The organism is Pantoea rodasii (assembly GCF_002095465.1).
Lineage (GTDB): Bacteria > Pseudomonadota > Gammaproteobacteria > Enterobacterales > Enterobacteriaceae > Pantoea > Pantoea rodasii.
The window spans coordinates 1-115,343 of the sequence record NZ_MLFP01000010.1; the positions used below are offsets into that span (position 1 = coordinate 1).

Annotated in this window: 98 protein-coding genes, 2 tRNA genes, 11 pseudogenes and 1 riboswitch (1 of these 112 running past the window's edge); of the genes and pseudogenes, 62 read left to right on the plus strand and 49 right to left on the minus strand. The window is 56.0% G+C overall.

Features of this window, described 5'->3' with window-relative positions; all coding sequences use genetic code 11:
- Nucleotides 1–118: 118 nt before the first annotated feature.
- From HA45_RS13900 to HA45_RS13915, 4 genes are all read right to left on the minus strand, one after another.
- Nucleotides 119–195: transfer RNA gene (locus HA45_RS13900), tRNA-Pro, on the minus strand.
- Nucleotides 196–320: 125 nt separating this feature from the next.
- Nucleotides 321–2,012, minus strand: a complete 1,692-nt coding sequence (eptB, locus tag HA45_RS13905; RefSeq protein ID WP_100701512.1) for a kdo(2)-lipid A phosphoethanolamine 7''-transferase — start codon at nucleotides 2,010–2,012, stop codon at nucleotides 321–323.
- 259 nt (nucleotides 2,013–2,271) lie between these two features.
- Nucleotides 2,272–2,700 carry an organic hydroperoxide resistance protein gene (locus HA45_RS13910; protein ID WP_100701513.1) on the minus strand — a complete coding sequence of 143 codons (429 nt, stop codon included), beginning with the start codon at nucleotides 2,698–2,700 and terminating at the stop codon, nucleotides 2,272–2,274.
- A 98-nt stretch (nucleotides 2,701–2,798) separates the two neighbouring features.
- Entirely contained in the window at nucleotides 2,799–3,263 is a 465-nt protein-coding gene (locus tag HA45_RS13915) for a MarR family winged helix-turn-helix transcriptional regulator (protein ID WP_100701514.1), read from the minus strand.
- Between the two features lie 61 nt (nucleotides 3,264–3,324).
- Here HA45_RS13915 and HA45_RS13920 point away from each other — a divergent pair, with 61 nt between their 5' ends.
- Entirely contained in the window at nucleotides 3,325–3,918 is a 594-nt protein-coding gene (locus HA45_RS13920) for an HD domain-containing protein (RefSeq protein WP_100701515.1), read from the plus strand.
- A gap of 45 nt (nucleotides 3,919–3,963) precedes the next feature.
- On the opposite strand, the gene HA45_RS13925 is transcribed toward HA45_RS13920, so the two are convergent.
- The 7 genes from HA45_RS13925 to HA45_RS13955 all read right to left on the minus strand — a co-directional run bounded on the left by HA45_RS13925 (nucleotide 3,964) and on the right by HA45_RS13955 (nucleotide 12,198).
- Nucleotides 3,964–4,260, minus strand: a complete 297-nt coding sequence (locus HA45_RS13925) for an HTH-type transcriptional regulator (protein ID WP_100701516.1) — start codon at nucleotides 4,258–4,260, stop codon at nucleotides 3,964–3,966.
- A gap of 242 nt (nucleotides 4,261–4,502) precedes the next feature.
- Nucleotides 4,503–8,102 carry an urea carboxylase gene (gene uca, locus HA45_RS13930; RefSeq protein WP_100701517.1) on the minus strand — a complete coding sequence of 1,200 codons (3,600 nt, stop codon included), beginning with the start codon at nucleotides 8,100–8,102 and terminating at the stop codon, nucleotides 4,503–4,505.
- Between the two features lie 80 nt (nucleotides 8,103–8,182).
- Nucleotides 8,183–8,818 carry an urea amidolyase associated protein UAAP2 gene (locus tag HA45_RS13935; RefSeq protein WP_038643857.1) on the minus strand — a complete coding sequence of 212 codons (636 nt, stop codon included), beginning with the start codon at nucleotides 8,816–8,818 and terminating at the stop codon, nucleotides 8,183–8,185.
- A complete protein-coding gene (locus HA45_RS13940) occupies nucleotides 8,818–9,525 on the minus strand; it encodes an urea amidolyase associated protein UAAP1 (RefSeq protein WP_100701518.1) in 708 nt (235 codons plus the stop codon). Before HA45_RS13940 ends, HA45_RS13935 begins: the two co-directional genes overlap by 1 nt.
- 11 nt (nucleotides 9,526–9,536) lie before the next feature.
- Complete coding sequence (locus HA45_RS13945; protein ID WP_100701519.1) at nucleotides 9,537–10,298, minus strand: ABC transporter ATP-binding protein; 762 nt, start codon at nucleotides 10,296–10,298, stop codon at nucleotides 9,537–9,539.
- Between the two features lie 14 nt (nucleotides 10,299–10,312).
- Nucleotides 10,313–11,125 carry an ABC transporter permease gene (locus HA45_RS13950; protein WP_058961099.1) on the minus strand — a complete coding sequence of 271 codons (813 nt, stop codon included), beginning with the start codon at nucleotides 11,123–11,125 and terminating at the stop codon, nucleotides 10,313–10,315.
- Between the two features lie 14 nt (nucleotides 11,126–11,139).
- Nucleotides 11,140–12,198, minus strand: a complete 1,059-nt coding sequence (locus tag HA45_RS13955) for a putative urea ABC transporter substrate-binding protein (protein ID WP_100701520.1) — start codon at nucleotides 12,196–12,198, stop codon at nucleotides 11,140–11,142.
- 62 nt (nucleotides 12,199–12,260) lie between these two features.
- A riboswitch (guanidine-I (ykkC/yxkD leader) is annotated at nucleotides 12,261–12,355 on the minus strand.
- Between the two features lie 408 nt (nucleotides 12,356–12,763).
- On the opposite strand from HA45_RS13955, the gene HA45_RS13960 reads away from it, so the two are divergent.
- From HA45_RS13960 to HA45_RS14015, 12 genes and pseudogenes are all read left to right on the plus strand, one after another.
- A complete protein-coding gene (locus tag HA45_RS13960; protein WP_100701521.1) occupies nucleotides 12,764–13,486 on the plus strand; it encodes a FadR/GntR family transcriptional regulator in 723 nt (240 codons plus the stop codon).
- Entirely contained in the window at nucleotides 13,483–14,478 is a 996-nt protein-coding gene (locus tag HA45_RS13965) for an ABC transporter ATP-binding protein (RefSeq protein WP_100701522.1), read from the plus strand. The genes HA45_RS13960 and HA45_RS13965 overlap by 4 nt, the downstream gene beginning before the upstream one ends.
- Nucleotides 14,475–15,535 (plus strand): annotated as a pseudogene (locus HA45_RS13970) (ABC transporter ATP-binding protein). Before HA45_RS13965 ends, HA45_RS13970 begins: the two are co-directional and overlap by 4 nt.
- Before the next feature lie 18 nt (nucleotides 15,536–15,553).
- Nucleotides 15,554–17,071 (plus strand): ABC transporter substrate-binding protein, encoded by a 1,518-nt coding sequence (locus tag HA45_RS13975; protein ID WP_100701524.1) that lies wholly within the window; start codon nucleotides 15,554–15,556, stop codon nucleotides 17,069–17,071.
- 17 nt (nucleotides 17,072–17,088) lie between these two features.
- On the plus strand, nucleotides 17,089–18,030 hold the full coding sequence (locus HA45_RS13980) for an ABC transporter permease (RefSeq protein WP_100701525.1): 942 nt from the start codon (nucleotides 17,089–17,091) through the stop codon (nucleotides 18,028–18,030).
- A 2-nt stretch (nucleotides 18,031–18,032) separates the two neighbouring features.
- Nucleotides 18,033–18,914, plus strand: coding sequence for an ABC transporter permease (locus HA45_RS13985; RefSeq protein ID WP_034827744.1), 882 nt, complete (start codon nucleotides 18,033–18,035; stop codon nucleotides 18,912–18,914).
- Nucleotides 18,915–18,923: 9 nt separating this feature from the next.
- Entirely contained in the window at nucleotides 18,924–20,522 is a 1,599-nt protein-coding gene (locus HA45_RS13990) for a gamma-glutamyltransferase family protein (RefSeq protein WP_100701526.1), read from the plus strand.
- Nucleotides 20,523–20,662: 140 nt separating this feature from the next.
- Nucleotides 20,663–21,376, plus strand: coding sequence for a DUF3053 domain-containing protein (locus HA45_RS13995; RefSeq protein ID WP_100701527.1), 714 nt, complete (start codon nucleotides 20,663–20,665; stop codon nucleotides 21,374–21,376).
- A 481-nt stretch (nucleotides 21,377–21,857) separates the two neighbouring features.
- A complete protein-coding gene (locus tag HA45_RS14000; protein WP_100701528.1) occupies nucleotides 21,858–23,783 on the plus strand; it encodes a PTS mannitol transporter subunit IICBA in 1,926 nt (641 codons plus the stop codon).
- 94 nt (nucleotides 23,784–23,877) lie between these two features.
- Nucleotides 23,878–25,026 (plus strand): mannitol-1-phosphate 5-dehydrogenase, encoded by a 1,149-nt coding sequence (gene mtlD, locus HA45_RS14005; protein WP_100701529.1) that lies wholly within the window; start codon nucleotides 23,878–23,880, stop codon nucleotides 25,024–25,026.
- 76 nt (nucleotides 25,027–25,102) lie between these two features.
- A complete protein-coding gene (locus HA45_RS14010; RefSeq protein WP_100701530.1) occupies nucleotides 25,103–25,636 on the plus strand; it encodes an MltR family transcriptional regulator in 534 nt (177 codons plus the stop codon).
- A gap of 91 nt (nucleotides 25,637–25,727) precedes the next feature.
- On the plus strand, nucleotides 25,728–26,090 hold the full coding sequence (locus HA45_RS14015) for a YibL family ribosome-associated protein (RefSeq protein ID WP_100701531.1): 363 nt from the start codon (nucleotides 25,728–25,730) through the stop codon (nucleotides 26,088–26,090).
- Between the two features lie 7 nt (nucleotides 26,091–26,097).
- On the opposite strand, the gene HA45_RS14020 is transcribed toward HA45_RS14015, so the two are convergent.
- From HA45_RS14020 to HA45_RS14030, 3 genes and pseudogenes are all read right to left on the minus strand, one after another.
- The gene (locus HA45_RS14020; protein ID WP_100701532.1) at nucleotides 26,098–27,084 is read right to left on the minus strand and encodes a VirK/YbjX family protein; all 987 of its coding nucleotides are present in this window, start codon (nucleotides 27,082–27,084) and stop codon (nucleotides 26,098–26,100) included.
- A gap of 191 nt (nucleotides 27,085–27,275) precedes the next feature.
- Nucleotides 27,276–27,892, minus strand: a pseudogene (gene sodA / locus HA45_RS14025) (superoxide dismutase [Mn]).
- Between the two features lie 187 nt (nucleotides 27,893–28,079).
- Nucleotides 28,080–29,104 (minus strand): annotated as a pseudogene (locus tag HA45_RS14030) (LacI family DNA-binding transcriptional regulator).
- Between the two features lie 294 nt (nucleotides 29,105–29,398).
- On the opposite strand from HA45_RS14030, the gene HA45_RS14035 reads away from it, so the two are divergent.
- From HA45_RS14035 to alsE, 4 genes are all read left to right on the plus strand, one after another.
- Nucleotides 29,399–29,839 carry a PTS sugar transporter subunit IIA gene (locus HA45_RS14035; protein WP_100701534.1) on the plus strand — a complete coding sequence of 147 codons (441 nt, stop codon included), beginning with the start codon at nucleotides 29,399–29,401 and terminating at the stop codon, nucleotides 29,837–29,839.
- An 18-nt stretch (nucleotides 29,840–29,857) separates the two neighbouring features.
- The gene (locus HA45_RS14040) at nucleotides 29,858–30,124 is read left to right on the plus strand and encodes a PTS sugar transporter subunit IIB (protein WP_034827725.1); all 267 of its coding nucleotides are present in this window, start codon (nucleotides 29,858–29,860) and stop codon (nucleotides 30,122–30,124) included.
- A gap of 29 nt (nucleotides 30,125–30,153) precedes the next feature.
- The gene (gene ulaA / locus HA45_RS14045) at nucleotides 30,154–31,416 is read left to right on the plus strand and encodes a PTS ascorbate transporter subunit IIC (RefSeq protein WP_100701535.1); all 1,263 of its coding nucleotides are present in this window, start codon (nucleotides 30,154–30,156) and stop codon (nucleotides 31,414–31,416) included.
- 176 nt (nucleotides 31,417–31,592) lie between these two features.
- Nucleotides 31,593–32,273, plus strand: coding sequence for a D-allulose 6-phosphate 3-epimerase (gene alsE, locus HA45_RS14050; protein WP_100701536.1), 681 nt, complete (start codon nucleotides 31,593–31,595; stop codon nucleotides 32,271–32,273).
- A gap of 76 nt (nucleotides 32,274–32,349) precedes the next feature.
- On the opposite strand, the gene HA45_RS14055 is transcribed toward alsE, so the two are convergent.
- Nucleotides 32,350–33,690, minus strand: a complete 1,341-nt coding sequence (locus HA45_RS14055; protein ID WP_128598961.1) for an aspartate aminotransferase family protein — start codon at nucleotides 33,688–33,690, stop codon at nucleotides 32,350–32,352.
- Nucleotides 33,691–33,862: 172 nt separating this feature from the next.
- Here HA45_RS14055 and HA45_RS14060 point away from each other — a divergent pair, with 172 nt between their 5' ends.
- On the plus strand, nucleotides 33,863–34,639 hold the full coding sequence (locus tag HA45_RS14060) for a DeoR/GlpR family DNA-binding transcription regulator (RefSeq protein ID WP_100701538.1): 777 nt from the start codon (nucleotides 33,863–33,865) through the stop codon (nucleotides 34,637–34,639).
- Here HA45_RS14060 and HA45_RS14065 read toward each other — a convergent pair.
- The 4 genes from HA45_RS14065 to fdhD are packed head-to-tail and all read right to left on the minus strand — an operon-like array spanning nucleotide 34,636 to nucleotide 37,460.
- Nucleotides 34,636–35,220, minus strand: a complete 585-nt coding sequence (locus tag HA45_RS14065; RefSeq protein ID WP_100701539.1) for an HNH endonuclease family protein — start codon at nucleotides 35,218–35,220, stop codon at nucleotides 34,636–34,638. The two genes, HA45_RS14060 and HA45_RS14065, sit on opposite strands and share 4 nt — an antisense overlap.
- A 59-nt stretch (nucleotides 35,221–35,279) precedes the next feature.
- The gene (locus tag HA45_RS14070) at nucleotides 35,280–36,332 is read right to left on the minus strand and encodes an AAA family ATPase (protein ID WP_158087320.1); all 1,053 of its coding nucleotides are present in this window, start codon (nucleotides 36,330–36,332) and stop codon (nucleotides 35,280–35,282) included.
- Between the two features lie 55 nt (nucleotides 36,333–36,387).
- On the minus strand, nucleotides 36,388–36,576 hold the full coding sequence (locus HA45_RS14075; protein WP_128598963.1) for an AAA family ATPase: 189 nt from the start codon (nucleotides 36,574–36,576) through the stop codon (nucleotides 36,388–36,390).
- Between the two features lie 32 nt (nucleotides 36,577–36,608).
- On the minus strand, nucleotides 36,609–37,460 hold the full coding sequence (gene fdhD, locus HA45_RS14080) for a formate dehydrogenase accessory sulfurtransferase FdhD (protein ID WP_100701541.1): 852 nt from the start codon (nucleotides 37,458–37,460) through the stop codon (nucleotides 36,609–36,611).
- 118 nt (nucleotides 37,461–37,578) lie between these two features.
- Here fdhD and fdnG point away from each other — a divergent pair, with 118 nt between their 5' ends.
- The 9 genes and pseudogenes from fdnG to HA45_RS14130 all read left to right on the plus strand — a co-directional run bounded on the left by fdnG (nucleotide 37,579) and on the right by HA45_RS14130 (nucleotide 47,679).
- Nucleotides 37,579–40,626 (plus strand): formate dehydrogenase-N subunit alpha, encoded by a 3,048-nt coding sequence (fdnG, locus tag HA45_RS14090; RefSeq protein WP_143808505.1) that lies wholly within the window; start codon nucleotides 37,579–37,581, stop codon nucleotides 40,624–40,626.
- A gap of 10 nt (nucleotides 40,627–40,636) precedes the next feature.
- Complete coding sequence (gene fdxH / locus HA45_RS14095) at nucleotides 40,637–41,533, plus strand: formate dehydrogenase subunit beta (RefSeq protein ID WP_100701544.1); 897 nt, start codon at nucleotides 40,637–40,639, stop codon at nucleotides 41,531–41,533.
- Nucleotides 41,533–42,174 carry a formate dehydrogenase cytochrome b556 subunit gene (gene fdoI / locus HA45_RS14100; protein WP_034827952.1) on the plus strand — a complete coding sequence of 214 codons (642 nt, stop codon included), beginning with the start codon at nucleotides 41,533–41,535 and terminating at the stop codon, nucleotides 42,172–42,174. The genes fdxH and fdoI overlap by 1 nt, the downstream gene beginning before the upstream one ends.
- Nucleotides 42,174–43,099, plus strand: a pseudogene (fdhE, locus tag HA45_RS14105) (formate dehydrogenase accessory protein FdhE). Before fdoI ends, fdhE begins: the two are co-directional and overlap by 1 nt.
- A gap of 130 nt (nucleotides 43,100–43,229) precedes the next feature.
- Nucleotides 43,230–43,841 carry a glutathione S-transferase gene (locus tag HA45_RS14110; protein ID WP_100701546.1) on the plus strand — a complete coding sequence of 204 codons (612 nt, stop codon included), beginning with the start codon at nucleotides 43,230–43,232 and terminating at the stop codon, nucleotides 43,839–43,841.
- A gap of 8 nt (nucleotides 43,842–43,849) precedes the next feature.
- Complete coding sequence (selA, locus tag HA45_RS14115) at nucleotides 43,850–45,229, plus strand: L-seryl-tRNA(Sec) selenium transferase (RefSeq protein ID WP_100701547.1); 1,380 nt, start codon at nucleotides 43,850–43,852, stop codon at nucleotides 45,227–45,229.
- A complete protein-coding gene (gene selB, locus HA45_RS14120) occupies nucleotides 45,226–47,076 on the plus strand; it encodes a selenocysteine-specific translation elongation factor (RefSeq protein WP_100701548.1) in 1,851 nt (616 codons plus the stop codon). Before selA ends, selB begins: the two co-directional genes overlap by 4 nt.
- A 62-nt stretch (nucleotides 47,077–47,138) precedes the next feature.
- Nucleotides 47,139–47,423, plus strand: coding sequence for a type II toxin-antitoxin system ParD family antitoxin (locus HA45_RS14125; RefSeq protein ID WP_100701653.1), 285 nt, complete (start codon nucleotides 47,139–47,141; stop codon nucleotides 47,421–47,423).
- The gene (locus HA45_RS14130) at nucleotides 47,389–47,679 is read left to right on the plus strand and encodes a type II toxin-antitoxin system RelE/ParE family toxin (RefSeq protein ID WP_100701549.1); all 291 of its coding nucleotides are present in this window, start codon (nucleotides 47,389–47,391) and stop codon (nucleotides 47,677–47,679) included. Before HA45_RS14125 ends, HA45_RS14130 begins: the two co-directional genes overlap by 35 nt.
- A 51-nt stretch (nucleotides 47,680–47,730) precedes the next feature.
- Here the strand turns inward: HA45_RS14130 and glyS are convergent.
- A pseudogene (glyS, locus tag HA45_RS14135) lies at nucleotides 47,731–49,798 on the minus strand (glycine--tRNA ligase subunit beta).
- Nucleotides 49,795–50,718 carry a glycine--tRNA ligase subunit alpha gene (glyQ, locus tag HA45_RS14140; RefSeq protein WP_128598964.1) on the minus strand — a complete coding sequence of 308 codons (924 nt, stop codon included), beginning with the start codon at nucleotides 50,716–50,718 and terminating at the stop codon, nucleotides 49,795–49,797. The pseudogene glyS and the gene glyQ overlap by 4 nt, the downstream one beginning before the upstream one ends.
- Nucleotides 50,719–51,108: 390 nt before the next feature.
- Between glyQ and HA45_RS14145 the strand changes: the two are divergent.
- From HA45_RS14145 to HA45_RS14190, 10 genes and pseudogenes are all read left to right on the plus strand, one after another.
- A pseudogene (locus tag HA45_RS14145) lies at nucleotides 51,109–51,453 on the plus strand (RidA family protein).
- The gene (locus HA45_RS14150) at nucleotides 51,453–52,424 is read left to right on the plus strand and encodes a D-2-hydroxyacid dehydrogenase (protein WP_100701552.1); all 972 of its coding nucleotides are present in this window, start codon (nucleotides 51,453–51,455) and stop codon (nucleotides 52,422–52,424) included. The pseudogene HA45_RS14145 and the gene HA45_RS14150 overlap by 1 nt, the downstream one beginning before the upstream one ends.
- A 78-nt stretch (nucleotides 52,425–52,502) precedes the next feature.
- Nucleotides 52,503–53,399, plus strand: coding sequence for a transporter substrate-binding domain-containing protein (locus HA45_RS14155; protein ID WP_100701553.1), 897 nt, complete (start codon nucleotides 52,503–52,505; stop codon nucleotides 53,397–53,399).
- Nucleotides 53,400–53,475: 76 nt separating this feature from the next.
- Complete coding sequence (locus tag HA45_RS14160; RefSeq protein ID WP_100701554.1) at nucleotides 53,476–55,002, plus strand: amino acid ABC transporter permease/ATP-binding protein; 1,527 nt, start codon at nucleotides 53,476–53,478, stop codon at nucleotides 55,000–55,002.
- Nucleotides 54,989–56,029, plus strand: a complete 1,041-nt coding sequence (locus HA45_RS14165; RefSeq protein WP_100701555.1) for an alpha-hydroxy acid oxidase — start codon at nucleotides 54,989–54,991, stop codon at nucleotides 56,027–56,029. The genes HA45_RS14160 and HA45_RS14165 overlap by 14 nt, the downstream gene beginning before the upstream one ends.
- Nucleotides 56,029–56,952, plus strand: coding sequence for an ABC transporter substrate-binding protein (locus HA45_RS14170; protein WP_100701556.1), 924 nt, complete (start codon nucleotides 56,029–56,031; stop codon nucleotides 56,950–56,952). Before HA45_RS14165 ends, HA45_RS14170 begins: the two co-directional genes overlap by 1 nt.
- The gene (locus HA45_RS14175) at nucleotides 56,952–58,328 is read left to right on the plus strand and encodes a dihydroorotase (RefSeq protein ID WP_100701557.1); all 1,377 of its coding nucleotides are present in this window, start codon (nucleotides 56,952–56,954) and stop codon (nucleotides 58,326–58,328) included. Before HA45_RS14170 ends, HA45_RS14175 begins: the two co-directional genes overlap by 1 nt.
- Nucleotides 58,329–58,342: 14 nt before the next feature.
- Nucleotides 58,343–59,104, plus strand: a complete 762-nt coding sequence (locus tag HA45_RS14180; protein ID WP_100701558.1) for a GntR family transcriptional regulator — start codon at nucleotides 58,343–58,345, stop codon at nucleotides 59,102–59,104.
- A gap of 36 nt (nucleotides 59,105–59,140) precedes the next feature.
- A complete protein-coding gene (locus tag HA45_RS14185; RefSeq protein WP_058961141.1) occupies nucleotides 59,141–60,256 on the plus strand; it encodes a mandelate racemase/muconate lactonizing enzyme family protein in 1,116 nt (371 codons plus the stop codon).
- A gap of 240 nt (nucleotides 60,257–60,496) precedes the next feature.
- Nucleotides 60,497–61,440, plus strand: a pseudogene (locus HA45_RS14190) (acyltransferase).
- Here HA45_RS14190 and HA45_RS14195 read toward each other — a convergent pair.
- The 3 genes and pseudogenes from HA45_RS14195 to xylA form a co-directional block, all read right to left on the minus strand.
- Nucleotides 61,425–62,356, minus strand: a pseudogene (locus HA45_RS14195) (GlxA family transcriptional regulator). The pseudogenes HA45_RS14190 and HA45_RS14195 overlap by 16 nt on opposite strands.
- 227 nt (nucleotides 62,357–62,583) lie before the next feature.
- Nucleotides 62,584–64,026, minus strand: a complete 1,443-nt coding sequence (gene xylB, locus HA45_RS14200; RefSeq protein ID WP_100701561.1) for a xylulokinase — start codon at nucleotides 64,024–64,026, stop codon at nucleotides 62,584–62,586.
- 18 nt (nucleotides 64,027–64,044) lie between these two features.
- The gene (xylA, locus tag HA45_RS14205; protein ID WP_100701562.1) at nucleotides 64,045–65,367 is read right to left on the minus strand and encodes a xylose isomerase; all 1,323 of its coding nucleotides are present in this window, start codon (nucleotides 65,365–65,367) and stop codon (nucleotides 64,045–64,047) included.
- Between the two features lie 295 nt (nucleotides 65,368–65,662).
- Here xylA and xylF point away from each other — a divergent pair, with 295 nt between their 5' ends.
- The 6 genes from xylF to HA45_RS14235 all read left to right on the plus strand — a co-directional run bounded on the left by xylF (nucleotide 65,663) and on the right by HA45_RS14235 (nucleotide 71,910).
- The gene (gene xylF / locus HA45_RS14210) at nucleotides 65,663–66,655 is read left to right on the plus strand and encodes a D-xylose ABC transporter substrate-binding protein (protein WP_100701563.1); all 993 of its coding nucleotides are present in this window, start codon (nucleotides 65,663–65,665) and stop codon (nucleotides 66,653–66,655) included.
- A 26-nt stretch (nucleotides 66,656–66,681) separates the two neighbouring features.
- On the plus strand, nucleotides 66,682–68,202 hold the full coding sequence (locus tag HA45_RS14215) for a xylose ABC transporter ATP-binding protein (RefSeq protein ID WP_100701564.1): 1,521 nt from the start codon (nucleotides 66,682–66,684) through the stop codon (nucleotides 68,200–68,202).
- Nucleotides 68,195–69,367, plus strand: coding sequence for a xylose ABC transporter permease XylH (gene xylH, locus HA45_RS14220; protein WP_100701565.1), 1,173 nt, complete (start codon nucleotides 68,195–68,197; stop codon nucleotides 69,365–69,367). Before HA45_RS14215 ends, xylH begins: the two co-directional genes overlap by 8 nt.
- A 93-nt stretch (nucleotides 69,368–69,460) precedes the next feature.
- Nucleotides 69,461–70,639: a D-xylose utilization transcriptional activator XylR gene (gene xylR, locus HA45_RS14225; RefSeq protein ID WP_100701566.1), complete on the plus strand. Its 1,179-nt coding sequence runs from the start codon at nucleotides 69,461–69,463 to the stop codon at nucleotides 70,637–70,639.
- 61 nt (nucleotides 70,640–70,700) lie between these two features.
- Nucleotides 70,701–70,795 (plus strand) — tRNA-Sec (locus tag HA45_RS14230).
- Nucleotides 70,796–71,058: 263 nt separating this feature from the next.
- A complete protein-coding gene (locus HA45_RS14235) occupies nucleotides 71,059–71,910 on the plus strand; it encodes an AraC family transcriptional regulator (protein WP_100701567.1) in 852 nt (283 codons plus the stop codon).
- Here the strand turns inward: HA45_RS14235 and HA45_RS14240 are convergent.
- Complete coding sequence (locus HA45_RS14240) at nucleotides 71,864–72,262, minus strand: helix-turn-helix domain-containing protein (RefSeq protein WP_100701568.1); 399 nt, start codon at nucleotides 72,260–72,262, stop codon at nucleotides 71,864–71,866. The genes HA45_RS14235 and HA45_RS14240 overlap by 47 nt on opposite strands.
- A 194-nt stretch (nucleotides 72,263–72,456) precedes the next feature.
- Between HA45_RS14240 and HA45_RS14245 the strand changes: the two genes are divergently transcribed.
- Nucleotides 72,457–72,834, plus strand: coding sequence for a DUF1360 domain-containing protein (locus HA45_RS14245; protein ID WP_205960942.1), 378 nt, complete (start codon nucleotides 72,457–72,459; stop codon nucleotides 72,832–72,834).
- Here HA45_RS14245 and HA45_RS14250 read toward each other — a convergent pair.
- Together HA45_RS14250 and HA45_RS14255 are read right to left on the minus strand one after the other, a co-directional pair.
- On the minus strand, nucleotides 72,831–73,301 hold the full coding sequence (locus tag HA45_RS14250) for an Rrf2 family transcriptional regulator (protein WP_100701569.1): 471 nt from the start codon (nucleotides 73,299–73,301) through the stop codon (nucleotides 72,831–72,833). The two genes, HA45_RS14245 and HA45_RS14250, sit on opposite strands and share 4 nt — an antisense overlap.
- A gap of 77 nt (nucleotides 73,302–73,378) precedes the next feature.
- On the minus strand, nucleotides 73,379–74,371 hold the full coding sequence (locus HA45_RS14255; protein WP_100701570.1) for a LacI family DNA-binding transcriptional regulator: 993 nt from the start codon (nucleotides 74,369–74,371) through the stop codon (nucleotides 73,379–73,381).
- 102 nt (nucleotides 74,372–74,473) lie between these two features.
- Here HA45_RS14255 and HA45_RS27320 point away from each other — a divergent pair, with 102 nt between their 5' ends.
- Nucleotides 74,474–74,650: a hypothetical protein gene (locus tag HA45_RS27320; protein ID WP_157811629.1), complete on the plus strand. Its 177-nt coding sequence runs from the start codon at nucleotides 74,474–74,476 to the stop codon at nucleotides 74,648–74,650.
- Nucleotides 74,651–74,783: 133 nt separating this feature from the next.
- Nucleotides 74,784–76,247 (plus strand): sugar porter family MFS transporter, encoded by a 1,464-nt coding sequence (locus HA45_RS14260; RefSeq protein WP_100701571.1) that lies wholly within the window; start codon nucleotides 74,784–74,786, stop codon nucleotides 76,245–76,247.
- 16 nt (nucleotides 76,248–76,263) lie between these two features.
- On the opposite strand, the pseudogene HA45_RS14265 reads toward HA45_RS14260, so the two are convergent.
- The 4 genes and pseudogenes from HA45_RS14265 to HA45_RS14280 form a co-directional block, all read right to left on the minus strand.
- Nucleotides 76,264–77,396, minus strand: a pseudogene (locus tag HA45_RS14265) (ROK family protein).
- A gap of 16 nt (nucleotides 77,397–77,412) precedes the next feature.
- The gene (dnaC, locus tag HA45_RS14270) at nucleotides 77,413–78,153 is read right to left on the minus strand and encodes a replicative helicase loader DnaC (RefSeq protein WP_100701573.1); all 741 of its coding nucleotides are present in this window, start codon (nucleotides 78,151–78,153) and stop codon (nucleotides 77,413–77,415) included.
- Nucleotides 78,153–78,689, minus strand: coding sequence for a primosomal protein DnaT (gene dnaT, locus HA45_RS14275; RefSeq protein ID WP_100701574.1), 537 nt, complete (start codon nucleotides 78,687–78,689; stop codon nucleotides 78,153–78,155). Before dnaT ends, dnaC begins: the two co-directional genes overlap by 1 nt.
- Before the next feature lie 92 nt (nucleotides 78,690–78,781).
- Nucleotides 78,782–79,474, minus strand: a complete 693-nt coding sequence (locus HA45_RS14280) for an autotransporter domain-containing protein (RefSeq protein ID WP_100701575.1) — start codon at nucleotides 79,472–79,474, stop codon at nucleotides 78,782–78,784.
- A gap of 142 nt (nucleotides 79,475–79,616) precedes the next feature.
- Between HA45_RS14280 and HA45_RS14285 the strand changes: the two genes are divergently transcribed.
- The 9 genes from HA45_RS14285 to HA45_RS14325 all read left to right on the plus strand — a co-directional run bounded on the left by HA45_RS14285 (nucleotide 79,617) and on the right by HA45_RS14325 (nucleotide 88,795).
- Nucleotides 79,617–80,177 carry a DNA-3-methyladenine glycosylase I gene (locus HA45_RS14285; protein WP_100701576.1) on the plus strand — a complete coding sequence of 187 codons (561 nt, stop codon included), beginning with the start codon at nucleotides 79,617–79,619 and terminating at the stop codon, nucleotides 80,175–80,177.
- A 111-nt stretch (nucleotides 80,178–80,288) separates the two neighbouring features.
- On the plus strand, nucleotides 80,289–80,951 hold the full coding sequence (locus HA45_RS14290) for an OmpA family lipoprotein (RefSeq protein WP_100701577.1): 663 nt from the start codon (nucleotides 80,289–80,291) through the stop codon (nucleotides 80,949–80,951).
- Between the two features lie 160 nt (nucleotides 80,952–81,111).
- On the plus strand, nucleotides 81,112–82,116 hold the full coding sequence (locus tag HA45_RS14295; protein WP_100701578.1) for a LacI family DNA-binding transcriptional regulator: 1,005 nt from the start codon (nucleotides 81,112–81,114) through the stop codon (nucleotides 82,114–82,116).
- A 58-nt stretch (nucleotides 82,117–82,174) separates the two neighbouring features.
- The gene (locus tag HA45_RS14300) at nucleotides 82,175–83,200 is read left to right on the plus strand and encodes a LacI family DNA-binding transcriptional regulator (protein ID WP_100701579.1); all 1,026 of its coding nucleotides are present in this window, start codon (nucleotides 82,175–82,177) and stop codon (nucleotides 83,198–83,200) included.
- A 111-nt stretch (nucleotides 83,201–83,311) separates the two neighbouring features.
- The gene (locus tag HA45_RS14305; protein ID WP_100701580.1) at nucleotides 83,312–84,061 is read left to right on the plus strand and encodes a sugar phosphate isomerase/epimerase family protein; all 750 of its coding nucleotides are present in this window, start codon (nucleotides 83,312–83,314) and stop codon (nucleotides 84,059–84,061) included.
- Nucleotides 84,062–84,065: 4 nt separating this feature from the next.
- Nucleotides 84,066–85,010 carry a sugar kinase gene (locus tag HA45_RS14310; RefSeq protein ID WP_100701581.1) on the plus strand — a complete coding sequence of 315 codons (945 nt, stop codon included), beginning with the start codon at nucleotides 84,066–84,068 and terminating at the stop codon, nucleotides 85,008–85,010.
- A gap of 139 nt (nucleotides 85,011–85,149) precedes the next feature.
- The gene (locus HA45_RS14315) at nucleotides 85,150–86,430 is read left to right on the plus strand and encodes an MFS transporter (RefSeq protein ID WP_100701582.1); all 1,281 of its coding nucleotides are present in this window, start codon (nucleotides 85,150–85,152) and stop codon (nucleotides 86,428–86,430) included.
- 66 nt (nucleotides 86,431–86,496) lie between these two features.
- On the plus strand, nucleotides 86,497–87,471 hold the full coding sequence (gene ghrB / locus HA45_RS14320; protein ID WP_100701583.1) for a glyoxylate/hydroxypyruvate reductase GhrB: 975 nt from the start codon (nucleotides 86,497–86,499) through the stop codon (nucleotides 87,469–87,471).
- 82 nt (nucleotides 87,472–87,553) lie between these two features.
- Nucleotides 87,554–88,795 (plus strand): valine--pyruvate transaminase, encoded by a 1,242-nt coding sequence (locus tag HA45_RS14325; protein ID WP_100701584.1) that lies wholly within the window; start codon nucleotides 87,554–87,556, stop codon nucleotides 88,793–88,795.
- A gap of 408 nt (nucleotides 88,796–89,203) precedes the next feature.
- On the opposite strand, the gene HA45_RS14335 is transcribed toward HA45_RS14325, so the two are convergent.
- Nucleotides 89,204–90,655, minus strand: coding sequence for an aminotransferase-like domain-containing protein (locus HA45_RS14335; RefSeq protein WP_100701586.1), 1,452 nt, complete (start codon nucleotides 90,653–90,655; stop codon nucleotides 89,204–89,206).
- Between the two features lie 182 nt (nucleotides 90,656–90,837).
- On the opposite strand from HA45_RS14335, the gene HA45_RS14340 reads away from it, so the two are divergent.
- The 6 genes and pseudogenes from HA45_RS14340 to HA45_RS14365 all read left to right on the plus strand — a co-directional run bounded on the left by HA45_RS14340 (nucleotide 90,838) and on the right by HA45_RS14365 (nucleotide 96,558).
- A complete protein-coding gene (locus HA45_RS14340; protein ID WP_100701587.1) occupies nucleotides 90,838–92,304 on the plus strand; it encodes a hypothetical protein in 1,467 nt (488 codons plus the stop codon).
- A gap of 17 nt (nucleotides 92,305–92,321) precedes the next feature.
- Nucleotides 92,322–93,599, plus strand: coding sequence for an ATP-grasp domain-containing protein (locus HA45_RS14345; RefSeq protein WP_100701588.1), 1,278 nt, complete (start codon nucleotides 92,322–92,324; stop codon nucleotides 93,597–93,599).
- On the plus strand, nucleotides 93,587–94,297 hold the full coding sequence (locus tag HA45_RS14350; RefSeq protein WP_100701589.1) for a class II glutamine amidotransferase: 711 nt from the start codon (nucleotides 93,587–93,589) through the stop codon (nucleotides 94,295–94,297). Before HA45_RS14345 ends, HA45_RS14350 begins: the two co-directional genes overlap by 13 nt.
- A 5-nt stretch (nucleotides 94,298–94,302) precedes the next feature.
- On the plus strand, nucleotides 94,303–95,103 hold the full coding sequence (locus tag HA45_RS14355; protein ID WP_100701590.1) for a 2OG-Fe(II)-dependent halogenase WelO5 family protein: 801 nt from the start codon (nucleotides 94,303–94,305) through the stop codon (nucleotides 95,101–95,103).
- 26 nt (nucleotides 95,104–95,129) lie between these two features.
- Nucleotides 95,130–95,630 carry a YbaK/EbsC family protein gene (locus HA45_RS14360; protein ID WP_100701591.1) on the plus strand — a complete coding sequence of 167 codons (501 nt, stop codon included), beginning with the start codon at nucleotides 95,130–95,132 and terminating at the stop codon, nucleotides 95,628–95,630.
- Between the two features lie 23 nt (nucleotides 95,631–95,653).
- A pseudogene (locus HA45_RS14365) lies at nucleotides 95,654–96,558 on the plus strand (EamA family transporter).
- Nucleotides 96,559–96,615: 57 nt separating this feature from the next.
- Here HA45_RS14365 and ibpA read toward each other — a convergent pair.
- Together ibpA and HA45_RS27440 are read right to left on the minus strand one after the other, a co-directional pair.
- On the minus strand, nucleotides 96,616–97,032 hold the full coding sequence (ibpA, locus tag HA45_RS14370) for a small heat shock chaperone IbpA (protein WP_100701655.1): 417 nt from the start codon (nucleotides 97,030–97,032) through the stop codon (nucleotides 96,616–96,618).
- A 128-nt stretch (nucleotides 97,033–97,160) separates the two neighbouring features.
- Nucleotides 97,161–97,388: a hypothetical protein gene (locus tag HA45_RS27440; protein ID WP_162288450.1), complete on the minus strand. Its 228-nt coding sequence runs from the start codon at nucleotides 97,386–97,388 to the stop codon at nucleotides 97,161–97,163.
- Here HA45_RS27440 and HA45_RS14375 point away from each other — a divergent pair.
- Nucleotides 97,309–97,656, plus strand: a complete 348-nt coding sequence (locus HA45_RS14375) for a YceK/YidQ family lipoprotein (RefSeq protein ID WP_100701593.1) — start codon at nucleotides 97,309–97,311, stop codon at nucleotides 97,654–97,656. The two genes, HA45_RS27440 and HA45_RS14375, sit on opposite strands and share 80 nt — an antisense overlap.
- On the opposite strand, the gene HA45_RS14380 is transcribed toward HA45_RS14375, so the two are convergent.
- The 15 genes and pseudogenes from HA45_RS14380 to dnaA all read right to left on the minus strand — a co-directional run.
- Nucleotides 97,634–98,896, minus strand: coding sequence for a YidR family protein (locus HA45_RS14380; protein ID WP_100701594.1), 1,263 nt, complete (start codon nucleotides 98,894–98,896; stop codon nucleotides 97,634–97,636). The genes HA45_RS14375 and HA45_RS14380 overlap by 23 nt on opposite strands.
- Nucleotides 98,897–99,054: 158 nt before the next feature.
- Nucleotides 99,055–100,347 carry an MFS transporter gene (locus HA45_RS14385; RefSeq protein ID WP_100701595.1) on the minus strand — a complete coding sequence of 431 codons (1,293 nt, stop codon included), beginning with the start codon at nucleotides 100,345–100,347 and terminating at the stop codon, nucleotides 99,055–99,057.
- 275 nt (nucleotides 100,348–100,622) lie between these two features.
- Nucleotides 100,623–101,771 (minus strand): galactonate dehydratase, encoded by a 1,149-nt coding sequence (gene dgoD / locus HA45_RS14390; RefSeq protein WP_084932873.1) that lies wholly within the window; start codon nucleotides 101,769–101,771, stop codon nucleotides 100,623–100,625.
- Nucleotides 101,768–102,385 (minus strand): 2-dehydro-3-deoxy-6-phosphogalactonate aldolase, encoded by a 618-nt coding sequence (locus tag HA45_RS14395; protein WP_100701596.1) that lies wholly within the window; start codon nucleotides 102,383–102,385, stop codon nucleotides 101,768–101,770. Before HA45_RS14395 ends, dgoD begins: the two co-directional genes overlap by 4 nt.
- A complete protein-coding gene (locus HA45_RS14400) occupies nucleotides 102,369–103,244 on the minus strand; it encodes a 2-dehydro-3-deoxygalactonokinase (protein WP_100701597.1) in 876 nt (291 codons plus the stop codon). The genes HA45_RS14395 and HA45_RS14400 overlap by 17 nt, the downstream gene beginning before the upstream one ends.
- Entirely contained in the window at nucleotides 103,241–103,939 is a 699-nt protein-coding gene (locus HA45_RS14405) for a FadR/GntR family transcriptional regulator (RefSeq protein WP_100701598.1), read from the minus strand. Before HA45_RS14405 ends, HA45_RS14400 begins: the two co-directional genes overlap by 4 nt.
- Nucleotides 103,940–104,216: 277 nt before the next feature.
- Nucleotides 104,217–105,026, minus strand: coding sequence for a sugar-phosphatase (yidA, locus tag HA45_RS14410; RefSeq protein WP_100701599.1), 810 nt, complete (start codon nucleotides 105,024–105,026; stop codon nucleotides 104,217–104,219).
- Nucleotides 105,027–105,114: 88 nt separating this feature from the next.
- Nucleotides 105,115–106,404 (minus strand): MFS transporter, encoded by a 1,290-nt coding sequence (locus HA45_RS14415; RefSeq protein WP_100701600.1) that lies wholly within the window; start codon nucleotides 106,402–106,404, stop codon nucleotides 105,115–105,117.
- A complete protein-coding gene (locus tag HA45_RS14420) occupies nucleotides 106,401–106,895 on the minus strand; it encodes a NanQ anomerase/TabA/YiaL family protein (protein ID WP_100701601.1) in 495 nt (164 codons plus the stop codon). Before HA45_RS14420 ends, HA45_RS14415 begins: the two co-directional genes overlap by 4 nt.
- A 72-nt stretch (nucleotides 106,896–106,967) precedes the next feature.
- A pseudogene (locus HA45_RS14425) lies at nucleotides 106,968–107,890 on the minus strand (dihydrodipicolinate synthase family protein).
- A 44-nt stretch (nucleotides 107,891–107,934) separates the two neighbouring features.
- Nucleotides 107,935–109,131 (minus strand): PfkB family carbohydrate kinase, encoded by a 1,197-nt coding sequence (locus tag HA45_RS14430; protein ID WP_100701603.1) that lies wholly within the window; start codon nucleotides 109,129–109,131, stop codon nucleotides 107,935–107,937.
- A gap of 200 nt (nucleotides 109,132–109,331) precedes the next feature.
- Nucleotides 109,332–111,740 (minus strand): DNA topoisomerase (ATP-hydrolyzing) subunit B, encoded by a 2,409-nt coding sequence (gyrB, locus tag HA45_RS14435; protein WP_100701604.1) that lies wholly within the window; start codon nucleotides 111,738–111,740, stop codon nucleotides 109,332–109,334.
- Nucleotides 111,741–111,757: 17 nt separating this feature from the next.
- Complete coding sequence (gene recF / locus HA45_RS14440; RefSeq protein WP_100701605.1) at nucleotides 111,758–112,843, minus strand: DNA replication/repair protein RecF; 1,086 nt, start codon at nucleotides 112,841–112,843, stop codon at nucleotides 111,758–111,760.
- Between the two features lie 179 nt (nucleotides 112,844–113,022).
- A complete protein-coding gene (gene dnaN / locus HA45_RS14445) occupies nucleotides 113,023–114,123 on the minus strand; it encodes a DNA polymerase III subunit beta (RefSeq protein ID WP_100701606.1) in 1,101 nt (366 codons plus the stop codon).
- A 5-nt stretch (nucleotides 114,124–114,128) separates the two neighbouring features.
- A protein-coding gene (gene dnaA / locus HA45_RS14450; RefSeq protein WP_100701607.1) for a chromosomal replication initiator protein DnaA crosses the window boundary here: on the minus strand, nucleotides 114,129–115,343 show its 3' portion. It continues 189 nt past the right edge of the window; only the last 1,215 of its 1,404 coding nucleotides appear in the window; the start codon falls outside the window, past its right edge; it ends in the stop codon at nucleotides 114,129–114,131.

Consider the following 115,343-nt stretch of genomic DNA (forward strand, 5'->3'; position numbering starts at 1 on the left):
CAGAAGCAACAGACTCGCCTCTGGAAACAAGCACAGAACCGTCTTCATCCTGACAGCACCGACCTCACGATCGACAGACGAAAAAAAACCTGCTTTTTCAAGCAGGTTTCTTCAAATATGGTCGGCGAGAGAGGATTCGAACCTCCGACCCACTGGTCCCAAACCAGTTGCGCTACCAAGCTGCGCTACTCGCCGATGGGGGCGAATATTACTGCTCCCCCATGGGAGCGTCAATCCCTTTTCCGTAAAATCCGCCCGATCGCCTGGAAAGCAAGCAGCGTCGCAAAAAGCCCTGCTGCTCAACACCTTCCAGAAAACCCTTACAGCGCTTTAGCAGGCGTTGCCGCCGGTGCCTGACACCAGTTATTCGCCTCTTTAATCCCGCCATCCGGCGAGCTATAACCGAGGCAGCCTAAAATGGTATCAAACAGCTCAACATGGCGATGGGTTTTGCCCACGCGCTGCTGCGCCTGCAAACGCTCGAAGTTGCTGCGATTGGTCGAATCATCCAGATACTTGTCCGAGGCCCACACCATCATCGGTACGCGGAACTGCTCTGGCGGTGCCATCTCACGCGGGGTGCCGTGTAAATGCGTATTCTCGCTGATCGACTCACCATGATCGGCGGCATAAAACACAATCGCCTTCTTATCACGCAGCTGATCCAGCACGCTATCCAGCATGGTATCAACGTACAGAATCGAGTTGTCATAAGCATTAATCAACTGCGCTTTGCTACAGGTCTCATCCACGCCCATACATTCCGGCTGATAACGCGCAAAGCTGCGCGGATAACGCTGGGAATAAAGGTAATGCGAACCTTTAGTGTGCAACACCACCAAATGCTTACCTTTCGGGAAACGTTGCAGCGACGCTTGCAGTTCCGGCACCAGCAACATGTCATCCACCGCTTTGCCCTGATTACGCTTCTCAGAACCAATCTGCTCGCGGAACGAGAAGTTATTCACATTGGCGTTATCGTAGAACCACACCTCACTCTGCATGGCGAACAGCTCGGAGGTGAAGCCCAGTTCTTTCATCACTGAAAAAACGTTCTGCTCTTTCAGCGTGCGGCCTGGGTTATCCATGGTGCCGCCCTCGCGCACAAACATACAGCGCAGCGACAGCTTGGTGGCGGTATCACAAGACTCACCACGGAATGCCACCAGATTCTTCTCTTTAGAAAGCTTCGGTGTGGTATCGCGGTCATAACCCAGCATGCCCATATGGTCCCAGCGGGTGGTCTCGCCGATCACAAACACCACATAGGTATCATCAATACCTGCCGGCGCAACATAGGTAAACTTCTTCGCCGGATCCAACAGCTCTGCGCCATCCACTTCTTCATCGACTTTGGTCCAGGCAAACAGACCTAACGCCGCAATCCAGTTAGAAGGCAGATACGAGTGCGCCACCACGCCGCCGTAGCTCGGCAGATCGATGTTGGTGATCTCTTCATTCACTTTCTGCAGTTTGTCGAAATAGCGAATCGGCAACCACACCAGCGCGACGCTCAACAGCAAAATCACCGCAGGCTTCAGACGCTGGCCAGGGGTTTTCAACTGCTCAATCAAAGTCAGGCTAAGGTTATTGCGCCAAATCATCAGCAGTGGCAGTGCGCTGACCAGCACCATCCACAACACAAAGCGCATGCCGACCACTTCTTTAGAGAGATCCACATCGGTGGTCATCACCGACGCCACGATGCCGTAGCCGATCACGACATTAAAGAAGGCCATGTAATAGGCTGCAGCCACCGAAATCACAACGGTCAGGCTGGCAAGGACGCGGTAAATCCACTTGCCGCCCAGCGATAACAGACGCATCAGGAAAAACGTCAGTAACACCGCAGCGGTGACTTCTGCTACCGCAGAAAGCCAGTTAGAGAGTGTGGATTGTGTTAAGAAGCCGTCAAATCGGCGATAAAAAATCGGCAAATTCAATAAGATGCCGAGATAGAGCGCAAGCAGCAGCGACAGCTTTTGCTGCGTTAACGTTTTGATATAATTCATTTACTTATTCATTCCTGACCCGGTGTCAATAAACCAACCTTAAATGTGACTATTTAAAGTCAATAGAGTTCGTCCGTGAGAGAGAAAAGCGCAAGCAACGAGCAGGAACGGGACGAATCTGAACCGGAACGGCAATGAGGGCGCATGCAGCGCAGCAGTAGAACATTTAACCAATGGTAAGACCAGACAATTATTGATCTGCCCCCATCAAATGATAAAAGGCCCCTCACGGAGCCTCGTATACAGACTGGCAGTGTTGTTAGCGGATGATGTTCAGCGTCACATCAATGTTGCCGCGCGTCGCGTTGGAGTAAGGGCAAACAATGTGCGCCGCATCCACCAGTTTCTGCGCTTCTGCTGCGTCCATCTCTGGCAGGTGAATATTCAGTTTGGCTTCAATACCAAAACCGGTTGGGATCGGGCCGATACCCACTTCACCCTCAATCCACGCATCTTTTGGCAGGGTGATTTTGTCGCGGCCGGCCACAAACTTCATCGCACCCAGGAAACACGCCGAGTAACCCGCAGCAAACAGCTGCTCTGGGTTAGTCACTTCGCCGCCTGCACCGCCCATCTCTTTTGGCACGCCCAGTTTCACATCCAGCACGTTGTCAGAAGAAGTGGCACGACCATCACGGCCGCCGGTGGCTTTGGCTTTTGCGGTATAAACAACTTTTTCTAAAGACATGATAACCTCACTATTCGCTATATAATCGCGCACTATATATCAGTGTGCAGTTTTGACGTTGATATCAAGGATGCCGCGGTGGCGACATCCATAATGCTTTATTTGGCGCGGCTAAGATTGGCGCGTAAATCGTCCAGCTGATTTTTTAATGCGATCAACGCTTCATCGTCGCAGGCTGTGGCACAGCGCACCGCTTCGGGAATGCTTTGTGCCCGTTCGCGCAGCGCGTGGCCTTCATCGGTCAGGGTCACCACCACCTGACGCTCATCCTGACGTGAACGCTGGCGGCGCAATAATCCTGCAGCCTCCAGACGTTTTAACAACGGCGTCAACGTGGCCGAATCAAGAAACAACTGCTCGCCGATTTCCGATACCGTCACATCATCCTGATTCCACAACACCAGCATCACCAGATATTGCGGATAGGTAATCTCCAGCCCGGCCAGCAGTTGGCGATAGACTTTATGCATCGCGAGATTGGTCGAGTACAAAGCGAAGCAGAGATGTTGATCAACCTGGAGTGGCGTCTGCTGCACTTTTTTGTCATCTTGGTTACTGTTCATGCGATTCAATATAAATAGCGCGCTAGATAATTGCAAGCGACTTTATTCCGGAGAGTGAAATATGCGTGATTCACTGGAAGAGCAAGCGCGCCGTTATGCCACGCAAGCACATGCTGCTGCGGGCCAGCGTCGCAAATACACCGATGAGCCTTACATTGTGCACCCGGCTGCGGTAGCCGAACTGGTGCGTAGCGTCACCGATGATGAACAGATGATTGCCGCCGCCTGGCTGCATGACACCGTAGAAGATACGCCGAGCACGCTACAAGATATAGAAAGCCACTTTGGTCCGCGCGTGGCGCAGCTGGTCGATATGCTCACCGACAGCTCACAACCTGAGGCTAAAAATCGCGCCGCACGTAAACTGGCGCACTTCCGCCACACCGCCGAAGCCTGCCCCGATGCACAAACCATCAAGCTGGCGGATATCATCGATAACACCCGTGCCATTGTGCAGTTCGATCCCGACTTTGCGCGCATCTACCTGATTGAAAAACAGATCCAGATTCAACTGCTGAACGAAGGCAATCCGCAATTGTGGCGGCAGGCAGAGCAGATTATTCAGCACGGTATTGATCAACTGGCGCAGCCACCGCACAGCGTGCCCGAGAGTTGGTTTGTGAAACAGGCGGCGAAATATGGTGGGTTAAGCTGAAAAAACCCGCCGTGCAGGCGGGTCAGAGAACCGATAGTCTTCTTATTACTCGAGTAACTGCCGCCCCAGATAGGGGTTTGCTTGCAGCAGTTTCATCAGTTTACGTGCCGTAGCGGACGGGCGCGTACGTTGCGCCTCCCAACTTTTTACAGATGAAACGCTCACCCCCATCACGCGGGCGAATTCATCCACCTGCATGCCGGTCATTTCGCGTAAGCGCTGCGGCTCGGGAACGGATACTGCGTTGAGTGTAATTTCTGATACGGAAAGTTGTGCATCACGTGTCAAAACAATCTGCTCAAGGCTACTCAATAACTCGACCATTGGATCTTTTATTTCCATAGAGAACTCCTTAAAAACTCACTATGAAGCACGTGAAAGTAGAGAGGTAAGCGCCAGTAGGCGCTGAAACTCGGCCATGTCAGGCCATATCCCACAACTTTATTATTATCAAACCGTTACGGAATAGAGCCTGTTGCACACTGCGAAAAGATGTCATAGCAATGCAACAATCAGCCGGGTTACTAATTATGGGTCAGATCCCCGGCTTTGCTGCCTGATTACTGATTATTTTTTATTCTTACTTATGCCACTGAAGGGTCGATCACCATAAGTAGTTGACCCGCCTGCACTTGCTGCCCGGCCTGGCGATAGAAACTATGGATTTTTCCACTGACTGGCGCCACGATCGGGATTTCCATCTTCATAGATTCGAGAATGCCTACCGTGGCGCCCGCTTCAATCTCACTGCCTTCATCAACCAACCATTGCCACACGCTGCCCGCCACCTGGCTCTCTACCGGGCTACACCCTGCAGGCACCGTAATCTCTTCAGTACTCTGTTCCTGCAGCTGACTGTCGAAGGTGAATTGCCCTTCTGCGCGCCAGCGTGCCAGTTCACTGTCAAAGGCCCGCTGTCGTTGCTGCTGGAAGGCGTCGATTTCCTCCGCCTGCGCCACCAGCATCGCCTGATAATCTGCGAGGCGGAATTCGCCCTCTTCGCTACGCAGCGGATAGTCACCCCACGGAAAACGCTCGCGAATGGTGAGTAGTTCCTCGGCGCTGACCGGATAAAAACGGATTTGATCGAAGAAGCGCAGCAGCCACGGCTGAGTGAACGCCGGGGTTTGTCGATCGCGGTTCCACATCTGCATGGTGCGCCCGACAAACTGGTAGCCGCCCGGCCCTTCCATGCCGTATACGCACATATAGGCACCGCCAATGCCCACCGAGTTTTCCGCTGTCCAGGTGCGCGCTGGATTGTATTTGGTGGTCACCAGACGATGGCGCGGATCGAGCGGCGTCGCCACTGGCGCTCCGAGATAGACATCGCCCAACCCCATCACCAGATAGGCGGCGCTGAACACGATCTCCTTCACCTCATCAATGCTGGCCAGGCCATTGATGCGGCGGATAAATTCAATATTGCTGGGGCACCACGGCGCATTGGGGCGCACCGACTGACTGTATCGGGTGATAGCCTCACGACAGGCCGCATCGTCCCAACTGAGCGGTAACCATACGGTACGCGAGGGCACAGCGGCATCGCTGAGGTCGCCCAGCGCATGATCAATGTGCAAAATTTGCGCCAACAGCTCACTTCTCACACAGTGTTGTGCGTCGTAGTGCACCTGCAGCGAACGGATGCCCGGCGTTAATTCCAGCTGTCCCGGCAGCGGATGGGCTTCCAGCTGTTGCATCAACGCGTGAACGCGAAAGCGCAGCGCGATATCTAGCATCAAATCGCCATATTCCACCAGCAGGAAGCGGTCACCTGCCGCGCGCACGCTGAGCGATGGACGACCATTTTCTGCTACCTGATGGTGCAATAGGGGATCAATAAGGGGCAGCGCCGCGTTCACTGTAAGCGGCGCTGATTGCAGTTTGATGATGGCTTCACGCTGCGCCTGTGCCAGTTGATCCGCACTGCTGAGATCGATCGGCAGGAAGCGCACGCGATCCCCTGCTTTGAGCTGGCCCAGCTTCCACAGATCGGCTTCGATCACCGTGGCCGGGCAGACGAATCCACCGAGTGAGGGGCCGTCCGGACCAAGGATCACCGGCATATCGCCGGTAAAATCCACCGTGCCAAAGGCGTAGGCGTTGTCGTGAATATTGGAAGGATGCATGCCCGCTTCGCCACCATCGCTGCGCGCCCAGGTCGGTTTGGGGCCAATCAGGCGGATGCCGGTGCGGCTGGAGTTGTAGTGCACTTGCCACTCGGCGGCAAAGAACGCCTCGATGTCTTCATCGGTAAAGAAGGTTGGTGCACCGTGCGGGCCATAAATCACCCGCAGCTGCCATTCGCCGTTGAGTTCAGGCACCAGCTCGGCGGGTAAGTCTGCCGTTGCCAGCACTTGCGGATCGGCAAGATGTAACACGTCGCCCGCACGCAAAGCGCGCCCGGCGTGGCCACCAAACCTACCGAGCGTAAAGGTGCTGCGGCTGCCGAGATAGCGCGGGGTATTCAAGCCGCCCGCCAGCAGCAGATAGCTGCGGCATCCTTCGCTCACATCGCCCAGCGTCAGGGTTTGCCCGGCCTGAGCGGTGACGATCTGATGCATCGTTAACGGCTGCTGATCCAGCTGCGCGGCAATCGGTGCGCCGGTTAACACAAAACTGCACGCCTGATTAACACGCAGCGTGGGGCCGCGCAGGGTGATCTCCAGTCCCGCCGCCTGCGGGTCGTTATTCAATAGGCGATTACCTAACTGGAACGCGCGGCTGTCAAACGGGCCAGACGGCGGCACGCCGACGTGCCAATAACCGACGCGGCCAGGCGCATCCTGCACCGTGGTTAAAGTGCCGCCGCTGAGGATATCCAGCGTTGGCGGCTGCCACTGCACGCCGCCCAGGGTGGCGGTGATGATGCGACCCTGCTGCACTTCCGGCAGTGAGCAAAGATGGCGCAACCACAGCAGATTGGTTTCGATGCCGTACAGCTCGGTGGCGTCCAGCGCCTGCGCCATGCTGTGCAATGCCACCTCACGGCTGGCCGCATGCACAATCACCTTCGCCAGCATCGGATCGTAGAAAGGCGAAACCTCCATGCCAGTTTCCACGCTACTGTCGATGCGCAGCGTAGCGTTTTCACTCTCCGTCGGGAACTGGACGTGGCTGAGCAAACCGGCACTGGGCTGGAACTGTTTGGCCGGATCTTCGGCGTACAGCCGCACCTGAATCGCATGGCCTTGCGCTTTGGTCGATAAGGTGTGAATCGGCGGCAACGTTTGCTGCGCCAGCTCCACCATCCAGCGTACCAAATCCACGCCGTATACCATTTCGGTGACGCCGTGTTCCACCTGCAAACGGGTGTTCACTTCAAGGAACCAGAACTGCTCGCTGGCATCATCGTAGACATACTCCACGGTGCCCGCGCTGCGGTAGTTGACGGCGCAGGCCAGCCTGACCGCCGTAGCCTGCAGTTCGGCGCGCACTGCCGCACTCAGCCCTGGCGCGGGTGTTTCTTCCAGCACTTTTTGGTTACGGCGCTGAGCGGAACAGTCACGCTCGCCAAGGGCAATCACATTGCCAGCACCATCGCCAAAGATCTGCACCTCAATGTGGCGCGCACGCGCGATAAACTTCTCTAAAAATACGCCATCGTCGGCGAAATTGTTTCCTGCCAGACGCTTCACACGGGTAAATGCGGCGTTGAGTTGTTCGGCATCGTCGCAGCGCTGCATACCAATGCCGCCGCCGCCGGCAGTACTTTTCAGCATCACCGGATAGCCAATCTTCTCTGCCATCACTCGCGCTTCGTCCAGCGAAGTCAGCAAACCACTGCCCGGCAGCAGCGGCACCTGATTCTCCTGCGCCAGCGCACGCGCACGGTGTTTCAAACCGAACGCTGCCATCTGCCCGGCACTCGGGCCAAGGAACTGCACGCCTGCCGCTTCACAGCGCGTCACAAACTCGGGATTTTCGCTGAGGAAACCGTAGCCCGGATGCACCGCCTGTGCCCCGCTCTGGGCGGCAATCTCCAGTATTTTTTGCTGATTGAGATAAGTGTCTCGCACCTGCCCCTCGCCCAGCGACCAGGCTTCATCGGCCAGACGCACATGCCGCGCGTGGCGATCGGCTTCGGCATACACCGCAATCGCGCGAATGTTCATGGCTTGCAGGGTACGGATAATGCGCACGGCAATCGCGCCACGGTTGGCAATCAATACGCGATCAATCATGAGTGAAATCTCTTATTACGGCAGGTCGTCCTGCGTGGACAATGACGGCAAAAAACGGGTCGTCCCGTTGCGTCAAAGCATCACCACACGCTGACTAAGATCGGCGTGGGGTTGTAACCGTTACAGGGATTGTTGAGCTGTGGGCAGTTGGAGATCAGCACCAGGATGTTCATCTGCGCCACCATCTCGACGTATTTGCCGGGAGCAGAAATGCCATCGGCGAAGGTCAAACCGCCATCGTGCGTCACCGGCACGTTCATAAAGAAGTTGATATTGTGAGTGATATCGCGACGCGTCAGGCCGAATTCCGGCTTCTCGGCCACCGCCAGCATCCAGCTGTCACGGCAGGAGTGCATATGGCGCTTCTCCAGATCGTAACGCACGGTGTTGCTCTCACAGGAACAGGCGCCGCCCAACGTATCGTGGCGACCACAGGTATCGGCGGTTATCGTCAGCATCGGACGATCTAAGTTGGAGCGCAGCACGCTGCCCGCGCTAAGGAACACATTCTTTTGCCCGCGCAGCGTATCGCTCATGCTGTAGCGCTCGGCGGTGTCATCGGCGTTGAAGAACAGGGTATCGGCAGCCTGATTACCTTCCAGATCGGTGATACGCAAGGTCTGGCCCGCTTCTATGCGCTGCAACCAGTAATCACCGGCGTTCACCTGCTGCTGGAATGGCGCTTCGGCGGGATTGAGTAAGCTTTCAGTGATCATTAGATTTCTCCTTGCAGCTGATAGAGCGCGTTGTTGCGCAGGCCGCGCTGGTTTTCTTCGCGCGCCAGGCAAATTTCCGGCAGTGGCGCACGCTGGGCGTCCAGTGCGAGCTGCACCGGCTGGCGCGGATATTCGCTGCTGGCATTCAGCGGATGCGGGCAGGTGTGCAGCATCACCAGCGTATCCATGGCAAAGCGCAGTCGCACCTGTGCACCCGGCGCACCCTGCTGTTCCAGTTGCAGCGTACCGTTATCATCGGCGCGCACCCTGGCAAACAGGTTGAGGCAAGAGGCCATATCACGCGGGCCGAGGCCGTATTTCGCCAGCTCGACGAGGAAACTGTCGTAGCCGTTTTGATGACGCAGATTGCGCGCTTGCTGATAGTCGCTGGCGCCGAAACGTGCGGCAGTTTGCTCCGCATTTAAGGTGCCGCAGACGCTCTCATGCCAGCCGAAGCTGTCTTCTTCGATACCGCAGAAAATGCGTCCCATATCGGAATAAAGGCAATGCCCGGCCGTCAGGCGGAAGGTGTGCTGGCACTTCAAGGTATCGGGCGCGTTGTAGCGCTCCAGCAGATTTTCCGGGTTGTAGAACAGCATGCCGACGTTGGCACCGCCTTCGATATCGGTCAGCGTCAGCGCCGTGCCGCTGCGCATCACCAGCGACCAGTGCGATCCCGCCGGTAACAGGGTTTGATAGGCATTCATAAAGTGCTCCTTTAAGCCACCTGCGGCTCAGACGGCAGCGCAGCATCAGGCTGTGTGCGATCCAGCGGCAGGTCGTAAGTGATAGTGGCGCCCCAGGCTTCCGGCGCGTGCGGGTCATGACGCAGTTTGTCGAACACCAGCAGGCGCGAGGCCAGGCTGAAGCCCTCTTTCAGGTCATGCGTGATCATAAAAATGGTCAGGTTATGCTGCTGCCACAGGCGGGTAATCAGCTGGTGCATCTCGCTGCGAATACCAGGATCGAGCGCCCCAAAGGGTTCATCGAGCAGCAGGATGCGCGGCTGTTTCATCAGCGCCTGCGCCAGCGCCAAACGCTGCTGCATACCGCCCGAGAGCTGATGCGGGTATTTGCTTTGCGCGTGCTCCAGGCCAACCTGCGCCAGCATTTCCTGCGCACGCAGACGAATCGCCTGGCGCTTTTTGCCCCACACGCGTCCCAGCCAGCGGGCGCTGCTGAACTCTTCCGCCAGCATCACGTTGCCGAGCACCGTCAGATGGGGAAACACCGAGTAGCGCTGAAACACCACGCCGCGATGGGCATCGGGCTCATCGGGGATGGGTTCGCCGTCCAGCAGCAGTTGGCCTTTAGTTGGCGATTCGGTGCCGAGCAGCATGTTGAGGAAGGTGGTTTTGCCGCAGCCGGATGCCCCGACAATCGCCACAAACTCGCCCTGCTCGACGTTGATGTTAAGACGTTCCAGCACCACCTGATCGCCGTAATGCTTTTCGAGGTTTTTCAGTTGCAGTAATGGCATGGTTCGCTCCTGAATCATTTCGCGTGATACCACGGCCAGCAGCGACGGCTGATCAGCCGCAGCAACAGGTCGAGCACAAAGGCCAGCAGCGCGATCCACGCCACGTACGGCAAAATCACATCCATCGCCAGATAACGGCGCATCAGGAAGATGCGGTAACCCAGCCCTTCGGTGGCGGCAATCGCTTCGGCAGCAATCAGGAACAGCCACGCCGACGCCAGCGACAGGCGCACCGCATCCAGCAGGCGCGGCATCATCTGCGGCAGGATCACGCGCCACAAAATCTGCGCGCTGTGCCCACCGAGCGTCTGCGCTTTCACCAGCTGCTCGCGCGGGATTTTCTCCACCTGCAGCTGCAAATCGCGCGCAATCAGCGGAGTAATGCCAATCACGATCAGCACCACTTTCGACACTTCGCCGAGGCCAAAGCAGATAAACAGAATCGGCAGAATCGCCAGCGGAGGCACCAGCGCCACCACCGTCACCAGCGGCGCCAGCACCGCGCGCACCACCGGTAACGCACCGGTGAACAGGCCAATCGCCAGCGCCAGCAGCGCGCTGATCGCCACGCCGCTCAGCAGACGCATCAGGCTGGCGGCGGTGTCGGTCCACAGCAGATATTCGCCGGTACGCGGGCTGGGCTGAAACGCCATGCGACTGATGGCGTCCCCCATCGCGTTAAACCCCGGCAACAGTTTGTCTGCGGCATTCAGGCTGAGACGCGCATCCGACGCGAACAGATAGACCAGCAGCAGCGCCAGCAGCGGCAGGATGCCAAGCAGCAGGCGACCGAGCGGCAGCGGTTGGTAGTTGATCAATTTACGCATCGGCATCGCCTCGCTTAGAGCTGACCCGCAGCGGCCAGCTTGGTGTACTCATCGGTGAAGCGCAGTTTCAGGTTGTTGGTATCGCCCCAATTACCGGCTGGCGTTTCCACGCCCACCACATCGGCGCTCGGTGCCCCTTCGCCCAATAAACCGTGCTTGAAGGAGAACTCCGCAACCAGCTGCATGGTGGCTTTCAGCTGTGGGCTATCGACAAAATCGAGGGTGGTTTTGGCATCGCTGAACAGGTGGGTGGCGGCCAGTTGCTGTTCGAAGCCCGCCAGATCGGTGCCAGAAGCCTGCGCCATTTGGGTGCGGGCGGCTTTGGCGCTGTCACTCGCGCCGGACATGGTTTTCAGGGTTTCATACCAGGCTCCGGTCAGGGCTTTGCCGAGCTGAGGATACTTTTTCAGCGTGGCGGTGTTCACCACCAGCAAATCGAGGATTTCGCCCGGAATCTGGGCGGAAGAGAAGACTAAATGGCTATCCGGTTGTTTTTCCGCTTCGGCCAGCAATGGGTTCCAGGTGACGATCGAGTGCACGTCAGACGTACCGAACGCCGCCACCAGATCGGCATCGGCGGTGTTGACCACTTTGACATCTTTCTCGCTCATGCCGGATTTCTCCAGCGCACGTGCCAGCAGATAATGAGAGACCGAGAGTTCGACCAGATTGATGGGCTTGCCTTTCAGCGAGGCAATGTTGCCTTTGCCTTTGAGCAGAATGCCGTCATTACCGTTGGAGTAGTCGCCGACAATCAGCGCAGTGCTGTCCACGCCGCCGGTGGCAGGAATGGTTAGGGCATCCATGTTGGTCATGGTGCAGCCGTCAAAGCCCCCGGCGGTGTACTGATTCACCGATTCGATGTAATCGTTGACCTGCACAAACTGGATATCGACGCCGTATTTATCGGCCCATTTTTTGACGATGCCGCTCTGCTGGGCGTAATCCCACGGCATCCAGCCCGCGTAAATGGACCAACAGATCTTAAAGGAGGGTTTGTCGGCGGCCAGCGTATTAACGCTGAACAGCGCGACGGTGCAAAGCAACAGCAAGCGAAGGCAGGCTTTGATCATGATGGTTCCTCTGACGTTAACGGGCGAAAAAAAGCAGGAGGCGGCGAGCAACGATCTCGCTTTCCTCCCGGGCTTTTTTCCCGCCGTGTAACCGTCAGAGGACGGTCGGTCACTCTCGGACCAGCATCTTTCGACCGGAACCCTAGTGACCCATTGCAAATTGTCTGGCGACGTCGGTTGCCCGCTATCGCTCCTGCATCTGCTTAAACACATTCAAAAAAAGTGCCAATATTTCAATTCATTGAAAAGTAACACCATTCACGCCATGTTCAGCTTGAACTGCTCGCCTGGTGCACAGCAATGCAGCGTAAGTGCACCAACATGAAGCGCACCTTCCATCGAGAATATTGATGCACCTCGCAGTTTTAAACGAAGCCTGAAAAAACTTTTACTTACTGTTCAAAGGGTTATTCCTGTCACGTGTTTGTCATCTTCGAACCAATCCAATATTGGTTCGCTTCTTGCCTAAGCTGAGATAGACGATTGCTCAGCCTTTCATCAGTAAAAGTGCTGGTTAATCCGGGGTTACCGATCTTTTTCTGATGCTCAAACAGGCGAACCAATCATGAGTCACACGTCAGATAGCGCCCGCAATTCCAGTTCCGCTTTGGAGCAGCTACGTCAACTGATCCAGCAACAGGAGCAGCAGCCGCATCACGCGTTGCCCACAGAGCGCGAACTGGCGGAGCGCTTTGGCGTCGGACGCCGTGAGATCCGTCGCGCCCTCGACGTGCTGGAAGAGGAAGGACGCATCTGGCGCAAACAAGGCAAAGGCACCTTTGTTGGCCCTGCTGCACCGGTGCAGCCGCTGGCGTTGCACGATCTGCCGCAGCAGTCGAACCTGCTGGAAGTGATGGAAGCGCGTTTGCAACTGGAGCCAGGATTGGCACGACTGGCCGCCCTGCGCGCCAGTAAAGAGCAGATTGCACTGATGAAGCGCCTGCTGGAACGGATGAATGGCATCACGGCACCGGAGGATGGCGACCAGCACGAACTGTGGGACAGCGCCTTTCATCGTGCCATCGCTGAAGCCGCCGGGAATCGCCTGATGCTGGGATTGTTCGACGCCGTGGATGCAGTGCGCCGCGATCCGGGTTGGCAGCATCTGCGCGTGCAGGCGCGCACGCCCGCTCGCCTCAACAACTATGACGACCATCACCAGCGCCTGGTGAATCACATCGCGCAACGCCAGCCGCATGAAGCCGCTGCCGCGATGCGCGAACACTTAATGGCACTGCAACAGGCGCTGCTTGAAGCGCTCTACAGCCATCAGGAGGAGACGCCATGAACGATCATCCGGTGCTTGCCGTTCGCAATCTGCGCGTACAGTTTCGCGGTTCGCCCGTCACGGTATTGGACGACATCTCTCTGACGCTGCACGCAGGTGAAACGCTGGCGCTGGTTGGGGAATCGGGCTGCGGCAAAAGTATTACCTCACTCACCCTGATGGGCCTGCAGCCCGCCAGTGCAGAGATTTTGCAAGGCGAGATGCAGTTCGACGGACGCAGCCTGCGCGATCTTAGTGCCAGTGATTACGCTAGCCTGCGCGGCAATCAACTGGCGATGATTTTCCAGGAGCCGATGACCTCACTCAATCCGGCCTTCACGCTCGGCGATCAGCTCAGTGAAGCGGTGATGCGCCATCGCCACGTCAATCGCCGCACGGCGATGGAAGCCGCGCTGACCATCCTGCAAAAAGTACAGATTCCCGCCCCGGAGATGCGCCTGAAAGCCTATCCACATCAGTTATCTGGCGGCATGCGCCAGCGCGTGATGATCGCCATGGCATTGATTAACCATCCAAAGCTGCTGATTGCCGATGAGCCAACCACCGCACTCGACGTCACCATTCAGGCACAGATTCTGGCGCTGCTGAATACCCTGAAGCAGGAAACCGGCACCGCCGTATTGATGATTACCCATGACCTGGGCGTGGTGGCCGAAGTCGCGCAGCGCGTGGCGGTGATGTACGCCGGTCAGGTGGTGGAAACCGGCAGCGTGGAAGCGATTTTTAACGATCCCCAGCATCCGTACACCATTGGCCTGATGGGATCGATTCCCAGCCTGAGCGCACGCAGCGGCGCGCTGGCCACCATTCCTGGCCAGGTTCCGTTACCGGAAAACATGCCCGCAGGGTGTCGTTTTGCCAACCGTTGCCCCTTTGCCGAACTCCGCTGCCAGCACAACCGCCCAGCGCTGCGTGCACTGGCTACCGATCATCAGGTCGCCTGTTTCCGCGCCCCGCTGGAACAGCACGTCACGCTGGGAGAGATCGCATGAAACCGATTTTAGAGTGCCGCGATTTAAGCAAACCTTTGCCGGGCCGAACCGCCTGTTTAAGCGCAATCGCGGCGTCACCGCAGTCGATCGTGTGTCGTTGCAGGTGATGCCGGGCGAAACGCTGGCGATTGTTGGCGAATCGGGGTCGGGTAAATCGACCCTCGGCCGTTTGCTGTTACGCCTGCTGGCGGCCAGTGCCGGAGACGTGTTTTATCAGGGCGAAAGCATTACCGATGCCAGCGGCGCACGCCTGAATCAACTGCGCCGCGAACTGCAAATCATCTTTCAGGACCCCTTTGCCTCACTGAATCCGCGCATGACGGTGCAACAGATTGTCGGCGAGCCGCTGTGGCTGCACGAAAAGCTGAGCCGGGAAGCACGCCATGCGCGCGTTGCTGAATTACTGCGCACCGTGGGTTTACCGGCAGCCTGGGCGGAGCGTTATCCGCATGAGTTTTCCGGCGGTCAGCGTCAGCGTATTGGTATCGCCCGCGCCCTCGCCTCTCAGCCCAAACTGCTGCTGGGCGATGAGCCGGTTTCCGCCCTGGACGTTTCGGTGCAGGCGCAGGTGGTGAACTTACTGGAGAGCCTCAAACAGCAGTTTGGCCTGACGATGATCATCGTGGCGCACGGTCTGGCAGTGATTCGCCATATGAGCGATCGCGTGGCGGTGATGTACCTCGGGCAAATCGTGGAAGTTGCCACCGTGGACGAGATTTTTGACGCGCCGCTGCATCCGTACACTCAGGCGCTGATCGCCTCCGCGCCGCAGATGCAGCCGGGAGCCAACCGCCAGATTCCGATGTTGCAGGGCGATCTGCCCAATCCTGCCCATCCGCCCACTGGATGCCGTTTTCACACCCGCTGCCCTTGGGCGACAGCGGATTGCCGTCAGTTTGAACCGATTAACCAGGTGCTGAGCGGTGGCCGCCAGATTGCCTGTCATCGCTGGCAGGAGATTAACCGCGATCGCAGCGTCATCGTTATTGCACCGCCTTCTGCCGCCTTTTTACGTCGCCGCGCGCTGTTTGAGCAGGCGGTCAAGCAACAAGCCTAACCCTCTGGAGATTCGCCTGTGAAGAAAGCTCGATTAACCTTACTCACGGCCTTAAGCGGCCTGCTCTTGCTCGGTGCCAGTGCACGCAGTCAGGCGGAAAGCGTGATTCGTATTGGCTTGGGTGCCGACCCGGACATGCTGGATCCACATCTGGCGCGCACTTATTACGGTCGTTTTGTGTTTGCTGCCATGTGTGATCGTCTGGTGGATGTGGATGAGAACCTCAAAGTGGTGCCCGGCCTGGCAACAGATTGGGCATGGAGCGACGATGGCAAAACCCTGACCATGAATCTGCGCGATGGCGTGACCTTCCAGGATGGCGAGAAGTTTGATGCCAACGCGGTGAAGTTCAATATCGAGCGCGCACTGACTCTGCCAGGCTCGCTGCGTAAAAGCGAAATCTCTTCCATTGAAAGCGTGGAAGTGAGCGGTCCGATGCAGGTGAAGTTCCACCTGAAAACGCCGGATGCGGCGCTGCTCAGCCAGCTCACCGACCGCGCTGGCGCGATGCTGGCACCGGAAGCGGCCAAAAAACCGGGCTTCGCGACGCATCCGGTCTGCTCCGGCCCGTATCAGTTTGCCAGCCGCGTGCAGCAGGATCGTATCGTGCTGACGCGCTTTGAAAACTACTGGAACAAAAGCGCTTACCACTTCGATAAAGTGATTTTTCTGCCGATCCCGGATGCCTCGGTGCGACTCGCCAACCTGCGCGCAGGCGATCTCGACCTGACGGAAGGCGTGGCGGCCAGCGATGTGAAAACCGTGGAGGCCGACAGCAAACTGGCGCTGTCCAAGGTTACCGGTCTCGGTTATCAGGGCATCACCTTCAACATCAATAACGGCAAGGTGGACGCGAACAGTCCGCTGAAAGATCCGCGCGTACGTGAAGCCTTCTCGCTGGCGATTGATCGCGACGCGCTGAATCAGGTGGCGTTTGAAGGCTTTTATACCCCATCCAATCAGGCTTTCTCGCCGGTCAGTGCCTATCACGTCAACACACCCATCAGCACACGCGATGTGGAAAAAGCCAAAGCGCTGCTGAAGGCGGCGGGTGTGACCACGCCGCTCAATCTGACGCTGTTGGTGACCAATAACCCAACGGCACAGCAGGTCGGCCAGGTGATTCAGGCGATGGTCGGTGAAGCGGGCATTAATCTCAATTTGCAGATGAGTGAGTTCGCCAGCTTGCTGGACCGCCAGCAGCGCGGTGATTACCAACTCAGCTTATCTGGCTGGTCCGGCCGCCCCGATCCCGATGGCAGCATCTACTCGTTTATTAACAGCAAAGGCACGCTCAACGACGGTCGCTACAGCAATCCACAGGTTGATGAGTGGCTGAACGCCGCACGCCTCAGCAACGATCAGGCGCAGCGTCAGGCGCTGTACACCAAGGTGGTGAATCAGCTGCAAACCGATATGCCGATTGCCTATCTCTACTTCGAGCCACGCATCTTTGGCATGACGAAAAAACTGCAGGGCTTTAAAGCCTGGCCTGATGGTCTGGTACGCCTCGCGGGTGTGAGCATGGCGCAGTAAACCGCTGAGGAGCGATGATGCTGGAACTGATAGTTAAACGCTTACTGCTGGCGATCCCCACGCTGCTGCTGGTGAGCATCATGGTGTTTGCGCTGCAAAAGCTGCTGCCGGGCGATCCGGTGCTGGCGATGGCGGGCGAGGAGCGCGATCCCGCGGTCATCACGCAGCTGCGGGCGGAATATCACCTGGATGATCCGATTCCCACACAATACTTCTCGTGGATTGGTAATGCGCTGAAGGGCGATTTAGGCATGTCACTGCGCACCAAAGAGCCGGTGACCTCGCTGATCGCCAGCAAGTTGCCGGTGACGCTGGAGCTGTCGCTGCTGGCAATGGTGATTGCGCTAGGTATTGGCATCAGCATGGGCATTATCGCGGCGGTGCGCAAAGACACCTGGGTCGATCACACCACCAACTTTGTCGCGCTCTCCGGCATATCGGTGCCGCATTTCTGGCTGGGTATTCTGCTGATCCTGCTGTTTTCCGTGCATCTGCAATGGCTGCCGGCCTCCGGCTTTGTGCCCATCAGTGAAGATGTGGCGCAGAACCTGAAAACCCTGCTGCTGCCGGCGTTGGTGCTGGGTACCGGCCTCGCCGCTACCTTGATGCGCCATACGCGGGCGTCAATGATCAGCGTGCTGAAGGCCGATTACATCCGCACCGCGCGCGCCAAAGGTTTGCTGGCCCCCAAAGTGGTGCTGAAGCACGCCTTCCGTAACGCGCTGATGCCGATCGTCACGCTCACCACCTTACTGTTTGGTGAGTTGCTGGGCGGTGCGGTGTTAACTGAGCAGGTTTTCACGCTGCCCGGCTTCGGCAAGATGATTGTCGATGCGGTGTTTAACCGTGATTACGCGGTGGTTCAGGGCGTGGTGCTGGTGGTGGCGATCGGCTTTCTGCTGCTGAACCTGCTGGCGGATGTGCTCTATCTGTTAATCAACCCGAAAATGCGAGGCTAACCATGAGCGAGGTGTTAACAGCAGGTGCAGTGCCAGCGGTCGCCAAGCCCAACCGCCGGGTGCTGAAGAAATTTCTGCGCAATAAGAGTGCGCTGATCGGCGCAGTGATCGTGCTGCTGTTTGTTGCCGTGGCGCTGCTGGCGCCCTGGCTGGCACCGGCCGATCCGATCAAGGCGAACTTCCTTGCCGTGCGCAAAGCCCCTTCCGCGCTGTTCTGGTTGGGTACCGATGAGCTGGGCCGCGATATTCTGTCGCGTCTGATTTGGGGTGCGCGCACTTCACTGCTGGCGGGCTGCATCTCCGTGATGATTGCCATTTTGATTGGCGTGCCGCTGGGCCTGATCGCCGGTTACTGGCAGGGCTGGTGCGATGGCATTATCTCGCGCTTTATCGAGGCGCTGCTCGCTTGTCCGTTTCTGATTCTGGCGATTGCGCTGGGTGCCTTCCTTGGGCCGAGCTTATCCAATGCAATGATAGCGATTGGGCTTTCCGCCATGCCCATCTTTGCTCGCCTGACGCGCGGTCAGGTGATTGCTATCCGCCATGAAGAGTATATCGACGGGGCACGCGCCATCGGGCTGCCAGACCGCTGGATCATCCTGCGTTATGTGCTGCCCAACGTGCTGTCACCGATTCTGGTGCAGGCCACGCTGGCGATTGCCTCGGCGATCATCACTGAAGCCAGCTTGTCATTTCTCGGCCTGGGCCAGCAGCCGCCGTCACCTTCCTGGGGCGCGATGCTGAACACCGCTAAAGGCTATCTGGAGCAGGCGCCATGGATGTCAATTTTCCCTGGGCTGGCGATTTTTCTCACTGTGCAGGGCTTCAATCTGCTGGGTGACGGACTGCGCGACGCGCTTGATCCGCGCAATGACTCACATTAAGGAACCGTTATGAGCGATTTGGATTTCAACGTTAGCTATGCCTCGCACCGCGCCCCGATGATGGGCCGCAATGCAGTCGCGACGTCTCAGCCGCTGGCGGCACAGGCGGGCATGCGCATGTTGCAACAGGGCGGTAATGCGGTAGACGCGGCGATTGCTACTGCGATGGCGCTCACCGTGCTGGAACCGACCGGCAACGGCATTGGCAGCGATGCGTTTGCCATTATCTGGGATGGCAAAGAACTGCACGGCTTAAATGCCTCGGGCCGTTCCCCTGCCAGCTGGAATGCAGAACGCTTTGCCGGACAGAGCACGATGCCGGAGATCGGTTGGGAAGCGGTGACCGTGCCGGGTGCGGTTTCTGCCTGGATCACACTGGCGGAACGCTTTGCCACCTTACCGCTGACCACGCTGGCGCAACCGGCCATCGAATATGCGCGTGACGGCTTTCCGGTTTCGCCGCTGATCGCCCATCTGTGGCAGCGCGGCTACAACAAACTGAAATCCCAACCGGGCTTTATTGAGTGTTTTGCGCCGGACGGCCGCCCGCCGCGTGCCGGTGAACTGTTCCGCAACCCGGCGCAGGCCGCCACGCTGCAGAAAATCGCCGAAACCAACGGAGAAACCTTCTATCGGGGTGAACTGGCCGAGAAAATGGTGGCATTTGCCGAGCAGCACGGCGCAGCGCTGAGCATGGCCGATCTCAACAACCACCGCGCCGACTGGGTAGATCTGTTATCACGTCCGTTTGCCGACGGCTCGGTGCAGGAATTGCCGCCCAACGGCCAGGGCATCGCCACCTTAATTGCGCTGGGTATTCTGGAGCAGTGGGACATCGGCAGCTACACGCCGGATTCCGTGCCGTGGCTTCATCTGTCGTTCGAAGCGATGAAGCTGGCGCTGGCCGATCTGGATCGTTACGTCACCGATTACGACCATCTCGAGTTCCCGGCGGAGCTGCTGCTGAGTGACAGCTACCTCAAGCAGCGTGCTCATCTGATCAATCCTGACCAGGCCGGGGATTTTACCTTCGGCTCACCGCAGCAGAGCGGCACCGTTTACCTCTCCACCGCCGATGCCAGCGGCATGATGGTGTCGTTTATTCAGTCCAACTATATGGGCTTTGGTTCGGGCGTGGTGGTGCCAGGCACCGGCATTAGCTTGCAGAACCGCGGCTGCGGCTTCTCGCTCGATCCACAGCATCCGAACGTGGTGGCCGGCAGCAAACGTCCGTTCCACACCATTATTCCGGCATTTGCGCTGGATGCGGCGGGACAACCCTTGATGTCGTTTGGCGTGATGGGCGGCCCGATGCAGGCTCAGGGCCATCTGCAGCTGGCGTTACGCATCATGCAGCACAAGCAAAATCCGCAAGCAGCGATTGATGCGCCGCGCTGGCGCGTGGAGCAAGGCCGCGCGGTGGTGGTGGAACCGGGTATCGATCGTAACGTGCTGGCGAAACTGCGCGAGATGGGTCACCAGATTACGGTGGAAGATCCGTTACAGAGCTACAACTTCGGAGGAGCGCAGGCGATTGTGCGCGATCCGCAGGGCTTCTATATTGCCGCCACTGAAAGCCGCAAGGATGGACAGGCGCTGGTGTTTTAAATCAAAACCGAACTGGGCGCACCAGAGTGCGCCTTTTCCCACCGTTTGCCGCCTCTCAACCCGTTGTACACGCCAGGCCATTGCACTATCCTTTAGGACCATTCCCACCGAATCGAATTTAGCCATAACAGGAGTTCAACATGGCGTCAGGATTATCCCGCATCTGGATGCGTACCGGCATGCTTATGGTCAGCGCACTGGTTGTGCTGCAACTTACCGCCTGTGGCGATAAAGAAGGCGATCAGCGTAAAGCCTTCACCGATTTCCTGCAGAACACCGCAATGCGCAGCGGCGAGCATCTGCCAAGCCTCAGCGAAAACCAGAAGCAGACTTTTGGCAACTACGCGGGCGACTACGCCATTCTGTATGGCTTCTCACAGCAGGCCAATCAGGCGGTTGAGCAAGGTATGCGTCCGGTGGTCGATGAACTGGCCGCGATTCGCGTGCCGCAAGACTATCTGACCCGCCGCGACAGTCTGCGCCAGGCCAGCGGCAATTTGAGTGTGCTGTCACAGCAGATTCAGAGCGCCAAAATGCAGGCTGACAGCAGCAAAGCCACATTGAAGCAGCCAGACGACCTGAAGAAAGTGTATGACAACGTGTACGCCAAAGTGGTGACGCAGCCGGCGGCTACGCTGATTCCGCTGTTGCCGCAGCTGCAGGCACTGAGCCAGGCGGCGGTGCAAACCGGCGATTATCTGCAGTCGCAGGGCACGCGTGTAACCTTCAACGATGGCGGCGTCCAGTTCCCCACGCAGGATCAGGCCACGCAGTACAACACCCTGATGAGCAACCTCTCCAGCAATGCACAAGCGCTGACGCAGGCGCAAAATGCCGTGCAGGGTGGTTTGTAACGTCACTTTTTAGGCGTTCAGGGGTGACCAACAGGTCGCCCCTTCCCTGACAAATTCTTCAGTGCACCTTTCAGATTTTTCGTCACTTCCTTACAGCCTCCTTATCTGTATCGCTATTGTGTGATCTGGCGCATTTTCGACCAGAAATAGTTTGTGATCTTAATCACACTTATGAAACAAACCATACGACCCCAAAGGTGACTTAAGTCACATTTATCCTGTTGTTTTGCTTAAAATTTCGCCGTCGTACTTTTCTTACACCTAATTTATGTGATCTGCATCACTTTATAGCACCCTGGCCACCCCAATTTAGAGTGATCTGCATCACACTTACCCCGTGCTCTACGCAGCGTAATAAACTAGTGCTAAAGTCCGCGTGCATACAGTGATGCCACGGCCTGCGCCGAAACGGCTCAATAAAAGTCTTAACAAAAACAAACGCGCTCTCTTATTGCAGAGCGTCTCAATAAGGGGTGGGTTTATGTCCTCATCAGCGAAGGTCAAGGTCCAGAGCTTTGGTCGTTTTCTGAGTAACATGGTGATGCCAAACATCGGTGCGTTTATCGCCTGGGGTATCATCACAGCACTGTTCATCCCAACCGGATGGATTCCAAATGAAACGCTGGCGAAGCTCGTCGGCCCAATGATCACTTACCTGCTGCCATTGCTGATCGGTTTCACCGGTGGACGTTTGGTAGGCGGCGATCGCGGTGGCGTGGTCGGTGCAATCACCACCATGGGCGTGATTGTCGGTGCGGATATGCCAATGTTCCTCGGCGCAATGATTGCTGGTCCGCTGGGCGGCTGGGCGATCAAAACCTTCGACCGTATGGTTGATGGCAAGATCAAAAGCGGCTTCGAGATGCTGGTTAACAACTTCTCAGCCGGTATCATCGGTATGCTGCTGGCGCTGCTGGCATTTATCGGCATCGGTCCACTGGTTGAAGGTTTGTCGCACATCCTCGCGGCGGGCGTAAACCTGATGGTGCAGAACAACCTGCTGCCATTGACCTCTATCTTTGTTGAACCGGCGAAAATCCTGTTCCTCAATAACGCCATCAACCACGGTATCTTCTCGCCACTGGGTATCCAGCAGGCCAGCGAAGCCGGTAAATCCATCTTCTTCCTGATTGAAGCTAACCCAGGCCCAGGTATGGGTGTGCTGGTTGCCTACATGATTTTTGGTCGCGGTAGCGCCAAACAGTCTGCAGGCGGTGCGGCAATCATCCACTTCCTCGGCGGTATCCACGAAATTTACTTCCCGTACGTGCTGATGGCACCACGCCTGCTGCTGGCGGTGATCCTCGGTGGTATGACAGGCGTGTTCACCCTGACCGTACTGAACGGTGGTCTGGTGTCTCCTGCGTCTCCGGGTTCAATCCTCGCGGTACTGGCGATGACGCCAAAAGGCGCGTATTTCGCCAACATCGCGGCAATCATCGCGGCGTTTGCGGTCTCCTTCGTGGTCTCTTCTATCCTGCTGAAAACCAGTAAAGTGAAAGAAGAAGATGATATCGAAGCCGCGACTCAGCGCATGCGTGATATGAAAGCGCAGTCGAAAGGGCAGGCCGTTGCCGGTTCTCCGGTTATCGCCGATGCCAACAGCGTTGATGTCAGCCACGTGCGTAAAATCATCGTGGCGTGTGACGCCGGTATGGGTTCCAGCGCCATGGGTGCAGGTGTGCTGCGTAAGAAAGTGCAGGATGCCGGTCTGAGCAATATCTCGGTGACCAACAGCGCGATTAACTCGCTGCCGGGCGATGTGGATCTGGTGATTACCCACCGTGATCTGACAGAACGTGCGATGCGCCAGGCGCCACAGGCACAGCATATTTCGCTGAACAACTTCCTCGATAGCGCGCTGTACAGCAATCTGACTGAACGTCTGATCGCCGCTAACCGCAGCGAAACGCATCGTGAAACCGTGCAGACGACGCTGGCAGACAGCTACGATGACGGCAGCGCTAACTTGTTCAAACTGGGCGCGGACAACGTGTTCCTCGGCTTGAGCGCCAGCAACAAAGAGCAGGCGATTCGTTTTGCCGGTGAGCAGTTGGTGAAAGGCGGTTACGTTCAGCCAGAATATGTTGAAGCGATGCTGGAACGTGAAAAGCTGACCCCGACCTATCTCGGTGAGTCTATCGCTGTGCCGCACGGCACCGTGGAAGCCAAAGACCGCGTGCTGAAAACCGGCGTGGTGTTCTGCCAGTATCCAGCGGGCGTGCTGTTTGGTGAAGAAGCCGATGACGTGGCTCGCCTGGTGATCGGTATTGCGGCTCGCAATAACGAACACATCCAGGTGATTACCAGCCTGACCAACGCGCTGGATGATGACAGCGTGATTGAGAAGCTGGCGAACACCACCAGCGTGCAGGATGTGCTGGACCTGTTGTCGCCAAAAGCGTAACAGCACGTTTTAACTTCCCTGGGGCGGGCAAGCCCGTCCCACTTATACGGGGCGGATTTGCCCGCCCTTTCGTCATTTGATATGGGTCAAATTTATGAAAGCGTTACATTTTGGAGCAGGTAACATCGGTCGCGGTTTTATCGGTAAGTTGCTGGCAGATGCCGGTATCGAACTGGTGTTCGCGGATGTGAATCAGGTGGTTCTGGATGCCCTTAACGCCCGTCATGAGTATCCGGTTCATGTGGTTGGCGAGCAGGCAAAAGTCGAAATCGTTACCGGCGTTAGCGCAGTGAACAGCACCAGCGACGATATCGTCACGCTGATCGCTGAGGTTGATATCGTTACCACGGCGGTTGGTCCGCAGATTCTGGAGCGCATCGCAGGCGGTGTGGCGAAGGGTCTGGCCAAACGCAGCGACAACGGTAATGTCCGTCCGCTGAATATCATCGCTTGTGAAAACATGGTGCGCGGCACCAGCCAACTGAAGCAGCACGTGCTGAACGCGCTGCCAGAACAGTATCACGCGTGGGTTGAAGCGCATGTTGGCTTCGTCGACTCCGCCGTAGACCGTATCGTGCCGCCGTCCGAAGCAGGCAGCAGCGATCCGCTGGAAGTCACCGTTGAAACCTTCAGCGAGTGGATTGTGGATAAAACCCAGTTCAAAGGTGAATTGCCGAACATTCCCGGCATGGAACTCACCGACAACCTGATGGCGTTTGTGGAACGCAAACTCTTCACGCTGAACACCGGCCATGCCATCACCGCGTATCTCGGCCAGTTAGCCGGCCACGCCACCATTCGTGATGCGATTCTGGATGAGAAAGTGCGTGCCGTGGTGCAGGGTGCGATGCAGGAGAGCGGCGCGGTGCTGATCAAGCGTTATGGTTTTGATGCCGACAAGCACGCCGCCTACATCCAGAAAATCCTCACCCGCTTTGAAAATCCGTACCTGAAGGATGATGTAGAACGTGTTGGCCGCCAGCCGTTGCGTAAACTCAGCGCGGGCGATCGATTGATCAAGCCAACGCTTGGCACGCTTGAATACAACCTGCCGCACGCCAACCTGGTGCAGGGTATTGCTGCCGCCATGCACTACCGCAGCGAAGCCGATCCGCAGGCGCAGGAACTGGCTGCACTGCTGGCTGAAAAAGGCCCGCAGGCGACGCTGGCCGAGATATCTGGGCTGGAAGCCGATAGCGAAGTGGTCACCTCAGTGGTGAGTGCTTACAACGCTATGGCATAATGCGCGCCTTTTAATAGCTCACTCGGGCGCGGTGCCAACCGTGCCCGTCGGCGGTAGTGGAACGATGCAGGCAATAATGGAAGAGAAGCAAGCTTTTGAAAACCGGGTGCTTGAGCGCCTGAACGCCGGTCGATCGGTGAGAAGCTTCCTGATCGCCGCCGTTGAGCTATTGGCTGAAGCGGTCAACCTGCTGGTGTTGCAGGTTTTCCGCAAAGACGATTATGCCGTGAAGTATGCGGTCGAACCGTTACTGCTTGGCGACGGTCCGCTGGGTGAACTGTCGGTGCGCCTGAAACTGATTTACGGCTTGGGCGTCATCAATCGTCATGAATATGAAGATTGTGAGTTGCTGCTGGCGCTGCGTGAGGAGTTGAATCACGACACCAGCGATTATCGCTTTACTGACGATGAAATCCTTGGCCCGTTTGGCGAACTTCACTGCGTAGTTGCCTGGCCGCCACAACCCGATTTCACCCGTGACGACGAGGCGTTGCGCAGTATGCTGCAACAACGCTATTTGCAGATGGTCCGTTCTACCATGGTGCTGTCGCTAACCGAGCTGATTTCACGTATCTCGCACAAGCAGGCGTTTAAGAAACCTGCCGTTTAACAGCGTACTGCATGCATATCCGCTCGCCCCGCTGCAAAATCGCCCCGTTTTGATGTATCCTTTGCCTGTTTTCCTTAACGAGTTTCCCCTGATGAAAGAACAAGAAAAAGCCGAGATCAAACAGCTCAGTGATCAACTGGACGCATTGAATCGCAAAGAACCCCAGCTGCTGGAATCTGGCGATGCCGAAAAACTCGGCGAGCTGCTGCGTGAAAAAGAGAAGCTGGTGCTGGAAATTGAACGCCTGCGTGGCGTGCGTGAAGACAAGCTCAGCAAAGAAGCGCAACAGCTGCAGAAGCTGGGTTTCAGTCGTGAAATCACCAAGAAAGAACAAGCCAACATGGGCGCATTTAAGAAAAGCGTGCGCGGCCTGGTGGTGGTGCATCCAATGACCGCGCTCGGACGTGAGATGGGGCTGAAGGTAATGACCGGCTACGCGAAACAGCCGTTCTGATAGCTGATTACGCGGCGTGTGACACGTCGCGTTCTACGCTTTCCACTGGTGCAGGTTCAATTCCTGCTGCCTGTAGCACCTGCGTATTGAGCGTATCCATCAGCGTATAGCGACGGCGATACTCTGCGCGCTTCTTACTGGCAATCTCTTCCAGCGCTTTCCTTTCCATATGCAGTGGCAACGTACACAGTCCATCGGCACGCGCCTCTCCGCCCAGTGACAGCCAGAACTCGCTGTAGCTGGCGAAGAATTTGTCACCTTTACTGTGGCGATAGCGCAGGCTGCGGAAAACATGCGTGGTATCTCCCACCGCAGTTATCGCTTGCACGCCACACTGTTGCGCCAGAATAAATACGGCCTCCATTAATAAACGTTTTGGGAATACGCCATGTGCGGCTTTGGTCGCATCACGGATCACGTCATTCGAAATGTGTTTACGCGGACCCTGTAAGCCGCCAATTAATAATGTGCGCTTGCCCTGCTCCTGAATAATTGAAAAAGAGAGCGAGGCAATATTCATGGTTTGATAATTGAGTGTCAGGGTTATTTCACCTTCGCGGTCAAAATGTCCTGGACAGCAATGAATGACAAAAGCTTCGTCATTTTTTCCCTGCATGGCGGCAATCTGCTGCGACGTCGGGCTTAATAACAGCTGGCGCAGTTTGACGTTATCCAACTGATCCATCGTGACATAATGGTCAAGCAATGCCTGAGCACGCTGCGCCACGCTGAAGCCCGCGCGCAGGTAGGGACGATGAGGTTTTGCCGGCAGCAAGCCCTGCATCTTCAACAGTTGTGGCAGAAACGGCAGTTTCGCTAACTCGTTGAGGTAATTAAACGTGGTAACAGGAAAGATTAAAGACCTTAAAGCAAATTTAAAGCGGAACATACTGCTGTTCCATAACTTATCAGGTCTGACTTTTCCGCTAATTAACGGCAAAAACAGGGATGCCGACGAATCTTTATTCGCCACAGGGGTAGTGATAGTAGACATGGTTATTTTAACTTTTATTTGATCAACTGCGGCTACTATATGCCCCAAATTATCAACGAAAAGTTAATAACGACCGCAACGGTATTGTCAGCAACGGTAATATCGAAGTGGTTTAAGAAGTGTTTAGAAATCGTAAAGAAAAAACCGGTGAAGCAGCTTCACCGGTTGTGTGCGTTGGCTATCGCCTGAACTTACTTAGCGGCAGCAAAACGTGCTGCTGCTTCGTCCCAGTTCACCACGTTCCAGAACGCTTTGATGTAATCAGGACGTTTGTTCTGATACTTCAGGTAGTAAGCGTGTTCCCACACATCCAGACCAATAATTGGCTCACCGGATGCGCCAGAAATCGCTTCGCCCATCAGTGGGCTATCTTGGTTTGCGGTTGAAACCACAGCCAGCTTGTCGCCCTTTTTCACCAGCCACGCCCAGCCTGAACCGAAACGGGTGGTCGCGGCTTTCTCGAACTCAGCCTGGAATGCTTCAACGCTGCCGAAATCTTTTTCGATAGCGGCTTTCAGTTCGCCTTGCAGGCTGGTGCCCAGTTTCAGGCCTTTCCAGAAGAAGCTGTGGTTAGCGTGGCCGCCTGCGTTGTTACGCAGTGGACCTTTTTTGTCTGCTGGCAGCTGATCCAGTTTAGCGATCAGTCTTCAACCGGCAGGTTAGCGAATTCGGTCCCTTCCAGTGCTGCGTTTGCGTTGTTAACGTAGGCCTGGTGGTGTTTAGAGTGATGGATTTCCATCGTCTGCTTGTCGAAGTGTGGTTCCAGTGCGTCATACGCGTAAGGCAGGGATGGCAGTGAATAACTCATGTTCTTCCTCTCCATTTAGTGTTTTGCAGCACCACCTCAGCAGGGTGCCGCGTAAGCAGTCGGATCATTATAGTTAAAATCATGATCGGTAAAAGGGTTATCAATGCCTTAGATTTGATAAGGATTTGATGAATCTGGGAAAAGCACCGCACGCAGAGTCACATCTCATGCACGCGGTGCCGCAGGATTACATCTTGTGCGTGCTGGCACGCAGCTTGAGCTGCACCGGCAATTCGTTGATCACGGGCGGCTCATCTCCCTTCAATGCGGAAAGTAAGCGCTTGCCCGCGATCCTGCCCATCTCTTCGTATGGCAGCACAACACTGGTGAGCGGCGGTGAGCATACCGCCGCCAGCGGACCACCGCCGATACTGGCGATCGCCAGCTGGCTGGGAATGGCAATGCCTGCGGCGTGGCAAGCCATGATCGCACCACAGGCCACTTCGTCACTGGTGCAAATCAGCACATCCAATTCCGGCCAGGTCAGACGGATCTCTGCCAGCAGGCTGTGTCCGGCGGCAAAGGTGGGCATTTTCGGCGAGGTCACCACGCGGTGCGGGGCCTGATTCAATGCCAGCATCCCGCTGTGCCAGCCATTCAGCAGCTGGCGAAAAATCGTGGTATTGGTTTGCGTGCACAGCAAACCGAGATGGCGATAGCCGCGTTCCACCAAACTCTGCACCAGCTGGCGAATCGCTTTGGCGTAATCCACGCCGATGCTAATACCCGCTGATTCCTGATGCACACCGCCGATATCCATCACCGGCAGGCCGGAATTACTCAGCAAACGATAGGCTTCAGCGGCATTGTCGAAGTTAAAATGCACCATCGCCGCCGGATTATACGAGAGCAACATCTCGATCAACTCGCTCTCTTCCGCCGCCGAGTGGTTGGCTTCCGCCAGCATCATGTTGTAACCCTGCGGGCGCAGGATCTCCTGCAGCGCTTCCGACACAATCGCACTACCCGGCGTCGCAAACGAAGGTACCACCATGGTGATCAACTTCGACGACGCGACGCCAGATTGCGCGCCTGGATGTTCGGCACGTAAGCCAGTTCCGTCACCGCCGCATCGATTTTGGCACGGATTTCAGGTGAGACTTTCTCCGGCATGCGCAACGCACGTGATGCCGTCATAGTACTCACGCCGACCAAACGGGCAACATCGGCCAGTGTGCTTTTGCCGGTACCGCGCCGTTTTTTCTCTGCCATGCCTTCTCCTAACTGACTCGCTACAAATGCCCGCACGCAGCTTAAAACCAAATGCGCCAACGTGCCACGTTAATAACCATAGATTCGGGCACGCTTCACCGGTTGAGGATTTTCAGAATCTCCGAGCATGTCAGGTGCTTGCAACGATGACAAACGGGCTGCACGAAAATGTTAGCGATAACACAGTTTTTAACAACATCCGTGTTAGCGCTAACTTTTGCGACAACCATCACAGAAAAGCGGTGAGAAAATCACCTAAAGTGCACTCCATCGACGAATAACCAGGAATTACTGATGCTCACTCAATGGCTGACACCGCAACATATCCGCATCGTAGAGCAGGTCAACGACTGGCAGGAAGCGGTACGTTTATCTGCAGAGCCGTTGCTGGCTGAAGGCGCGATTACGCCAGCCTATCTCGATGCCATCTTCACCTCGCATGCTGAACTTGGGCCTTATTACGTGCTGGCGCCGGGCCTGGCGATGCCACATGCCCGTCCGGAACAGGGGGCGCGTAAAAATGGCCTGTCATTGTTGCACGTGAAAAAAGGCGTGAGTTTTGAAGCGGATGAAAACGATCCGGTTTACGTCATCATCATGTTGTGTGCACTCTCCGGCGACGATCATATCCAGATGATCACTGCGCTGGCAGAGGTGTTCAGCGACGAATCCCGCCTGCAGCAATTGCTGTCGGCTGCTACCTTGCCAGCGATTGAAGCTGTCATTTCAAATTAATCACCAGAGAACCCTATTATGAAAAAAGTATTGATCGTGTGTGGAAATGGTTTAGGCAGCAGCTTTATTGTCGAAATGAACGTGAAGAAAATTGTGGCGGAATTAGGTAAAGAGGCAGAAGTCGGCCATACCGATTTAACCACGGCGAAATCTGAGCAGGCTGATTTAATTATTAGCGCCAAAGATATTGCCGATCAGTTATCCGGGCACAGCGCGCAGGTATTTGGTCTGACAAACTTATTAGACAACGCCAAAATTAAAGAAATCCTGGCGGAAAATCTGTAATAGCCCGATTTTACTCACATGGAGTAATTATGCTGCAATTTATCATCAAGGATGTTCTTGGAACACCCGCAATACTTGTCGGCCTTTTTTCCCTGATTGGTTTATTATTGCAAAAGAAACCGGTGTCGGATGTTATTTCCGGCACGCTGAAAACCATCATGGGCTTTGTGATTCTTATCGCTGGGGCCAACCTCATTGCGGCAACACTGACCATTTTCAGCCAGCTGTTTGAGCACTCGTTCAATATTCAGGGTGTAGTGCCAAATACCGATGCGATGGCGGCGCTGGCGCAGAAAAGTTACGGCACCGAAACCGCGATGATCATGGTGTTCGGTATGCTGGTCAACATTCTGCTGGCGCGTATCACCCCGCTGAAATACATCTTCCTGACCGGCCACCACACGCTGTATATGTCGGCAATGCTGGCGGTGATTTTGTCCGTGGGAGGCATACACGGCTTCTGGTTAGTGCTGATCGGTTCCCTGATTCTCGGCACCATGATGGTGGTGTGCCCGGCGATTCTGCAGCCGTTCACGCGCAAAATCACCAATTCGGACGATCTGGCGCTCGGTCACTTCGGCTCAACCGGTTATTTGCTGGCTGCGTTGGTGGGTAAAGCGGTGGGCAAAGGCAGTCCATCCACCGAAGAGCTGAAGGTCCCGAAAACCCTAAACTTCCTGCGTGACTCGTCGGTGGCGATCTCGCTGACCATGATGATTCTGTTTATCGCGCTGGTGTTGGTGGCGGGCAAAGAGTTCACCGAAAGTCAGGTGAGCGGCGGTCAGAACTTCATCGTGTTCGCCATTATTCAGTCCATCACCTTTGCGGCTGGCGTTTATATCATCCTCGCCGGTGTGCGTATGGTGATTGCCGAGATCGTACCGGCATTTAAAGGCATCGCAGATAAATTAGTCCCGAACGCTAAACCGGCGCTGGACTGCCCAACCGTGTTCCCGTTCGCGCCGAATGCAGTGATCATCGGCTTCCTGTGCAGCTTCTCTGCCGGTCTGATCAGCATGTTCCTGTGCCCGCTGTTTGGTCTGAGCGTCATTGTTCCTGGCCTGGTGCCCCACTTCTTCTGCGGTGCCACTGCTGGCGTATACGGCAACATCACCGGCGGACGTCGCGGCGCGGTAGTCGGCTCTTTTGTACAAGGGCTGCTGATCTCCTTCCTGCCGGCGATTCTGCTGCCGCTGATGGGCGACCTGGGCTTTGCCTCCACCACCTTCGGCGACGCAGACTTCGGTATTGTCGGCATCGTGCTCGGCCACATTATTTCGTTCTTCCATTGATGTCGTAGCCCCTAAATAATTTGAGGTGCAGGAAGGCGGCAAGAGAATGAATCCCATGGAGCTTACTCCGGTAAGTGACTGGGGTGAATGAGCGCAGCCAACGCACCTGCAGCTTTAAGAATGACGGGGATAAACAGCGCCTGCGGGCGCTGTATTATGTAATGAGGAAATAAACAATGAACGCTCAATTTTCACCGTCATTAATGTGTATGGATCTCACGCGTTTTCGTGAACAAATCGAAGCGATGAACAATACCGCGGCTTTTTATCATGTCGATATTATGGACGGCAGCTACGTTAAAAACATTACGCTATCGCCGTTCTTTATCGAGAATCTGCGTAAAATTACCGATGTGCCGATCGATGTGCATTTGATGGTTAACCATCCAGAAGATATTATTCCGATGTGCATCGAAGCGGGCGCGGATATTATTAGCTTCCACCCGGAGACAGCGAATAACAAAATATTCCGTTTGCTGACCCAAATCAAAGAAGCCGGCCGTCGCTGTGGCGTGGTATTAAACCCGGCAACGCCTGCCGAGAGCATTCGCGAATATGCGCATCTGCTGGATAAGGTTACGGTGATGTCGGTAGATCCTGGTTTTGCAGGGCAGAAATTTATTCCGGAAACACTGAACAAGATTCGCCAGCTGATTGCCATGCGCGAAGCGCACGGTTATCACTATCTGACAGAGATTGATGGCTCCTGCAATGCGCGCACCTTTAAGCAGATTGCTGCTTCTGGTGTGGATGTGTTTATCGTTGGCACATCAGGTTTGTTCAATCTGGATGATGACGTGGCGCAGGCGTGGCAGAAGATGGAAAGTATTTTTGCCGAGGAAACAGCCGCCGCGTAATCCTTAAATAGCGCGATAAATCGCACCGCTACAAGAGTATGAATAATGTGTAGCGGTGCAATTTATTGCGCATCTTTTAGCGACCCAGCTCGGTCAGTGACTTATCCAGCGCACCCACCAGCCAATCAATATCCGCTTCCTGGAACGCCAACGGCGGACGCAGTTTTAGTACGTTGCCATACGGTCCGGCCACTGACGTCAACACGCGGTGATCGCGTAGCTTCTCAGTGAGATCCAGCGCCAGCGCTTTATCCGGCGTTTTGCTGGTGCGGTCCTGCACCAGTTCGAAGCCAATAAACAGCCCCGCACCGCGCACATCACCAATGCTTTCATGGCGATCCATCAGCTTCTGCAACTCGGCGAGCAGTTTGGCACCGACCACGCGGCTGTGCTCCTGCAATCCTTCTTCTTTAATCACCGTCAACACCGCCTGCGCCGCCGCCATGGCAACTGGGTTACCGCCAAAGGTGTTGAAATAAGGGATATCGTCACTAAACGCCGCCAGCACATCACTCTTCGCCAGCAGGCCGGAGACCGGAATGCCGTTGCCCATTGGTTTGCCAGTGGTCACCACATCCGGCACCACGCCGTGACGGGCAAAGCCCCAGAAGGCGTCACCGGTACGACCAAAGCCCGGCTGCACTTCATCGGCGATGAAGATACCGCCGTTAGCGTGCACCACATCCACCGCTTTCTGCAGGAAGCCGCGTGGATTCGGCAGCACGCCATCGGAAGAGAAGATCGAATCCGCGAGGAAGCCAGCAAACTTGATGCCGTGCGCTTTCATGTCATCGATCTGTTTCTGGATTTCGTTGGCAAACCATTCGCCCAGATCCGGTGCGTTGACGCGATAAGCATCGGGAGGAGAAACCAGGCGCGTAGTGGCCGCGAGTGGCTGGCCGCTGCCCAATGCCGGAGAGACGCCAGACGTCAGATCGCTGGTGCCGTGATAGGCTTCCTGCGACACGATAATTCCGGTACCGCCGCTGAAGGCTCGCGCCACGCGGATCGCCAAATCGTTGGCCTCCGAACCGGTACACATATACATGGCACGGTCGATGGCATCTGGCGTGGTTGCCAGCAGCTCTTCGGTGTAATCGAGAATACGTTCGTGCAGATAACGCGTGTGGGTGTTCAGCATCTTCATCTGCTGATTCACCGCTTCAATCACCGCCGGATGGCAGTGACCAATGCTGGCCACGTTGTTGTACACATCAAGATATTTATTACCTGCGGCATCCCACAGATACTGCCCTTCACCGCGCACCAGATGCACCGGCTTACGATAAAACAGGCGATACGACTCGCCCAACACTTTGCTGCGCTTGTCTGTCAGCTGGCGGGTTGCCGCATCCAGACCGTCGGCGTGCTCAGCACGAAAACTGTTGGTGTCCATGATGGTGGAACGTGTAGCCATGGTAACTCCCGTTGCGAAGGTGAAAGGGGTGCATGATGTGTGACCGTTGTCACTATCATGCCTGCTTTAACAACAAATGCAACCAAATACCCAAATACAACCAAATACACATGACGCCGTGATGACACTCAGGTAAGCTTAGGCCCAGATTATTACGCTACAGGGAAAAGTCATGCTGCAGGAAACCCGCTTACATCGCATCCGAGCCCTGCTGACCACGCAGCATCAGGTCAGCACCGAGCGCATTATTAATGAGCTGGGTATTTCGCGGGAAACAGCGCGGCGGGACATTATTGAGCTGGAAGCGCAGGGCTTAGCGCGACGAGTGCATGGCGGTTTAGTGGCGGTGGACAGTCAACCGGAACCCCCGCTGCAAGTGCGGCGTAATGCTCAAGCCAAAGAGAAACGCGCGATTGCCGTGGCGGCAGCACAGCATTTGCAGCCGGGCCAGACGCTGTTTCTCGATGCCGGCACCACCACCACCATGCTGGCGGAGCAGCTGCGCAGCATGTCCGGCTTGACCATTATCACCAACAGCCTGCAGGCCGCGCTGGCACTCAGCGCCGCCGAAGAACATGAGACGCTGAATAATCAGGTGATTTTGCTTGGCGGGATGATGATGGCGGGCGCACAGCAGACGCGCGGAGAAATCACGGTCGGTGAGATTTACCGCTATCGCGCCGACGTCGCCCTGCTTTCACCAGTCGGCATTGATGCCAAAAACGGCGCCAGCAGTTTCCATCCGCACGAAGCGGCGATCGCCCGCGCCATGGTGCAGCAGGCTGCCCGTACCATTTTACTGGCGGATCACAGCAAGCTAGGGGTGATAAGCCGCACGGTTTACGCGCCGGTTGGGGAAGTGGATTTGCTGATTTGCGACAACGGACCCGCCAAAGCAGGCGCATTAGCCGCGCTCCAGCAGGCGTTACCGCAGGTGCAGGTAGTTTAACGGCTGAGAAAATAGCGATAGGCGAATTCGTTGAGTTCAGCACGATTGCCCATCGCATGCCAGATACGCAGTTGACGTAAGCGCTCTTTCTTACGCATGGGCAAGTTTAAACCGTAGGTTTCCAGCGTTATCGCGGCAGCGTGCTGATTTTCGGCCAAACGATCGGGCGCGACCGCGACTTCTCCATTGTCGAAATTACAGATGAAGTAGTCGTCAAAATCGTAGTCGGGCCGATCGGGTTTAATTAATGCGGCATGATACTTCTCACGCTTCTGACTTTGGCACATATCACAGCAGGGAAATAAGTTTTCCCAGTCAAATGCCGATTCAGGGAACTGGCTCTTGGGTTTGAAATGCTCCAGCGTCTCACGGCTTTCACTGCCAATAAATCCATCACAAAATGCACAATGATGCTGCGTCATCTCTAACAATGCCGTGCGCACCGCATGATAACAAGCCTCGGAAAACCAGCGAAATCGTGCCGCAGGATTTTGACTACGCGCAACGATATAACGCGCTGTCCAATCTTGTTGATGCTCTTCCAGACAGCAGGGCCAGGATCCGCGTTCTAATTTGAACATTCCATGTTCCTCTTATTTGCTTAAACGACGTGCGATCTGCCGCAACTCCATTTCAATAATCATTCTAACTCTTCACCGCGAGCGCGAAGCTTGTCCGCTAATGACATTAGCGCGGTATCATCTGCAGGGTTCTGCAAATAACCATTACGCGCGAGCTTAAATGACGCCAGTAATTTCTCGGTCTCAATGTCAAAGCGTTCGCCCACATCAAACACCTCTTCAAGAATAAGCTGAATGCTTTTTCCTGCCCCTGATTCGGTGGGCACGATCTCTTCAGGCACTGACGCATCACGAAGCATATGGCGCTGAGGATCCGGCAGCCGATACACCCAGGCATCTTCTAGTGAGCCGACAACAAATGGAGAATGGGTAGAGACAAACACTTGCGCATTCGGCAGAAGCTTTTGTATCGCAGGCAATATCCGGCGCTGCCATTTTGGATGAAGATGAATATCGACTTCATCGAGGAAGAGAATAATCGGTTGGGAGAAAATCTCTCGCTTCTGAGTAAACGGAATATCTTCCAGTCGTAAAGCCAGGTCTGATACCCAGTGAATAATGGATTTTAACCCTTCCGGTAGCGAATCAAACGTCATCTCGCAGCCATCCAACAGGAATGCCACTGCTAAAGGATGACGCTGCAGTTTAAACTCGATGGAAACTTCGCAAATTTCGAAGATGAAGTCAGCTATCTTGCGTAACGCGAATTGATAATATTTTTCTTCTTCAGCGGCGTTATCCAGCTTCGAAAGGGCAGCCTTGGTGATGTTATTGGCAATCCATTGTGCCAATAAAGATGCCCGACACGTGTTTTCAAAAGACAATGCCTTATCAAACGGTGAATCGTTAATATCAACGATAGCATTGACTCTGAACTGCCCGTGAAGACTTCGACTGCCGGAATAGGCAAAGGCAGCATAGGGAAATTGGACTTGATTGATTCTGGCGAATTTATCGTAATGGCGGGAATAGCGTTCAGTTAAATTAATATACTTTTCATCACCATAATATCTCAACCCGCACGCGCCTGCGATTAACGCGTATTCACCTTCTTGTTCACGCAGCTCTCGCAGAGTGTAAATTCCGTTGCCTGACGCAAAGTTAAAACCCACGCAACTCGTGTCGCTCACGAATCTATTTTTTATCAATGGTTCAGCGGTGTGAGAGTCAAAAAATTGCCGCTAACGCATATAACACCGTGCTTTTGCCACATCCGTTGGGGCCGGTAAAAATATGGATCTCAGCTTTACCGGCATCACGCAGCGCGCTTTCAGCAGGTGGAAAATCAAAGTGGGTATTTTCAAAAACACCGATGCCTTTCAGGGTCAGGCTTTCAATACGATGAGGCTGTCGCATTGCATCACATCCTTGTGGTGAATTCTGTTTCGTTAAACCAGGCGCTGCGGATGACTGTACACCGTGGCGCGTCCCGGCTTACTAAACCCTATCAGCGTTAAATTACAACGCTCGGCGACCTCAACTGCGAGCTGGGTCGCAGCGGATACCGCAAATAAAATCTCCACGCCGCACATCGCGGACTTTTGCACCATCTCATAGCTGGCACGGCTGGAGACCAGCACCGCGCCCTGCTGCCACGACTGCTGGCTGCGATGCCCCAGCAGTTTATCCAGTGCCACATGACGGCCCACATCTTCGCAGCCACCGAGTAACTCACCGTGCGGTGACATCCATGCCGCCGCGTGCGTGCATCCGGTGAGATTGCCGATGGGTTGGTAATTACGCAGTTGCGCCAGGCCGATATCAAGGTTCGCCAGATCGAAGGTTTGGGTAAAGGGCAGCGGCTGCAGCGGTTTACCAATCTGGTCGAGTTGTTCCACGCCGCATACGCCACAGCCAGTTCTGCCCGCCATGGCACGGCGCTGCTCTTTAAGCGCCATAAAGCGGCGGCTGGAGAGTTCGATCTGCACTTCAATGCCGTTGCAGCCGGGCACCACATCCATGCCGAAGATCTCATCGGGCTTATCAATGATGCCTTCTGAGAGCGAGAAACCGAGCGCAAAAGCCTCGAGATCGTTGGGCGTGGCCATCATCACCACATGGGAAATGCCGTTATACACCAGCGCGATCGGCACCTCTTGTGCCAGCCAGTCGGTTTCCGCCGTGCTGATATCACGCCGCTGGCGCACCTGCGCCTGCACTGCGCCTGAGATCTCACTCACACTCTGATGACTTTCCTGTGCTTTAACTTTCACTTTGCTCGCCTCGGACAACAACCACATTAAAGCAGTGGTATTATTTCGCTGCTATTCTCACACTATTAGTTGGGTCATTGTGAACCTCGGCCCAACGCATCGCAAAACTAAAAAATGTGAAGTCATGTCGACTCAAGGATTAACCATGAACGTCAGCCGAAGAAAATTCTTCAAGATCTGTGCTGGCGGTATGGCAGGGACATCGGCAGCACTGCTCGGCTTTACGCCGGACGTGGCGCTGGCGGAAACGCGACAGTACAAGCTGCTGCGTGCCCGCGAAACCCGTAATACCTGCACCTACTGCTCAGTGGGCTGTGGCTTATTAATGTACAGCCTCGGTGACGGCGCGAAAAACGCCAAAGAGACCATTTTCCACATTGAAGGAGATCCGGACCATCCGGTGAGTCGTGGTGCATTGTGCCCGAAAGGCGCGGGTCTGCTCGACTTTATTCACAGCGAAAGCCGTTTGAAATACCCTGAATATCGCGCGCCGGGCTCGGATAAATGGCAGCGCATCAGCTGGGACGATGCCTTTGATCGTATCGCTAAACTGCTGAAAGCCGACCGTGACGCCAACTTTATCGCGCAGAACGCCGCAGGCGTTACCGTCAACCGCTGGCTGTCATCAGGCATGCTGTGTGCCTCCGCGTCCAGCAACGAAACCGGCTATTTAACCCAGAAATTTACCCGATCGCTTGGCATGTTAGCGGTCGACAACCAGGCACGCGTTTGACACGGACCAACGGTAGCAAGTCTTGCTCCAACATTTGGTCGCGGTGCGATGACCAACCACTGGGTCGACATCCGAAATGCCAATCTGATCGTTGTGATGGGTGGCAACGCCGCTGAAGCGCATCCTGTGGGATTCCGCTGGGCGATGGAAGCCAAGATTCACAACAAAGCCAAATTGATTGTTATCGATCCGCGCTTCACGCGTACGGCATCGGTGGCAGACTTTTACACGCCGATTCGTTCCGGCACCGACATTGCTTTCCTGTCGGGCGTGCTGCTGTGGCTGCTGCAAAATGACAAAATCCAGCATGAATATGTGCAGGCGTACACCAACGCCAGCCTGATTGTGCGCGAGGATTATCATTTCGATGACGGCCTGTTCAGCGGCTACGACGACGAAAATCGCAAATACGACAAAACCAGCTGGAACTATGAGCTGGGCGATGACGGCTTTGCCAAACGCGATGACAGCCTGCAACATCCGCGCTGCGTGTGGAATCTCCTCAAGCAACACGTCAGCCGCTACACGCCAGAAATGGTGTCACGCATCTGTGGCACGCCAAAAGAGGACTTCCTGCACGTCTGCGAGCTGATTGGTGAAACCAGCGCGCGCGACCGCACCACCTCATTCCTGTATGCGCTCGGCTGGACGCAGCACTCGGTCGGTGCCCAGAACATCCGCACCATGGCGATGATCCAGCTGCTGCTCGGCAACATGGGCATGGCGGGCGGCGGTGTGAACGCGTTGCGCGGTCACTCCAATATTCAGGGACTTACCGATCTCGGCCTGCTGTCGCAGAGTTTGCCGGGTTACATGACGCTGCCCTCGGAGAAACAGACCGATCTGCCAACCTATCTCGCGGCCAATACCCCGAAACCGACGCTGCCCGGCCAGGTGAACTACTGGAGCAACTACCCGAAATTCTTTGTCAGCATGATGAAAGCCTTCTTCGGCGACAAAGCGCAGGCTGAGAACAGCTGGGGCTTCGACTGGTTACCGAAGTGGGACAAAGGCTACGACGTCTTGCAGTATTTCGAGATGATGTCGCAGGGCAAAGTGAACGGCTATCTGTGCCAGGGCTTTAACCCGGTGGCCTCGTTCCCGAATAAACGCAAAGTCATCGCGTCGCTGTCGAAACTGAAGTTCCTGGTGACCATTGACCCGCTCAACACCGAAACCTCGACCTTCTGGCAAAACCACGGCGAGTTTAACGATGTCGATCCGGCGAAGATTCAGACCGAAGTGTTCCGCCTGCCTTCAACCTGCTTTGCCGAAGAGAACGGCTCGATAGTCAACTCCGGTCGCTGGCTGCAGTGGCACTTCAAAGGCCAGGATGCGCCGGGCGAAGCGCTGAATGACGGTGAAATCCTCTCTGGCATCTACAGCCGTCTGCGCAAAATGTACGCCAGCGAAGGCGGTGCCTTGCCAGAGCAGGTGCTGAACATGAGCTGGAACTATCAGACGCCAGATAACCCGGCGTCGGAAGAAGTGGCGATGGAGAGCAACGGCAAAGCGCTGGCAGATGTTTTCGATGACAAAGGCACGTTACTGGTGAAAAAAGGCCAGCAGCTCAGCAGCTTTGCGCAGTTGAAAGATGACGGCAGCACCAGCAGCGGCTGCTGGATTTTCGCGGGCAGCTGGACGCCAGAGGGCAACCAGATGGCGCGGCGTGATAACACTGATCCGAGTGGATTGGGCAACACGCTGAACTGGAGTTGGGCGTGGCCGCTCAATCGTCGCATTCTTTATAACCGCGCATCGGCCGATCCGCAGGGCAATCCGTGGGATCCGAAACGGCAAATCCTCAAGTGGGATGGCAGCAAATGGGGCGGCATGGATATTCCGGACTACAGCGCCGCCGCACCGGGTAGCAATGTGGGGCCGTTTATCATGCAGCCAGAAGGCATGGGCCGCCTGTTTGCGCTCGACAAAATGGCTGAAGGTCCGTTCCCGGAACACTACGAGCCTTTCGAAACGCCGCTCGGCACCAATCCACTGCACCCGAACGTCATTTCGAATCCGGCAGCACGCGTGTTCAAAGACGATCTGGCATCAATGGGTAAAGCCGAGCAGTTCCCGTATGTCGGCACCACTTATCGTCTCACCGAACACTTCCATTACTGGACCAAACACGCGTTGCTCAATGCCATCGCGCAGCCGGAACAGTTTGTGGAGATAGGCGAGAAGCTGGCCAATAAGCTGGGCATCGTGCAGGGCGATACGGTGAAAGTCAGCTCCAATCGCGGCTACATCAAAGCCAAAGCTGTGGTCACCAAACGCCTGCGTCCGCTCGATGTGGATGGCAAAACCATCGATACCATCGGCATTCCGATCCACTGGGGTTATCAGGGCATTGCCAAGAAAGGCTTTATCGCCAATACCCTGACGCCGTTTGTCGGTGATGCCAACACGCAAACGCCGGAGTTTAAGGCGTTCCTGGTCAATGTTGAGAAGGTGTAGGAGAACGTAGATGGCTTATCAATCGCAAGACATTATCCGCCGCTCCGCCACCAATGGTTTCACGCCTGCCCCGCAGGCGCGTAATCATCAGCAGGAGGTAGCGAAGCTGATCGACGTCACCACCTGCATCGGCTGCAAAGCTTGCCAGGTGGCGTGTTCAGAGTGGAACGACATCCGCGATGAGGTCGGGCATAACGTTGGGGTGTACGACAACCCAGCGGATTTGACCGCCAAATCCTGGACGGTGATGCGCTTCTCAGAAGTGGAAGAGCACGGCAAGTTAGAGTGGCTGATCCGCAAGGATGGCTGCATGCACTGCGCCGATCCCGGCTGCCTGAAAGCCTGCCCGTCGGAAGGCGCGATTATTCAGTACGCTAACGGCATCGTCGATTTTCAGTCCGAGCAGTGCATTGGCTGTGGCTACTGCATTGCCGGCTGTCCATTTGACGTGCCGCGTCTGAATAAAGACGACAACCGCGTGTATAAATGCACGTTGTGCGTCGATCGTGTCAATGTCGGTCAGGAACCGGCGTGTGTGAAAACCTGCCCGACCGGTGCGATTCACTTCGGCAGTAAAACCGATATGCAGGCGCTGGCGGGCGAACGCGTGGCGGAGTTAAACACGCGCGGCTATGCCAATGCCGGGTTATACGATCCGGAAGGTGTCGGCGGCACACATGTCATGTACGTGCTGCATCATGCAGATAAACCGCAGTTGTATCACGGTTTGCCGGAAAACCCGAGCATCAGTCCGGCGGTCACTTTCTGGAAAGGCATCTGGAAACCGCTGGCCGCCATCGGTTTCGCCGCCACCTTCGCCGCCTCGGTATTCCATTATGTTGGCGTCGGGCCGAACCGGGTGGAAGATGAGGAAGACAACCTGCACGAAAAAGAGGAGCGCGAATAATGAAAAAGCGCGATCGTCTGGTGCGTTACAGCGCACCGGAACGCATCAATCACTGGATTGTGGCGTTCTGTTTTGTTCTGGCGGCCCTGAGCGGGCTGGGTTTCTTCTTCCCCTCGTTTAACTGGCTGATGCACGTGCTGGGCACACCACAACTGGCGCGTATCCTGCATCCGTTTGTTGGTGTGGTGATGTTTGCCGCTTTTCTGATCATGTTTTTGCGCTACTGGAAACAGAATCTGATTAATCGCGAAGACCTGATCTGGGCGAAAAACATCAACAAGATCGTGCGCAATGAAGAGGTGGGTGATACCGGCAAATACAACTTCGGGCAGAAGTGTGTGTTCTGGGCTGCTATCATCAGCTTAGTCTTGCTGCTGGCGAGCGGAGTGGTTATCTGGCGCCCTTACTTCGCAGGCGCCTTTGCAATTCCGCTGATTCGCGCCGCTTTGGTGGTGCATTCGGTCTCAGCTGTGGCATTGATCGTGGTGATTATGGTGCATATCTACGCGGCCCTGTGGGTCAAAGGCACCATTACTGCCATGGTTGAGGGCTGGGTGCCGGCCGCGTGGGCGAAGAAACATCATCCACGCTGGTATCGTGAGCAGCGCCAACGCCAAACACAACAGGAAAAACGTCCCTGATGAGTATTCGCATTATCCCGCAGGACCAGCTGGAGAAAGGCGAAAAAACACGGCGGAACAGGTTCCGCCGCTGCTTTTCCCTCGGCTGAAAAATCTGTACAGCCGCCGTGCAGCGCGTTTGCGTGAGCTGGCCGCGAAGAATCCGTTGGGCGATTATCTGCGCTTTGCTGCGGTGATCGCGCAGGCGCAGGACATCGTGCTGTACGATCATCCGCTGCAACTCGATTTGCGCCAGCGTTTGGCCGAAAGCGCCGCACAGGGTAAACCTCCGCTCGATATCCACACCTATCCCCGCGATGCCCACTGGCAGCGTCTGCTGCATTCGCTGATTGCCGAGCTGAAGCCCGAGATGAGCGGCCAGGCATTGGCGGTGCTGGAGAACCTGGAGAAGGCCTCCTCTTCCGAGCTGGAAGGCCTGGCCAGCGCGCTACTGGAGGGCGATTTTGCGCAAGTCAGTAGCGATAAATCCCCGTTTATCTGGGCGGCACTTTCAATCTATTGGGCGCAGATGGCGGCGCTGATCCCCGGCAAAGCGCGTGCAGAATACGGTGAACATCGCCAGTTTTGCCCGGTGTGCGCCAGCGTGCCGGTCACCAGCGTGGTGCATATGGATGTGGGCCAGCAGGGGCTGCGTTATCTACACTGTAATTTGTGTGAAAGTGAATGGTATGTGGTGCGCAGCAAGTGCTCCAACTGCGAGCAAACCCGCGACCTCCATTACTGGTCACTCGACAGCGAGAAAGCCGCGGTGAAAGCCGAAAGCTGTGGCGACTGTGGCACCTATCTGAAGATGCTGTATCAGGAGAAGGATCCGGCGGTGGAACCGGTGGCCGATGATTTGGCCTCGCTGGTGCTGGATGCGCGCATGGAGCAGGAAGGCTTTGCCCGTAGCAGCCTGAATCCGTTTATGTTTCCAGGGGATTAAGCCGAATTTCAGCTTTCCCACGAACTGTAGCGGCGCGATTTATCGCGCTATTTTGAGCCATTACATCAACGCGCGATAAATCGCGCCGCTACAATTTGTGTCCTTATCACTGTCGCAAAGGAAACGCCTGATGAAACTGATTGGCAGCTACACCAGCCCTTTTGTCCGCAAAATTTCAGTGATCCTGTTGGAAAAAGGCCTGGTGTTCGAATTTGTTAACCAGTCGCCCTGGGTAGAAGACAGCCATGTGCCGCAATACAACCCGCTGGGCAAAGTGCCGGCGCTGGTCGACGATAACCATCTCACCTGGTTTGACTCCTCTATTATCGCCCAGGTGATCGAACTGCGCGGTGACGCCCCTGCTCTGTTGCCGGATGACGCCCTGCTCGCTTTACAAGTCCGCCAGCTGGAGAAGCTCGCCGATGGCATCAACGATGCCGCAGTGATGATCGTGCGCGAGCAAATGCGCCCCGGCGATCAGCAATCCGAAGAAGTACTGCTGCGCAACCGTGAGAAAATTTTGCGTGGGCTGGATGCGCTGGAAACGGCGGCAGCCCAGGGTGAACTGTTGAACAGCGGCACGCTCAATCTGGCCGATATCGCCACCGGCTGCATGATTGGCTATCTCAATTTCCGCCGCGTGCTGCCCAACTGGTGCGTGAACCGCCCGGCGTTGATCAAACTGGCGGAAACGCTGTTTAAGCGGGAGAGTTTTGCCCGCACCGTTCCGCCTTCCCATTAAGCGACGCGATGAAAACTCTGTACTCGCAACTGCCTGCTATCGACAGCCTGCTCCGCGATCCCGCTTTGCAGCCGCTTCTGCTGCAATCCGGCACCGCTTTTACCACCCGCCAGCTGCGGGCGATGCAACAAGACGCACGCGCGCATATTCAACAGCATCAAACCCTGCCCGACTGGCACCTGAACTGGCCGCAAGAAGCGCAGCGCCGCGCGCAACAGCAGCAGCAGAGCGCATTGCGCCCGGTGTTCAACCTCACCGGCACCGTGCTGCACACCAATCTCGGGCGTGCCCAGTTAAGTGAGCGCGCAATTGAGGCGGTCACAGCCTGTTTGCGCCAGCCGGTGACGCTGGAATATGCGCTGGATGATGCGTCACGCGGTCATCGCGATCGTGCGGTGAGTGCGTTGCTGTGTGAACTGACGGGCGCAGAAGCGGCCTGTATCGTGAATAACAATGCCGCCGCCGTGCTGCTGATGCTGGCGGCACTGGCACCGGGTCGCGAAGTGATTGTCTCACGTGGAGAGCTGGTCGAAATCGGCGGCGCGTTCCGCATTCCCGATGTGATGCGCCAGGCGGGCTGCCAGCTGGTTGAAGTCGGCACCACCAATCGCACCCATCTGAAAGATTATCGAGCCGCCATCAGCGATAACACCGGCTTGCTGATGAAGGTGCACACCAGCAACTACCAGATTCAGGGCTTTACTCATGCGGTCGCGGAAGCCGAGCTGGTGGCATTGGCGGCTGAGCATCAGCTGCCGGTGATCACCGATTTAGGCAGCGGTTCGCTGATCGACATGACCGCATTTAATTTGCCCGCCGAGCCGATGCCGCAGCAGTTGATTGCCGCTGGCGTGGATCTGGTGAGTTTTTCCGGCGATAAATTGCTGGGCGGCCCACAGGCGGGAATTATCGTCGGCAAACAGGCACTTATCGACCAGCTGCAACAGCATCCGCTCAAGCGAGCCTTACGCGTCGATAAAATGACGCTGGCTGCGCTGGAAGCCACCTTGCAACTTTATCGTCAGCCCGAAACCTTGCGAGAGGCGCTGCCTACACTGCGCCTGCTGACGCGACCGCCGCATGAGATTTTGCAGCAGGCGGAACGGCTGATGCCCGCACTGGAACAGGCGTATGACGCTGAATTTTCGCTCAGTATCGCCGCCTGTTCGTCGCAAATTGGTAGCGGATCGCTGCCGATTGAGCGCTTACCCAGTTTTGCCATCACCTTTAGCCCACGAGACTCTCATGGCAGCTCGCTGGATGCACTGACGCAACGCTGGCGCACGCTGCCACGTCCGGTGATTGGCCGCATTCAGGAAGGCAAACTGTGGCTGGATTTACGCTGCCTCGAAGATGAAGCGGCGCTAATACGGACCTTAACCGCATGATTATCGCCACCGCTGGACACGTCGATCACGGCAAAACCGCGCTGCTGCAGGCGTTAACCGGTGTGGATGCCGATCGCCTGCCCGAAGAAAAACGGCGCGGCATGACCATCGATCTCGGCTATGCCTACTGGCCGCAACCGGATGGCCGCATTGTGGGCTTTATCGATGTGCCTGGACACGAGAAATTTCTCGCCAATATGCTGGCGGGCATTGGCGGTATTCATCATGCGCTGCTGGTAGTGGCGTGCGATGACGGTGTGATGCCGCAAACGCGTGAGCATCTGCAATTGCTGAGCCTGGCCGGACAACCCCCGCTCAGCGTAGCCTTAACCAAGGCGGATCGCGTTGACGCCGTGCGCATCGCTGAAGTGCAGCATCAGGTGGCGGAACTGACGCAACAATTGGGCTGGTCAGCGGTGCTGCAGTTTGTCACCAGCAGCACTACCCAGCAGGGCATCGGCGCGCTGCGTCAGCACCTGAGTGCACTACGTGCGCCGGATGTCGACACTGGCCGCCGCTTCCGCCTCGCCATTGATCGCGCGTTTACCCTCAAAGGCAGCGGATTAGTGGTCACCGGCACAGCCCATTCGGGTGAGGTTAGCGTGGGCGATTCGTTGTGGCTCAGTAGTCTCAATCTTCCGGTGCGCGTGCGTTCGCTGCATGCGCAGAACCAGTCAGTGACGCACGCGCAGGCCGGAGAACGTATCGCGCTGAATATCGTCGGCGATGTGGAGAAAGACCAGATTGCGCGTGGTGACTGGCTGCTGGCGCAAGCGCAACCCACAGGCACTCAGCGACTGATCGTGGCGCTGCGTTTGCTGCACCCGTTAAAAACCCCATCGCAGCCGGTGCATCTACATCATGCCGCCAGCCATATCACCGGACGGCTGAATGTGATTGCAGGCGATGTGGCAGAACTGGTGCTCAGCGAGCCGCTGTGGCTGGCCGAAAACGATCGGCTAATTATCCGCGACAGCAATGCCCAACTGACAATCGGCGGCGGACGTGTGCTGCTGCTGAACAGCAAGAAACGCGGCAAGCGCCATCCTGATTATCTCGGCTGGTTGCAACAGCTAGCGGCGTCAGAAACCGATGAAGCCAGCCTGCAGGCGCATCTGGCACAGCAACCGGTCGATATGGCCGAGCTAGCCTGGGCACGTCAGCTGAGCGACGATGCACTCAACAACCTGCTGGATAAGGTGGCGCCCGTGCGCCTCGGCAGCGCCGTCATGGCCGCTGAACAGACCACTGACTGGCAGCAGCGTCTGCTGGAAGCGCTGACGGCGTTTCATAAGCAGCATCCTGAAGTACCGGGCATTGGTCGCGATCGCTTGCGTCGGGTGGCACTGCCTCACCAGCCGCCGGAACAGGTTATCGCGCTGATCGATCGGCTGCTTTCACAAGGCCAGTTGCAGCACCGGCAAGGCTGGCTGCATCTGCCTGATTTCGAGCCGCGCTTTAATCCCCAGGAAGAAGCACTGTGGCAGCAGGTCGACCCGCTGTTTGGTGACCAGCCGCTATGGGTGCGCGACATCACACTGGCGATGCAGCAAGACGAAGAAACCATTCGCAGCCTGCTACTCACCGCCGCACGCCTCGGCCACATCACGGCGATCGTGCGCGATCGCTACTATCGCAGCGAGCAGATCCAGATCTTCGCCGATCTGATTCGGCAGCGTGACGCCAACGGTGGCAGCACCAGCGCCGCCGATTTTCGCAATCAGCTCGGCACCGGGCGTAAAGTCGCGGTGCAGATTCTTGAGTTCTTTGACCGCAGCGGTTTCACCCGCCGTCGTGGCAACGATCACCTGCTGCGCGACGCCCGCCTGTTCGACACTTCCGCTTAACCCTTCGCGTTGCTCAAAAATGTGCCAGGATGTAAGAATACTTCTTACATTGGGACACGATGATGGCACGTACCATGACAATCGATTTAGGTGATGAACTGCGCGAGTTTGTTGAATCTCTGGTGGAGTCCGGTGACTACCGTACCCAAAGCGAAGTGGTGCGCGACTCGCTGCGTTTACTGCGGGAGAGACAGGCGGCGTCGAAGCTGGAGGCGCTAAAAGAATTGGTAAGGCAAGGATTCGAAAGCGGTCCAGGTAAAGAGTGGGACCATGAAGATTTTCTGAGACGAGCAAAAGCCAGGGTGGGCATGTATGAAAAGGAAGATCACGATAAAACCGGAAGCTGATGCCGATCTGATGAAAATCTGGATTTACGGATACTGGAATTTTGGGGAGCAGCTCGCAGATGCTTACAACCTTAAATTTTCCCAGCTCTTCGATAAAATTGCCCTATTCGACCTGGGGCGAAAACGGCCGGATTTAGGTTATCAAATCTATTCACTTCCCTTCGGTGAGCACATTGTGATTTACCGTGCTGAGGTTGATGAGATCTTTATAGGTCGCATCTTGCACCACTCCCAGGAAGTCAGCGCCGAATTTTAAACAACAAAAAGGGACGATCGCTCGTCCCTTCGGTTCACTTCAGCACATCACTTACTGCAGCAGTGAAATATCCGCCACCTGCAGGAACAGTGCGCGCAGTTGCGCCAACAGCGTCAGGCGGTTAATACGCACTTCCGCTTCATCGGCGTTAACCATCACGTTATCGAAGAAGTTATCGACCGCTTCACGCAGCTGTGCCAGTTCTACCAGCGCATCCTGATAACGGCCTTCCGCGAAGTACGGCTGCAGTTTGTCACCGAGCGCCGTCACGAAGGTCGCCAGCTGGATCTCGGCGTTCTCTTTCAGCAGCGATGCCTGCACGCTGTCATTCAGGGTCTCGGTGCTTTCGCCAGGATGTTAGACACACGCTTGTTGGCCGCAGCCAGCGACGATGCCGCTTCCAGCGTACGGAAGTGGGATACCGCCTTCATGCGCGCATCGAAATCCGCCGGACGAGTTGGACGACGCGCCAGCACTGCCTGAATGGTGTCAACGCTGTGGCCTTCTTCCTGATACCAGGTACGGAAGCGACCCAGCATGAAGTCGATGACTTCATCCACCACTTTCCCGTTGCTCAGCTTGCTACCGTACAGGCGCACCGCCTCTTCGGTCAGGGTTTGCAGATCGAGTGGCAGGTTTTCTCAACGATAATACGCAGTACGCCCAGCGCAGCACGGCGCAGTGCGAATGGGTCTTTATCGCCTTTCGGATGCTGACCAATGCCGAAGATGCCCGCAAGGGTATCCATTTTGTCAGCAATCGCCACGGCATAAGCCACGGGATTCGATGGCAAATCATCACCGGCAAAGCGCGGCTGATACTGCTCGTTCAGCGCCACCGCCACATCTTCGGCTTCGCCATCATGACGTGCATAGTGCATGCCCATCACGCCCTGCGTATCGGTGAACTCGAAGACCATGTTGGTCATCAGGTCACACTTCGATAGCAGACCCGCGCGGGTGGCGTGGTTCACATCGGCACCAATCTGAGCCGCAATCCAGCCAGCCAGCGCCTGAATGCGGTCCGTTTTATCACGCAACGTACCCAGCTCTTTCTGAAACAACACGGTTTCCAGACGCGGCAGGTGATCTTCAAGACGCTTTTTACGGTCAGTGTTGAAGAAGAACTCGGCATCGGCCAGACGCGGACGTACCACCTTCTCGTTACCGGAGATGATTTGCTGCGGGTCTTTGGATTCGATGTTGGTGACGAAGATAAAGTGCGGCAGCAGTTTGCCGTCAGCGGCGTACACCGGGAAGTACTTCTGGTCACCTTTCATGGTGTAAACCAGCGCTTCAGAAGGCACCGCGAGGAATTTCTCTTCAAACTTCGCCGTCAGCACCACTGGCCACTCCACCAGCGAGGCGACTTCTTCCAGCAGGCTGTCGCTCAGGTCGGCGATGCCGCCCAGTTGCTGTGCCGCGGCTTCCGCATCCGCTTTGATTTTGGCTTTACGGGTCGCGAAATCAGCCACCACTTTACCGCGCTCCAGCAGCAGCTGTGGATACTGATCGGCGTTGTCGAGCGCGAACTCTGGCTCGCCCATAAAGCGGTGGCCGCGAATCACGCGATCGGACTGAATACCGAGAATCGTCGCCGGGATCAGCTCATCGCCCAGCAGCAGCGTCACGGTATGCACCGGACGCACAAACTGTACGTCGCTTGCGCCCCAGCGCATCAGTTTTGGAATCGGCAGCTTGCTCAGCGCGGTTACCACCATCGCCGGCAGCAGCGCCTGAGCGCTTTCGCCTTTCACTGACGCGCGATGCACCAGCCATTCGCCTTTATCGGTGCTCAGACGCTCAGCCTGATCCACCGTGATACCGTTGCCGCGTGCCCAACCTTCGGCCGCTTTGGTAGCATTGCCATCAGCGTCAAACGCAGCAGCAATTGCTGGACCACGTTTTTCCACTTCACGATCGGCCTGCGCCGTCGCCAGTTGGGCGACTTTCAGCGCCAGGCGACGTGGAGCGGCAAACCACTTCACTTCACCGTGTGCCAAACCGGCGCTGTCCAGCTCAGCGGTAAAATGCGCAGCAAAAGCTTCTGCCAGGCTGCGCAGGGCTTTCGGAGGCAACTCTTCGGTGCCAATTTCCACCAGGAAAGTTTTATCGGTCATGGCTGCCTCTTACTTGTTTTATTGCACATTGGGAAACCGAGCGCCTCACGGGACGCGTAATAGGCTTCCGCCACGGCTTTCGTCAGGGTGCGGATACGCAGGATATAGCGCTGACGCTCGGTCACCGAGATCGCCTTGCGTGCATCCAGCAGGTTAAAGCTGTGTGCCGCCTTCAAAATGCGCTCATAAGCTGGCAGCGGCAGGGGTTTTTCCAGCGCCAGCAGCTGTTGCGCTTCCTTCTCATACTGCTCGAAGCAGGAGAACAGGAAGTCCACATCCGCGTATTCAAAGTTGTAGGTCGACTGTTCCACTTCGTTCTGGTGGAACACTTCACCGTAGGTGGTTTTACCAAATGAACCGTCGCTCCACACCAGATCGTAAACGCTATCGACGCCCTGGATGTACATCGCCAGACGCTCAAGACCGTAAGTGATCTCACCGGTGACCGGCTTACACTCCATGCCGCCCACCTGCTGGAAGTAGGTGAACTGCGTCACTTCCATACCGTTGAGCCACACTTCCCAACCCAGTCCCCAGGCACCCAGCGTTGGATTTTCCCAGTTATCTTCCACGAAGCGGATATCGTGCACGGTCGGATCCAGGCCCAGCTCTTGCAGTGAACCCAGGTACAGCTCCTGCAAGTTGTCCGGGTTAGGTTTGATCATCACCTGGAACTGATAGTAGTGCTGTAAGCGGTTCGGGTTTTCACCGTAGCGACCATCGGTAGGACGGCGCGAAGGCTGCACATAGGCGGTGGCCATGGGCTCTGGGCCGATAGCGCGCAGGCAGGTCATTGGGTGTGAAGTGCCAGCGCCCACTTCCATATCCAGCGGCTGGACGATGGTGCAGCCCTGGCGCGCCCAGTAATCCTGCAAGGTCAGGATCAGGCCCTGAAAGGTCTTGGTATCAAACTTTTGCATGTTGAGTACGCGATAAGGGTCGATTAAAAAAGAGTGCGACAGTATACCCTTTGACCGCGCAATGTGCAGCCGGAAATCCTGGCGCGTCCGGGGAGGGTTTTGGCGCGGATCACCTCGCTAAAACCCGGAGATAAGAAAATCGTATACGATTCAGACAGACACCCCTCCGCTCGTATCGAATCCAAAATTAAATATTAAATTTCAGTCATCTATCTAAATTATAATCAAATCCTATTACGTGACCCACATCACCTTTTCGACCCGATGGTCAAAAATCGCGCATTGACACTTGTATAATCGTATACGAAATTGCGGTGAAACAGTTTTGCTTGGAATTTCACCATGAAGACCGCAATTGCTTATCCAGGAATGAACGCCAGTGACCGCCCAATGGGCCCGGCACCGCTTTCCGCTGCTGTATTGCACGAACCGATGCTGTTTATCTCCGGCCAGGTGGCGATTGATCCGTACAGCGGCGAGATCAAGGGTAGCGATATCGCCAGCCAGACGCGCCAGGTGTTGTAAAACGTCGGCGACCTGTTGAGCGAAGCGCAGATGACCTTCGATAACGTAGTGCGCGTGACGATCTATCTCACCGACCTCAGCACCTTTAGTGAGATGAACGCGGCGTACAGCGAGTTCTTCCAGTTCCCGTTCCCGGCACGCGCCACCGTCGGTATTCAACTCAACCATCCTGACCTGCTGGTCGAGATGGAAGTCACGGCGATGCGCTGATGCATATTCATATCGAAAACGACGCCAGCGCCCCGCAGGCATTACATCTAAACATGCAGCATCTGCAACAGCAGTTGGATGCTCACCCACAGCTGCGCGGTCACTTTACCCTGAGCGAGAACAGCAACGCTGCGCATACCGCAGATTTCCTCGCCACCAGCGACATTCTGTGGAGCGGCCGCAAGCTGGCGCTCGATACCTTCAGCGCACCGCGCCTCGGCTGGGTGCAGGTGATGTCCGCCGGCGTCGAGCAGTGGCTGGCGCATCTGCCACAGGGCGTGACGCTGACCAATGCGTCTGGCGTGCACGGCGATAAAGGCGCCGAGTTCATTCTGATGGCGGCGTTGATGTTCAACTTTGGCATTCCCGGTTTTCTGCAGGATCAGGCTCAGCGCTTGTGGCGTCCAACCTTCGGCGGCTGTGCACGTGGCAAAACTGTCTTGCTGCTCGGCGTCGGCGGTATCGGCGCGGCGGCGGCCAAACTGCTGACCGCGCAAGGTTACCGCGTGATAGGCGTGACGCGCAGCGGCCAGTGTGATGCCGACGTGGCGCGCTGTATCCGCATCGATGCCATCGATGATGTGTTACCGCAGGTGGATGTGCTGGTCTCGACGCTGCCACTGACGCCACAGACAGAAATGCTGTTCGACCGTCGCCGTCTCGATCTGCTGCCTGCCCGTGCGGGCATCGTCATTGTGGGTCGTGCCGCGGTGTTCGACTACACGGCAATGCGCGAAAAACTGTGCGCCGGTGAACTGGCCGGGGCGGTTTTGGATGTTTATCCGCAAGAGCCGTTACCGGTGGACGATGCGCTATGGAGCACACCCGGCGTGGTCATGACACCGCACTGCAGCCTGGACGATCACAGTGCCTACCTTGAGGGTTGCCTTGAGGTGTTTATCGATAACCTGGTGCGTTTCCGTAGCGGCCATCCGCTGCACAACCAGGTTGATGTCGCAAGAGGTTATTGAAGTCGCAGTACCCGTAAAGAGATTCATAAAAAACAAGGTCATCGCTTACACATTCACCAGCACCAGGGGAACCTTATTATGAAATTTGCACGCATCGCATTACTGATCTCTGGCATCACCGGCACGCTGTTAGCTGGACTCTCCAGCGCCCATGCCGCCAGCACCGACCCGATTACGCCGACCGCCAGCGATTTCGCGGCGATGGCGCAGTGCAAGGCGCTGCAGACCAAATATCCGTCGCTGAAAGGCAAAGATCTGGTGGTGGGCCTTGGCGGCTACACCAAAGGCTTCGAAGCCCCTTCAGAAAAAGACCCGAGCATTATTGAAGGTCTCGATCCTTCACTGTTCGAGCGTATCAGCAGCTGCCTCGGCGCTAAACATAGCTATCAGACCGGTTCATTCAACGTGCTGCTGACCTCCATTACCAGCGGCCGTGCCGATATCGGTCCGATGCTGTATGTCACCGATGAACGTCTGAAGCAGATCGCTTTCGTCGCCTCAATGCAGGTGCAGGATGGTTCGATTCTGGCGAAAGGCAATCCGAAGAAAATCGCCACCGTGGATGACCTGTGCGGCAAAACCGTGGCGGCTGCGGCTGGCTCTTACGAAGCCAACAAGCTAGTGCCTGAGCAGAGCGCCAAATGCACCGCCGCCGGTAAGCCAGAAGTCAGCATGTTGATGGTGCAGAACACCGACAACAGCATTCAGGCAGTGAAAAGCGGTCGTGCAGATATCTATCTGACCGAAGCCGGTTCCGCCATCGCTATCGCCAAAGCTGACAAAACGCTGGAAAGCGGTTTCACCGTTGACCTGCCGATCATGGTTGGCTTCCCGATTGCCAAAGACAACGCCACTTTGCGTGGCGCGGTGATGGATGCAATGAAGGTGATTCAGGAAAGCGGTGCGCAGAAGAAATTGCTGGATTACTGGGGTCAGGGCAGCGCTGCTGAACGCCCGGTTGTTGCACGTGGTTAATGCATAAACTCAGTCGGATCAATTGGGTTGCTGCATCACGGGCAACCCAAGCGATCGCATTGAGGGAGATAACGCCTTGGATGATTTTCTAAAGTACCTGACCTTCCCTTATCTGTGGGAAGGGGCCGTCATCGCTGTTCAGCTGCTGGTAGGCGCCTTAGCGGGCGGCATCCTGATTGGTTTTTTCCTGGCGTTGGCCAGCACCTCAAAGCACTGGTTTATCCGCGTGCCGGTGAAAGTGTATATCTATCTGCTGCGCGGCACGCCGGTGCTGCTGCAGCTGATTCTGCTCTACAACGTGCTGCCGGAATTCGGCCTGCGTTTCAGCCCGTTCACCAGCGCACTGCTGGCATTGATGATTAACGAAACCGCCTTCTGCGCCGAGATCATTCGCGGCGGCATTATGGCCACCGATCGCGATCAGAGCATGGCAGCGCAGGCCTTTGGCTATTCGCGCACCAAAGAGATGATCCACGTGGTGATCCCGCAAGCGCTGCGCGCCATCTTGCCGACCATGGGCAATGAAACTGTCGGCCTGCTGAAATCCACCTCGCTGGCATCCGTGGTGGGCGTGAATGAGCTGACGATGCGCGGCCAGGCCATCGTGTCGCAGAACTTCCTGTTTATTCCGGTGCTGGTCGCTTCGGGCGGTATTTACCTGATTCTCTCTACGCTGCTGGCGGGCGGTCAGTGGTGGCTGGAGAAGTTCTATAACCTCGATGAGCGCGCACGCCGTGCCCGTGCGCGGCTGGCAAAACTGCCGCCGGAAGCTGACGTGATGGCGATGCAACTACCGAAACAGCGCTGGGATACGCAAACCGCCGCCCCGGTGCTGGAAGTGGACCAGCTGTGCGTTGAATACGCCGGTAAAGCGGTCCTGAAATCGCTGTCACTCACCGTGCGTCGTGGCGAAGTGGTGGTACTGCTCGGTCGTTCCGGTTCCGGTAAAAGCACCCTGCTGAAATCAATTCTGGCGCTGACGCCGCGCAGCAGCGGCACCATCCAGACCGAAGGGCATTTTATGGGCAGCGATGAAAACGGCCGCCCATTGGCCGCCCGTCATCTGCCGGCTAACCGCGCCAAATCCGGCATCGGTATCGTATTCCAGCACTTCGCGCTGTTCGATCACCTCACCGCATTGGAAAACGTGATGAGTATTCTGCTGCGTGTGCAGGGTGTTCAGCCCGAAATCGCCCGCGCTAAAGCGATGCGCGCGCTGAAAATGGTCGGATTACAAGACTTCGCCGCCTCGCTGCCGCATGAGTTGTCCGGCGGTCAGAAACAGCGTGTCGGCATTGCGCGTGCCTTAGCGGCGGAACCGCAAATCCTGCTGTTCGATGAGCCGACTTCAGCGCTCGACCCCGAGCTGGTGCGTGAAGTGAACCAGACCATGCGCAGCCTGGCGCAAACCGGCATCACCATGATTATCAGCACCCATGACATTGCCTTCGCCGCAGGCGTGGCCGACCGCGTGGTGTTCCTGCAAAACGGTGCGCTGATTGAAGAAGGCCCGCCGTCGATTTTACAGAATCCGCAAACCCCAGCCTTCGCCAGCTTCATGGAACACGAAAAAATCACGGAGGCCCAACATGCCAACGCATGATCTAGCCGCGCGTGAACGGCTCGGCGATGCCCTGTTCCGTTATATGCAGGGCCAGCCAGCGGATGCGCTGATGGACGAGCCAGATGCTAACCAGCAGGCGCTGCGCCGCTTTCGTCTGCTGCCGCGTGTATTACAGGGCAATGAGGCGATCAGCACCCAGACTACCTTGCTCAATCAAAGCTGGTCAGCACCGCTGGGCGTGGGCGCCTTTGCTGGCGATCGCATTTTCCATGAAGAGGGATTACTGCCGATTGCCCGCGCCTGTAAACGTCTGCAACTGCCGCTGGTGATTTCCGAAGAGACGGTGACGCCGCTGGAGCAGATTGGCGCGGAGTATGACCGTTGCTGGCTACAGCTACGTGCGGCGGGTGATGTCGGGCGTATCAAAGATTTGATCGATCAGGCCGCACAGGCCGGATTCAAACATATCGTCCTCACCGTGCTGGCACCGGTGCATCCGGTGCCGGGCTTACAGCCGGGCGGTTTCTCGATTGGTGACGCGCTCAAACAGCGCGGCTGGCACACCATCGGCGGCACGCAGCCGGGCGTTGAACCCTTACCGGCGTTTCCGGTGTGGCGCTGGCAGCAGATTGATGAGGTGGCGGCACACTGTGCTGCGCGTCAACTGCCGCTGTGGCTAAAAGGTATTTTGCATCATGACGATGCTGCCCCGGCCGCCCAGCATGGTGTCAGCGGCATTATCGCTTCGAATATTGGCCTGCGCCAAAGTGCGCGCTGGGCCACGCCAGTGGATCAATTAGCCGATTTGCATGCAGTCACTCGCCTGCCGCTGCTGCTGGACGGCGGCGTGCGCTGCGGCAGTGACGCGGTGGTGGCTCGCTGCCTGGGAGCTTCGCTGTCACTCAGCGTGCGACCGATCATCAGTGCCCTGGTGGCCGGTGGCGAAAGCGCGGTGTTCGATCTGCTCTCCGGCTGGATCAATGAAATCATCGCCATCAGCCACTGGTGCGGCGTCAGCGAGATGACGGCGCTCAACGGCAGTTTTGTTACGGAGGTGCGCGGCTGATGCAGACGTTAATCTTTAATCAGGGCGATACCAGCGAATCCCGCATTTACTATTGCGCCCACTATCTGGCCGACAGCCTCGGCTTGTTTGCCGCTGAGCAGTTGCAGGTCACCTTCACCACCAGCGCGTCGGGCGGCCACACCGTGCAGGGCGGACAAGTGCCTGCGGTGTTGAGCCGCCAAGCGGACCTCACGCTGGGTGGGCCGATGGTGGTGATGAAGCATTACCAGCAGCACGGCGCTGAGTTGCAGTGCTTTTGCGCCTCGGTCGCCGCCAACCCGTGGTTTCTGGCGGCAGCAAAGGCACAACCCGATTTTCAGCTGAGTGATTTGCGCGGCAAGCGCGTGCTGGATGTCGGTAACGTCGGCACCGCTACGCTGACCTTCCGCTGGCTGCTGGCACAGCACGGTTTGCTGGATCAGGTGGAGTTGATTGCCGGTAGCGGGGATCAGGCCCGCGATTTCGCGGCCGTGTCCAGCGGTGAAGCCGATTATGCGCTGCACGCCATGCATATGCTGGCACCGGCGATTGCCGCCGGACAGCTAAGCAGCATCAGCAGCCTCGCCTCGCTGTGCGGCAAAGTGCCGTGGAGCGCCTATATCGCGCGGGCCGATGTGCTGACTGAGAAAGCCGCTGCGTTTGCTGCCTTCTCACGCGCCATCGAACAGGCACTGGCGTGGATCGCCACCCATGATGCCGAAACACTGGCGGCGAGCGTGCAGCACTATTACCCCGATTATCCGCTTGATGCGCTGATCACCGGTTTAGCCGCGTATCAGCAAGCCCACGTCTTCGCGCCCAACGGCCTGATTCCAGCAGATGAATTTAACCACTTTAGCCAACTGCTGGGCGACATCGGCTGGCTGGATCCTTCTCAGCCAGTGCCCTATCGCGCACTGGTGACGCAAGCAGGAGCAGAGTGATGAAACAATTAATTATCAACGGTCTGGTGGTGACAGAAACCCGCGCCACACCGGCCGATGTGCTGATTGAAAATGGCAAAATCAGCGGCCTGCTGCTGCCGGGTGCTATCGCTGACGGCATCGATGAGATCATTGATGCGCAGGGTTTAATCATCGTGCCCGGCGCAATTGATGTGCACACCCATTTCACCGGTTCGCACGATTTCCCTGAACAGGAGCTGCGCGAAGGCACGCGCGGTGCCGCCGCACACGGCGTCACCACCATCGTTGAGATGCCGCACTCGCTGCCGCCCGCCACCAGCCTCGCCAACTTCACCGCCAAGCAGCGCTGGCTGGCGGACAACTGCTCAGTGGATTACGCCATGTGGGCCGGACTGGATGGCCGCAACGTGCACGAGTTAGCCGCGCTGGATCAGGCGGGCGCACTGGCGTTCAAAGCTTTCCTGTGCAGCGGCGCACCGAACGGCGAAGCCACCGACGAGAAAGGCTTACCGCGCCTCGATGACGATGGCTTACTGCGCGCGATGCGTGAACTGGCGACCTTTGACGGCCTGATTGGCGTCCACGCTGAGAATCACGACATCCTGATCGGTGCCGGTAGCGAACTGCGCCGCGCCGGACGCAAAGATACCCGTGCGCATGCGCTGGCCGGGCCAGAAATCGCCGAAATCGAAGCCGTGGGACGCGTATTGGCGGTAGCGGAAGAGACCGGCGCACGCTGCCACATCGTGCACGTCAGCTCCGCGCGCGCTGCCGAAGCCATCGTCGCCGCCAAAAGCAAAGTGCGCGCCAGCTTCGAAACCTGTCCGCACTATCTGATTCTCGATGAAGACGATCTGGTGCGCATCGGACCGAATGCGCGCTGTGGCCCGCCGATCCGTCCACGCCCGGTGGTCGATGCGCTGTGGCAGGTGCTGCTGCGCGGCGATGTCGACATGATCGCCTCTGACCACTGTCCGTACACCCCGGCGCAGAAACAAGCCGGTGAAGCCAGTATTTGGGATGCGGGCATGGGATTAACCGGCGTCGAAACCTTAAGCCCGATGTTCTTCAGCGCGGCCCACATCGATCGCGGTCTGGCCCTCACGGAGTTTGCCCGCATGACCGCCAGCGGCCCGGCCAAAGCCTTCCAGCTGTGGGGCAAAAAAGGCGCGATCGCACCTGGCTTCGATGCCGATTTGGTGTTTATCGATGCGCAGCACAGCTGGATCGTAGAGGGGGAGAAATTCCAGGGTCTTGGCAAGTGGAGCGCATTTGAAGGCATGCGCTGTCAGGGTAAAGTGGTGCGCACATTGATTCGTGGTGTCACGGTATTCCAGGATGGCCAGATGCAGGTTGAACCCGGCTTTGGTCAGTTCGTGACCCGACAGGTATAAACAGGACAATCACCATGGCAGGAAAATCATCCACCCCAAGCCGTAAAAGCAGCGCACCGCTGGCGCAGGAAGCCGCAACAGACGGCAACTGGCAAGCCGCGCGTCCGCGCACGCTGGTCGATCACGCCGTCGACGCGATTCTCAGCGCCGCCTCACGCGGGCTGATTTTACCCGGCGATCGCGTCGTTGAGCCGGATCTGGTGGCGAAACTCGGCATGAGCCGCGTGCCGATCCGTGAAGCGCTGCGCATTCTGGAGAGCCAGGGCATCGTCACCAGCGAGCCGTACAAAGGCATTCGTTTGATGGAGATTTCCCATCAGCGGCTGGAGCAGATCATTGATGTGCGCATCCCGCTGGAGACGCTGGCTTGCCGCCGTGCCATTGAAGCCGGACGCAACGGTGCCGAGCAGCTCAGTCAGCTGTATCAGGGCGTAACGCAGATGCAGACCATGATGCAAAACGAGGATGTGTATGGCTTTGCCTCGGCGGATACCGATTTCCATCGCACGCTGTGCAGCTTCGCCCACAACCCGGTATTGAGCAATTTGTGGGAATCGATTGCCCGCCAGCTGACGGTGATTTTCGGCCTCTCCACCATGGGCAAATCGATGAGCGACATCATTGAGGAGCACCAACGGCTGATCAACGTGTTCGCCGAAGGCGATATCGCGCAGATGACCGATGAGATTGAAAACCACATCCGCATTCAGGCGCTGGATGTGGATTACGAGACCTTGATTACGCAGCGCCGACAGCAGCGTTCCGCTGTGGGCTGATGCTTTATTGATTGCCTTTACACCAGGAAAACCACGATGAAGATCACCAACGTTGAAGCGTTTTATCTGCGCCTGCCGGTTATTGAGCAGCGCACCGATAGCTCGCAGGATGCACTGCTAATCAAAATCACCACCGATGCGGGCATCACCGGTTGGGGTGAAGTGGATGGCAGCCCATATGTCACCAAAGCCATTATCGAAGCGCCCTATTCGCACACTATGGTCACCGGACTGAAATCGCTGCTGATCGGCGAAAATCCGCTGGAGACCGGTCGTCTGTGGAAGAAGATGCACAAAGCCACCATCTACTACGGTCGCAGCGGTGCGGTGTTGCAGGCGATGGCGGGCATTGATATCGCCCTGTGGGATATCAAAGGCAAAGCGCTGGGCAAACCGATTGTTGAACTGCTGGGCGGCGCGATGCGCGACAAAATGCGCGTTTATTCCTCCAACATGTTCCAGTACAGCGTCGAAGAGACAGTGGCGCGCGCGCAGCACGCCATCGATACTGGCCACACGGGCGTGAAGTTTGGCTGGGAGCCGTTTGGCACCGATGAAGCGCTGGATTTGCGTTATCTGGAAGCGCTGCGCACCGCGATGGGCGATAGCGTAGATCTGATGCTGGATGTCGGTCACGTTTGGGATGCAAAAACCACCGTGCGCCGCAGCCAGCGCTATGAACATCTCAACCTGTTCTGGATCGAAGAGCCGCTGCACCCGGATAACTACGCCGGTTACGGCCAGGTGTCCGCCGCCTGCCAGCAGCACATCGCCGCCGGTGAGCAAGAGTGTTCGGTGGTTGGCTTCCAGCGCCTGATTGACGAAGGCGGCATCGACATCGTGCAGATCGACCTGACGCGTACCGGCTTTACCCAGGCGATGGAGATCGCCAGCTACGCGCACAGCCGTGGCCGCAAGGTGTGTAATCACAACTTCACCACCGATATCAACACCGCCGCCTCGCTGCACTTCCTGTGTGCGATTGAGAATGCGCTGGTGATGGAGTATTGCGTGGAGCCGGGTGAAATCAGCCGCTCGCTGGCGAAAAACCCGGTGCGCATCGCCGACGGTTACGCCTGGTTGCCGAGCGAGCCAGGTTTGGGTGTCGAGCCAAACGAAGCGGTGATCGAGAAGTTCCTCGTCCGCGATTAAGCCACCGCTCAGCACGCACTTTGTAGTGGAGCGATTTATCGCGCGTTTTTTACACCACGCGCAATAAATTGCGCCGCTACCAGACCGCGCCCCCGCTAACAGAGTGATCCGAATTTCAGTCCTAAAGGTTGTTGACGCATCACGCTGTGGCTACCCTTCTTCGCACGGACGTTCTGCGCTTGAGGAAGGCATGTCGCAAAAATACACTGGATCGACAACTTGCGTGCGGTTGCCTGCCTGATGGTGATCGTGATTCACACCACCACCTGGTATATCACCGGACCGATGGCGGTCACGGGCACCAGCTGGGATGTGGCGAATCTGCTCAACTCCGCGTCGCGCGTCTGTGTGCCGCTGTTCTTTATGATTTCAGGCTATCTGTTCTTTGGCGAACGCAGCGCGCAAGGGCGGCATCTGCTGCGCATCGTGCTGTGCTTGCTGTTCTACAGCGCGGTCGCGCTGGCCTATATCACCTGGCTGACGCCGATCAGTGAAGGCCGCTCGCTGCTGAAGCTGCTGCAAAACCGGTGTTCTATCACCTGTGGTTTTTCTTCGCCATCATCGGTATTTATCTGCTGTCGCCACTGATTCAGGTGAAAAGCGTGCAGCCGCGCTACGTGGCATTGCTGGTGATCGTGCTGGCGGTGCTGGCCAATCCCAACACCGTGAGTCAGTCGCTGGGTCCCTTCCACTGGCTGCCGGTGAATCTTTACGTCAGCGGTGACAGCATTTACTACCTGCTGTACGCGCTGCTGGGGCGGGCGATTGGCTGCATGGAAACCGACAAGCGCGGCATCAGTTGGTTAGCGGGATTAGGTTTTATCGCCTGCTGGATTGGTATCACGCTTGGCACCAAACAGATGCTAAAAATCAATGGCGCATTCAACGACACCTGGTATCTTTACTGCGGTCCGCTGGTGTTTATCGCCGCCATTAGCTTGCTGGTGTTGTTCAAAAACAGGCTCAACAGCCATACCCCGCCGATGCTGGCGATGATCTCGCGCTACTCGCTTCCGATTTATGGCTTTCATGCGCTGTTCATCCACTATTTGCGCACCAACCATTACGACGATATGTCACGTCCGTGGCTCGATCTGCCGTGGGTGTTTGGTATTACGCTGATCGGCAGCTTACTGTTGGCGATGCTGTTAAAACGCGTGGATAAACATCATCTGGTGAGTTGATCGTCCCAGCGCTGATGGGCGCGACGTAGCTGGCGTGCCGAGGAGAATCCGGCCGCCAGCGCGGCTTTTTCTGCCGCTTCGCCCTGCTGCTGGCGCTGGCGTGCAATCACCAAACGCAGCTGTTCATGATATTCACGCACGCTGATCCCCAGATGCTGGCGGAACAGGCGCGTTAAGTGGCGTTCGCTGACGTGCGCACGATCGGCCAGCGCGGTCAGCGACCAGTCGTGTTCGGGGTGAGCAATCATCACGTCCTGCGCCCGATGAATCGCCGGATGCAGATGATTGCGATAACGCAGCCACGGCGAGAGCTGGGGATCGTCACCAGAACGTCGGAACCACACCACCATTTCCCGCGCCACCTTCAACGCCAGCGGCGCGCCACACAGTCGGTTGATCAGATGAAGCGCCAGATCGATACCCGCCGTGATGCCTGCGCTGGTCCAGATGCCATGATCTTCCACGAACACGCGGTTATCTTTCACTAACGCGGCCGGTGCGGCGGCTTTCAGACGCGGCAACACATCGTGATGGGTGGTGCATTGCACGCCATTCAGCAATCCCGCCTGCGCCGAGAGCAATGCACCGGAACAGATGCAGACTAATGTGATGCGCTTAGCGTGGATGGCGGACTGCTGCGAGCGTAACCAGTCGCGGGCAGCGGCAGCGGGTGCCGTATCGAACCAGACTTTGGAGTCGTACACGCCAGGCACCACCAGCAGGCTGTTATCGGGTAGCTGCTCAGGAAGTGGCGCAATATCCGCGATCGTCATGCCGGTGGAGCAGCGCACGCTGGCCTGCGGGCCAATGTAGTGCAGAGCAAAAAACCATCCGCCAGCTGCAGGGTTTCCGCCGGGCCAGTGAGATCGAGCGCCATCACGCCAGGAAGAACCAGGAAATAAACGGGCTGCGGCATCAGGAACTCCAGAGTGGGTGATGTGTTTTACCCTCAACCTTTGCATGGCGGAAAAGAACCGTTCGAGGGACGAGGTCAATGGGGCAGCTGCCTCAACCTCCAGCACATCCTCACCGCTAGTGCAGAAGTACTGAGGGCAATTCAGGCCATAGATTTTAACCCGATTTGCCCATCATAGCGGAATAAATATTAAAACCACGACCTAATCCGGCCATCACCTAACCGAATCAAGACATCAGCGGTTTGAGCTGCTGATACAGCTGCGCAAATTTCTCACGCTGCGGCTGATAAGCCTGATGGCGGGCCGCATCGGGCTGATGCCGTTGTGCCAGCTCCAGCGACGGCCATTCGCTTTGTGGATCGATCGCCAGCTGCGCCAGGCGTGCGGCACCAAGCGCCGGGCCCACTTCGCCGCCGTGGCAATAATCCAGCGTTAATCCGCTGATATCCGCCAGCATTTGCCGCCACCAGGCACTGCGCGCACCGCCGCCGATCAGCATCACGGTTTGCGGCTGTACGCCGCATTCATGCACCGCGTCCATCCCCTCGGCCAGCGCAAAGCCCACGCCTTCCAGCACCGCGCGCGCCAGTTCAGGACGCCCATGCTGATGGGTTAAACCAAAAAATGCGCCCTGGGCTTGTGGATTGTTGTGCGGGGTACGTTCACCGGAGAGATAAGGCAGGAACCAAATCGGTGCGGCTTCGCGGCTGGCTTTTTCCGCTTCCGCCAGCAGCTCAGGCACGTCTTTACAGCCGGTTAATGCCGCTGCCCAATCCAGACAGGATGCGGCACTCAACATCACCGACATCAAATGCCAGCGCTTGGGCAACGCGTGGCAAAAACTGTGTACCGCACGTTGCGGATTGCTGAGATAGCCATCGCTTACCACGAAATAGACGCCGGAGGTGCCGAGCGACAACATGCCCTGACCCGGCGCCACCATGCCAACACCCACCGCGCCAGCTGCGTTATCGCCGCCGCCCGCGACGATCGGCACGGCGTTCATGCCCCAGCGTGCGGCAACGTCTGGCAGTAAGGTGCCGGTAATCTGATTGCCTTCATAAAGCGCGGGCATCTGGCTGCGGTTGAGATCGCAGGCGCTGAGCATCTCATCACTCCAGTCACGCTGAGCCACATCCAGCCACATCGTGCCTGCCGCATCGGACATGTCGCTGGCGTAATCACCGCTGATCCGCCAGCGCAGGTAATCTTTGGGCAGCAGGATTTTCGCCACTCGCTTGAACACGTCCGGCTCGTGCTGCTGCACCCACAATAGCTTGGGCGCGGTGAAGCCCGGCATCATCAGGTTGCCGGTGATGTGACGCGATTCCGGCACGCGCTGCTCCAGCTCCCGACACTGCTCACTGCTGCGACCGTCGTTCCACAGAATCGCCGGACGCAGCACCTGATTATCGGCATCCAACAGCGTCGCACCGTGCATCTGCCCCGTCAGACCAATGGCGCCGACATCACTGAGATCGTGCTGCTGCGCCAGCGCCTGCATCGCCTTGTCTGTGGCCTTCCACCAGCTCTCGGGATCTTGCTCACTCCACAACGACTGCGGACGCGACACCTGCAACGGCGCGGTTTCCACGGCAATCACCTGCCCCTGCGCATCCAGCAACACCACTTTGACGCCAGAGGTGCCTAAATCGATCCCGATAACCATGTTCAGCTCCTGATGCAGTTAGAAATCATAAAGATAGTGATTCACCAGGTTTTCCAGCTGCTCCTGGCGTCCGCTGCGATGCTGCGGATTCAATTGTTGCTGCTGAGCATGCGCGGCCAGTGACGCCAGCGAAAACTCGCCTTTCAAAATTTGCTGCCCGAACTCACCATTCCAGCCGCTGTAGCGCTGCGCCACACGTTTATCCAGCTCGCCATCCTGCACCATGCGTGCTGCGACTTTCAGCGCCAGCGCCATGGTGTCCATGGCACCAATATGGCCGTAGAACAGGTCATATTTATCCGTGCTTTGACGGCGCACTTTGGCATCAAAGTTTAAGCCGCCGGTGGTGAATCCGCCCGCTTTGATGATCTCGTACATCACCAGCGCATTCTCTTCCACGCTGATCGGGAACTGGTCGGTATCCCAGCCACACTGCACATCACCGCGGTTGGCATCCACCGAGCCAAAAATTCCCAGTGCGATGGCCGTTGCGATTTCATGATGGAACGAGTGACCAGCCAGCGTGGCGTGGTTAGCTTCAACGTTAACTTTGATCTCTTTCTCCAGACCAAACTGTTTCAGGAAGCCGTACACGGTCGCCACATCGTAGTCATATTGATGTTTGGTCGGCTCCTGCGGTTTTGGCTCAATCAGCAGCATGCCCTGGAAACCAATTTTGTGTTTGTGCTCGACCACCATCTGCATAAAGCGGCCAATCTGCTCCCGCTCCTGACGCAGATCGGTATTCAGCAGGGTTTCGTAACCCTCGCGTCCGCCCCACAGCACGTAGTTCTCACCGCCCAACGTCTGTGTGGCCTGCATTGCGCTGCACACCTGTGTCGCGGCCCAGGCAAAGATTTCTGGATCGGGACTGGTGGCCGCACCGGCACCATAGCGAGGATGGGTAAAGCAGTTCGCCGTGCCCCACAGCAGCTTCACACCGGTTTCCTGCTGTTTTTCCAGCAGCTTGTCAGTCATGGCGGCAAAATTTTCGCGATAGCTGTGCAGTGAATCGCCTTCGGGTGAAACATCGACATCATGGAAGCAGTAATACGGCACATTCAGTTTGTGAAAGAACTCAAAGGCCACGTCCGCCTTCTGTTTCGCCAGCTGCAGGGCATCGCCATTTTTCTGCCACGGGCGATCAAACGCACCCACACCAAACATATCCGCCCCATTCCAGCAGAAGGTGTGCCAGTAACACGCGGCAAAGCGCAGATGCTGCGCCATGGTTTTACCGAGGATCACTTCGTCGGGATTGTAGTGACGAAACGCCAGCGGATGGGTGGATTTGGCCCCTTCATAACGAACGCGATCGAGCTGGTCGAAATAAGCGTGCATGGTTTGCTCCTTAGCATCAGACCCGAATGGTCAGCAGTGAATCATTATTTTGCTAAGGTGTTGCCTTAAGTCTCAATTACGATATTTCACACTCAAATTAAGATAATTATTAATTGTGCGCAGGCTCGCAAAAATCAGCAAATTTCGATCGCGCTCATAAAACAGAAAATAAACAAAAAACGTAATAGCAGGATAAAAATCAGTAATTGATGTTACTTCACACTCAGGGCAACAATTCATCCGCCTGGTTCATAGCCTTACAACGACAATAGCCTCTACCTACAGGATGACCATGATGAAAATGAAACACACGCTGTTAGCCGTCTGCGCTGCGCTGGCCCTGTTTAGCCATGCCGGTGTCGCAAAAGAAGTGAAAATCGGTATGGCGATCGATGATTTACGCCTTGAGCGCTGGCAGAAAGATCGCGACATTTTTGTTAAGCAAGCCGAATCGTTAGGGGCCACGGTTTTTGTCCAGTCGGCCAACGGCAATGAAGAAACGCAGATGTCGCAAATAGAAAATATGATAAACCGCGGTGTCGATGTGCTGGTGATCATTCCTTACAACGGTCAGGTATTAAGTAATGTGGTGGCGGAAGCCAAGCGTGAAGGCATTAAAGTGCTGGCGTATGACCGCATGATAAATAACGCCGATATCGATTTTTATATTTCTTTCGATAATGAAAAAGTCGGCGAATTACAGGCTGAAAGTATTGTTAAACAGGTGCCTAAGGGTAACTACTTTATGATGGGTGGCTCACCGGTAGATAATAATGCCCGCCTGTTCCGCGCCGGACAAATGAAGGTGTTAAAACCTTACATTGATAACGGCAGCATTAAGGTGGTCGGCGATCAGTGGGTGGATGCCTGGCTGCCCGAGAATGCGCTGAAAATCATGGAAAATGCACTGACGGCCAACGGTAACCACATTGATGCGGTCGTCGCCTCCAATGACGCCACGGCAGGCGGTGCGATTCAGGCCCTGAGTGCGCAAGGTCTGGCGGGCAAAGTGGCAATTTCGGGCCAGGATGCCGATCTCGCCGCCATCAAACGCATCATGAACGGCACCCAAACCATGACGGTGTATAAACCGATCACTGAACTCGCCACTGAAGCCGCCAAAATCGCCGTGGAACTGGGCGATAACAAAACGCCTGGTAGTAATAGCACTCTTAATAACGGCCTGAAAGACGTGCCGTCTCGCCTGCTAACACCGATTCAGGTGAATAAAGACAATATCGAAAGCACCGTGGTGAAAGACGGTTTCCACAAACAGAGCGATCTCTAAAGCGCCTGCTGCGAGGGAAAACAGCGATGCTGCTGGAAATGAACCACATCACCAAGCGCTTCGGCGCGGTGAAAGCGCTGGATGACATCAGCTTGCGGCTTGAGGCGGGCGAAGTGATGTCACTGTGCGGCGAAAATGGCTCTGGCAAATCGACGCTGATGAAAATCCTGTGCGGACTCTATCCGCACGGCGATTTTGACGGTGAGATTCACTTTGCCGGCGATCCGATTCAGGCCCAGACCATCCGTGATACCGAACGCAAAGGCATTGTCATCATTCATCAGGAGCTGGCATTGGTGCGCCAGCTTACGGTGATGGAGAACATTTTTCTGGGTGCCGAGTTAGGCCGCTTTGGCATGGTGGATGATGAAACCATGACGCTGCGCTGCCAGCAGCTGCTGGCGCGGGTGAAACTGGAAGTCTCGCCTGATACCAAAGTAGGTGAGCTGGGGCTCGGCCAGCAGCAGCTGGTTGAAATCGCCCGCGCGCTCAACAAACAGGTGCGCCTGTTGATTCTCGATGAACCCACCTCCTCGCTCACCGAGCAGGAAACCGAGGTGTTGCTGAGCATCATCAACAACCTGCGCGAGCACGGCATTGCCTGTATCTACATCTCGCACAAGCTGAATGAAGTAAAAGCCATCTCCGACACCATCTGCGTAATCCGCGATGGGCAGCATATCGCCACGCGCCCGGCGGCGGGTCTGAGCGAGGATGACATCATCACCATGATGGTCGGCCGTGAGCTGACGGCGCTCTATCCACACCAGCCGCATGAGATTGGTGACACGATACTGGAAGTGAAGAACCTTACGGCCTGGCATCCGGTCAATCGACATGTGCGCCGGGTAAATAACGTTTCGTTCAACCTTAAGCGCGGCGAAATTCTCGGTATCGCCGGGCTGGTTGGCGCCGGTCGCACTGAGACAGTTCAGTGTCTATTTGGGGTTTGGCCGGGCCGCTGGCAGGGCGAGATTTCGATAAACGGCAAGCCGGTGAAGATCCATGACTGCCGCGAGGCGATTGCACACGGCATTGCCATGGTGCCGGAAGATCGTAAAAAAGACGGTATCGTGCCGCTGATGGCGGTGGGCAAAAACATCACGCTGGCGGCGCTCGATCAGTTCAGCCATCGCCTTTCCACGCTGGACGAAGCCGCCGAACAGCAGGCGATCAACGATGCGATACGCCGTCTGCGCGTCAAAACGTCCTCGCCCGAGCTGGCGATTGGACGGCTCAGCGGCGGCAATCAGCAAAAAGCCATTCTGGCTAAGTGCCTGCTGCTCAATCCCAAAATCCTGATTCTCGATGAGCCTACGCGCGGCATTGATGTCGGCGCACGTCAGGAGATTTACCTGCTGATTAACGCACTGGTGCAACAGGGTATTTCGGTAATTGTGATTTCGTCCGAGCTGCCCGAAGTACTGGGCCTGAGCGATCGCGTTTTGGTGATGCATGAAGGGCAAATCAAGGCCGATCTGATTAACAACCATCTGACTCAGGAGCAGGTGATGGAAGCCGCTCTGCGGAGTGAACATTATGCTTAAGACTGAGAGTACGCAAAGCCTGCCGAGCACGCCCGCACCGGGAAAATTCCCGCGATTAAATCTGCAGGTCTTCGTGATGCTGGGTGCGATTGTACTGATCGCGCTGTTCTTCACCTGGACTACCGACGGCGCCTGGCTAAGCCCGCGCAACGTCTCCAACCTGCTGCGCCAGACAGCGATCACCGGCATCCTCGCGGTCGGCATGGTGTTTGTGATCATCTCCGCCGAGATCGATTTGTCCGTGGGTTCGATGATGGGGTTGCTCGGCGGTGCAGCAGCCATCTTTGATGTCTGGCTCGGCTGGCCACTGCCGCTCACCATTGTCGTTACGCTGGTTATGGGCCTGCTGCTCGGCACCTGGAATGGTTGGTGGGTGGCGTACCGTAAAGTACCTTCGTTCATCGTCACGCTGGCGGGCATGCTGGCATTTCGCGGCATCCTGGTGGGGATTACCGATGGCACCACCGTCGCCCCAACCAGCCCGGCGATGTCGCAGATTGGGCAAAGTTATCTGCCTGGCGGCGTGGGCTTCGGCTTTGGTTTTGTTGGGTTAGCGCTATTCATTCTTTGGCAATGGCGCTTACGTCTGCGCCGTCAGCAGTTGGGACTGGCCCAACCGGCGGCAACGGGCACAGTGGCGCGTCAGGCGATCACCGCGGTGCTGGTGCTCGGTGCGATCTGGTTGCTGAATGATTATCGTGGCGTGCCCACGCCGGTGTTACTGCTGGCACTGCTGTTGCTGGCAGGCATGTTTATGGCGACACGTACCGCCTTTGGCCGCCGGATTTACGCGATTGGCGGCAACATCGATGCCGCACGGCTTTCCGGGATTAACGTGGCGCGCACCAAGCTAGCCGTATTCGCCATCAACGGTGTGATGGTGGCGATTGCTGGGTTGATACTTAGCTCGCGTCTCGGTGCCGGTTCGCCCTCCGCCGGTAATATCGCGGAACTGGATGCGATTGCAGCCTGCGTGATTGGCGGCACCAGCCTCGCGGGCGGTGTGGGATCGGTAGCCGGTGCGGTGATGGGCGCTTTTATTATGGCTTCGCTGGATAACGGCATGAGCATGATGGATGTGCCGACCTTCTGGCAGTACATCGTCAAAGGGGCCATCTTGTTGCTGGCAGTGTGGATGGATACCGCAACGCGTCGCCGGGTGTAATCGCGTGGGCGATCACACTGTGGCGCAAACCATTTCTGCTCTCCTTGCCGCCGTGCTATGCAATGCGCTGAGGGTTTAAAGGGACGCGCCACCATGCATGAGAAACGTTACCGCATTACGTTACTGTTCAACGCCAACAAGGTGTATGACCGCCAGGTGGTTGAAGGCGTTGGCGAGTATTTGCAGGCTTCGCAAACCGACTGGGATATTTTCATTGAGGAGGATTTTCGCTGCCGCATTGAGAATATTCGTGAATGGCTGGGCGATGGCGTGATTGCCGATTACGACGACAGTTCGATCGAAACCTTGCTGGCCAATGTGCCGGTGCCGATTGTCGGCGTAGGCGGCTCTTATCATCAGCCGCAAGACTATCCGCCGGTGCATTACATCGCCACCGACAACGCCGCGCTGGTAGAGAGTGCTTTCCTTCATCTGAAAGAGAAAGGCATCAACCGCTTCGCGTTTTATGGTTTACCGGCGTCCAGCGGCAAACGCTGGTCGCAGGAGCGCGAGCAGGCGTTTCGCCAGTTAGTGATGCGTGAACGTTATCAGGGCGTGGTGTATCAGGGCCTGGAAACCGCCCCGGAAAACTGGCAGCACGCGCAGAACCGCCTCGCCGACTGGCTGCAAACCCTGCCGCCGCAAACCGGCATTATCGCCGTCACTGATGCGCGCGCGCGTCACCTGCTTCAAGCCTGCGAACATTTGAAAATTCCGGTCCCAGAAAAGCTGACGGTGATCGGGATTGATAATGAAGAGCTGACCCGCTATCTGTCACGCGTGGCGCTCTCATCCGTCGCACAGGGCACGCGGCAGATGGGCTATCAAGCCGCGAAGTTGCTGCATCGCTTACTGGATAAACAATCCTTACCGCTGCAACGCATTCTGGTGCCGCCCGTGAAAGTGATTGCCCGCCGCTCCACCGATTTCCGCTCACTCAACGATCCCGCGGTGATTCAGGCCATGCACTACATCCGTTTTAATGCCTGCAAAGGGATTAAAGTCGAGCAGGTGCTGGATGCAATCGGCATGTCACGATCCAATCTGGAGAAGCGCTTCCGGGATGAGACCGGCGATACCATCCACGCCATGATCCATCGTGAAAAGCTGGAGAAAGCGCGCGAGCTGCTGGCCAGCTCTTCACTGAACATCAATGAGATTTCGCAGATGTGCGGTTACCCGTCGTTGCAGTATTTCTATTCAGTGTTTAAGAAGAGCTACGCCAGCACACCTAAGGAATATCGCCAACTTCACGGCGAGAACGTGCTGTAGCGCACGGCTAAGATCAAGATTTCGCGCTGGGTTATGGATATAATTGCGCGGCATCTTCAAAGGAAGATCGTCGTCTCCGGTGAGGCGGCCGGATTTCAAATCCGGTTGGGGCCGCCAGCGGTCCCGGGCAGGTTCGACTCCTGTGATCTTCCGCCACCTTCATCTTACTGTTACTCATTTCTAAATGATTGGCTTAGGCAACTTGTAAGTCATCATTACAAGTTGGAAAATTTCAGCCTGAGGATGTAGAGCAACGTTGGCACTTTACTTCTGCACTCTTCTCCGCCACTTGTTCCAATCTCTTTACCTCGCCTGCACAATGCAGTTATTCGGTAAAACCGAACAACTGAGCTCTGTTTAAAAATCAGCTTGTTCATGATTCTATACTGTCTTTCACGCTGGCTATTGCGGAATCACCCATGCTCATCCACCCCAACGACAAGCTCACCTTCTCCGGCGATCCGCGCGCGGAAGAACTGCGCAAAATGCTGCAACACCCCAATGCACCCAAAGTGATTGCGGCATCATTATCGAAACAGCTGGATCGCGAAAGCCGCACCCACAGACATGCCGCCGGACAACTTTACTGCCTGAAACAGGGCATGATGACGGTCAACACACCCTCGGGTATCTTCGCCAATCCGCCACGTTTGGTGGGCTGGATTCCACCGCATTATGAACACGCAATTATCGGGCCGGGGCACGTGCTCGGCTGGACAGTGTTGGTGGATGAGGCACTCACCGCGCCGCTGCCAAAGCATCCAGTGCTGCTCTCCTGCCCTTCGGTGCTGGAGCCGCTGGCCGAGCGGCTGGCAAGTTTGTCGCCGGATAGCTGGGGCAGCGAGCGTTATAACCGACTTTGCGATGTGTTCCTCGATGAGCTGTATGAATCCACCGAGCATGCGCTGACGCTGCCGCTGCCCGAAGAACCGCGCCTGCGTCAGATTGCTCGCTTACTGATGGACGATCCCTCGGATATTCGCACCGGGCCGGAACTGGCGCAGTGGGCGGGATTGAGTCCGCGCAGCCTGAGCCGCCATTGGGCCAGCGCGGTGGGCATGAGCCTGAGTAAATATCGCCAGGTGTCGCGGTTGCTGAAATCGCTGGAAGGTTTGGCCGCGGGTAAAAGCGTGCAGCAGGTGGCGTGGCAGGTCGGCTTTGATAGTGTTAGCAGCTATATCAGCGCCTTCCGCAGCGCCTTTGGTTCCACGCCCGGTAAGTACTTTACGCCGCCTGACGCGTCTGCGGTTGCAACATCAGAAGACTCGTAGGCCCGTCAATGTCCGGCAGGTTGTGCAGATATTTACGCCGGAACGCGCCGGGCGGCAGATCGTACATACGGCGGAAGGTGCGGCACCACGTTTGCTGCGACTCAAAACCATACTTAATCGCAATCTCCAGCAGCGGCATATTGCCGTTCATCAGGGCAATCGCCGATGCCGTGAGTTTTCGCTCGCGAATATAGCTGCCCAGCGCAATACCGGTGTGACTGCGGAACATGCGCTGCAGGTGCCACTGCGAATAGCCAGCGCGCCGCGAAACGGTTTCCAGCGTCAGCCGCTGTTCAATATTGTCTTCGATCCACAGCATCAGTTGATGCATACAGGCTGCCTGAATATCCATCTCTCTCCCCCTGATGACGGATTAAAAAGTCATCAGCATTATAAGAAAGCCGCAAATGGCTATGTTTAGCGCTTAAGCCAATAAATAACGATATCTCGCCAAACTTGTGCATGCCGAACTCAGTCTCGACGCTTGCGGCATTAACCATCATGTAATATTGTAAGTTACATGATAAATGCCTGACAGGAGAATTTATGAATAGTTGGATGACTTCAGACGTGGGAATTTGTGTATCGATAGCCCTGGCAGCGGCCAGTGTTGCGATGACGATAACGCAAACCGAGTTGTTTGCCGGCCTGCGCGCATGGACCGCCAAAAAGCACGCGCTGCTTGGCCATCTGTTCCACTGCTTTTATTGCATGAGTCATTGGACGGTGCTGGCGGGCATGCTGATTTATCGCCCTGCGCTATTGCACAGCGATATGGCTCTGGTGGATTGGGTGATGACTGCGTTCATTACCTTGACCCTGACCACTTTTATCAACGGTCTGATGTTTAAGGTGTTCCAGGCAGCGGTGACCACGCATGTGATGAAGCACAATGCGCAGATCACCTTACAGAAGCGGGATTAAGTCTCTTTACTGCACAGCGGATGGGGCTCAGCTTCCAGCCCCAGTTTCGCCATTTTGTTGAGGTAATCACCGGCAATATCCGCCACGGTGATTTGGCTAAAGCGATTGAGTAACATCACTTCCGCTTCATTGAGTGCCTGATCGAGACGCTCATCGACCGCGTGTTCCACCAGACAAGGTGACGAATCGGCAGCGGGTCCGATACTGAACAGCGCGGGCGATCCGATCGCCTGATACACATCCAGCAGCGTGATGGCGCTGAGTTCAACCCGCAACTCCCAGCCGCCGCCGTGCCCCTTCTCCGATACCACATACCCTTTTTCACGCAGGCCGGACATCATGCGGCGAACCACCACCGGATTGGTGCCCAACATCTTAGCCATCGCTTCCGACGTGGCGCGTTTAACGTGCCGATCAAGGTGAATTAAGGCGTGCAGTGAGCGGGACATTCGGTTGTCGCGGGGCATGGCTTGTTCCTCTAAAGTTCACGACACTCTAACAAAGGTGCCCGGCAGCAACAATTTATCCCGTCTGAATGGTCCGTCTAGATAGTCGCCCCCATCGAGAGCCGGTAATGCAGGTTGACCTGTTCGATAGTCGGCTGCTGGTTGATCTTCTTCAGCACAATCTCAGTAGCGACCTTGCCCATCTCAAAACGTGGCGTAATCACGCTGGCCAGGCGTGGCGTGGTCGCCTGGCCGATATCCAGCCCGTGGAAACCGGCAATCGCCATTGCCTGCGGTACGGCAATACCCGCCGCCTGGCACTCCTGCAACACGCCGACTGCCAGATCATCATTGGTACACAGAATGGCATCCATTTCTGGATAGAGCTGGCGCGCCAGCGTCATCATGCCGGTACCAATCGACACCGATGACACCTTGTTCGGTACGATGCGCCCGGCCGGGAAGCCTGCTGCTTCTACCGCATCACGATAGCCCGCATAGCGCTGCTCATCGCGGCGGTCGGACATCGAACCAAAATAGATCACTCGCTGTTTGCCGCTGGCCAGCAGCATCGATGTCATATCGTAGCCGGCGCGGTAGTTATCAAAGCCGACGTTGATGCGCCCGGTTGCCTCGGTGAGGCCCATCACTTCCGCCACCGGGATATTGGCCGCGTTGAGGTATTTCTCGGCGCGGACGGTGTGAACAGATTCGGTGAGAATCAGCCCTTTGATATTGAATGCCAGCACAGTAGCGATCTGCTCTTCTTCACGCTGCGCGTTGTAGTCATAGTTGACCACCAAAGTCTGGTAGCCGTGTGCACTGGTGACTGACTCAATACCTGCCAGTAAATCGGCAAAGATTTGGTTATTAAATGAAGGAATCAACACGCCGATGCGAGGCTGACTCTGTTTGGTGGTGGAAGTGCTTTCGGTATCGGCGATATAGCCAATTTCGGCAATAACGCTGGCGATTTTTTCCGCCGTTTCCGTCTTAACCTTTTCCGGCGTGCGGAGATAGCGGCTAACCGTCATTTTGGTGACGCCCGCCAGGGTAGCAATATCGTCCAGAGTGATGCGCTGCGTTTTCATTGCGACGTCCGCAAAGATGGCCTGTCAATCAACGTATTATGCCCGTTGCCCGGCAAAAAATGAAACCAACCCGCCCTATCAATTAACGCCAGTTGAAATTGAATGTTGGCAGCAATTACAGAACAAAAATTTCAGAAAGATTCAATTAAAAATGAGAAATATAATGGATGCATAGCGAAAATTGACAAAAAATCCATTATTTCAGCCGGGTATCGCGATTTCACCACGGGTGCCGATAAAAAATTTCGCAACCCCCTTCACATTTTCTGGAAAAAATGATCCAAAAACTATCATTTAGAACATATATTCCATGTTGATTACCTCGAGTGAATAACGCTGAACATCGATAACCTACACCACTCCTCTTTCTGAACACGTAACGTTCAGGCTGTAGAGACAAGGGGCTATAACAATGGATACCAGGCAAAAACGCTACAACATGAAGTATGTCATTCTCTGCTGTACCGTCGCGGCATTTGGCGGTCTGCTGATGGGTTATGACTCTTCCATCATCTCCGGTGCAATTGAACCCTTAAGTGAATATTTCCAGCTCACGCCCGCAGAGACCGGTTGGGCCGTCTCCAATATTTTACTCGGTAGCCTGGTCGGTTGCTTCATCGCACCGCGCCTGAGCGACAAACTTGGCCGCAAAAAGTCCCTCGCCATCACCGCGTTGCTGTTTACCGTTTCGGTGATCGGAACGGCCATCGCGCATAACTTCACTGTGTTTGTCCTGTTCCGCATCATCGGTGGCTTAGCGATTGGCCTCGCATCGGTGATTTCACCGATCTATCTGGCTGAGCTGTCACCGTCGAAGTATCGCGGTCGCACCACGGCGCTCTATGCGGTGTGCTGTGTCGGTGGACAATCGGTGGTGCTGCTGACCAACTACTTCATCACCAAATCAACACTGCCCGACGTGATGATCAATATGGGCTGGCGTTACATTCTGGCTACCGCACTGGTGCCGTGTGCGCTGTTTATGCTCTTCATTGCCTTTATTCCCGAGTCACCACGCTGGAACGTGCTGAAAGGCAAATACGATGAAGCGCTGGATACGCTGACCAAAATTTCCAACCGTGAGCATGCCGAAAGCGTGTTCAATGAAATCAAACACTCCTTCTCAGACAAAACCGCGCATCAGCATAAATCGCGTCTGCGTCTGGATAAAACCACGGTTCCGCTACTGATCATCGGTATTGGTCTGGCGGTCGGTAACCAGATCAGTGGCATTAACGTGATTCAGTATTTTGGTCCAACGCTGCTGAAGAATGTGGCGGGCAGCACCGATTCAGCGCTGCTGCAAACCTTCTGGCTGTCGATTTGCCAGTTCATCGGTGTCATGGTGGGCATGATGCTGATCGATAAAGTGGGTCGCCGTAAGCTGCTGTTGCTAGGCGCTATCACCTCTTGCATCTGCCTCGCTTACTCGTTTATCGCCTTCTACTATCACCTGCCGGGAATGTTGGCGGTGGTCGGTCTGTTTGCCTATATGATTTTCTTTGGCATGACCTGGGGCCAGATTGTCTGGACCGTGCTGGGCGAAATCTTCCCCACTGAGATTCGTTCGATTTGTGTCGGGATTTCCATCTGTGCCATGTCGCTGGCGAACTTCGTGATCAGCAGTACCTTCCCGATCATGAACAGCAGCCCAATGCTGCTGGACCTGTTCCACGGCGGCTTCCCACTGCTGCTGTTCGCCATTTTCTCACTGGGTATGTACTTCTTTACCTTCCGCTATCTGCCGGAAACGGCGGGTGTGTCGCTGGAGAAAATTCATGGCCTGGTGCTGGAGAAGTTTAACGTTGAAGCGGAATTGCCGCAGAGCACCTCAACGACCAAGTCCAGCGAGTCATTTGATATTCCACGGCATTAATGTGATGAGGGCGCGCCTAGGAGATGGCGCGCTCATATTGCTCAATCACCGCCAGCGCTAAACCGTTGGCAGGATCGACACGCTGCGGCAGAAAATGCAGCTGCGTATGGGAGAAGGTAAAGGCCAGCGTGCTGGCCTGCGCCGTTTCTTCAACCGCCTGGATAAACGCCGGATGCGTATTCCACGGCCCATCAATCACTATGCTCGCCGGATTCACCAGCTGCATCACATGGCTGAGCGCATACCCGACATGCTGACCGGTTAACGCCATCACCTCATTGACGATCTGCGGTTCACTGGACGCATTCTGCCAGCGCAGGCCCGCTTTACGCTGCGCCAGCTGCTGTTGGACGGCAGGCTGACTGACCAGCGTTTCGAGGCAGCCTAAACGCCCACAGCTGCACCGTAACCCTTTCGGTTGCACCTGCAAATGACCAATCTCACCTGCGGTCCAGCTGCTGCCGACAAAGACTTCGCCCTGTTCCACCAGCGCGCCGCCCACCCCTTCACCAATGCGCAGATAAAAATGGCTTTGTGATTTATCCAGATCGAGCTGCTGCACCGAAAGCAGCGCAGCGGCTTTTGCATTGTGCATGATGCGCAGTGGCAACTCACAGGCGCTCAGCAGCGGCGTCAGGACATCGACATCCTGCCAGCCGAGATGGGCGGAAAAATGCACCCAGCCACGCTGTGGATCGATGATGCCGGGAAAGCCCACGGCGATGCCCAACAGTTCAGGATGCGCGGCGTGCAACGTCTGACACACTTCCACCAGCTCATGCAGCAGGTGTTCGGGATCTGCTGTCGGGGTTTGCCAGGTTTGTTCCGCAATCACCTGCGAGAAATAATCGCAGACGCGCCAGTGGATGGCATTGCGCTCAACCATTATTCCGGCGCTTTTGAGTTTTTCCGCTCGCAGCGAAATTTCGATTTTAGGACGTCCGGCCGCCGCTACGCTCACCGGGCCGAGTTCATTCATCAGCCCCTGCGCCAGCAGGTCATCCACGATCAAAGAAACGGTGTTTTACTGAGCTGCAGCGCCAGCGCCAAATCCTGGCGGGAAGTGATGCGGGCGGAACGCAATTGCGTCATCACCCGCTTGAGGTTGTTTAATCGAAGTAATGCGGGGCCTTTACCGGCTGCTTTCATCGCGCGCTCGCCTCACTCAATACTCATCACCGCGTACACGGCTGCGATAGCTTTCCCAATCGAAGCGCACCCACAAACTGGTGCCGAGGCGCATACGATCCATCACGCGTTCGCCCAGCAGCCCGTTCATACCCGCCGGATCAAGATTCGATAGCATGCCGGTCGGGCGTTTTGACGATGAGCGACGATCAACAATCTGATTGATGATCACTTTTTCGTAGCGCGATTCGCTCTGCATGCCGATCTCATCGATCACCAGCAGATCCACATGACTCAGATCCTGCAACAAACGTTCTTCGGTGATATCGCTGCCACCGCTGAAGGTGCCTTTCATGCTCGACATCAAATCCGCCACCGTGACAATCAGCACGCTTTTACCGCGCAGAATGAGGTCGTTGCCAATCGCGGCGGCGAGATGGTTTTTACCGGTGCCCGGACGACCGGAAAACACAAAACTGGCGATGCTGTTGCCGAAACCGGCGGAATATTCACGCGCCAGCGCCAGCGCTTTGCGCTGACCTTCATTTTCGACACGATAGTTGTCGAACGAGCAGTTCATGTGCAGCTCACGGATGCCGGAGCGCCCCATGATGCGCTGCATTTTCATCGCGCGGTTTTCACGCACAATGGCTTCAGAGCGCAAACGGCCCTGTTCCTGATTCCACGCCAGCAGCTCTTCACCGTTTTTAAATTTCGGCTGCACATCCACTGGCATAAACTTTTTCAGGCGATTGAAAAGATCGTTCGGCGTTTTCATCACTCACCTCGGAATCCATCGGGAATATCATAATCAGTATTGCTGATCTGGGTGATATCGCGCTTGGGCTGACCGCCGTTAGCAGCACGATTCATTTGTACGCTGCGCGCCAGTTTCTGCTGCCACTGCACATGGTGGAACAGTCGGCCTTCGGCCTGCCAGTAAGCCACAAACGTGGCCAGCTCGGCGGCGGTTGGCGGCTCGCTGAGCGCCACACCCCAGATAGCAGCCTGCCGTTGAAAGTCTTGATCCGGCTGCCAGCCCTGATACATAGCAAATTTGCCCACCGGCATGGCGATCGGGGCCGCATCGGTATGGAACAGGCTGTCATCCAGCGTGACATCATTCGGCTGCTGTGCGGCCGCTTCCAGCGCCAGTAATTGCGCCAGGCGCTGCGGCGTCAACGCGTAAAACGCCGGTGCATTATTGTGCAAAACCGCCAGCACACCGTTATCGGCCTGCTGCAACACGGCAAGCGGATCCTGGCAAAAGCCATCCAGCCCCACCAGCGTTGAAGATAAGATTTTAACTGACATGAAGAAACCTGACGTTGACCAACCCGGAGCGCTGATAGGTTCAGCGCTAAGCGGCCAGTGTACCTGTTTTAACGCGGCGGATCGCGCAGGAATTAGAAGCTGGCGCTGACGCCAAGGCTGTAAATAAACTGTTCGCCGCTGATGACGGCGCCGGTTTGAGAGAAGGAAGCAAACGCCGCCATATTCTGCCCAAACGGCACATTGGCCCCGACGCTGACATCCACCCAACTGCTTTCGTGAGTAGCATCCTCCGGGCGATCGCGTAGCGCGGAAGGATTATCGTCATTCAATTGATGGCTATAGCTAACCTGTGCCCAGGGTGAAATCCAGTCCAGCGTGGAATCAACGCGCCAGCCCAGTGACGCAATATGCCCGGCATTTTTGCCATCGACAAATTCGCACTTCGGACAGCTCAGTCTGGATTCATCCACCGCAAATTGCGCCACCGGCCCGGTGTTTAGGGTTGAACTCATCGGCATCGGCCAACCTGCGGAATAGCGGTTGGCAAAGGGCGCGTTACCTACGCTGGCTTTTTCACTGTGCAGAACCATCGCGCTCTCAGCCGGCGAATTGAGCGCCGCATCAATCAGGCTGTCATCACTGTTTTCTGTCAACATCAGGTGATTACTGGAAATCTTTTCAGCCAGTATCGCATTGTAATCCAGCGCATTATCCGCGCTCGCCTGATCCCACGCGCAGGCAGGCACGGCCGCAAGCAACAGCCACACACCGCTAAAAGCCAGCATGAGATTGTGCTGGCCTGTCCGCTGACTTTTCTGCAACATGAAAGACTCCTGACGAGCCAGAAAGGGAACGGGCGTTAAGATTTAGGCTTATTGATTATCGGCACCCATTGATTAACTATTAATCGATTCTGCAATACGTCAAGGGATTAACTGTTTTTTCCTCGTGCTAAGGGAGTGTTAAATGCAACGTTGTGGCTGGGTAACACAGGATCCGCTCTATCTGGCGTACCACGATAATGAGTGGGGCGTACCGCAAACCGATAAGCGTGCCTTATTTGAAATGCTGTGTCTTGAGGGGCAACAGGCGGGTTTATCGTGGATCACCGTGCTGAAAAAACGTGAAAACTATCGGCGCGCTTTCCATCAATTCGATCCGCAGGCCGTTGCCCAAATGGATGAAGCCGATATGCAGCGGTTGCTGCAAGACAGTGGCTTGATTCGCCATCGCGGCAAGCTGGAGGCGATCATTAATAACGCCAAAGCCATGCTGGCGCTGGAAGCGGAAGGTGAGGACTTTTCACAGTTTATCTGGGGATTTGTGGCCAACCAGCCCATTTTGCACCGTTTCGCCGATTACAAACTGGCGCCCACCACCTCCGAGCCTGCCATAGCGCTTTCAAAGACATTAAAGAAGCGTGGTTTTAAATTCGTCGGTCCCACAACCTGCCACTCATTTTTGCAGGCCTGCGGCTTGATTAACGATCATCAAACCAGCTGTTTCTGCCATCCCGATAATCTTTAAAGCAAATCTTTACACTTTAAGACTGACCCTCACGCATTTCCCCATTATTGAACGGCATAATAGTGCCGTTTTGGGGCATTTTCCCCGTGTGACTTTGTGAGGGACTTTTCAATGAATAAGCGTGTTTTGGCGCTAGCCTTGTTACTGAGCGGCAGCGTGGCGCTGTCAGGTTGTACCACCAATCCTTATACCGGTGAATCCCAGGCCGGTAAATCTGGCATCGGCGCGGGCTTAGGCGCAGTGCTGGGTGCCGGCGTTGGGGTGTTGTCATCCTCGAAGAAAGATCGCGGCAAAGGCGCACTGATTGGCGCGGCGTCAGGGGCTGCCGTTGGCGGCGGCGTGGGTTATTACATGGATGTACAGGAAGCGAAACTGCGCGATAAAATGCGCGGGACCGGTGTCAGCGTGACGCGTCAGGGCGATAACATCGTGCTGAACATGCCGAACAACGTGACCTTTGATTCCAACAGCAGCAACCTGAAACCGGCTGGTGCCAACACCCTGACCGGTGTGGCAATGGTACTGAAAGAGTATCCAAAAACTGCGGTAAACGTGGTGGGCTTCACGGACAGCACCGGCACGCGCGCGTTAAATATGCGCCTGTCCCAACAACGTGCGGATAGCGTGGCTAGCGGCCTGATTCTGCAAGGCGTCGCGCAGAACCGTTTGCGCACCCAGGGCATGGGCCCGGATAATCCGGTCGCCAGCAACAGCACGGAGGCGGGTAAAGCACAAAACCGCCGTGTTGAGATTACGCTGAGCCCACTGGGTTAATCCCTTCGCCGGTCTGCTACTGCAGATCGGCGCTTCCACACGTTTTTACACCGCAATTGACGCTTTTTGTATCAGATAACGCTCTATAATCGTCAACCAATAGAGCCGTAAAATACTTTATGCTAGCGTGATCAAAATTTGATCAGTGGAAACCGTCATTATGTCGCTCAAAGCCATTGCCGCAGCCCTCGGCCTCTCTGTTACCACCGTGAGTCGAGCGCTAAATGGCTATGATGATGTCGCGGCGGCAACGCGTAAACGTATTGAAGATGAAGCCACTTCTCGCGGATATCGCCCTAATGATGCCGCGCGCCGTTTAAAGACCGGGCGCGCCAATGCGATAGGACTGGTTTTCCCGGTCAGCACTGCCTCACTCAATGACAGCTACTACAGCGAAATGCTGTTGACGCTGGATCAACGCCTCGCTCAGCATGACATTGACCTGATGATTCTGCCGGACAAGCCTCAGGATCAGCATCGTACGGTGATGCGTATGCTGCGCAGCGGTTCGTTGGATGCACTGATTTTAACTCACACCATGCCGCGAGATGTCCGACTGGAACGCTTGCAGCAAAAAGGGTTTCGCTTCCTGACGCTCGGTCGCAGCCAGTTACCGCAGCCGTACGCCTGGTTTGACTATGACAATCACGCCGGCACCTTATTGGCGGCCGAACACTGCGTACAGCAAGGGCTGACTCGTCTGGCTTATCTTGGCGGCATCGAACCTTGTACTTACATCATCGATCGGCGACAGGGCTTTATTGACGCCCTCACCCAGCATCAACCGCCTATTTCCCCCACCATGATGGCCGCGCTGCCGATGACGCGTCGCTGTGGTTATCAACAAACGCAGGCGTGGCTGACGCAGGATATCGCACCGCAGGCGATTGTGACGGATTGCGCCCCGCTGGGGGAAGGCGCCGCTATCGCCTTGCAGCAGGCACAACGTCTGAGGGGTCCGCGCGCGATTCCGCTCTATGTGTACGATGGTTTGCCGCATGACTCCATTATCGACCAGCCGGTGAACGCGATTTTGCAGTTGTCGCAACAGCGAATTGGCGAACGTGTGGCGGAGATGGTACTTCAACTGTTGGACGGTGCTCCGCTCGATGAACTGCAAACGTTGTGGCAACCGATGTTGCGCCTCACTTCTGAAGCACAATGATTGCGTGATCCCCGCGCTGTGATAGTCTTCGCCTGTTTTAATTATTCAGGTACATGCAATGAAAACCAGGCCGCCACGAGCGACAATCAGTGACGTTGCCCGCACGGCAAAAACCGGTAAAACCAGCGTTTCCCGCTATCTCAATGGTGAAGTGAACCTGCTCTCGCCCGATCTTAAAGCCCGCATCGAGCAGGCGATTGCCGATCTTGATTATCGTCCCAGCCAGATGGCGCGCGGTTTAAAGCGGGGACGGACGCGGCTGATAGGCCTGATCATTGCTGATATCACCAATCCTTATTCGGTTGACGTGCTGAGCGGCATTGAAGCCGCTTGTCGTGCGCAGGGCTTTACCCTGCTGATGTGTAACACCAACAACGAAGTCGATCGCGAGCAATATTATCTGCAACTGCTGAGCAGCTATCAGGTTGAAGGCATTGTGGTGAATGCGGTGGGGATGCACGAAGAGGTGCTGAAACGCCTGCAGCAGTCGATGCTGCCGATGGTGCTGATCGACCGTAAAATTCCTGATTTCGCCTGCGATGTGGTGGGGTTGAACAATCCTGAAGCCGCCCACATTGCCACTCAACACTTGCTGGATAATGGCTACGATGCTCTGCTGTTCCTCAGTGAACCTTTAGGCAGCGTCAACACCCGCCGTGAACGCCTTGGTGCCTTTTATGACACCAGTCATTCCCATGCGCAGGTAAGCGCTGAAAATGCCGAAGTGCCATTACATCAGCCGGAGCAGCTGGAAAATGTGCTGCACGATTTCCACCAGCGCCACAGCGGAAAACGCTGCGCGGTCATGGCGGCTAACGGTGCACTGACCTTACAAGTCGCACGTGCTTTGCAGCGCCTCGAATTACATTGGGGCAAAACCATTGGCCTGCTTGGCTTTGATGAGCTGGAATGGGCCGCGCTGGCAGGCGTGGGCATCACCACGCTTAAGCAACCCACCTGGAAAATTGGCTATGCCGCGCTGGAGCAGGTGATTGCCCGTATTGATGGCAGCGATCTGCCTCTCAGTGAGCAGGTTTTTTCCGGCGAACTGATTGTGCGCGGTTCCAGCCAGCCGCTGCGCTAACTTCCCGCTTATCTGGCTCACTTCGTGAGCAGGATCATAATTCCACACTCTGTGGCTTTTCTTTGGAACCGGTTCCATCTAGGTTTTGATCATGTTCAAAGGAGAGACAAAATGACAACACCTGAAATTATCGTGGTCACGGCCGCCTACGGCACACAGAAAGTCGCGGAGTTGGGCGGACAGGCCGCGCTGCTGCCGCTGATTAAAGCATCAGGCGCCGATGGCGTAGAAATTCGCCGTGAGCTGTTCAGCGACAATGAACTCTGCCTGCTGCATGCGCTGGGCAATGCCATTACACAGCATCAACTCAGCGCCAGCTATTCGGTGCCAGAAGCACTGTGGCTGGAAGACGGTGCGCTCAATCCACGTCTGGCGCAGTTCCTGCAGGAAGCGGAACAGCTCGGTGCGAAGCGCTTGAAAATCGCGCTTGGGCATTTTGTCGATCTCGCTGAAGCCCAACTGTTAGCGGTTCTCGCTGCCTCGTCAGTGACCGTAGTAGTGGAAAACGATCAAACGCCCGACAGCAAGCTGGCCCCGATGCTGAACTTCTTCCACCGCGCCTGCGATGCCGCACTGCCGCTGGATATGACCTTCGACATGGGCAACTGGCAATGGACCGGCGAAGATGCTTTGCAAGCCGCCGCACAACTCAGCCGCTACGTCAGCTACATTCATGTGAAAACCGCCGTGCCGCATGGCGAGAGCTTTCGTGCTGTAGCACTGGATGAAAGCGATGGCAGCTGGCGCGCTCTGCTCAGCGCATTGCCGAAAGACGCGCCGCGCGGCATTGAATTCCCACTGGAAGGTGCGGATCTGTTGGCGGTTACACGCCATTACGTTGATCAGCTGCGTGCGCTGTAAGGAAATGATGATGAAGCAACTGGATGTGGTGACCATTGGCGAAGCGATGGCGATGTTTATTGCCCAGCAAAGCGGTGATCTTGCCGCGGCAGAAGGCTTCGTCAAACGCATTGCCGGTGCCGAACTGAATGTGGCGATCGGCCTTGCCCGCCTCGGTTTGCAGGTCGGCTGGGTGAGCCGTGTCGGCGACGACAGCTTCGGTCGTTTTACCCTGCAACAGCTGGCGAAAGAGAATGTTGATCACGACTGCGTGACCACCGATACACGCTATCGCACCGGTTTTCAGCTCAAATCGCGCGTCGATGACGGTTCCGATCCTGAAGTGGAGTATTTCCGTACCGGCTCGGCTGCCAGCCATCTGTCGCCGGACGATTTTAATGCGGATTACTTTGGGGGTGCCCGGCATTTACATCTGAGCGGCGTGGCGGCGGCGATCTCGGACAGCTCACTGCAACTGACTCAGCATGCCGCCAAAGAGATGCGCTCACGCGGCAAAACCATCTCCTTTGATCCTAACCTGCGTCCGGTATTGTGGCGCAGCGAACAGGAGATGCGTAAGCAGCTGAATCTGCTGGCTGAGTATGCGGATTGGGTACTGCCGGGTGAGAAAGAAGGTTTGATTCTCACCGGTTATCGCCAGCCGGAAGCCATCGCCGATTTCTATCTGGATAAAGGCGTGCGCGCCGTGGTAATCAAAACCGGCTGCGACGGCGCCTGGTACAAAACCGCCGACGGTGAAAAAGGCCTGGTTGCGCCGATTCGCGTTGATAACGTGGTGGATACCGTAGGGGCTGGCGATGGTTTTGCCGTGGGCCTGATCAGCGCGCTGATGGAAGGCAAATCGCTGCCGCAGGCAATTCTGCGCGGTAACAAAATTGGTTCGCTGGCGATTCAGGTCGCAGGCGACAGCGAAGGGCTACCGACACGCGCTGCGCTGGGTGATTTTTAGTTAAGCGGTCGCCCTACATGGCGACCCTGCAAGTCGGTTACGCATGTATGCGAACCTGGTTCATCAGTCTGTCCCTACAACCCGATTACGTCGAGGCGCATCCATTGAATGCGCCCACCTCAAAACAGAGGAGTCACCCATGAAATCGCAGACAATCGCGCCAAAACGCTGGTGGTTTATCATGCCCATCGTGTTTATCACCTACAGTCTGGCGTATCTGGACCGGGCGAACTTTAGCTTCGCCTCTGCCGCAGGGATTAATGACGATCTCGGCATCACCAAAGGCATGTCATCGCTGCTGGGTGCCCTGTTCTTCCTTGGCTACTTCTTCTTCCAAATCCCCGGCGCGGTGTATGCCGAACGCCGCAGCGTGAAGAAGCTGATTTTCTGGTGCATGATTTTGTGGGGCGGCTGCGCCTCGTTAACCGGCGTGGTGAGCAATATTCCGATGCTGGCCGCGATTCGTTTTGTGCTCGGCGTGGTGGAAGCCGCGGTAATGCCTGCGATGCTGATTTACATCAGCAACTGGTTCACCAAATCAGAACGTTCTCGCGCTAACACCTTCTTGATCCTCGGGAATCCGGTGACGGTGCTGTGGATGTCAGTGGTCTCTGGCTATCTGATCAATGCGTTTGGCTGGCGTGAGATGTTCATCTTTGAAGGCATCCCGGCGGTAATCTGGGCGGTTGCGTGGTGGTTCCTGGTGCAGGACAAACCGGCGCAGGCGAAATGGATGAGCGAGGAAGAAAAGGCGGCACTGCAGGCGCAGTTGCAGAAAGAGCAGGAAGGCATCAAAGCGGTGCGTAACTATGGTGAAGCTTTCCGCAATCGCAACGTGGTCGTTCTATGTATGCAATATTTCGCGTGGAGTATTGGCGTGTACGGTTTCGTGCTGTGGCTGCCTTCGATTCTGCGTAATGGCACACAGATGGGCATGGTGGAAGCGGGTTGGCTGTCGGCGGTGCCTTATCTGGTGGCCACGATTGCGATGATCGTGGTGTCGTGGGCATCCGATAAAAAGCAAAATCGTAAACTGTTTGTCTGGCCGCTGCTGCTGATTGGTGCAATGGCCTTCCTCGGTTCGTATCTGGTCGGTTCCAGTCACTTCTGGCTGTCGTACGCATTGCTGGTGATTGCGGGTGGCGCGATGTACGCCCCTTACGGCCCATTCTTTGCCCTGATTACTGAAATGCTGCCACGCAATGTTGCCGGTGGTGCCATGGCGCTGATTAACAGCATGGGCGCACTCGGTTCCTTCATCGGATCGTGGATTGTAGGCTATCTTAATGGCGCAACCGGCAGCCCTGCCGCTTCTTATATCTTTATGGGCGCCGCATTGCTGGCCTCGGTGTGGCTGACGTTGATCGTTAAACCGGCTGAGAACAAGGCGCCGCCGATACATGGGGCGAAGCACGCCTGAAAGCTTAAAAAATGAATTTTCCGGGCGGCTCAGGTCGCCCGTCACACGTTCTACAGGGAGCAAAAGATGAAACCTGCTGTGATTCTTTATAAGAGCCTGCCAGATGATCTGCGCGCTAAACTGGATGCCCATTTTACCGTGACCGAAGTGCGTGACGTCTCACCCGAAACCGTGCAACAACATGCCGCCCAGTTCGCGGAGGCACAGGGTTTGCTGGGTTCGGGCGGCAAAGTGAATGGTGATTTGCTGGCGAGTATGCCTGCGCTGCGCGCCTGTTCCACTGTGTCAGTGGGTTATGACAATTTCGATGTTGAAGCATTGAATCAGCGCAACGTGCTGCTGATGCACACCCCAACGGTGCTGACTGAAACCGTCGCCGATACCATGATGGCGCTGGTGCTGAGCACCGCGCGCCGCGTCACCGAATTGGATCAATGGGTCAAAGCCGGTGAATGGCAGAAGAGCATTGGACCAGAGCGTTACGGCATCGATGTGCATCATAAAACCCTCGGTATTCTCGGCATGGGCCGTATTGGCCTGGCGCTGGCGCAGCGTGCGCACTTCGGCTTCGGTATGAACATTCTCTACAACGCGCGCCGTCAGCATGAAGAGGCGGAAACGCGTTTCGGCGCACGCGCCTGCGATCTTGAAACCCTGCTGAAAGAGAGTGATTTTGTCTGTATCAGCCTGCCGTTAACCGAGCAGACACATCATATGATTGGTGCTGCGCAGCTCAAGATGATGAAATCAAGCGCGATCCTGATTAACGCAGGTCGTGGCCCGGTGGTCGATGAGCAGGCGCTAACGGCGGCATTGAAGGACGGCACGATTCACGCTGCCGGTCTGGACGTGTTTGAAGTGGAGCCAGTGCCCGCCGATGCGGAGATCCTCAAACTGCCGAACGTGGTGGCACTGCCGCACATCGGTTCTGCTACCCATGAAACGCGCTACGGTATGGCGCGAGATGCGGTGGATAACCTGATTGCCGCGCTGAGCGGTAAAGTCGAGAAAAACTGCGTGAACCCACAGATTCAGGCCTAAGCTTGCTGCTTTAGCCATTGCGCCTGCCCGTGGCGGGCGCTATGGTGGTTGCCCATTCCCGATTACAATGTTTTAACTTCCTATGTCCTTTTCTCAGTTCGGCGATAAATTTACTCAACATTCCGGCATCTCACGTCTGATGGAAGACATGGGTGAAGGCCTGCGCACGCCTGGCACCATTATGCTCGGCGGCGGCAACCCGGCGCAGATCCCGGCCATCAATGATTACTTCAATCAGCTGCTGCTGCAGATGCATCAGGACGGCAAACTGAGCGAAGCGCTGTGCAACTATGATGGTCCGCGCGGCAAAACGCTGCTGCTGGATGCGCTGGCGAAAATGCTGCGTGAAGAGCTGGGCTGGCCGATTACCGCGCAAAATATTGCACTGACCAATGGCAGCCAGAGCGCGTTTTTCTATCTGTTTAACCTGTTTGCCGGTCGTCGTGCCGACGGCAGTAAAAAACGCGTGCTGTTCCCGCTGGCGCCGGAGTACCTCGGTTACGCCGATGCCGGACTGGAAGAAGATCTGTTTGTTTCCGCCAAGCCGAACATTGAGCTGCTGCCAGCAGGCCAGTTTAAATATCACGTCGATTTCGACCATCTGCCGCTGAATGAGGACGTGGGCCTGATTTGCGTATCGCGCCCCACCAACCCAACCGGCAACGTGATCACCGATGACGAACTGATGCAGCTGGATGCGCTGGCACAGCAGCAAGGCATACCATTGCTGATCGATAACGCTTACGGTGTGCCCTTCCCTGGCATTATTTTCAGCGAAGCCCGCCCGTTGTGGAACCCGAACACCATTCTTTGCATGAGCCTGTCGAAACTTGGCCTGCCGGGTGCACGTTGCGGCATTATCGTCGCCGATGAGCACACGATTGGCGCGATTGGTAACATGAATGGGATTATCAGCTTAGCGCCAGGCAGCATCGGCCCGGCGATTGCCACCGAGATGATTGTGCGTGGCGATTTGCTGCGTCTGTCGGAAGAAGTGATCAAGCCGTTCTATCAGGCCAAGGTGATCGAGACGATTGCCATTCTGCGCCGCTATCTGCCGGAAGATCGTTGCCTGATCCACAAGCCCGAAGGGGCGATTTTCCTCTGGCTGTGGTTCCGCGATTTGCCGATCAGTACTGAAGCGCTGTATCAGCGCCTGAAAGCGCGCGGCGTGCTGATGGTGCCGGGCCACTTCTTCTTCCCAGGTCTGGAACAGGAATGGCCGCACACGCATCAGTGCATGCGCATGAACTATGTGCCGGATGCAGAGAAAATTGAACGCGCGGTGCAGATTCTGGCGGAAGAGTTGGAGAAGATTGGCTAAACCGATCTCTTAATACGCCTCTCGAATGAGATCGAGAGGCGTTGAGGTATTATTTATTGTTGTACCAGTCGTAAAACCGGAACAGACCTGAATAAAATCTATAAATGCCTACCAGCATGAACATCCACGCTATCGTGCCGAGCAATCCTTGTGTATTTATTGGGCTGTAAGGCGCTGATTCTTTTGATATTAAAACAAAGGTTATGCACCAAAGTATATCTTTAATGAGTTTGCGTTTAGGATATTCCCATCCCAAGATTTTCATCACTAATCCTTGTCATCTATACGTTGGCCTGGAATATAAACCATGTAAAACAAGAATAAATTAGCGCTTCCATTAATTGGTAGCGAATAATAAACAGAACAGCCAATATTTATTTAAATTTGTGAACTACTTCCAAATAAATTCTATTTATCCGCCACCAGCGATAACTGACACCATTGCGCCAGCTGCTTGATCGCCTCCTCCACTTCGGCATTCCAGCCAAAACCGGCGTTCAGTCGGAAACAGTGATCGTAACGGTGATCGGTGGCGAAGATATGCCCCGGCGCGATGCCGATGCCCGCGTTGCGCGCCTTGAGAAACAGCGCACGCACGTTTAACGCCTGTATGGGCATTTCCACCCATAACACATAGCCGCCTTCGGGGTCCGATACCCGCGTGCCCGCTGGGAAATAACGCAGCACCGCCTGACGCATATGGTGGATTTGATTCTTTAACTCACGACGCAGTGTGCGCAGGTGCGCATCGTAGCCGCCGCTGCGCAGCAGTTCGGCAATCGCCGCCTGTGACAGCACCGAGGTGCCCATACTGGTGGTGTATTTCAGCGAGGCGATTTTGCGCATGTAGTTGCTGCTGTGTACCCAGCCAATACGGATACCGGGCGCCACCGTTTTCGAGAAGCCGCTGCACAGAATGGCATTCGGGCTAAAGGCGCGCATCGGGAACGGACGGCGATCGCCAAACGCCGTATCACCAAAAATATCGTCTTCAATAATCACCACATCATTCTCATCGGCCTGACGCGCAATATAGGCTTTCTGCTCGTTGGGAATGCTTTTCCCGAGCGGATTATTGATGTTGTTGATGGTGAGATAGGCCTGCACCGCTTTACGCTGAAATAGCGCGGTGAGTTTGCTGACATTAACGTAACCTTCCGGCCCGGCTTCCACTTCAATCACGCGCAGATTGAGATTGTGCAGCATCTGTAACAGCACGAAGTAGCACGGCGATTCCACCGCCACAATATCGCCGGGGCGCGTGGTGGCGCGCAAAGCCAGTGAGATGGCTTCGATACAACCGTTGGTGATCAGGATGTCATCGGCGCTGATATTGCAGCCATAATCCACCGCGCGGCGCGCGATTTCGGCCTTGAGCGGCGCATAGCCGGTGCCTTTCACCGTGTTGCCGAGCAGTGCCGGTTTGCTGTACCCCATCTGGCGCATCAGCAATCCAATTTTCTTGACCGGATAGAGCGAGATATCGCCATTGGCCAGATCCAGCCGCACTCGACAATCGGAGCCTAACATTGCCAGATGCAGCTCGGTTTGCTCATCCAGCGGGGCGACCTCACGCGGTTGTTCGCTGCTGATGGCTGCGGGTAACGCCTTGGGAACCTGACGAGGTGCCACAAAAAAGCCGGACTTGGGACGCGCCACCGCATAGTGTTCATCCTCCAGCGTGCGTAATGTTTTCAACGCGGTGGTCATGCTGACGCTGTACTGCGTCGCCAGCGTACGCACCGACGGCAAACGGCTATCGGGCGGCAGCGATCCGCTGTGAATGGCCTGCTTTATCTGCTCTGCAATCTGACGGTAACGACTACTCTGACTCTCCTGTTCACCCGTTCCATCCGTCATCTGTTCCACCCTATATCGTGCTGATCTGTGCGTATCCATCAGATTACATTCAAAGTACTTTAGGCTGCATCTGTTAATTCAGCCTCAGACATTCATTCCGTTGCAACTTCGTGGCCCCTTTTCCTGCCCGTTGCCGCCAGCACGGTAACGGCGATTTTATTAGCCAAAGGATGAAGTGAAAAATGAATAATCTGTCCACCATGATGAGAGAAATTGAAGGTTATCTCACGCCCGCGATTATCGATTCTGCTCAACGCTGTTCTCAACGCTTACTTACCGCCCTGCCCGATAGCGACAACCCCGCTAACAATCGCGTGCTACTCGCCTATGGCGGCGGGAAAGACAGCAGCTATATGGTGGCGTATGTGCGCTACATTCAGGGGTTGATCTGGCAGCAGCAGGGCAGCACTTTTCAGCTACGCATCAGCACCAACCGTCATGCGGCGATGAACGACAGCGTGATGGAAAACATTGATCGCGTGTACCGCGCGTTGCAGATCCACGATGATGATTTTACCGAATGCCTGGTGACCGATGGCCTACAAATCCGCCACTTCGAACGCCATCTGCCGATGCCCGACAGCGTGCGCCAGCAAAATCGCAACGATGTGCTGATGAATGGCCACCGCTTCCGTGCCGATGCGCGATCCACTTTCTGTAACGCTTGCAATCTCAGCATGGTGAACTCGTTTGGCCTTGCCGCGCACTACGAAGGCGGCGTGGATGTGATCATCACCGGTGATTCCCCACAGGAGCAAACCGCTTACCTCGCCTGGGCACGCCATCTTTCACGCCTGTTTGATGCGCCGGTCGCCGACAAATCACGCGGCTTTAGCGGCTTCCTGCAAACCCTGGATGGCGTGGCAGAACGCTATTTCACTGATATTTACGGCGCCGATCAGGTCACGCCCGCCCATCGCATCACCTGGCAGCTTGAGCGCGACCCGCTGTTCTTCAATATTTATCAGGACACCGCCTATGAAGCCGGTGCGCACTGGTCGCTACTCACCGAGTTCATGCACTTCCGCTTTGATGAGCTGATGTTCAGCTTCTCTGAATCGGACTGCGGCAACCCGACGCTAATGGCACATATTCGCGGTCTGCGAGCGGAGACGCTGATGCAGCGTAGCTACGCCGAAGGCATTCGCGAATATGTGCGCTTTGCGCTCGGTCTGATGGAGAAGAAAGATTTTCCGCCGCAGCTGATCGCGGAAATGGCGGCGCGTTATCAGGACGATGCGGCGATTGAACGTGCTCGCCAGCGGGCAGCGCTGTTTGCCGAACAGGCGTTTGGCCTCAACGAAACCCAGCTGGTGTGCATGATCTATTCGCCGTTTATCGGGCAAGGCCACCAGCTCACCGTCTGGCTGCAACAGCTTAACCAGGCACCCGATGAACAGGCGGTGCGGGCGCTGCTGCGCGGCGATAGCGATGATCTGCTGCTGGCACAGCAGCTGGAACTACTCTCTGGCCTGACGATTGCGCAGATGCGCCAGTGCTGGCGCAGCGCGCAGGTCAACACGCTGCTGGATGGCACGCGCGGCGATGCGCTCTCACGCGTACTGCGGTTCGATCCGCATAAGGCAGTGATTCAGGTCAACAACGGTGCCTTACAAGACATCGTCACTGAAGTGATCTCCGGGCGATAACCCGGTAAGGCGACGCGATGAGAAAGATTTTCCTGCAGATTGGTGCCACGCGTGACGGGCAAAACCCGTACTGCGCGGTGGCAAAACGTGAAGGCTACTTTACCGTGCTGGCGGAGATGGGCGATTTTGTCGACTACCAAAGCTTGAGCATTCAGCTGCCGTTCGATCTGATTGTGCGCCTCGATCGCCCTGAAAATCCGTGGGATGTGTTACAGGCCTGCCTGCGCGCGGGCTTACTGGAACATCCTCAGGTGGTGCTGGCGGGTTTCGAAGCCTATAACGCCAGCGCCGGTCGCGTCCGTGAACTGCTGGCCGGGCCGGACGCCGGGCCGTGCTTTATCCCGCCGGATAAGTACGCGCAGCGCATGGCCCTGCGTAAAGCCTGGCCACGTTTTCCACAGCCGGAGTTTCGTTTCTTTGCCTCACCGCTCAGCATCCGCGATGCGCGCGATGCGCTGCTGTATCCCTGCGTGATCAAACCGGTGGATGGCGGCGGCGGGTTGGGAATCTGGCTGGTCGAAGCCGCCAGCCAGCTCGATACCGTGATCGGCAAACTGATAGAGACCATGAACTACGGCGGGCGTGGCTTCAGCGGCTTTATCGTCGAAAGCTGGCTGCCGGGTGATGAGTATTCACTGCAGGGCGTGGTGGATAACGGACACGCGGTGGCGCTGACCTGCTGTCAGAAGGTGATCGAACACCACATTGATGAAGAAGGGTGTATCAGTTTTTACGAATCCGGCCATGTGGCGATGGCGGCGCAGCAGCTGCCTGCTGCGTTTGCCAGTTTGATGAGTTTCTGTTGCGAGACCTTTGGCTATCGCCAGGGCGCGTTCCATATCGATTTCATCGTGGTGAACGGTGAACCGCATTTCCTGGAAATGGGCTTCCGTCTATCGGGCATGGGCGTGGTGAATTTGGTCGAAGAAGTCACGGGAATAAATTGGGCAGACGTGGCGTTTCAGATCGAAGCCGGACGCGGTTTGCCGGTGCTGCGGTTCCCGGATCAACCCCAGGCAATAGGCCGCCTGCGCCTGCGTCAGCGCCTGCAATATGATGCTGCGGAGCGCTGGATTGCGCAAAACCGGCGCGGTCAGCTGTTACCTCCGCTTAACCTGCCCGCACTCGAGGTGTCACCGCGATCGTCACTGTATGCCGATCTCACGCGTCACGCGGGCATCCTCGCCACTTTCCGTCTTGCCGCAAACAGCCGCGACGAGGTGCTGGCAGTGTTTAACCACATTCTCGATGTCCCCACTTTAGCGCCCCGGAGAGATTTACTATGTGCAGGATGATTCTGGCCCACGGCCAGTTTGATGCAGCTGCGGTACTGGAAGCCGCACGCGCCATGAGCTGTGGCGAAACCGCGACGCATGATGGTCCGATCAAGCAACACCCGAATGGCTGGGGCTGTTTATGGCTGGATCAAGGACACATTCGCACGCTGCACGGTACCGGCACCTTTGCGGATGCGCTGCCTGGAATTGATATCGAGCCCCTGCGCCATAGCCGTTTCCTGGCAGTGCATGTGCGTCATGCCACGTTAAGCAAAAATCAGGGCATCGAATTCTCCCATCCGCTTTGGCGCACCAGCGGTGGCACGCAGTGGTACATGATGCATAACGGTTTTTTACCCACCATCTTTGCCCAACTGGGCATGACGGAATCGCGCTTTGATTCCGCTGAATATCTGCAATATATCGTCGATCAGGTGACGCCAGCCGATTTCACCCGAGATTACCTGCGCGACAAGATGGCGCGCGTGGCACCGGGCGGCAGCTCCGCCAATGCGATTTTTGTCACGCGCGATAAAGCCTGGGCGTGGCAGTGGCATCCCGACGATACGCCTTATCCTGACTATTTCTCGCTGCACCATTATCAAAACAACAGCACCACTTTTATCTCTTCTGAACCTATTGCGGCACTGGGTGCGACGTCTGACTGGCGTCGTATGAGCAACCATGAATTTCATGAATTTCCATTTGGGGAGTGACCAGCATGGCTATTTTCAATCAGATACGCGTTATCAATCCAAATATGTTTGTCGAAAGTGCATGGCTGGATGACATCGTCACCGCGCGCGTGCCGCTGCTGGTCTTGCGCAATTTCCTGACGCCCGAGGTGCGTGAAGCGGTGGTGGATGATTTGCAGCAGTGCCGCGAGCAGGTGCGCGTGTCGCGCTATCCGAATGGTGCGCTCACCACGCTGGGCCCTTATCTGGCGAAGCACACCGCTGCGCCGGAAAACTATTTCACTGAACTGCGTGACATCCAGCCTGCGCTGCCGCCGTCGCTGCACTGCCTGCGTGACCAGGTTTATAACTGGGTGAAGCACTCATTGCGTCTGGAAAGCCTGCAAACCGCCAGTGAACCCGCGCTGGGTGATTACGCCGGCTCGATTGTGCGCTTCCATGCTAACGGCGTGGCTAACCCGCTGCATAACGACAATATCGTGCGCGATGCCGCGGGCAGCGGCCTGGCCGTGACCAACATTCTGCATCAGCTCAGCTGCGTGGTGTGTTTGCAGGAGTGTAACGCGGGCGGGGAACTGCGCATCTTCAATAAGAAGTGGCATCCGGTGGATGAGCGCTTCAAAACGCCGGGAGAGTTGGGTTACCAGACCGACGTCATCGATCACAGCGAAGCCTGTGAATTCTCCCCGCGCAGCGGCGATATCTATCTGTTTAATCCCGCTTTTTATCACGAAATCGATCGCGTGGAAGGCGACACGCGCATCACCATGGGCTTTTTCTTTGGCCTGACCGACAAAAAAATGAAGCACGCCATTGCCTGGAGCTAACGCCAGCCTTCGACGAGGAGATGAACATGAATACCTTTGAAAAAATTATCGCCCTGCTGGATGACCACCGCGCCGAGTATCGCGTGGTGGAGCATGAGGCCATCGGTCAGACCGATGTGATCAGCGGCATTCGCGGTAACGATCTTAATCAGGCGGCCAAAGCGATGGTGCTGGAAGTCGCCATGCCGGAAGGCGCGGAGGCGCGCTATCTGCTGGCGATTGTGCCGGGCGACTGCAAGATCAACTTCAAAAGTGCCGCACGCGCCATTGGCGGCAAGAAGTCGAGCTTTGCTGCGCCGGAGAAAGCGCAGGAACTGACACAGTGCGTGATGGGCGCGGTGCCGCCCTTCAGTTTTGATGACCGATTGGCGCTGCGCGTCGATGCACGCCTGCGTGATGTCGGCACGTTATGGTTTAACGCCGGCGCGCTGGAGCGCTCAATGGCGCTGAATGTGGATGATTTCTTTCGAGTTGTCGGCGATGACTGCTGTGCAGATATTGCCACTCCGATGACGGCAACTGCCTGAAACGGCTGCAGTAAGGAACGAGTATGTCAGTAAAAGATATGATGTTAGCCCTGTGCGTCGTGGTGGCGTGGGGCGTGAATTTCGTGGTGATCAAACTGGGCCTGCACGATATGCCGCCCTTTCTGCTGGCGGGATTGCGCTTTGCACTGGTGGCGTTCCCGGCGATCTTCTTTGTGAAGCGGCCGAAAATTCCTCTGCGCTGGCTAATCGTGTATGGCATGACCATCAGCTTTGGTCAGTTCGCCTTCCTGTTCCTCGCCATCAAGCTTGGCATGCCTGCGGGTCTGGCCTCGCTGGTATTACAGGCTCAGGCGTTTTTCACCCTGCTGCTGGGTGCGTTGCTGCTGGCGGAGAAACTGCGCTGGAATCACATCGCCGGGATATTGGTGGCCACGCTCGGCATGTTTATGCTGGCAACCGCCGGCATGGAAGGCCAAACCACGGCGGGCATTACGCTGACCACCATGATGTTGACGCTGGCGGCCGCGCTGTCGTGGGGTTTGGGCAATATCACCAACAAGATCATTCTGCGCAACCGTAAGGTGCCGGTGATGTCGCTGGTGGTATGGAGTGCGCTGGTGCCGGTGGTGCCGTTTTTCGCCTGCTCATGGTGGTTCGATGGCGAAGCAGCGATCGTCACCAGCCTGCTGAACATCTCGTTGCAGACGGTGCTGGCGCTGATTTATCTCGCCTTTGTCGCCACCATTATCGCTACGCCATTTGGGGCAATCTGCTCGGCCGCTATGAAACCTGGCGCGTGGCTCCGCTGTCACTGTTGGTGCCGGTGGTCGGCATTCTCAGTGCGTCGCTGGTGTTGGGTGAAACCTTATCTGCGCAGGAGATCATCGGCGCATCGGTGATTATTCTTGGTCTGTTGGTGAATGTATTTGGTGGCATGGTCAGCCAGCGATTATGGGTACGCACCTGATCCGCAGAAACAAAAACGCCGCATTTCTGCGGCGTTTCACTTCTCTACACAACATCCTTAGTTAAGGATTTCAATCCGACGCGGTTTCGCCTCTTCAGGAACGATACGCTCCAGATCGATGCTCAACAGGCCCAGTTCGAGACGCGCATCGCGCACCACGATGTGATCGGCCAGCTGGAATTTGCGTTCGAAGTTACGCTCGGCGATACCCTGATACAGGTACTTACGCTCCGGCTGCTCTTCCGGATGCGCGCCGCGAATAACCAGCACGTTGTCGTGTGAGGTGATATCTAACTCGCTCTGGGCAAAGCCCGCCACGGCAATGGTGATGCGATAGTGGTTTTCATCCACCAGCTCAACGTTATACGGAGGATAGCCACCATTGGCCTGGTTCTGGTTGGACTCAAGCAGACTAAACAGACGGTCGAAACCAATAGCAGAACGATAAAGCGGAGTGAGATCAAAGTTACGCATAAAAAGACTCCTGAAAATCAGCAAGTTTTGGCAACCTTCCACCATGGACAGGTTGTGCGGCCCACGCTTGTCCCTATCGGCGACAGCCGTGCGACCGTTACCTAAAAATGGGTGCGGCAGCTTCGCTTTCAAGGGCAGTAGGTATTTTTTGCAGCAATTTTGACGAAATAGCATACACTCAGGAATTCTTCGCCTGCATCGCACGACATCGCCACAGAGCTTTGCTGCAGCAGGAGACACACTCCAGCCAGACGTGATGGCTGAAGGGATGATGAAATGAAAATGATGAAAAGCTTTCCGCTCACAGGCCTGCTGGTCTGCGGCGTGTTGACTACCTCAGGTTGCTCCAGCGTCATGTCTCACACCGGCGCCAGTCAGGGTTATTATCCTGGCACCCGTGCCAGCGCGGATTTGATCGCCGACGACAATACCAGCTGGGTGATTAAACCGCTGGCAGTCATCGATTTACCGTTTTCGGCGGTGATGGATACGGTGTTATTGCCATGGGATTACTTCCGCTCCGACCACGATTCTGCACGTGAACGGGTACTGCAAAGCGAAAAAATGTCTGGCACCGACGCCAGCCTGGCAACAGCAGCGGCTATGCCTGCGACGTCGCACTGACGCAGAACAGCTGACGCCAGCCCTCAACGTCTCGCATATAAGCGATGTGTTTGCCGTCCGGCGACCAGACCACCGCATCACCTGATGGTGGCTGTTCGCTGCGCCGGGTGAGTCGTGTGCATTTCCCTGTCTCCACGTCACAGCGCATCACGCGGTTATCGCAGATAAAGGCGATGGCTTCGCCTGATGGCTGCCAGCTGAATGCCGATTGAATACTGCTGTTGAGATGGGTGATCTGACGCGGAATACCGCCATTTGGCGACACACTCCACAGTTGCACCACCTCTTGATCGTCTGCCATCAGGAACGCGATAGCGCTGCCGTCCGGTGACGCGCGCAACCAGTGGCGTGGCTGCAACGCGACGCCTTTGCTTTGCGTGATGCGGCGTTGCTGTACGCCGGCAGGCGGCGCAGGCAGTTTATCCGCCGTACCCTGCAACGGCGATGCGCCAGGTTTGGCGTAATCACTCAGCGCCTCAGGCAAATCCACCACAAACACTTCCGGCACTTTATCGCCATTGGCGTTACGCGTATCACCGATAAAGGCCAGCGCCCAGCGCTGCCAGCTGCCGTCAGGTTTTTGATATCCACGCTCGCCAATCCAGCCCTCTTCATAAGCGCGGTCAATCTGATCGCTGCCCGCCTGCGGATCACGTTGCGTCTGGCTCACCAGCACGCAGTAATGGCTACCCTCATATTCCCGAGGATGCTGTTTTGGCGGACACACCGGATGCAGCGGCACGGCCACGCCGACATTACGCAGATCCTCACGCGCATCCTTTTCATGCATCACATGATCGTTGTAGGTAAAGCTCAGGCGCGATCCATCCGGGCTGAAGACGTGGACATGTGAGCCGCCGCGTAATGCGCCCGGCGTGTAGGGCGCGGTGATGTCACAAGCATCGAGATTTTCCGCGTTACCCTGCTGCACGATCACGCCACGACGATGATGGAAATCGTAGTGCCAATGCGCATCCGGATGCTCCGGACCGTGAATACACACGTAGCGCGGCGGCAGATCCGGGCTGACGGTGACCACGCCGACATGAGCGCCATCGCGCGCCTGATACAGCACCTCGACCGCGCCGCTCGCAATATTGACGCGTTCAATGGTGAGACTGGTAAAAGAGGCACCGGATGGACGCACATCAAACGCCAGCCATTGGCTGTCCGCGGTCCAGACGTTGATATTGGTAAGCTGATGCTGACGCTGTGCAAAGGTGAGCTGTTTTTCTGACATGAGGCAACCTTACATCCAACTGTTGCCGAACAAACTACGCGATTATGAGGTGAGGTGCAGCAGGCGTGGCGCAATAATTTGCGAACAGATCGCGCAATAAATTGCGCCGCTACGCATCGCAGGACGTTGTAGCGGCGTGATTTATCGCGCGATATCCATCACCCAACCCGCTTCACATCCCCAACCAGCAAGATATACGATAACGCCCCGACCAACGCCACAGCAGAGATATACACCAGCGCTGGGGCAAAGCCGTAATCCTGCGCCAGATAGCCCACCACCAGCGGAACAGTGATGCCACCCAAACCACCGATAAAGTTGAACATCCCACCGGTTAAACCAATCAGGCGAACCGGAGCCAGCGATGACACCAGTGACCAGGTGATTGAGGCGAAACCGTTGCCGAAGAAGGCGATGGCCATCAGCGTCATAATCCACACCGGATCGTTAGTGTAATTGGCACCCATGATGCAGGTGGAAATTAGCAATCCGCAAATAATCGGGGTTTTACGGGCAAAACCCAGCGAACGACCGCTGCGCACCAGGCGATCCGCCACGATACCGGACAGGATCACCCCGACAAAGGCGGCGAGGAACGGCACAGTAGTCATAAAGCCCGCCGTCAGCGCGGAAATATGCTTTTCCTGCGTCAGGTAGTTAGGGAACCAGGTCAGGAAAAACCACAGCGTAGAGGTCACCGCAAACTGACCGAGATACACGCCGCACAGCTTGCGATGGAACACCAGTTTCCAGTCGGCCGCAGTGAGTTTGGTACGCGTTTTTTTCGCGGCGGGCGCATCACCCTCCACCATCGCGCCACCTTCACGGATGTAGTCCAGCTCTGCCTGATTAATGCCTTTGCTCTGGTTCGGCGCCTGATAGAACTTGATCCACACCAGCGACCAGATGATACCGATAGCACCGGTGATGATGAACACCCAGTGCCAGCTCAACAGTTCCTGAATCCAGATCAGCAGTGGCGTGAGGAACGCGAGTCCGACAAATTGGCCGGAAGTGTAAAACCCAACCGCAGAAGCACGTTCGCTCTCCGGGAACCAACTGGTCACCAGGCGATTGTTGGTCGGGAACGCCGGGGCTTCAAAGATGCCAGTGATGGCACGCAGACCAATCAGCGAGAGTAATCCTGTGGCAAAGCCCTGGAATAATGTGGCAACCGACCAGCCGAAGATGGCAATAAAATAGGTCAGGCGCGAGCCGACGCGATCAAGGAACCAGCCACCAGGAATCTGGCACAGCGTATATAGCCAGGCAAAGGCGGAAAAGACATATCCCATCTCCGCTTTGCTGATACCGAACTCTTCCTGAATATGGGCAGACGCCACCGCTAAATTGGCGCGATCGACGTAGCAAATCACTACCGTAATAAAGATCATCAGCAGCGTAATATAACGACGCCGTGTCGGTTTGGCCTGAACAGCAGAGAGATCCATGGTGTTTCTCCGTAAAGGGTCGTGTAGGGACAACGTTTTCGAATATAAAAACCGCCCGGGCGGTAAAGTGTGTGTGCCGGAAAAAGGCTGAGCGAGGCCCTATGCCTTATTTCACCGGCATATGTTTATCTAAAAAATTTTATAAATTCTTATACCCTAAATAATTCCAGGTGCATTAAGGCGGCAAGGGAATGAATCCCCAGGAGCTTGCTCAAGTCAGTGACTGGAGTGAATGAGCACAACTAACGCATCTGCAGCTTAAAGGATGACGGGTATTACCATTCAGCGACCGATCCGTCAGGGAAACGCCACAATGGATTGCGCCAGTCCGGTGCATTTTTACTTCTTTCAATCACCAGTTCTTCGTTAATTTCCACGCCGAGGCCCGGTTTATTCAACGGATAGAAGTGACCATCATCCATTTTGAAATCATCTTTATTGATGACGTAATCCAGCAGTTCAGCACCCTGATTATAGTGAATGCCCATGCTCTGCTCCTGGAACACCGCGTTGCGTGACACGAAGTCAACGTGCAGGCAGGCAGCCAAAGCAATCGGGCCGAGCGGACAGTGCGGTGCCAGCGCCACATCGTAAGATTCGGCCATTGCGGCAATTTTGTAGCACTCGGTGATACCGCCAGCATGTGACAGATCCGGCTGCAGAATCGCCAGGCCACCTGCTTCAAGCACGCGTTTGAACTCGAAGCGCGAGAACATGCGCTCGCCTGCCGCAATCGGAATATGGGTTTGTGCCGCCAGACGCGGATAGTATTCCGCCTGCTCCGCCAGTACCGGTTCTTCAATAAACAGCGGACGATAAGGCTCCAGTTCTTTGATCAGGACTTTCGCCATTGGCGCACTGACGCGACCGTGGAAATCGAGGCCGAACTCAATCTCTTTGCCAAAGGCTTCGCGAATCTGTGCCACGGTGTTCACTGCCGCATCCACTTTGCGCGCATTATCGATGATGCCCATCTCTTCACAGCCATTCAGCTTAAAAGTGTCGAAGCCAATCTTGCGCAGTTTCTTGATGCCATCGACCACTTCTTCCGGACGATCGCCGCCCACCCAGCTGTAAGCCTTGATGCTGTCACGCACCAGACCACCAAGCAGTTGATACACCGGCACACCGAGCGCTTTGCCTTTGATATCCCACAATGCCTGATCGATACCGGCGATGGCGCTCATCAAAATTGGGCCGCCGCGATAGAATCCGCCGCGATACATCACCTGCCATAAATCGTTGATGCGGGCCGGATCCTGGCCAATCAGATATTCCGACAGTTCATGCACGGCCGCTTCTACGCTGCGCGCGCGGCCTTCAATCACCGGCTCGCCCCAGCCGACAATGCCTTCGTCAGTTTCGATTTTCAGGAACATCCAGCGCGGCGGCAGGCGATAAGTGGTCAGTTTGGTAATTTTCATCGTACAGCGTCCTTATAAGCAGCAATAAATGCGCGAGCTTTCTCCACAGTGCGCGATAGCGGCTGACCAGCGCGATAGAGATCGCTGCCCAAACCCGCGCCAATGCAGCCTGCGGCCATAAATTCATGCAAGTTTTCCGGCGTGATTCCGCCCACCGCAAACACCGGCACTTCCGGTGGCAGCACGGCTTTCAGGGCTTTGATATAGCCCGGACCAAACGCGGATGACGGAAAGATTTTCAGTGCCTGCGCGCCCGCCTGCAGTGCAGTAAACGCTTCAGTGGCGGTGGCGCAACCGGCCGCAACCGTCATGCCTTTAGCCACCGCCTGGCGAATCACTGCCGCATCGGTGTTCGGCGTCACCACCAGCTTGCTGTTGAGCGTGGCCAGTTCATCGACTTGCGCCGGGTTCAGCACGGTACCCGCACCGATCAGGGCTTTATCGCCGAACGTTTGCACCATCGCGCCAATGCTCTTGGCCCAATCCGGTGAATTGAGCGGAATCTCGATGGCGTCGAATCCCGCTTCAATCAGCGCGCCCACGTGCGCTTCTGCCTCGTCTGGCGTGATGCCGCGTAAGATGGCGATCAGCGGTAATTTAGTTTGCCAGGTCATCTGCAATACTCCTTATTCCATGCTGGAACGCACGATCGCCTTCCAAAGTGACTGAATCCACACCGATAAACTGCAGCGCCTGCTGATAGCGTTGCGCCAGCGCGTTCCCGGCGATAATGATGATCGGTTGGCTGCGATCCGCGTGTTGCGTCATCAGCGCCACTTCATGGCCAATCAAAAGGCCGGATAGAAAATCGCTGATATGGCGGCGATCGCGCGCGCCCAACACATGAGAAGCACGCACTTCGAACAGCCGGGAAAGGATCGATGCGTCGTGACTGCCGACCGTTAAACCTTCACGGAAAGCGGCGGGACTCTCTTCCTGCTCCGGCAATCCGGCACCGATTAGTGACTGTTTCAGCAACAGATGATGCAGTTCGCCGGTCATCACGGTGCGAAAATCTATTACCTGATGGCCTTCAACCTGAACCCATTTGGCATGCGTGCCGGGCATCACATATTGCGGTGATGGCTGTAATGCCAGCGCGCCGAGCAGTTGTGTCTCTTCTCCACGCATCACGTTGTAGTTATCAGCACGTTCGACGCTCAATCCCGGCACGATCCACGCTTTTTCATCAACGCGCGTCAAGCGGCTGCTGAGTTGGTCCAGTGATACCGGGCAAGACAGATAAGGCACCGAGAGCCAGCCCGCGTTGCTGCCGACCATCCCCGCCATCACCACCGGCACGTCATTCACTGGCCAGCCGTCAGTCACACTGGCAAAAACTTCAGCGGGTGTGCGTCCACCCAGACGCGTGACGCCCGCTTCTGACCGGCGCTCATCAACGCAATTGCCCTGCTGATAATGCCAGGCACGCAGATTGGTTGAGCCCCAGTCAATCGCGATATAGCTGGTCACATAATCTCCTTGAGTCGGGCGGTTGAGCTGGCGATCATCGCTTTGGCCGCCTGCTCTGCCGCATCACCATCCTGATGTCGGATGGCATCAAATAGCGCTTTGTGTTCGGCTAAAGTGCGCGGCATGTTGCCGGAATCCGCCATGTAGGTTTTGGTAAACACCGCTTTCTGCAACTGACTGATCGCTACATTGAGCTGTTGCAGCACCGGATTGTGCACCGAGGCCAGTACCGCTTCGTGGTAGCGAATATCGGCCTCGTTAAAGGCTTCCCGATCGAGATGATGGGCAACCATGTCGTTGTAAGCCTGCTCAATCGCCGCCAGATCGGTTGAGGTCGCGCGTTCCGCCGACCAGCGTGCAATTTGTGGTTCCACCAGCACGCGCACTTCACTCATGGCTGCAATCAATCTGGGATCCTGATCGTGCGCCAGCGCCCACTGCAGGACATCACTATCGAGGTAATTCCACTGATTGCGCGGGGTAACAAACGCACCGCGATAGCGCTTCATCTCCATCAGCCGTTTTGCCATCAACGAGCGAAACACTTCGCGGATGATGTTGCGTGAGGTGCTGAAGCGCTCACACAACTCGGCTTCAGCAGGCAGCGCGGCGCCCGGCACATACTTCCCTGCGACAATTTCTTCACCCAGCGTCAGGATGATGCGCTCGGTTTTGCTTAATTGTTCTTGCGTCATGATGTTCCATTCATTGAAAGGCAGTAGCCCATCAGATTACTGTTTTCGACACGTGAAAACTAACCGATACCATACGCCATGACGCCGATTGTAGTACTAACCATGTTAGTTGTACTACAATCTGGATCACATAATAGACAATTCGGATGCGCATGAATGCGCACCTTACGGACACCGGAACGATCATTCGCAGTGTCGCCCTTTGTGGCGACCGATGAGCATTTAAAGGATGAACTCAGAGAGGCGGGCAGCAGCGCGCTGCCCGCAAACGAAAGGATTACAGCACTAACTCTTCAATGGCATGCGCGACGCCATCTTCCATGTTGGTTTTGGTGACGAACTGCGCAACATTCTTGACTGAATCAATGGCATTGCCCATCGCCACGCCGGTTCCGGCATACTCAATCATCGCCAGGTCGTTTTCCTGATCGCCAATCGCCATCACTTCCGACTGCTGCAGGCCAAGTTTGTCCGCCAGCATTTTCACGCCGTAGCCTTTGTTGACCAGTGGGTTGAGGATTTCGAGATAGTACGGCGCGCTCTTCAAGATGGTGTAGCTATCACGGGCGCGCGCAGGTAAACCGGCAATCGCTTTATCCAGCAGATGTGGCTTGTCGATCATCATCAGTTTCGGGAAGCGTGTGGCCGGGTCCATCTCTTGCACCGCGCGGTAGCGCACCGGAATGCCGGTCAGGCTGGCTTCGTGAATGGTGTATTCGCTGATGTCTTTGTTTGGCGTGTAGAGAAAGGATTTGTCGAACGCCTGGAAATGCACGCCGAGGTCGCGCGCCAGCTGTTCCAGATAGAGATAGTCATCAAAGCTCAGCGTTTTTTCCGCCACCACATCACCGTTAGCCGCGCTATGCACCAAGGCACCGTTGTTACTGATGCAGTACTGACCGGGCTGCTGCATATCGAGTTCCATCAGATAGCGCTCAATGCCGACCAATGGACGACCGGTCGCCAGCACGATGGAGACCCCTTTGTCGCGCGCGCGACCAATCGCCGATTTCACCGCCGCCGTCACTTCGTGCTGCGGGTTGAGCAGCGTGCCGTCCATATCGATCGCAATCAATTTTATCGCCATAACATCCTCGGTTAAGTCAGAGTTTGTTTAATGCTAGCGCGATTCAGCTCACATTGACCAGTTAATCGACAAACGACGGCACTTCAGGCTATTTTGCGGTCAGCGGCTTACGGACAAACAAGCCATAGCTCAGCGCCCCCAGCATCAACAACCCCGCACCCAGCAAGAATACGTTGGTAAATTTGCCGGTAGTATCGAGGATGATGCCCGTGACGATGGGTGCCATTGCTGCGCCGAGGAAGCCACCAAAGTTCTGAATCGCACCCAGTGAAGCAACCTGAGACTTTGGTGCAATGTCACTGGCCAGCGTCCAAAGTGCCCCTTGTGGCATCTGTGAGAAGAAGTAGCCCATGGCGAGGAGCGCGATCGCCAACGGCGTGCTATCCACAAAAGGGATCGGTGCCACGAAGCAGGCGGCTAATGCCGCGCCGGTCACAATCGGAACTTTACGCGCGGTGATGGCCCGCACACCGCGACGCACTAAACGATCCGACATCATGCCGCCCACCAGAACACCCAAAATCCCGGCGAAGAACGGAATGGAGGCGATCCAACCGGTGGCTTTCAGACTGAAACCAAGGGATTTCTCTAAATAACCCGGCAGCCAGGTCAGATAAACCCAAATGGTGAACATAATGGAGAAGTTACCGATCACCATAAACCACGTGGTGCTATGGCGGAACAGTGCGCCCCAACTGGCCTGCGCCTTCTCTTCTGGTGCAGCGACACTGCGCTGACCAGCGTGCAGCAATGCATCTTCACGCGCATCTGGATCACGATAAAACTTCCACCACGCCAGTAGCAACGGAATGCCCATTAAACCAATGGCGACAAACATGCCACGCCAGCCTAACGTCAGCAGAAGCACGGTCAGAATCGGCGGGGCGATGGCGTTGGCGATTTGCGAACCGGTATTGATGATCGCGGTGGGTAAGCCGCGTTCGTTATCGCCGAACCAGCGATGGGTGATCTTGATCCCCGAGGTGAAAAACGGCGATTCAGCGACGCCTAGCATCATGCGTAAACCGTAGAAAAAGCTGTAGCTGTTCACAAATGCCGCCAGCACCGTAAAGGTGGACCATAAGCCGAGTGCCCACGAGAACATTTTCCTTGGGCCAAACTTATCCACCAGCCAGCCAGCGGGTAAATTCGCCAGAGCATAAGGCCAGAGAAACGCGGAGAGTAATAAGCCCATTTCAGTTTGTGAGAAACCAAATTCAGCGGCAATGGTGGTGTTGGCGATACTGAGGTTGGCGCGATCAAGATAGTTCACCACCGCCGCCAGCAGCAGCAGGAGCACAATGCCCCAGCGCAGTTTACCTAAGGCTGTCGGCTGGGTAATGGTCGCATCGGACAAGGTATGCGCAGAGGGTTTCATGACGCCTCCTGCGGAGCAGTAAACAAGTCGAGATGAATTTTAATCACCGCTTTGCGGATACGCTGCACGTCTGGCGCGGCGCAGCATGGACGATGCACATCGTGCGGGAAAAACAGCGCGAACTGGCCTGCCGTTAGGGTGATCATCGATTCATCGATGGTGTCGTGATAAAACACCACATCTCGTTCGCTACGCAGATCTTCAGTAATGACATGCTGCGGATGCGCACGCGCTACGCCGATACTTTCACGCCCGGCGAGCAGATACTGAATATCGACATAGTTAAAGTGCGATTCCGCACGACGGTCACTCGCCGGCTCTGTCTCCATTTCCTGCACCAGACAGAACATTTGGTTATTGGGCAGCAAATCATACTTCCCTGCTTCCAGCTGGCTGAAATCGGTATCTGCAATCCAGCGAATAGCCTGGTCAACTATGGGATGAAAAGCGTGGCGCTCGCGCGTCCAGTCAAGTCGATCGCATACAATCATGATGTTTTCCCGTGTCGTTATCGTTAGAGGGTTCAGGTACAGCGGGAGGATAAACATCCTCCCTAAGAGGTTTTATTTGGCTACACGTGCCTGCCACAACGCGCTGCCATCATGGATTTGATCGAGCAGTACGCCCAACCCCCAAAATTTTTCCAACACGTTGTCTTTGTTTACGCGGCAGTGCTCACTGGCGAACGTGCCCAGGCGCTGATGGTAAATCTTGGCGTTTTTTGGATAGCCGAGCGTTTCAGTCACGGCGCTGAGCGAGAGGAACAGCGACAGTTCGTGGGCTTTTTCCGGCTGCTGTGCGCGTGGTGATACAGCCAGTGATACAGGCCCGGATGGAAGTTAGTGAATACACCGCTGAAGCCTTTGGATCCCGCCTGTATCGCCGGCCAGGCAATCGCTGCGTTGGCATTGATGATGGCAAGTGGCGTGCCTGCGGCCAGCTTGACGCGTCGCTCAACAGTTGGCAGATCGCAGCTCACATCTTTCAGCACCACAAAACGGCCGCTGTTTGCACAGAAGCTGAACTCTTCATCACTCAACAGTCGACGATACGGCGCCGGGCACTCATAAAGCCCCAATGGCATGTCAGCGGGTAAGGCTTCCAACAAATGGTTGAGATGGGTATAGAATGTTTCACTGCCCTGATTTTTTGGATCGAGATGGTTGGTCACCAATACCAACGCATCAATCCCGGTCGTAGCCATTGCCTGCAGTTCTTTGGTTTGTTCTGTCAGATCATCGCTGATGTGCCCAGAGGCGATAACAGGCACTTGACCCTTCACTTTTTCCACCACGAAGCGAGCCAAATTCACACGCTCCTCAAGGCTGAGATATTGCATCTCGCTTGACTGACACACCGCGAACAGTGCATCAACGCCCTCTTGCAAATACCAGCGGATTAACTTCTCCAGACCGGAATAATCTATCTGATTATCAGAGGTAAACGGGGTCAGCATGACCGGTACAATGCCTTCGATCTTTTTCATCATCTCTCCTGCCGGCGAATAGCCGCTGTAATTATTTATCTGGTTTATCGTTGTTGAAGTCGTGTCATCACCTGTTGGCGATCGGGCATGTTGCTTGCCCCCTCTCGCTCAACAGCCAGTGAAGCAAAGGCAGATGCCCAGGTCGCCGCGTGCAACAAGCTCTGACCCTGAGCGAGTGCCGCCGCCAGCGCACCGTTGAATGCATCACCGGCGCCCGTGGTATCCACACTGAGCGCAGGAAATGCTGGAATATGGTGAAATTGTTGGTTATCAAGCAGCAGGGCACCGCACGACCCCATGGTGATGATCACCCTTCGGGCTCCCAGCGCGACAATGGCTTGGGCAGCGGCACGCGCGCTGGTGACATCATGGATTTCAATGCCAGAAAGGCGCGAAGCCTCTGTTTCGTTTGGCGTGAGCACATCGATCATTGGCAGACAACTCACCACATCAGGGGAAAACGGCGCGGGGTTCATAATGACGCGCACGCCCATGGTGTGTGCGAGGCGGATAGCGCTGCGGGTGGCTTCAAAATTGTTTTCCAACTGCAGTAACATCACATCCGCATCGGTTAATTCGTGTGTGAGTTCGGCAATCTCTTCATCTGTGATGGTTTTGTTGGCGCCCGAGTAGATAGCAATCATGTTCTCGCCATTTTCTTGCGAGACATAAATGATGGCGCTGCCCGTGGGTTCGGTATCGGTCTGATAAAGACGAAAGGAGTGAATATCGGAGGCGGAGAGATGATCGAATGCGAACTGGCTGAATTGATCGTTACCGACTTTGGCCACAAAATGGACGCGCGTACCTGCACAACTGGCTGCCATCGCCTGATTTGCGCCTTTACCGCCCGGGCCTAACGTACTCCCTAAGGCCATCAGCGATTCACCGCTTTGCGGAAATTGCGCCACTTTAGCGACAATATCGACGTTAAAGGCACCAAGAATGCAGACTTTCCCTTGCTTACCAGATGACTTCAACGCCCCTTTACGGGATTGCAGACGTTGCAGTAACACTTCAAAGTTACCGCTTTCACTAATGAGTTTTTCCTGCAGATTGCGACGCAACGCAATCGCTCCACCATAGCAACGCTGCACCAAGCCCTGTTGGGCCAGCGCACTAAGATCGGTACGAATGGTTTCTCTTGTCACGCCTAGTTGGCTTGCCAGCCCATTGACCGTGACCCGTTCGTGCTCATCCAGCCAATGCAAAATTTGGCTACGTCGTTCTTCCAAAAACATGTGCTTTCCTCCGCTTCGCCCGCAAGCGTAAGGGAGACGACTGTTTATGAAAGTGATGCGGATCTCAGCACTCGGGAAAAAACGGAAGCAAACAAAAGCGAATGCAGATGTTTTTCAAGGAAAAAGAAGATTGTCGGGCGGATAACAAAATATGAGGCATAAAAAAACCCTTCCCGGCTGGGAAGGGTTGATAGGGTACATCAGATATCGATGTTAGCGGCTTTCAGCGCGTTCTCTTCGATGAAGGCGCGGCGCGGTTCTACCGCATCGCCCATCAGCGTGGTGAACAGCTGGTCAGCAGCGATGGCATCTTTGATGGTGACGCGCAGCATGCGACGACTGTCTGGATCCATGGTGGTTTCCCACAGCTGCTCTGGGTTCATCTCGCCCAGACCTTTATAGCGCTGGACTGACAGACCACGGCGCGACTCTTTCACCAGCCACTCAATCGCCTGCTCGAAGCTGGCCACTGGCTGACGACGCTCGCCACGTTCGATATACGCATCTTCTTCGATCAGGCCGCGCAGCTGCTCGCCCAAACCACAGATTTTGCGGTATTCCGGTCCATCGATGAACTCGCTGTCCATCGGATAGTCGGTATCGACACCGTGCGTACGCACACGCAGAACTGGTTCGAACAGGTTCAGTTCGCTGTTAGTGCGCACGTGCGCCATGTAGCTGCTGCCGTGCGCTTCGCGCTCGGTCAGGTAAGCGACTAAGCCCTCAATCCAGCCCTTCACCACGCCTTCATCAGCGAGGTCGCTCAGGGTTGGATGATAAATCAGGCCACGCAGCATTGCCGTTGGGAAACGACGTTCCATACGCTTGATCATGCGCTGGGTGCTGTTGAAATCGCCCACCAGATTTTCCAGCGGCTGGCCGCCAAGCGCCGGTGCGCTGGCGTTGGTGTGCAGCGTTGCACCATCCAATGCGATAGCGATCTGATACTGATCCATCGCTTCGTCATCTTTAATGTACTGTTCTTGCTTGCCTTTCTTCACTTTATACAGAGGCGGCTGAGCAATATAGACATGGCCACGTTCCACAATTTCCGGCATCTGACGGTAGAAGAAGGTCAACAGCAGCGTACGGATGTGCGAGCCATCGACGTCCGCATCGGTCATGATGATGATGCTGTGATAACGCAGTTTATCCGGGTTGTATTCGTCACGACCAATACCACAACCAAGTGCGGTAATCAGGGTGGCGACTTCCTGCGAAGCGAGCATCTTGTCGAAACGCGCTTTCTCCACGTTCAGGATTTTACCTTTCAGTGGCAGAATCGCCTGATTCTTACGGTTACGTCCCTGCTTGGCAGAGCCGCCCGCTGAGTCCCCTTCCACTAAGTAGATTTCAGACAGAGCAGGGTCACGTTCCTGGCAATCTGCCAGTTTGCCCGGCAGGCCAGCCAAATCCAGTGCGCCTTTACGACGCGTCATTTCACGAGCACGACGAGCCGCTTCACGCGCACGGGCCGCATCGATAATTTTACCGACTACGATTTTGGCGTCTGATGGGTTTTCCAGCAGGTATTCGCTCAGCAGTTCGTTCATCTGCTGCTCAACCGCGGATTTCACCTCAGAAGAGACCAGCTTGTCTTTGGTCTGTGAGGAGAACTTCGGATCCGGCACTTTCACCGAGACCACGGCAATCAGGCCTTCACGCGCATCATCACCCGTTGCGCTGATTTTGGCTTTTTTGCTGTAGCCTTCTTTATCCATGTAGGCATTCATCGTACGCGTCATTGCCGCACGGAAACCGGCCAGATGGGTACCACCATCGCGCTGTGGAATGTTGTTGGTGAAGCAGTAGATGTTTTCCTGGAAACCATCGTTCCACTGCAGCGCCACTTCCACGCCGATGCCGTCTTTCTCAGTAGAGAAATAGAATACGGTTGGGTGAATGGGGGTTTTGTTTTTGTTGAGGTACTCAACAAACGCCTTGATGCCACCTTCATAATGGAAGTGGTCAGCCTTGCCATCACGCTTGTCTTCCAGACGGATGGAGACGCCAGAGTTCAGGAACGACAGTTCACGCAGGCGTTTTGCCAGGATATCGTACTCAAACTCAATCACGTTAGTGAAGGTTTCGTAGCTCGGCCAGAAGCGCACGCGAGTCCCGGTGGCTTCGGTATCGCCGGAGACCGCCAACGGTGCCTGTGGCACGCCGTGCTGATAAACCTGCTGGTGCACTTTGCCTTCACGACGAATCGTCAGCTCCAGTTTCTGCGACAGGGCGTTTACCACTGAAACGCCAACGCCGTGCAGACCACCAGAAACTTTATACGAGTTATCGTCGAACTTACCGCCAGCGTGCAGCACGGTCATGATCACTTCCGCTGCAGAAACACCCTCTTCCGGGTGAATGCCGGTCGGAATACCACGGCCATCATCTTGAACTGAAACAGAATTATCGGCATGAATAGTGACCATAATGTCACTACAGTGACCCGCGAGCGCTTCGTCGATTGCGTTATCCACGACCTCGAATACCATGTGATGCAGACCGGTGCCGTCATCCGTATCGCCGATATACATACCCGGGCGTTTGCGTACCGCATCAAGCCCTTTAAGAACTTTGATACTTGAGGAGTCATAAGAATTCGACATCAACGTTTCTCGCTCATTTAATCTTCAGGTTGAACCGCTATTTTACCCTGTTCCACGCGGAACATCTTGCCCTTTTCGTCACTCATGTCGATTACATGTTCGACACCAATGGCACTGACAAATACCTGAGCCTGCGTGGCTTTCAGGCGCTCGGCAAGCAGCCGACGACGGGTGTCATCCAGCTCCGAAGCGAAGTCATCAATCAGGTACAAACAACGACGTCCACTGCTGAGTGTCAGATACTCGCCCTGCGCTAAACGCAGTGCACACATCAGCAGCTTTAATTGACCGCGTGAGAGTAAATCTTCCACCGGCGTGCCTTCTGCACGAATGCGAAAATCCGCTTTGTGCGGGCCGCTGGCGGTGTAGGTGAGCGCGCGATCGCGCTCAAAATTGCGTTCCAGCAGTTCGGCGTAGTCGCTCTCTTTATCCCAGCCGCGCTGGAATGAAAACGACAGCTCAAACTCTGGTAAAAATTGGCCACAGGTGGCGATGATCTCTTTGGAAATCGCCGCACTGTAGTCTGCGCGCCACTGGCTGATCTGTTCGGCCAGTGGCACCAGTTCTTGATCCCATGGGCGGATCTGGCTGTAGCGCGATACCTGGCGTAACGCGGCATTGCGCTGTTTCATCAGGCGGCGCAGATTATTCCACGCATTGAAGAAGCCGGGTGCGGAATGAAAACAGCCCCAATCGACATAGGCTCGACGATATTTGGGACCGCCGTTGAGCAACGTAAAACCTTCCGGCGTGATCAACTGCATCGGCAGCAATTGCGCCAGCTCAGCCACTTTATGACCATCACTGCCGTCAATGCGTACTTTGCTGTCGCCCGCGCGGTTTTTGGTCAGCCCAACGGACAATTCCCGTTCAGCACCATCAATTCGGCCGTGCAGGACAAAAGCGTCCTGATCATGGCGGATAACGCGTCCAGCTTGCAAACTGCGAAATGCACGACCGTGGCCGAGGGTATAAATCGCCTCCAGCACACTGGTTTTACCGCTGCCGTTAGCGCCCACAAGGAAATTGAAGCCCGGTGCCAGCGTGAGATCGGCCTGCTCGATATTACGGAAATCTTTAATCAGGAGGCGGGTTAAAGCCATGAACGAATCCAGCTGCAGATTAAGAAGTGGTTTTCACCTAACCCTGCAATCGAGGGCGTAAACGGCGAAGCTAGTTTGCGCACGGCCAGCGCGCAGGCCCTGGGAGCATACTGAAGTATGTGACCAGGGACGAGCACTGCCCGGGTGCAAAATAGCGAGTAAGTTAGCCCGCTAGACCATCACAAGCGCATTGGCATCACGACGTAGGCCGCGGCTGGGCTCGCTACATCTTCAATCTGCACACTCGAAACTGAATCGGTCAGCAGCAAACGCACGTTCTCGCACTTCAACGCATTCAGCACATCCAGCACGTAACTGACGTTGAAACCAATCTCCAGCTCGGTGCCGCTGTACGACACATCGAGCATCTCTTCCGCTTCTTCCTGTTCAGGGTTATTAGCGGTGATCTTGAGCTGATTCTCGGTGATATAGATACGAACGCCGCGGAATTTCTCGTTAGAGAGGATGGCAGCGCGGGCAAACGCCTGCTTTAACAGATCGCAACCTGCTTCCAGCGCTTTATCCGGATTCTTCGGCAATACGCGGCGATAATCAGGGAAACGGCCATCAACCAGCTTCGAAGTGAAGATGAAGTCGCCAACGTGCGCGCGAATATTGCTGCTACCAATTTGCACCTGCAGCGGGGTTTCACCACCGTCGAGCAAGCGTACCAGCTCAATCACACCTTTACGCGGCACGATCACCGAATGGTTTGGCAATGCCTGACCAATCGGCATAGAGCAGACCGCCAGACGATGACCATCGGTGGCCACGGTGCGCAGCTCTTCACCTTCGGTTTCAAACAGCATGCCGTTGAGGTAGTAACGCACATCCTGATGCGCCATGGAAAACTGGGTCGCTTCGATCAGACGTTTCAACGTCGCCTGTGGCAAGGTGAACTCCACCTCGCTCTGCCAGTCATCCAGATTAGGGAAGTCAGTGGCAGGCAGCGTCGATAATGAAAAACGGCTACGACCAGAACGCACCAGCATTCTGTCGCCTTCCAGCGCCAGATTGATTTCAGCCCCTTCAGGCAAACCGCGACAAATATCGAGGAATTTACGCGCCGGTACGGTCGTCGCACCCGGTTCATGAGGCTGCGTCAGCGCAACGCGGGCCACCATCTCCATTTCTAAATCGGTGCCGGTCAGACGCAATACGCCTTCACTCACCTGCAACAGTAAATTTCCGAGGATCGGTAAGGTCGGGCGTCCACCAAGCGGGCCGCTAACCTGTTGCAGTGGTTTCAGCAACTGCTCACGTTCTACAATAAATTTCATATGCGTCAGGAAGATAAGGTTCGAATGAGGTTAGAGAAATCTTCTTTGATGTCGTGGCTCTCTTCACGCAACTGCTCAATTTTACGGCAGGCATGGAGCACAGTGGTATGGTCGCGGCCACCAAACGCATCGCCAATTTCAGGCAGGCTATGGTTGGTTAGCTCTTTCGCCATCGCCATCGCCATCTGGCGCGGACGAGCCACCGAGCGCGAACGGCGTTTCGACAGCAAATCCGCTACTTTAATTTTGTAGTACTCTGCCACTGTTTTCTGGATGTTATCGATGGTGACCAGTTTTTCCTGCAACGCCAGCAGATCGCGCAGCGCTTCGCGCACGAAATCGATGGTAATCGCGCGCCCTGTAAAGTTGGCGTTGGCGATAACGCGGTTCAGTGCCCCTTCCAGCTCACGCACGTTGGAGCGCAGACGCTTGGCAATAAAGAAGGCCACTTCACCCGGCAGACGAATATCGTTTTCATCCGCTTTCTTCATCAGGATCGCGACACGCGTTTCCAGCTCAGGCGGCTCGATCGCGACGGTTAAACCCCAGCCAAAGCGCGATTTCAGGCGATCTTCTACGCCGTTGATCTCTTTTGGATAACGATCCGAGGTCAAAATGATCTGCTGATTACCTTCCAGCAAGGCATTAAAGGTATGGAAAAACTCTTCCTGCGAACGCTCTTTGTTGGCAAAGAACTGAATGTCATCGATCAACAAGGCATCGACGGAACGGTAATAACGCTTAAATTCTTCAATCGCATTGTTCTGCAGCGCTTTTACCATGTCTTGCACAAAACGTTCGGAGTGCATGTAAACCACTTTGGCATTCGGCTTGCGCGCAATAATGCCATTCCCCACCGCATGTAACAGGTGAGTTTTACCTAAACCGGTCCCGCCATAAAGGAAGAGAGGGTTGTAAGCGCCGCCAGGATTATCCGCCACCTGACGTGCCGCCGCGCGCGCCAGCTGGTTAGATTTACCTTCGACGAAGTTATCGAAGTTATGACGGTTATTCACATTAGAGCGGTAGGTTACATCTGCAGGTGCCGGCACCGAATCCCAGCTGGGACGCAATATTTGCGCGGGAGCCGGACGGTTTTCAACGCGTGCAGGTGCACTCACGCTACTGGCCATGGCCGGCTGTGAGGCCGCCATTTGCGCGGCCGGGCGCGTGCCCACTTCAAAACGCAGCAACGGCACATTCGCGCCGCAGAATTCATT

What these genes read in the sequence shown, in the direction of transcription:
- HA45_RS13935 (WP_038643857.1), bottom strand. Translation starts at nt 8,818, where the DNA reads ATGATCACTGAAAGCTTACTCAATCCCGCCGAAGCGCCATTCCAGCAG.
- HA45_RS14375 (WP_100701593.1), top strand. Translation starts at nt 97,309, where the DNA reads ATGAAAATGATGAAAAGCTTTCCGCTCACAGGCCTGCTGGTCTGCGGC.
- dnaC (WP_100701573.1), bottom strand. Translation starts at nt 78,153, where the DNA reads ATGAAAACGCCGAACGATCTTTTCAATCGCCTGAAAAAGTTTATGCCA.
- HA45_RS14165 (WP_100701555.1), top strand. Translation starts at nt 54,989, where the DNA reads ATGCCAACGCATGATCTAGCCGCGCGTGAACGGCTCGGCGATGCCCTG.
- HA45_RS14340 (WP_100701587.1), top strand. Translation starts at nt 90,838, where the DNA reads ATGAATAATCTGTCCACCATGATGAGAGAAATTGAAGGTTATCTCACG.
- dgoD (WP_084932873.1), bottom strand. Translation starts at nt 101,771, where the DNA reads ATGAAAATTACCAAACTGACCACTTATCGCCTGCCGCCGCGCTGGATG.
- HA45_RS14355 (WP_100701590.1), top strand. Translation starts at nt 94,303, where the DNA reads ATGGCTATTTTCAATCAGATACGCGTTATCAATCCAAATATGTTTGTC.
- HA45_RS14290 (WP_100701577.1), top strand. Translation starts at nt 80,289, where the DNA reads ATGAATAAGCGTGTTTTGGCGCTAGCCTTGTTACTGAGCGGCAGCGTG.
- ulaA (WP_100701535.1), top strand. Translation starts at nt 30,154, where the DNA reads ATGCTGCAATTTATCATCAAGGATGTTCTTGGAACACCCGCAATACTT.
- HA45_RS14060 (WP_100701538.1), top strand. Translation starts at nt 33,863, where the DNA reads ATGCTGCAGGAAACCCGCTTACATCGCATCCGAGCCCTGCTGACCACG.
- HA45_RS14150 (WP_100701552.1), top strand. Translation starts at nt 51,453, where the DNA reads ATGCATATTCATATCGAAAACGACGCCAGCGCCCCGCAGGCATTACAT.
- HA45_RS13945 (WP_100701519.1), bottom strand. Translation starts at nt 10,298, where the DNA reads ATGCCATTACTGCAACTGAAAAACCTCGAAAAGCATTACGGCGATCAG.
- dnaN (WP_100701606.1), bottom strand. Translation starts at nt 114,123, where the DNA reads ATGAAATTTATTGTAGAACGTGAGCAGTTGCTGAAACCACTGCAACAG.
- xylF (WP_100701563.1), top strand. Translation starts at nt 65,663, where the DNA reads ATGAAAATGAAACACACGCTGTTAGCCGTCTGCGCTGCGCTGGCCCTG.
- HA45_RS13965 (WP_100701522.1), top strand. Translation starts at nt 13,483, where the DNA reads ATGAACGATCATCCGGTGCTTGCCGTTCGCAATCTGCGCGTACAGTTT.
- HA45_RS14215 (WP_100701564.1), top strand. Translation starts at nt 66,682, where the DNA reads ATGCTGCTGGAAATGAACCACATCACCAAGCGCTTCGGCGCGGTGAAA.
- HA45_RS13990 (WP_100701526.1), top strand. Translation starts at nt 18,924, where the DNA reads ATGAGCGATTTGGATTTCAACGTTAGCTATGCCTCGCACCGCGCCCCG.
- fdhD (WP_100701541.1), bottom strand. Translation starts at nt 37,460, where the DNA reads ATGTGGTTGTTGTCCGAGGCGAGCAAAGTGAAAGTTAAAGCACAGGAA.
- eptB (WP_100701512.1), bottom strand. Translation starts at nt 2,012, where the DNA reads ATGAATTATATCAAAACGTTAACGCAGCAAAAGCTGTCGCTGCTGCTT.
- xylA (WP_100701562.1), bottom strand. Translation starts at nt 65,367, where the DNA reads ATGCACGCTTATTTCGACCAGCTCGATCGCGTTCGTTATGAAGGGGCC.
- HA45_RS13980 (WP_100701525.1), top strand. Translation starts at nt 17,089, where the DNA reads ATGCTGGAACTGATAGTTAAACGCTTACTGCTGGCGATCCCCACGCTG.
- HA45_RS14010 (WP_100701530.1), top strand. Translation starts at nt 25,103, where the DNA reads ATGGAAGAGAAGCAAGCTTTTGAAAACCGGGTGCTTGAGCGCCTGAAC.
- HA45_RS27440 (WP_162288450.1), bottom strand. Translation starts at nt 97,388, where the DNA reads ATGACGCTGGAGCAACCTGAGGTAGTCAACACGCCGCAGACCAGCAGG.
- dnaT (WP_100701574.1), bottom strand. Translation starts at nt 78,689, where the DNA reads ATGTCAGTTAAAATCTTATCTTCAACGCTGGTGGGGCTGGATGGCTTT.
- HA45_RS13940 (WP_100701518.1), bottom strand. Translation starts at nt 9,525, where the DNA reads ATGAATGCCTATCAAACCCTGTTACCGGCGGGATCGCACTGGTCGCTG.
- HA45_RS13955 (WP_100701520.1), bottom strand. Translation starts at nt 12,198, where the DNA reads ATGATCAAAGCCTGCCTTCGCTTGCTGTTGCTTTGCACCGTCGCGCTG.
- HA45_RS14360 (WP_100701591.1), top strand. Translation starts at nt 95,130, where the DNA reads ATGAATACCTTTGAAAAAATTATCGCCCTGCTGGATGACCACCGCGCC.
- HA45_RS14125 (WP_100701653.1), top strand. Translation starts at nt 47,139, where the DNA reads ATGGCACGTACCATGACAATCGATTTAGGTGATGAACTGCGCGAGTTT.
- fdxH (WP_100701544.1), top strand. Translation starts at nt 40,637, where the DNA reads ATGGCTTATCAATCGCAAGACATTATCCGCCGCTCCGCCACCAATGGT.
- glyQ (WP_128598964.1), bottom strand. Translation starts at nt 50,718, where the DNA reads ATGCAAAAGTTTGATACCAAGACCTTTCAGGGCCTGATCCTGACCTTG.
- HA45_RS14000 (WP_100701528.1), top strand. Translation starts at nt 21,858, where the DNA reads ATGTCCTCATCAGCGAAGGTCAAGGTCCAGAGCTTTGGTCGTTTTCTG.
- HA45_RS14040 (WP_034827725.1), top strand. Translation starts at nt 29,858, where the DNA reads ATGAAAAAAGTATTGATCGTGTGTGGAAATGGTTTAGGCAGCAGCTTT.
- fdoI (WP_034827952.1), top strand. Translation starts at nt 41,533, where the DNA reads ATGAAAAAGCGCGATCGTCTGGTGCGTTACAGCGCACCGGAACGCATC.
- HA45_RS14305 (WP_100701580.1), top strand. Translation starts at nt 83,312, where the DNA reads ATGACAACACCTGAAATTATCGTGGTCACGGCCGCCTACGGCACACAG.
- HA45_RS14035 (WP_100701534.1), top strand. Translation starts at nt 29,399, where the DNA reads ATGCTCACTCAATGGCTGACACCGCAACATATCCGCATCGTAGAGCAG.
- xylR (WP_100701566.1), top strand. Translation starts at nt 69,461, where the DNA reads ATGCATGAGAAACGTTACCGCATTACGTTACTGTTCAACGCCAACAAG.
- HA45_RS14285 (WP_100701576.1), top strand. Translation starts at nt 79,617, where the DNA reads ATGCAACGTTGTGGCTGGGTAACACAGGATCCGCTCTATCTGGCGTAC.
- xylB (WP_100701561.1), bottom strand. Translation starts at nt 64,026, where the DNA reads ATGGTTATCGGGATCGATTTAGGCACCTCTGGCGTCAAAGTGGTGTTG.
- HA45_RS13925 (WP_100701516.1), bottom strand. Translation starts at nt 4,260, where the DNA reads ATGGAAATAAAAGATCCAATGGTCGAGTTATTGAGTAGCCTTGAGCAG.
- HA45_RS14395 (WP_100701596.1), bottom strand. Translation starts at nt 102,385, where the DNA reads ATGACCTGGCAAACTAAATTACCGCTGATCGCCATCTTACGCGGCATC.
- HA45_RS14315 (WP_100701582.1), top strand. Translation starts at nt 85,150, where the DNA reads ATGAAATCGCAGACAATCGCGCCAAAACGCTGGTGGTTTATCATGCCC.
- HA45_RS14110 (WP_100701546.1), top strand. Translation starts at nt 43,230, where the DNA reads ATGAAACTGATTGGCAGCTACACCAGCCCTTTTGTCCGCAAAATTTCA.
- ibpA (WP_100701655.1), bottom strand. Translation starts at nt 97,032, where the DNA reads ATGCGTAACTTTGATCTCACTCCGCTTTATCGTTCTGCTATTGGTTTC.
- HA45_RS14180 (WP_100701558.1), top strand. Translation starts at nt 58,343, where the DNA reads ATGGCAGGAAAATCATCCACCCCAAGCCGTAAAAGCAGCGCACCGCTG.
- HA45_RS14420 (WP_100701601.1), bottom strand. Translation starts at nt 106,895, where the DNA reads ATGATTGTATGCGATCGACTTGACTGGACGCGCGAGCGCCACGCTTTT.
- ghrB (WP_100701583.1), top strand. Translation starts at nt 86,497, where the DNA reads ATGAAACCTGCTGTGATTCTTTATAAGAGCCTGCCAGATGATCTGCGC.
- HA45_RS14075 (WP_128598963.1), bottom strand. Translation starts at nt 36,576, where the DNA reads ATGCGACAGCCTCATCGTATTGAAAGCCTGACCCTGAAAGGCATCGGT.
- recF (WP_100701605.1), bottom strand. Translation starts at nt 112,843, where the DNA reads ATGGCTTTAACCCGCCTCCTGATTAAAGATTTCCGTAATATCGAGCAG.
- HA45_RS14255 (WP_100701570.1), bottom strand. Translation starts at nt 74,371, where the DNA reads ATGAAAACGCAGCGCATCACTCTGGACGATATTGCTACCCTGGCGGGC.
- HA45_RS13910 (WP_100701513.1), bottom strand. Translation starts at nt 2,700, where the DNA reads ATGTCTTTAGAAAAAGTTGTTTATACCGCAAAAGCCAAAGCCACCGGC.
- gyrB (WP_100701604.1), bottom strand. Translation starts at nt 111,740, where the DNA reads ATGTCGAATTCTTATGACTCCTCAAGTATCAAAGTTCTTAAAGGGCTT.
- HA45_RS14130 (WP_100701549.1), top strand. Translation starts at nt 47,389, where the DNA reads ATGAAAAGGAAGATCACGATAAAACCGGAAGCTGATGCCGATCTGATG.
- HA45_RS13960 (WP_100701521.1), top strand. Translation starts at nt 12,764, where the DNA reads ATGAGTCACACGTCAGATAGCGCCCGCAATTCCAGTTCCGCTTTGGAG.
- yidA (WP_100701599.1), bottom strand. Translation starts at nt 105,026, where the DNA reads ATGGCGATAAAATTGATTGCGATCGATATGGACGGCACGCTGCTCAAC.
- HA45_RS14310 (WP_100701581.1), top strand. Translation starts at nt 84,066, where the DNA reads ATGATGATGAAGCAACTGGATGTGGTGACCATTGGCGAAGCGATGGCG.
- mtlD (WP_100701529.1), top strand. Translation starts at nt 23,878, where the DNA reads ATGAAAGCGTTACATTTTGGAGCAGGTAACATCGGTCGCGGTTTTATC.
- HA45_RS13995 (WP_100701527.1), top strand. Translation starts at nt 20,663, where the DNA reads ATGGCGTCAGGATTATCCCGCATCTGGATGCGTACCGGCATGCTTATG.
- HA45_RS27320 (WP_157811629.1), top strand. Translation starts at nt 74,474, where the DNA reads ATGTTGGCAGCAATTACAGAACAAAAATTTCAGAAAGATTCAATTAAA.
- HA45_RS14020 (WP_100701532.1), bottom strand. Translation starts at nt 27,084, where the DNA reads ATGTCTACTATCACTACCCCTGTGGCGAATAAAGATTCGTCGGCATCC.
- HA45_RS14055 (WP_128598961.1), bottom strand. Translation starts at nt 33,690, where the DNA reads ATGGCTACACGTTCCACCATCATGGACACCAACAGTTTTCGTGCTGAG.
- alsE (WP_100701536.1), top strand. Translation starts at nt 31,593, where the DNA reads ATGAACGCTCAATTTTCACCGTCATTAATGTGTATGGATCTCACGCGT.
- HA45_RS14405 (WP_100701598.1), bottom strand. Translation starts at nt 103,939, where the DNA reads ATGACGCAAGAACAATTAAGCAAAACCGAGCGCATCATCCTGACGCTG.
- HA45_RS14300 (WP_100701579.1), top strand. Translation starts at nt 82,175, where the DNA reads ATGAAAACCAGGCCGCCACGAGCGACAATCAGTGACGTTGCCCGCACG.
- HA45_RS14185 (WP_058961141.1), top strand. Translation starts at nt 59,141, where the DNA reads ATGAAGATCACCAACGTTGAAGCGTTTTATCTGCGCCTGCCGGTTATT.
- HA45_RS14250 (WP_100701569.1), bottom strand. Translation starts at nt 73,301, where the DNA reads ATGCCCCGCGACAACCGAATGTCCCGCTCACTGCACGCCTTAATTCAC.
- HA45_RS14155 (WP_100701553.1), top strand. Translation starts at nt 52,503, where the DNA reads ATGAAATTTGCACGCATCGCATTACTGATCTCTGGCATCACCGGCACG.
- HA45_RS14325 (WP_100701584.1), top strand. Translation starts at nt 87,554, where the DNA reads ATGTCCTTTTCTCAGTTCGGCGATAAATTTACTCAACATTCCGGCATC.
- HA45_RS14280 (WP_100701575.1), bottom strand. Translation starts at nt 79,474, where the DNA reads ATGTTGCAGAAAAGTCAGCGGACAGGCCAGCACAATCTCATGCTGGCT.
- HA45_RS14415 (WP_100701600.1), bottom strand. Translation starts at nt 106,404, where the DNA reads ATGAAACCCTCTGCGCATACCTTGTCCGATGCGACCATTACCCAGCCG.
- uca (WP_100701517.1), bottom strand. Translation starts at nt 8,102, where the DNA reads ATGATTGATCGCGTATTGATTGCCAACCGTGGCGCGATTGCCGTGCGC.
- HA45_RS14175 (WP_100701557.1), top strand. Translation starts at nt 56,952, where the DNA reads ATGAAACAATTAATTATCAACGGTCTGGTGGTGACAGAAACCCGCGCC.
- HA45_RS14245 (WP_205960942.1), top strand. Translation starts at nt 72,457, where the DNA reads ATGAATAGTTGGATGACTTCAGACGTGGGAATTTGTGTATCGATAGCC.
- HA45_RS14170 (WP_100701556.1), top strand. Translation starts at nt 56,029, where the DNA reads ATGCAGACGTTAATCTTTAATCAGGGCGATACCAGCGAATCCCGCATT.
- HA45_RS13950 (WP_058961099.1), bottom strand. Translation starts at nt 11,125, where the DNA reads ATGCGTAAATTGATCAACTACCAACCGCTGCCGCTCGGTCGCCTGCTG.
- HA45_RS14240 (WP_100701568.1), bottom strand. Translation starts at nt 72,262, where the DNA reads ATGGATATTCAGGCAGCCTGTATGCATCAACTGATGCTGTGGATCGAA.
- HA45_RS13985 (WP_034827744.1), top strand. Translation starts at nt 18,033, where the DNA reads ATGAGCGAGGTGTTAACAGCAGGTGCAGTGCCAGCGGTCGCCAAGCCC.
- HA45_RS14295 (WP_100701578.1), top strand. Translation starts at nt 81,112, where the DNA reads ATGTCGCTCAAAGCCATTGCCGCAGCCCTCGGCCTCTCTGTTACCACC.
- HA45_RS14345 (WP_100701588.1), top strand. Translation starts at nt 92,322, where the DNA reads ATGAGAAAGATTTTCCTGCAGATTGGTGCCACGCGTGACGGGCAAAAC.
- HA45_RS13915 (WP_100701514.1), bottom strand. Translation starts at nt 3,263, where the DNA reads ATGAACAGTAACCAAGATGACAAAAAAGTGCAGCAGACGCCACTCCAG.
- xylH (WP_100701565.1), top strand. Translation starts at nt 68,195, where the DNA reads ATGCTTAAGACTGAGAGTACGCAAAGCCTGCCGAGCACGCCCGCACCG.
- HA45_RS13920 (WP_100701515.1), top strand. Translation starts at nt 3,325, where the DNA reads ATGCGTGATTCACTGGAAGAGCAAGCGCGCCGTTATGCCACGCAAGCA.
- HA45_RS14380 (WP_100701594.1), bottom strand. Translation starts at nt 98,896, where the DNA reads ATGTCAGAAAAACAGCTCACCTTTGCACAGCGTCAGCATCAGCTTACC.
- HA45_RS14235 (WP_100701567.1), top strand. Translation starts at nt 71,059, where the DNA reads ATGCTCATCCACCCCAACGACAAGCTCACCTTCTCCGGCGATCCGCGC.
- HA45_RS14260 (WP_100701571.1), top strand. Translation starts at nt 74,784, where the DNA reads ATGGATACCAGGCAAAAACGCTACAACATGAAGTATGTCATTCTCTGC.
- HA45_RS14430 (WP_100701603.1), bottom strand. Translation starts at nt 109,131, where the DNA reads ATGTTTTTGGAAGAACGACGTAGCCAAATTTTGCATTGGCTGGATGAG.
- HA45_RS14015 (WP_100701531.1), top strand. Translation starts at nt 25,728, where the DNA reads ATGAAAGAACAAGAAAAAGCCGAGATCAAACAGCTCAGTGATCAACTG.
- selA (WP_100701547.1), top strand. Translation starts at nt 43,850, where the DNA reads ATGAAAACTCTGTACTCGCAACTGCCTGCTATCGACAGCCTGCTCCGC.
- HA45_RS14350 (WP_100701589.1), top strand. Translation starts at nt 93,587, where the DNA reads ATGTGCAGGATGATTCTGGCCCACGGCCAGTTTGATGCAGCTGCGGTA.
- HA45_RS14385 (WP_100701595.1), bottom strand. Translation starts at nt 100,347, where the DNA reads ATGGATCTCTCTGCTGTTCAGGCCAAACCGACACGGCGTCGTTATATT.
- HA45_RS14065 (WP_100701539.1), bottom strand. Translation starts at nt 35,220, where the DNA reads ATGTTCAAATTAGAACGCGGATCCTGGCCCTGCTGTCTGGAAGAGCAT.
- selB (WP_100701548.1), top strand. Translation starts at nt 45,226, where the DNA reads ATGATTATCGCCACCGCTGGACACGTCGATCACGGCAAAACCGCGCTG.
- HA45_RS14335 (WP_100701586.1), bottom strand. Translation starts at nt 90,655, where the DNA reads ATGACGGATGGAACGGGTGAACAGGAGAGTCAGAGTAGTCGTTACCGT.